This is a genomic window from Barnesiella sp. An55, from assembly GCF_002161555.1.
GTDB classification, from domain to species: Bacteria; Bacteroidota; Bacteroidia; order Bacteroidales; family Barnesiellaceae; genus Barnesiella; species Barnesiella merdipullorum.
The window spans coordinates 1-115,343 of record NZ_NFHZ01000012.1; the positions used below are offsets into that span (position 1 = coordinate 1).

Annotated in this window: 83 protein-coding genes, 1 tRNA gene, 1 pseudogene and 1 CRISPR repeat array (1 of these 86 running past the window's edge); of the genes and pseudogenes, 36 read left to right on the top strand and 49 right to left on the bottom strand. The window is 51.1% G+C overall.

Going from position 1 to position 115,343, the window contains the following annotated elements:
• The first annotated feature begins 337 nt into the window (after window positions 1–337).
• The 3 genes from cas9 to cas2 are packed head-to-tail and all read left to right on the top strand — an operon-like array spanning window position 338 to window position 5,084.
• Window positions 338–3,820, top strand: coding sequence for a type II CRISPR RNA-guided endonuclease Cas9 (gene cas9 / locus B5G10_RS08250; protein WP_087424264.1), 3,483 nt, complete (start codon window positions 338–340; stop codon window positions 3,818–3,820).
• Window positions 3,817–4,746, top strand: coding sequence for a type II CRISPR-associated endonuclease Cas1 (gene cas1 / locus B5G10_RS08255; RefSeq protein WP_087424265.1), 930 nt, complete (start codon window positions 3,817–3,819; stop codon window positions 4,744–4,746). Before cas9 ends, cas1 begins: the two co-directional genes overlap by 4 nt.
• Complete coding sequence (gene cas2, locus B5G10_RS08260) at window positions 4,746–5,084, top strand: CRISPR-associated endonuclease Cas2 (RefSeq protein WP_087424266.1); 339 nt, start codon at window positions 4,746–4,748, stop codon at window positions 5,082–5,084. The genes cas1 and cas2 overlap by 1 nt, the downstream gene beginning before the upstream one ends.
• A gap of 108 nt (window positions 5,085–5,192) precedes the next feature.
• Window positions 5,193–7,061: a CRISPR direct-repeat array (repeat unit 24 nt; unit sequence GCTGTATTTAATAAGTCAAAGATA).
• A 101-nt stretch (window positions 7,062–7,162) separates the two neighbouring features.
• On the opposite strand, the gene B5G10_RS08265 is transcribed toward cas2, so the two are convergent.
• The 5 genes from B5G10_RS08265 to B5G10_RS08285 all read right to left on the bottom strand — a co-directional run bounded on the left by B5G10_RS08265 (window position 7,163) and on the right by B5G10_RS08285 (window position 12,107).
• Complete coding sequence (locus tag B5G10_RS08265) at window positions 7,163–8,401, bottom strand: hypothetical protein (RefSeq protein ID WP_143241100.1); 1,239 nt, start codon at window positions 8,399–8,401, stop codon at window positions 7,163–7,165.
• Between the two features lie 6 nt (window positions 8,402–8,407).
• On the bottom strand, window positions 8,408–9,469 hold the full coding sequence (locus tag B5G10_RS08270) for a hypothetical protein (RefSeq protein WP_087424268.1): 1,062 nt from the start codon (window positions 9,467–9,469) through the stop codon (window positions 8,408–8,410).
• Between the two features lie 157 nt (window positions 9,470–9,626).
• Window positions 9,627–10,454 carry a twin-arginine translocase subunit TatC gene (tatC, locus tag B5G10_RS08275; protein ID WP_087424269.1) on the bottom strand — a complete coding sequence of 276 codons (828 nt, stop codon included), beginning with the start codon at window positions 10,452–10,454 and terminating at the stop codon, window positions 9,627–9,629.
• A gap of 104 nt (window positions 10,455–10,558) precedes the next feature.
• Window positions 10,559–10,804 carry a twin-arginine translocase TatA/TatE family subunit gene (locus B5G10_RS08280; protein ID WP_087424270.1) on the bottom strand — a complete coding sequence of 82 codons (246 nt, stop codon included), beginning with the start codon at window positions 10,802–10,804 and terminating at the stop codon, window positions 10,559–10,561.
• A 199-nt stretch (window positions 10,805–11,003) separates the two neighbouring features.
• Window positions 11,004–12,107, bottom strand: a complete 1,104-nt coding sequence (locus B5G10_RS08285) for a TlpA disulfide reductase family protein (protein ID WP_087424271.1) — start codon at window positions 12,105–12,107, stop codon at window positions 11,004–11,006.
• A 207-nt stretch (window positions 12,108–12,314) separates the two neighbouring features.
• Between B5G10_RS08285 and fabD the strand changes: the two genes are divergently transcribed.
• Window positions 12,315–13,202: an ACP S-malonyltransferase gene (gene fabD, locus B5G10_RS08290; RefSeq protein WP_087424272.1), complete on the top strand. Its 888-nt coding sequence runs from the start codon at window positions 12,315–12,317 to the stop codon at window positions 13,200–13,202.
• 61 nt (window positions 13,203–13,263) lie between these two features.
• Here fabD and B5G10_RS08295 read toward each other — a convergent pair whose 3' ends face one another.
• Window positions 13,264–14,313 (bottom strand): acyltransferase, encoded by a 1,050-nt coding sequence (locus B5G10_RS08295; RefSeq protein WP_087424273.1) that lies wholly within the window; start codon window positions 14,311–14,313, stop codon window positions 13,264–13,266.
• Window positions 14,314–14,578: 265 nt separating this feature from the next.
• Between B5G10_RS08295 and B5G10_RS08300 the strand changes: the two genes are divergently transcribed.
• The 3 genes from B5G10_RS08300 to guaA are packed head-to-tail and all read left to right on the top strand — an operon-like array spanning window position 14,579 to window position 19,080.
• Window positions 14,579–15,295 (top strand): MgtC/SapB family protein, encoded by a 717-nt coding sequence (locus B5G10_RS08300; RefSeq protein WP_087424274.1) that lies wholly within the window; start codon window positions 14,579–14,581, stop codon window positions 15,293–15,295.
• Between the two features lie 2 nt (window positions 15,296–15,297).
• Window positions 15,298–17,544, top strand: a complete 2,247-nt coding sequence (locus tag B5G10_RS08305) for a cation:proton antiporter (RefSeq protein WP_087424275.1) — start codon at window positions 15,298–15,300, stop codon at window positions 17,542–17,544.
• 12 nt (window positions 17,545–17,556) lie between these two features.
• The gene (gene guaA, locus B5G10_RS08310; protein ID WP_087424276.1) at window positions 17,557–19,080 is read left to right on the top strand and encodes a glutamine-hydrolyzing GMP synthase; all 1,524 of its coding nucleotides are present in this window, start codon (window positions 17,557–17,559) and stop codon (window positions 19,078–19,080) included.
• Between the two features lie 102 nt (window positions 19,081–19,182).
• Here the strand turns inward: guaA and B5G10_RS08315 are convergent, their stop codons facing one another.
• From B5G10_RS08315 to B5G10_RS08380, 15 genes are all read right to left on the bottom strand, one after another.
• Window positions 19,183–21,438: a GH92 family glycosyl hydrolase gene (locus B5G10_RS08315; protein ID WP_087424341.1), complete on the bottom strand. Its 2,256-nt coding sequence runs from the start codon at window positions 21,436–21,438 to the stop codon at window positions 19,183–19,185.
• Window positions 21,438–22,409, bottom strand: a complete 972-nt coding sequence (locus B5G10_RS08320) for a glycoside hydrolase family 130 protein (protein ID WP_087424277.1) — start codon at window positions 22,407–22,409, stop codon at window positions 21,438–21,440. Before B5G10_RS08320 ends, B5G10_RS08315 begins: the two co-directional genes overlap by 1 nt.
• Window positions 22,410–22,492: 83 nt before the next feature.
• Window positions 22,493–23,809 carry an MFS transporter gene (locus tag B5G10_RS08325; protein ID WP_087424342.1) on the bottom strand — a complete coding sequence of 439 codons (1,317 nt, stop codon included), beginning with the start codon at window positions 23,807–23,809 and terminating at the stop codon, window positions 22,493–22,495.
• A 45-nt stretch (window positions 23,810–23,854) separates the two neighbouring features.
• Window positions 23,855–25,924, bottom strand: coding sequence for a family 20 glycosylhydrolase (locus B5G10_RS08330; RefSeq protein WP_087424278.1), 2,070 nt, complete (start codon window positions 25,922–25,924; stop codon window positions 23,855–23,857).
• 14 nt (window positions 25,925–25,938) lie between these two features.
• Complete coding sequence (locus tag B5G10_RS08335; protein WP_087424279.1) at window positions 25,939–28,281, bottom strand: family 20 glycosylhydrolase; 2,343 nt, start codon at window positions 28,279–28,281, stop codon at window positions 25,939–25,941.
• 43 nt (window positions 28,282–28,324) lie between these two features.
• Window positions 28,325–30,595, bottom strand: coding sequence for a GH92 family glycosyl hydrolase (locus B5G10_RS08340; RefSeq protein ID WP_087424280.1), 2,271 nt, complete (start codon window positions 30,593–30,595; stop codon window positions 28,325–28,327).
• Window positions 30,596–30,652: 57 nt separating this feature from the next.
• Window positions 30,653–33,997 (bottom strand): beta-N-acetylglucosaminidase domain-containing protein, encoded by a 3,345-nt coding sequence (locus B5G10_RS08345; protein ID WP_087424281.1) that lies wholly within the window; start codon window positions 33,995–33,997, stop codon window positions 30,653–30,655.
• A 221-nt stretch (window positions 33,998–34,218) separates the two neighbouring features.
• A complete protein-coding gene (locus B5G10_RS08350) occupies window positions 34,219–36,252 on the bottom strand; it encodes a LamG-like jellyroll fold domain-containing protein (protein WP_087424282.1) in 2,034 nt (677 codons plus the stop codon).
• 98 nt (window positions 36,253–36,350) lie between these two features.
• Window positions 36,351–40,139, bottom strand: a complete 3,789-nt coding sequence (locus B5G10_RS08355; protein WP_087424283.1) for a LamG-like jellyroll fold domain-containing protein — start codon at window positions 40,137–40,139, stop codon at window positions 36,351–36,353.
• A 116-nt stretch (window positions 40,140–40,255) separates the two neighbouring features.
• Complete coding sequence (locus B5G10_RS08360; RefSeq protein WP_158098801.1) at window positions 40,256–41,962, bottom strand: SusD/RagB family nutrient-binding outer membrane lipoprotein; 1,707 nt, start codon at window positions 41,960–41,962, stop codon at window positions 40,256–40,258.
• 17 nt (window positions 41,963–41,979) lie between these two features.
• Window positions 41,980–45,546: a SusC/RagA family TonB-linked outer membrane protein gene (locus B5G10_RS08365; protein ID WP_241147742.1), complete on the bottom strand. Its 3,567-nt coding sequence runs from the start codon at window positions 45,544–45,546 to the stop codon at window positions 41,980–41,982.
• A gap of 130 nt (window positions 45,547–45,676) precedes the next feature.
• Window positions 45,677–46,606, bottom strand: coding sequence for a FecR family protein (locus B5G10_RS08370; RefSeq protein ID WP_087424286.1), 930 nt, complete (start codon window positions 46,604–46,606; stop codon window positions 45,677–45,679).
• Window positions 46,607–46,773: 167 nt separating this feature from the next.
• A complete protein-coding gene (locus B5G10_RS08375) occupies window positions 46,774–47,316 on the bottom strand; it encodes an RNA polymerase sigma-70 factor (RefSeq protein ID WP_087424287.1) in 543 nt (180 codons plus the stop codon).
• Between the two features lie 325 nt (window positions 47,317–47,641).
• Window positions 47,642–47,800 (bottom strand): hypothetical protein, encoded by a 159-nt coding sequence (locus B5G10_RS12710; RefSeq protein ID WP_158098802.1) that lies wholly within the window; start codon window positions 47,798–47,800, stop codon window positions 47,642–47,644.
• Between the two features lie 73 nt (window positions 47,801–47,873).
• Window positions 47,874–48,464 carry a sigma-70 family RNA polymerase sigma factor gene (locus B5G10_RS08380; protein WP_087424288.1) on the bottom strand — a complete coding sequence of 197 codons (591 nt, stop codon included), beginning with the start codon at window positions 48,462–48,464 and terminating at the stop codon, window positions 47,874–47,876.
• A 335-nt stretch (window positions 48,465–48,799) separates the two neighbouring features.
• On the opposite strand from B5G10_RS08380, the gene B5G10_RS08385 reads away from it, so the two are divergent.
• The 4 genes from B5G10_RS08385 to rpe all read left to right on the top strand — a co-directional run bounded on the left by B5G10_RS08385 (window position 48,800) and on the right by rpe (window position 52,859).
• Complete coding sequence (locus tag B5G10_RS08385) at window positions 48,800–49,702, top strand: nucleotidyltransferase (RefSeq protein ID WP_087424289.1); 903 nt, start codon at window positions 48,800–48,802, stop codon at window positions 49,700–49,702.
• Between the two features lie 300 nt (window positions 49,703–50,002).
• On the top strand, window positions 50,003–51,364 hold the full coding sequence (locus tag B5G10_RS08390; RefSeq protein ID WP_087424290.1) for an MATE family efflux transporter: 1,362 nt from the start codon (window positions 50,003–50,005) through the stop codon (window positions 51,362–51,364).
• Window positions 51,361–52,011: an ATP-binding protein gene (locus B5G10_RS08395; protein WP_087424291.1), complete on the top strand. Its 651-nt coding sequence runs from the start codon at window positions 51,361–51,363 to the stop codon at window positions 52,009–52,011. Before B5G10_RS08390 ends, B5G10_RS08395 begins: the two co-directional genes overlap by 4 nt.
• Window positions 52,012–52,208: 197 nt before the next feature.
• A complete protein-coding gene (rpe, locus tag B5G10_RS08400) occupies window positions 52,209–52,859 on the top strand; it encodes a ribulose-phosphate 3-epimerase (RefSeq protein ID WP_087424292.1) in 651 nt (216 codons plus the stop codon).
• 111 nt (window positions 52,860–52,970) lie between these two features.
• Here the strand turns inward: rpe and B5G10_RS08405 are convergent, their stop codons facing one another.
• The 5 genes from B5G10_RS08405 to B5G10_RS08425 all read right to left on the bottom strand — a co-directional run bounded on the left by B5G10_RS08405 (window position 52,971) and on the right by B5G10_RS08425 (window position 56,820).
• On the bottom strand, window positions 52,971–54,164 hold the full coding sequence (locus B5G10_RS08405) for a transglutaminase-like domain-containing protein (protein ID WP_087424293.1): 1,194 nt from the start codon (window positions 54,162–54,164) through the stop codon (window positions 52,971–52,973).
• Between the two features lie 12 nt (window positions 54,165–54,176).
• The gene (locus B5G10_RS08410; protein WP_087424343.1) at window positions 54,177–54,911 is read right to left on the bottom strand and encodes a copper homeostasis protein CutC; all 735 of its coding nucleotides are present in this window, start codon (window positions 54,909–54,911) and stop codon (window positions 54,177–54,179) included.
• Between the two features lie 235 nt (window positions 54,912–55,146).
• Window positions 55,147–55,776 carry a DedA family protein gene (locus tag B5G10_RS08415; protein WP_087424294.1) on the bottom strand — a complete coding sequence of 210 codons (630 nt, stop codon included), beginning with the start codon at window positions 55,774–55,776 and terminating at the stop codon, window positions 55,147–55,149.
• 84 nt (window positions 55,777–55,860) lie between these two features.
• The gene (locus B5G10_RS08420; RefSeq protein ID WP_087424295.1) at window positions 55,861–56,451 is read right to left on the bottom strand and encodes a uracil-DNA glycosylase family protein; all 591 of its coding nucleotides are present in this window, start codon (window positions 56,449–56,451) and stop codon (window positions 55,861–55,863) included.
• Between the two features lie 12 nt (window positions 56,452–56,463).
• Window positions 56,464–56,820 (bottom strand): hypothetical protein, encoded by a 357-nt coding sequence (locus B5G10_RS08425; RefSeq protein ID WP_087424296.1) that lies wholly within the window; start codon window positions 56,818–56,820, stop codon window positions 56,464–56,466.
• 112 nt (window positions 56,821–56,932) lie between these two features.
• On the opposite strand from B5G10_RS08425, the gene B5G10_RS08430 reads away from it, so the two are divergent.
• From B5G10_RS08430 to B5G10_RS08440, 3 genes are all read left to right on the top strand, one after another.
• Window positions 56,933–58,258 (top strand): DcaP family trimeric outer membrane transporter, encoded by a 1,326-nt coding sequence (locus B5G10_RS08430; protein ID WP_087424297.1) that lies wholly within the window; start codon window positions 56,933–56,935, stop codon window positions 58,256–58,258.
• A gap of 176 nt (window positions 58,259–58,434) precedes the next feature.
• A complete protein-coding gene (locus B5G10_RS08435; protein ID WP_087424298.1) occupies window positions 58,435–59,241 on the top strand; it encodes a polysaccharide biosynthesis/export family protein in 807 nt (268 codons plus the stop codon).
• Window positions 59,242–59,246: 5 nt separating this feature from the next.
• A complete protein-coding gene (locus B5G10_RS08440; protein WP_087424299.1) occupies window positions 59,247–61,655 on the top strand; it encodes a tyrosine-protein kinase family protein in 2,409 nt (802 codons plus the stop codon).
• A 151-nt stretch (window positions 61,656–61,806) separates the two neighbouring features.
• On the opposite strand, the gene B5G10_RS08445 is transcribed toward B5G10_RS08440, so the two are convergent.
• The gene (locus tag B5G10_RS08445) at window positions 61,807–62,994 is read right to left on the bottom strand and encodes an FprA family A-type flavoprotein (RefSeq protein WP_087424300.1); all 1,188 of its coding nucleotides are present in this window, start codon (window positions 62,992–62,994) and stop codon (window positions 61,807–61,809) included.
• 252 nt (window positions 62,995–63,246) lie between these two features.
• Between B5G10_RS08445 and B5G10_RS08450 the strand changes: the two genes are divergently transcribed.
• Window positions 63,247–63,924, top strand: coding sequence for an MIP family channel protein (locus B5G10_RS08450; protein ID WP_087424301.1), 678 nt, complete (start codon window positions 63,247–63,249; stop codon window positions 63,922–63,924).
• Window positions 63,925–64,092: 168 nt separating this feature from the next.
• Here the strand turns inward: B5G10_RS08450 and B5G10_RS08455 are convergent, their stop codons facing one another.
• The 3 genes from B5G10_RS08455 to B5G10_RS08465 all read right to left on the bottom strand — a co-directional run bounded on the left by B5G10_RS08455 (window position 64,093) and on the right by B5G10_RS08465 (window position 67,516).
• Window positions 64,093–65,013, bottom strand: a complete 921-nt coding sequence (locus B5G10_RS08455) for an NAD(P)-dependent oxidoreductase (protein ID WP_087424302.1) — start codon at window positions 65,011–65,013, stop codon at window positions 64,093–64,095.
• A gap of 11 nt (window positions 65,014–65,024) precedes the next feature.
• Window positions 65,025–66,092 carry a 3-phosphoserine/phosphohydroxythreonine transaminase gene (serC, locus tag B5G10_RS08460; protein ID WP_087424303.1) on the bottom strand — a complete coding sequence of 356 codons (1,068 nt, stop codon included), beginning with the start codon at window positions 66,090–66,092 and terminating at the stop codon, window positions 65,025–65,027.
• A gap of 152 nt (window positions 66,093–66,244) precedes the next feature.
• On the bottom strand, window positions 66,245–67,516 hold the full coding sequence (locus tag B5G10_RS08465; protein ID WP_087424304.1) for a replication-associated recombination protein A: 1,272 nt from the start codon (window positions 67,514–67,516) through the stop codon (window positions 66,245–66,247).
• 186 nt (window positions 67,517–67,702) lie between these two features.
• Here B5G10_RS08465 and B5G10_RS08470 point away from each other — a divergent pair, with 186 nt between their 5' ends.
• Window positions 67,703–69,334, top strand: a complete 1,632-nt coding sequence (locus B5G10_RS08470; protein WP_087424305.1) for a sialidase family protein — start codon at window positions 67,703–67,705, stop codon at window positions 69,332–69,334.
• A 209-nt stretch (window positions 69,335–69,543) separates the two neighbouring features.
• Entirely contained in the window at window positions 69,544–70,056 is a 513-nt protein-coding gene (locus B5G10_RS08475; RefSeq protein ID WP_143241101.1) for a hypothetical protein, read from the top strand.
• Between the two features lie 168 nt (window positions 70,057–70,224).
• On the opposite strand, the gene clpB is transcribed toward B5G10_RS08475, so the two are convergent.
• Both clpB and B5G10_RS08485 read right to left on the bottom strand, forming a co-directional pair.
• A complete protein-coding gene (clpB, locus tag B5G10_RS08480) occupies window positions 70,225–72,813 on the bottom strand; it encodes an ATP-dependent chaperone ClpB (protein WP_087424307.1) in 2,589 nt (862 codons plus the stop codon).
• Window positions 72,814–73,094: 281 nt separating this feature from the next.
• On the bottom strand, window positions 73,095–74,003 hold the full coding sequence (locus B5G10_RS08485) for a hypothetical protein (protein ID WP_143241102.1): 909 nt from the start codon (window positions 74,001–74,003) through the stop codon (window positions 73,095–73,097).
• 297 nt (window positions 74,004–74,300) lie between these two features.
• Between B5G10_RS08485 and tgt the strand changes: the two genes are divergently transcribed.
• The 3 genes from tgt (at window position 74,301) to B5G10_RS08500 (ending at window position 77,109) form a co-directional block, all read left to right on the top strand.
• A complete protein-coding gene (gene tgt / locus B5G10_RS08490; RefSeq protein ID WP_087424309.1) occupies window positions 74,301–75,431 on the top strand; it encodes a tRNA guanosine(34) transglycosylase Tgt in 1,131 nt (376 codons plus the stop codon).
• An 11-nt stretch (window positions 75,432–75,442) separates the two neighbouring features.
• Window positions 75,443–76,519 (top strand): LptF/LptG family permease, encoded by a 1,077-nt coding sequence (locus B5G10_RS08495; RefSeq protein ID WP_087424310.1) that lies wholly within the window; start codon window positions 75,443–75,445, stop codon window positions 76,517–76,519.
• 104 nt (window positions 76,520–76,623) lie between these two features.
• Entirely contained in the window at window positions 76,624–77,109 is a 486-nt protein-coding gene (locus B5G10_RS08500) for an RNA polymerase sigma factor (protein ID WP_087424311.1), read from the top strand.
• A gap of 137 nt (window positions 77,110–77,246) precedes the next feature.
• Here B5G10_RS08500 and B5G10_RS08505 read toward each other — a convergent pair whose 3' ends face one another.
• Genes B5G10_RS08505 through B5G10_RS08525 form a run of 5 tightly spaced genes read right to left on the bottom strand, consistent with a single transcriptional unit; the run spans window position 77,247 to window position 82,757 of the window.
• Window positions 77,247–79,766: an outer membrane beta-barrel family protein gene (locus B5G10_RS08505; RefSeq protein WP_087424312.1), complete on the bottom strand. Its 2,520-nt coding sequence runs from the start codon at window positions 79,764–79,766 to the stop codon at window positions 77,247–77,249.
• Between the two features lie 46 nt (window positions 79,767–79,812).
• A complete protein-coding gene (locus B5G10_RS08510) occupies window positions 79,813–80,637 on the bottom strand; it encodes a hypothetical protein (protein WP_087424313.1) in 825 nt (274 codons plus the stop codon).
• Window positions 80,634–81,026: a GntR family transcriptional regulator gene (locus B5G10_RS08515; RefSeq protein ID WP_087424314.1), complete on the bottom strand. Its 393-nt coding sequence runs from the start codon at window positions 81,024–81,026 to the stop codon at window positions 80,634–80,636. Before B5G10_RS08515 ends, B5G10_RS08510 begins: the two co-directional genes overlap by 4 nt.
• A 2-nt stretch (window positions 81,027–81,028) precedes the next feature.
• Window positions 81,029–81,901, bottom strand: a complete 873-nt coding sequence (locus B5G10_RS08520; RefSeq protein WP_087424315.1) for a hypothetical protein — start codon at window positions 81,899–81,901, stop codon at window positions 81,029–81,031.
• 7 nt (window positions 81,902–81,908) lie between these two features.
• Window positions 81,909–82,757, bottom strand: coding sequence for an ABC transporter ATP-binding protein (locus tag B5G10_RS08525; RefSeq protein ID WP_087424316.1), 849 nt, complete (start codon window positions 82,755–82,757; stop codon window positions 81,909–81,911).
• Window positions 82,758–82,935: 178 nt separating this feature from the next.
• On the opposite strand from B5G10_RS08525, the gene B5G10_RS08530 reads away from it, so the two are divergent.
• The 3 genes from B5G10_RS08530 to proS all read left to right on the top strand — a co-directional run bounded on the left by B5G10_RS08530 (window position 82,936) and on the right by proS (window position 85,744).
• Window positions 82,936–83,253 (top strand): hypothetical protein, encoded by a 318-nt coding sequence (locus B5G10_RS08530; RefSeq protein ID WP_087424317.1) that lies wholly within the window; start codon window positions 82,936–82,938, stop codon window positions 83,251–83,253.
• A gap of 11 nt (window positions 83,254–83,264) precedes the next feature.
• Complete coding sequence (locus tag B5G10_RS08535; RefSeq protein ID WP_087424318.1) at window positions 83,265–83,963, top strand: OmpA family protein; 699 nt, start codon at window positions 83,265–83,267, stop codon at window positions 83,961–83,963.
• 299 nt (window positions 83,964–84,262) lie between these two features.
• The gene (gene proS, locus B5G10_RS08540; RefSeq protein WP_087424319.1) at window positions 84,263–85,744 is read left to right on the top strand and encodes a proline--tRNA ligase; all 1,482 of its coding nucleotides are present in this window, start codon (window positions 84,263–84,265) and stop codon (window positions 85,742–85,744) included.
• 140 nt (window positions 85,745–85,884) lie between these two features.
• Here proS and B5G10_RS08545 read toward each other — a convergent pair whose 3' ends face one another.
• Both B5G10_RS08545 and gadC read right to left on the bottom strand, forming a co-directional pair.
• Complete coding sequence (locus B5G10_RS08545) at window positions 85,885–87,045, bottom strand: hypothetical protein (protein WP_087424320.1); 1,161 nt, start codon at window positions 87,043–87,045, stop codon at window positions 85,885–85,887.
• Window positions 87,046–87,307: 262 nt separating this feature from the next.
• Window positions 87,308–88,852 (bottom strand): putative glutamine/gamma-aminobutyrate antiporter GadC, encoded by a 1,545-nt coding sequence (gene gadC / locus B5G10_RS08555; RefSeq protein WP_241147743.1) that lies wholly within the window; start codon window positions 88,850–88,852, stop codon window positions 87,308–87,310.
• A 106-nt stretch (window positions 88,853–88,958) separates the two neighbouring features.
• On the opposite strand from gadC, the gene B5G10_RS08560 reads away from it, so the two are divergent.
• Complete coding sequence (locus B5G10_RS08560) at window positions 88,959–89,660, top strand: potassium channel family protein (RefSeq protein ID WP_087424322.1); 702 nt, start codon at window positions 88,959–88,961, stop codon at window positions 89,658–89,660.
• A 106-nt stretch (window positions 89,661–89,766) separates the two neighbouring features.
• On the opposite strand, the gene glsA is transcribed toward B5G10_RS08560, so the two are convergent.
• Together glsA and B5G10_RS08570 are read right to left on the bottom strand one after the other, a co-directional pair.
• The gene (gene glsA, locus B5G10_RS08565; RefSeq protein WP_087424323.1) at window positions 89,767–90,732 is read right to left on the bottom strand and encodes a glutaminase A; all 966 of its coding nucleotides are present in this window, start codon (window positions 90,730–90,732) and stop codon (window positions 89,767–89,769) included.
• 6 nt (window positions 90,733–90,738) lie between these two features.
• Window positions 90,739–92,181 (bottom strand): glutamate decarboxylase, encoded by a 1,443-nt coding sequence (locus B5G10_RS08570; RefSeq protein WP_087424324.1) that lies wholly within the window; start codon window positions 92,179–92,181, stop codon window positions 90,739–90,741.
• 223 nt (window positions 92,182–92,404) lie between these two features.
• Between B5G10_RS08570 and B5G10_RS08575 the strand changes: the two genes are divergently transcribed.
• Both B5G10_RS08575 and B5G10_RS08580 read left to right on the top strand, forming a co-directional pair.
• A complete protein-coding gene (locus tag B5G10_RS08575) occupies window positions 92,405–93,604 on the top strand; it encodes an MFS transporter (RefSeq protein ID WP_087424344.1) in 1,200 nt (399 codons plus the stop codon).
• Window positions 93,601–94,548, top strand: coding sequence for a DMT family transporter (locus B5G10_RS08580; RefSeq protein ID WP_087424325.1), 948 nt, complete (start codon window positions 93,601–93,603; stop codon window positions 94,546–94,548). The genes B5G10_RS08575 and B5G10_RS08580 overlap by 4 nt, the downstream gene beginning before the upstream one ends.
• Here the strand turns inward: B5G10_RS08580 and B5G10_RS08585 are convergent.
• On the bottom strand, window positions 94,525–95,484 hold the full coding sequence (locus B5G10_RS08585; protein ID WP_087424326.1) for a DMT family transporter: 960 nt from the start codon (window positions 95,482–95,484) through the stop codon (window positions 94,525–94,527). The two genes, B5G10_RS08580 and B5G10_RS08585, sit on opposite strands and share 24 nt — an antisense overlap.
• Window positions 95,485–95,629: 145 nt before the next feature.
• Window positions 95,630–96,718 (bottom strand): aminoglycoside phosphotransferase family protein, encoded by a 1,089-nt coding sequence (locus tag B5G10_RS08590; RefSeq protein ID WP_087424327.1) that lies wholly within the window; start codon window positions 96,716–96,718, stop codon window positions 95,630–95,632.
• Window positions 96,719–97,127: 409 nt separating this feature from the next.
• Here B5G10_RS08590 and B5G10_RS08595 point away from each other — a divergent pair, with 409 nt between their 5' ends.
• From B5G10_RS08595 to B5G10_RS08630, 8 genes and pseudogenes are all read left to right on the top strand, one after another.
• The gene (locus tag B5G10_RS08595) at window positions 97,128–97,940 is read left to right on the top strand and encodes a purine-nucleoside phosphorylase (protein WP_087424328.1); all 813 of its coding nucleotides are present in this window, start codon (window positions 97,128–97,130) and stop codon (window positions 97,938–97,940) included.
• 61 nt (window positions 97,941–98,001) lie between these two features.
• Window positions 98,002–99,045, top strand: coding sequence for a thiamine-phosphate kinase (gene thiL / locus B5G10_RS08600; RefSeq protein WP_087424329.1), 1,044 nt, complete (start codon window positions 98,002–98,004; stop codon window positions 99,043–99,045).
• A 220-nt stretch (window positions 99,046–99,265) separates the two neighbouring features.
• Window positions 99,266–99,338, top strand: a tRNA-Phe gene (locus B5G10_RS08605).
• Window positions 99,339–99,582: 244 nt separating this feature from the next.
• Window positions 99,583–100,368, top strand: a pseudogene (locus B5G10_RS08610) (phage integrase SAM-like domain and Arm DNA-binding domain-containing protein); the annotation flags it as partial.
• A gap of 261 nt (window positions 100,369–100,629) precedes the next feature.
• On the top strand, window positions 100,630–100,845 hold the full coding sequence (locus B5G10_RS08615; RefSeq protein ID WP_087424345.1) for a helix-turn-helix transcriptional regulator: 216 nt from the start codon (window positions 100,630–100,632) through the stop codon (window positions 100,843–100,845).
• A gap of 2 nt (window positions 100,846–100,847) precedes the next feature.
• Window positions 100,848–105,044: an AAA domain-containing protein gene (locus B5G10_RS08620; protein ID WP_087424330.1), complete on the top strand. Its 4,197-nt coding sequence runs from the start codon at window positions 100,848–100,850 to the stop codon at window positions 105,042–105,044.
• Between the two features lie 2 nt (window positions 105,045–105,046).
• Window positions 105,047–109,531: a DarT ssDNA thymidine ADP-ribosyltransferase family protein gene (locus tag B5G10_RS08625; RefSeq protein ID WP_087424331.1), complete on the top strand. Its 4,485-nt coding sequence runs from the start codon at window positions 105,047–105,049 to the stop codon at window positions 109,529–109,531.
• A gap of 10 nt (window positions 109,532–109,541) precedes the next feature.
• Window positions 109,542–110,243 (top strand): macro domain-containing protein, encoded by a 702-nt coding sequence (locus B5G10_RS08630; RefSeq protein ID WP_087424332.1) that lies wholly within the window; start codon window positions 109,542–109,544, stop codon window positions 110,241–110,243.
• Between the two features lie 81 nt (window positions 110,244–110,324).
• Here the strand turns inward: B5G10_RS08630 and B5G10_RS08635 are convergent, their stop codons facing one another.
• The 4 genes from B5G10_RS08635 to B5G10_RS08650 form a co-directional block, all read right to left on the bottom strand.
• Complete coding sequence (locus tag B5G10_RS08635) at window positions 110,325–110,966, bottom strand: hypothetical protein (protein WP_087424333.1); 642 nt, start codon at window positions 110,964–110,966, stop codon at window positions 110,325–110,327.
• Between the two features lie 2 nt (window positions 110,967–110,968).
• Window positions 110,969–111,907, bottom strand: a complete 939-nt coding sequence (locus B5G10_RS08640; RefSeq protein WP_087424334.1) for a relaxase/mobilization nuclease domain-containing protein — start codon at window positions 111,905–111,907, stop codon at window positions 110,969–110,971.
• Between the two features lie 9 nt (window positions 111,908–111,916).
• The gene (gene mobC, locus B5G10_RS08645; RefSeq protein ID WP_087424335.1) at window positions 111,917–112,282 is read right to left on the bottom strand and encodes a plasmid mobilization relaxosome protein MobC; all 366 of its coding nucleotides are present in this window, start codon (window positions 112,280–112,282) and stop codon (window positions 111,917–111,919) included.
• 181 nt (window positions 112,283–112,463) lie between these two features.
• The gene (locus tag B5G10_RS08650) at window positions 112,464–112,904 is read right to left on the bottom strand and encodes a DUF3408 domain-containing protein (RefSeq protein WP_087424346.1); all 441 of its coding nucleotides are present in this window, start codon (window positions 112,902–112,904) and stop codon (window positions 112,464–112,466) included.
• Between the two features lie 546 nt (window positions 112,905–113,450).
• Here B5G10_RS08650 and B5G10_RS08655 point away from each other — a divergent pair.
• Both B5G10_RS08655 and B5G10_RS08660 read left to right on the top strand, forming a co-directional pair.
• Window positions 113,451–113,762, top strand: coding sequence for a helix-turn-helix domain-containing protein (locus B5G10_RS08655; protein WP_087424336.1), 312 nt, complete (start codon window positions 113,451–113,453; stop codon window positions 113,760–113,762).
• 41 nt (window positions 113,763–113,803) lie between these two features.
• Window positions 113,804–114,106: a helix-turn-helix domain-containing protein gene (locus B5G10_RS08660; RefSeq protein WP_087424337.1), complete on the top strand. Its 303-nt coding sequence runs from the start codon at window positions 113,804–113,806 to the stop codon at window positions 114,104–114,106.
• A 92-nt stretch (window positions 114,107–114,198) separates the two neighbouring features.
• Here B5G10_RS08660 and B5G10_RS08665 read toward each other — a convergent pair whose 3' ends face one another.
• Window positions 114,199–114,573, bottom strand: a complete 375-nt coding sequence (locus B5G10_RS08665; protein ID WP_087424347.1) for a transporter — start codon at window positions 114,571–114,573, stop codon at window positions 114,199–114,201.
• A gap of 7 nt (window positions 114,574–114,580) precedes the next feature.
• Window positions 114,581–115,343, bottom strand: the 3' portion of a protein-coding gene (locus B5G10_RS08670) for a site-specific integrase (RefSeq protein ID WP_087424338.1). Its footprint extends 575 nt past the window's final position; the window shows 763 of its 1,338 coding nt (coding positions 576–1,338); its start codon lies off the right edge, out of view; the stop codon is at window positions 114,581–114,583.

Consider the following 115,343-nt stretch of genomic DNA (forward strand, 5'->3'; position numbering starts at 1 on the left):
GACCACATGTGAAGACCCACAGAAAAAGCATTTTTTGTGCCATATTTATAATAATCTTCACAAAGATATTAAAATCAATGCTTTACTGAGGTTTAATCCTGAATTTTGTCGACTAGGCCGTGATTGTAGGGGTATATAAGTAGAAGGGATGGCATATAAAAAGACGAGGAGCAAGAAGCTCCCCCTCTCAGATGTTTTCACAACGGAATAATCCTTATTGTGATTTGCTTTCAAATTTGTAGAGCAAATATAGGAATTCTTTCTTAATTATATTGTATATAGATAAATTTTTTTACATTTACAAAAAAATAGGGAATACTATAAACACACGATTAACATGAAAAATATATTGGGGCTGGATTTAGGGTCTTCGAGTATAGGTTGGGCTGTTGTTCATGAAGATGAAGATAATAGGGACTTGATAGCGATGGGAAGTCGTATTGTACAACTTTCGGTCGAGGAGTTGTCGTCGTTTACTCAAGGTAACGGAGAGTCGGTAAATGCTCAGCGGACACGGACTCGAGGACAGCGTAGGGGGTATGACCGTTACCAGTTGCGCAGGTCGGCACTGATAGAAAAGTTGCGGTCGTTGGGAATGTTGCCTGATGCTTCGTTGAGAGGATTGCCCAAGTTGCAATTGTGGGGATTGCGTTCTCGCGCGGTGACTGAGCAGATAGCTTTGCCTGAGTTGGGACGAGTGTTGCTGCATCTGAATCAGAAACGGGGATACAAATCGACCAAAAGTGATTTCTCGGGCGATAAGAAGACGACCGATTATGTGAAGACGATTCTCAACCGATACGACCAGTTGACGGCCGAGGGGTTGACCATTGGTCAGCATCTGTTCAAGGCGTTGAGTGCCGACCCTTTTTACCGCTGTAAAGAGCAGGTCTATCCACGCAAGGCGTATGTCGAGGAGTTTGACCGCTTGATGGCCTGCCAGCGACAGTTCTATCCGCAGATTCTGACCGATGAGAATATCCGTTGCATACGCGACGAGATTATATACTACCAACGGCCCCTGAAATCGTGCAAGCATTTGGTTTCGCTTTGCGAGTTTGAGAAGCGTGCCTATGAGAATGGGGCCGGCGAGAAGGTATTTGCCGGTCCTCGGGTTGCTCCCCGCACCTCTCCGCTGTTTCAGCTTTGCCGGTTGTGGGAGAGCATAAACCACATTGAGATCAGAGACCGCCGGAACGAGGTGATTGAGATTTCGCTGGAGCAGAAGAATCGGATATTGGATTTTATGAATACTCATGAAAAGCTCAAAATAGGCGATTTGATGAAGCTGTTGGGGTTGCCCAAGTCGGGCGGCTTTCGGTTTGGCGACCAGTTCAAGGCCGGGCTGCAGGGTAACAAGACCCGCATCGATATAGCCAAGGCTTTGGGCAATTATCCAGACCAGGAGCATTTGTTGCAGTTCAATGTTCGTGAGGTGGACTCTACACTGGTCGATGAAGAGACTGGCGAGATTCTGCCCATCATTGATACCTCGTTCGAGCAGGAACCGCTGTACAGACTTTGGCATGTACTCTATTCAATCGACGATCGCGAGCAGTTGCAGGCTGTGTTGCGCTGGCAGTTCGGTATCGACGACGAAGAGGTGCTCGCCCGCTTGAGTAAGCTCGATTTCGTGAAAGCCGGTTTTGGCAACAAATCGAGTAAGGCGATGCGCCGCATTTTGCCTTTCCTGCAACTGGGGCTGAACTATGCCGATGCGTGTGCTGCCGCCGGATACAATCATAGCCGTAGCGAGACCAAGGCCGAGAGCGAGGCGCGCCAACTGCTCGACCGCTTGCCGGCTATTCGCAAAAACGAGTTGCGGCAACCTGTGGTCGAGAAGATTCTTAACCAGATGGTCAACGTGGTAAATGCTCTCATGGAGAAGTATGGCCGTTTCGACGAGATACGGGTGGAGCTGGCTCGTGAGCTGAAGCAGAGCAAGGAGGAGCGGGAGAAGAGTTACAAGTCTATTCTGCGCACTCAGCGTGAGAACGAGCGGATTGCCGCCCGCATAGCCGAGTATGGCATCGCCACACGCTCGCGCATCCAGAAGTATAAGATGTGGGAAGAGACCGATCAATGTTGCATCTATTGCGGGCAGCCTGTAAAACTGAGTGATTTTTTGCAAGGATTCGGCGTGGAGGTCGAGCACATCATACCCCGGTCGTTGTATTTCGACAACAGCTTTATGAACAAGGTTTGTTCGTGCCGCCGCTGCAATAGCGAGAAGGGAAACAGAACCGCCTACGATTATATGGCGTCGAAAGATGCGGAGAGCTTCCAGAACTATCTCGGTCGGGTAAACGACCTGCTGGATCGGGGCAAGATATTGAAACCCAAGTGGCGCAATCTGCTTACCCCCGGTAAAGACATTCCCAAGGATTTTATAGACAGACAGTTGCGCGAGAGCCAGTATATTGCCCGCAAAGCTCGTGAGCTGCTCTCGATGGTGTGTCGCCAGGTAACGGCAACCAGCGGTACGGTGACCGATTTTCTGCGTCATACGTGGGGATGGGATACCGTGTTGCACGACCTGAACTTGCCCCGATATAAAGCGGTGGGGCTTACCGAGATGAAAGAGGTGCAGCACAACGGCAGTGTGATGAAACAAGAGCAGATAGTCGGGTGGACCAAGCGTCTCGACCATCGTCACCATGCCATCGATGCCCTCACGATAGCCTGTACCAAGCAGGGCTACATACAGCGGTTGAACAGCATGAACGCTCAAAGCAAGGTAGAAGGAGAAGAGGGAGAAGAAGATGTGCGCTCTCAAAATCTGGAACGGTATATCCAGTCGCAGCCCCATTTCACGGTAGCCCAGGTGCGTGAGGCAGCCGACAAGATATTGATTTCGTTCAAGGCCGGCAAGAAGTCGGTAACCCCCGGCAAGCGCTACACTCGCAAGAAGGGCAAGCGGGTGGTGGCTCAGCGTGGGTTGCTGGTGCCTCGCGGAGCCTTGAGCGAAGAGAGTGTATATGGCATTATTCGCCGATGGGAGAAAGACAAGCAGGGCAATCCCGTGCAAGTGCCGTATGCCGTGCTCAAATATCCCGTTGCTTCAATTGATTGCAAGTCTCTCAACAAAGTAGTTGACGAGGGTATCCGCCAGATACTCTCCGACCGTTTGGCCCAGTACGACGATGATCCCAAAAAGGCCTTTGCCACCCCTGTATATAGCGATGCCGAGGGGCGTGTCGCCATTCGCACCGTGCGGTGCCTGGCCCGGCCTGCGGTCGATACGTTGGTCCCGCTCAGGCGCAACGAGGCGGGGAGTCCGATAGCTTGGGCCAACCCCGGTAACAATCACCACGTAGCCATCTATCGCGACGAGGCCGGCAAGTATCGGGAGCAGATCGTTACCTTCTGGAATGCGGTCGATCGGCGAAGGGCCGGGCTTCCAGCCATTATCACGCAGCCACAAGCCGTGTGGGACAGTGTGTTGCAGCGAACCGACCTCTCTGAGGCCTTCCTGAAAACCCTCCCCGATGTGAAGTGGCAGTTTGTACTCTCTTTGCAGCAAAACGAAATGTTTATCCTGGGCATGAGCGACGAGGATTATCGCTATGCCATGGATCATCGCGACTATGCCTTGCTGAACAAGTACCTCTATCGGGTGCAAAATGTAAGTACAGGTGATTATCGCTTCAGATACCATGTAGAAACCAAGGTAGACGATGAATATGATGGAAAGCCCAATGCGACGTTGTCTATCCGTATGGGAAAATTGAAGCGGGTTCGTAGCATTAAAGCTCTATCGGAGTTAAATCCCCATAAGGTGCATTTGTCGGTGCTGGGTGAAATAGACGAAGCATTATGATTAAGCGCACACTATATTTCGGAAATCCTTCATACTTGAGCTTGCGCAACGGACAGTTGGTTTTGCGCCTGCCCGAGGTATCGAAAAACGATGCGTTGCCCGATACCTTCAAGCGGGAAGCCGAGCGAACAATTCCTATCGAAGATATAGGTGTCGTGGTACTTGATCATTCGCAAATTACAGTTACCCATGGACTGCTTGAGGCTCTACTCGAGAATAATTGTGCTGTAATTACCTGTGATAAGAACCGGATGCCCGTAGGGTTGATGCTACCCCTTTGCGGTAATACGACACAAACCGAGCGGTTTCGCCATCAACTCACAGCATCGCAACCGCTGAAGAAGCAACTGTGGCAACAGACCGTCCAGCAAAAGATTGCCAATCAGGCAGCCGTATTGGAATCGCGAGGTATCGGGGCGAGGAATATGCGAGCCTGGATAGGCGAGGTGCGCAGTGGCGATACCGGCAATATGGAAGCGCGTGCGGCAGCCTACTATTGGTCGGCACTCTTTCCCGAGTTCAAGGGGTTTCGGCGCGACCGGGAAGGCAATCCACCCAACCAGCTGCTCAACTATGGCTATGCTATTGTGCGAGCGGTGGTTGCGCGTGCATTGGTTGTTAGTGGCTTGTTGCCAACGTGGGGTATCCATCATCACAACCGCTACAATGCCTATTGCCTGGCCGATGATGTGATGGAACCCTATCGCCCCTATGTCGATAAATTGGTGTGCGATATTGTGGCAAGTGGAGCCGATTATGCGGTGATGACAACCGATTTGAAGGCTAAGCTGTTGTCTCTTCCTGTTGTAGAGGTGGATATACAAGGCCGTCGCAGTCCACTGATGGTGGCCGTAGCCCAAACTACGGCATCGCTTTATAAATGTTTTAGTGGAGAGCTGCGTAAAATTGTTTATCCTGAGATGTGATGAATCTCGACCGTTTTAGCGAATATCGCATTATGTGGGTCTTGGTGTTTTTCGATTTGCCAACAGAGACAAAACGGGAGCGAAAATACTATGCCGATTTTCGAAAGAAACTATTGCAAGATGGTTTTACCATGTTTCAATTCTCCATTTATGTGCGGCATTGCCCCAGCCGGGAGAATGCCGAGGTGCATATTCGTCGGGTAAAACTTTCATTACCTCCCCTGGGGAAAGTGGGTATTTTGTGTATTACCGATAAACAGTTTGGTCTCATGGAGATTTTCTATTCGGCCAAAGAGGCTAAACCTCAGGTGCCTCCTCAGCAACTCGAGCTTTTCTAAAAACAAAAAAGCCGATCATATAATCGGCTTTTTTATAAAATACAGCTTTGATTTTAAATCCTAACAGATTGTTTAACTGTTTGACTATAAATATGATGCACGTATTGTGCTGTATTTAATAAGTCAAAGATACAAATTTGAAAGCGAATCACAACGTCGAACGCTCAACTGACGGCCGATGAAAAGCTGTATTTAATAAGTCAAAGATACAAATTTGAAAGCGAATCACAACCCCATTGTTGCCGAACCCGAAGTTCCCGTTGCTGTATTTAATAAGTCAAAGATACAAATTTGAAAGCGAATCACAACAGGTACTATTTCGAGTAAGAGAATGAGAAAGCTGTATTTAATAAGTCAAAGATACAAATTTGAAAGCGAATCACAACGCAGCGAAAGACAGAAAACAGCTTGGGTATGCTGTATTTAATAAGTCAAAGATACAAATTTGAAAGCGAATCACAACAACGGGGACACCCGCCCGCTGATGGAGTATGCTGTATTTAATAAGTCAAAGATACAAATTTGAAAGCGAATCACAACTAGCGCGTCGATAGGGCTTGCCAGAGCGTTGCTGTATTTAATAAGTCAAAGATACAAATTTGAAAGCGAATCACAACAAAAAATACTGTTTCTTGAAATAGACAGTTGCTGTATTTAATAAGTCAAAGATACAAATTTGAAAGCGAATCACAACGGTGCATAATGGTCGTATCTCTCCCAGTTAGCTGTATTTAATAAGTCAAAGATACAAATTTGAAAGCGAATCACAACTGAAGCGTTGTTAATCAGCATAAGGACGAAGCTGTATTTAATAAGTCAAAGATACAAATTTGAAAGCGAATCACAACATACGAATACTCCGACGATGAATTGAAAAAGCTGTATTTAATAAGTCAAAGATACAAATTTGAAAGCGAATCACAACAAGAAACTGATGAAGTTGTAGATTATGGTGCTGTATTTAATAAGTCAAAGATACAAATTTGAAAGCGAATCACAACGCATAAGCTCGGGCTTTACAAACATTTTATGCTGTATTTAATAAGTCAAAGATACAAATTTGAAAGCGAATCACAACGCGAGGTATGGCTAACGTTTGAAGGGCTTGAGCTGTATTTAATAAGTCAAAGATACAAATTTGAAAGCGAATCACAACAGGCAACGGTTTGCTCGCCTCTATCCTGCCGCTGTATTTAATAAGTCAAAGATACAAATTTGAAAGCGAATCACAACAAACCAAGCCACCTTTTTGTCTGAGTATTGCTGTATTTAATAAGTCAAAGATACAAATTTGAAAGCGAATCACAACAACTGCACATTAAGCGAGGGGTGATTTACCGCTGTATTTAATAAGTCAAAGATACAAATTTGAAAGCGAATCACAACTAGCTGCTTGTAGTTGCCTTGTCAAGCCAGCTGTATTTAATAAGTCAAAGATACAAATTTGAAAGCGAATCACAACACACCGGCTATCTGTTGGGCCTCTTGGGAGCTGTATTTAATAAGTCAAAGATACAAATTTGAAAGCGAATCACAACACGCAAATATCAATAGACCCCGATTTGCTTGCTGTATTTAATAAGTCAAAGATACAAATTTGAAAGCGAATCACAACTTGTAGTAATTAGCAGTAACTGCATATGACGCTGTATTTAATAAGTCAAAGATACAAATTTGAAAGCGAATCACAACTGGCTCAGACAAACCGAAATATCGATAAGCGCTGTATTTAATAAGTCAAAGATACAAATTTGAAAGCGAATCACAACTTGTCGAGCTTGTAACACTGCCGTTTTCGGGCTGTATTTAATAAGTCAAAGATACAAATTTGAAAGCGAATCACAACGAGAAATAACGATTACAAAAAAGTAGATAAGCTGTATTTAATAAGTCAAAGATACAAATTTGAAAGCGAATCACAACTTCTGAGTCTTTCCTCCTGGTTGACCCCGAGCTGTATTTAATAAGTCAAAGATAGCGAAATGGCGAGTTTAGAGCAAATATATGAAGGAGCTTTGGGAGGATACCGCGCCCCGCGCGGCATCCAGTAATTTAGGCCTTTGTGCCCCAATGAGAGTCTATGAGGGGGTGGATGATGTATGTTTTCTTTTCCGCTGAATCATTCGCCCGATGGCATAGTCGGCACTTAGGAGCAGGGTGAGGGCGACGAGGGCGATGGCCAGGTGTATCCACTTGTGGTCGTTGTTGGCTTCTTGCTCGACGAGTCGGTAGAGGCGTGAATAGATGCCGGGAGAGACGGTGGAGCCGTCGCTTTTGATTACGTTTCGGGTGATGGAGATGTTGAGCAGTATTTCTCCCAGGTTATCGTTGAACCAAAGGGTGGGGTTTTGCCAGGCGGTTTGTAGAAAGTTCTCTTTGCCATAGGGGAGTAGTTCCCGTTTGAGTGTATTTGACGCCATGATCTTTTTCAAGACGGCATCGGTGAGGTATATGTCGTTTACGGTGACATACAGGTAGCCGGGCTGATGTGCGGTGAAGCTGTTCTTCTGCCCGCTGGCCAATTGTATGATGGCTTTGCACGAATCGCTGTCATAGGCGTTCCCGGCACTCTCGGAGTGGATATGGCAAAGGAGTGAACCGAATTGGGCATCGGCTTCTTTATAGATGCACAGGCTGTCGAATGTTTCGGTTTTTGCCGGGTAGGCGGTGTTGTTCCAATTGAAGTTTAGCCGGGCATTGTCTCGATTCTTGTCGTTCAAATCGGTTATGCGCCCGTAGAATGAGCCCGATGTGGTGATTTCTACGATGTCACCTTCGAGCAGTTCGACGCCGGTATTGGCCCAACAGATGGCGGTATTGAAGAGATAGACCGTGTGTTCGCGGCCGCAGGGCTGGTTCATGGTGATGGCGCCTCGAGAGTTGATGTCGCTGTTGGGCGGGAAGAGGAGCACGTTGTTTATGAGGAAGGCCAGCATCGACACGATGAGTACGATATAGACGATGATCATCGAGATGAAGATGATGGCGTTGAGTCGTGCCGAGGTGCGTTTGCTTTTCCATTCGCCGGTAAACATCCAGCATACGACAGAGGCTATCCAGTAGAAGAGTGCGACGATGCACATGAAGCAGGCATAGAGCAGGCGCAGCAGGGCCGTGAAGAAGGGAAACCGTTTGGTTGTGTCGTATTTCCAGAACGGTTTGATGCCCAGCGACTCGTTTCCCTTTATGTCGGGATTGTTGTCTTCGCCCAGCAATTCGGCGAAAAATGACTTGTCAACAATCTTGACATTGGCCGAGGTACCGGTGATGATACTGCGCTTGATCGTATCGATGAGTGAATTTAACCCCATTGCCATGCGATGTTACTTTTTTCGTTCGATAACAATTAAGAAAGAGCCCACGTTGTCCATGAACCAGGCGTCGAAATATTGCTTCTCTTTGTAGTAGATGAGTTCGTTTACAAGGGGGTAGTAGGCCCTTTTGGTTTTCTCTGCCTCTTCGGATTTTTCGCTTGTGAAGGGGTAGTAGCCGAGCCTGAGTCCTACGTATTGGTAGTTTGTCGAGTCGTTGGAGAAGATGAGCTCGTTGTATTTTTTGAGCTCCTCTATTTTGGGATTTTGCGATATACACTGCATGACTTTGTTGTAGTCTATCTTATTGGAACAGCGCAGGATAATTGAGTCGAGATTCTCGCGGTACATCTGATCGATGATTGTGTCGGTCAATACGATGTCGTTTACGGCAAAGTGGAGTATCCCGTCTTGTTTTATCTTCAACTTTTCGCGTCCTTTTCCTATGATCTCGATATTCTGTTTGTTGTCGAAGTGCGAGAGGGCCTCTTTGTCCCACGATATTTGGGTTTTCTGGTATTCGGCAGGGATTACCTGCATGAGCAGTTTGCCCACTTCGCATTGGTTGCTTATGCGGTATTTGGCGCGTAGCACATCGCGAGGTTCGGTCTTGTTCTGACCGTCGGTATCGACCCATTTGTCGGAGGGGAGAGAGTTGTTTTTGGCACTCTCTATGAGGTGGTGTATGGCGGTAAACGAGGCTCCCGACGCGCGTATGGTCAGCTCGTCGTTTTTGTGTACTTCTATACCCGAGTTGGCCCACAGTTCGGCCGTGTTGAAGAGCCAGTATATCACCTCCTTGTCTTCGGTTTTCATGATGGTGGCTCCGTAGAGGTTGGTCTGGATGACGTTGTAGGGGTAGAAGCTCTTGATCGAGATGACTACGAATACGAGCCCGGCGAACAACACGACGATGATGATAAAGAGCGACAGCAGCACACGCCACATCATGCGCGGGTTCTTGAGGGTCTCGAACAGCTGCTTGTGCCGCACGATGAGCACTTCGACTTTGGGATTTTCCGATTGGGCCGAAGGGGTGGTGTTATCGGTGTGTTTCGTCTCTTCTTTTTCCATGGCAAGATTAAGTAAGGTGGTATGATCTCTTCAGAAAGAGATGTAAATATACAAATAAATTTTAAATAGTTATAATCCTGTGTCGGGAATATGCAGCCTGGGCTTGGAATATGAGTATGGGTTGTGAGCCTGTTTTCTATTGTTTTGCAAAGACTTATTATTCGGCTTTGTCGGTCTCGTCGTCATCTTCGTCTTTGTGAGCCGGTTTCACCACCCAGGCGCTGATTTCATAAAGAGCATAGAGAGGAACGAATACGACCGAGAGTGTGAAGGGGTCGCTCGAGGGGGTAATGAGGGCGGCCAGGATGAGCAGAATGACGATTGCATGACGACGATAGGTCTTGAAGAACCGCCGGGTAATGAGCCCCATGTTTGACAGCAGCCAGCAAAGGAGCGGCAATTCGAAAACCAAACCCATGATGAAGTTGAGGGTGAGGAAGTTGTTCATGTAGGAGTCGAGAGAAATTTGGTTGGGGACCAGTTCGCTCACCTGATACTCGGCCAGGAACCGCAGGGTGAGGGGGAATACCAGAAAATAACCTACGGCAATGCCTATGAAAAACATGATGTTGCCCGCCAGAAAGGCGCCTCGGGCATGACGCTTTTCGCCGGCATAGAGTCCCGGACTGATGAAGCTCCACAATTCGTAAATGACGTATGGAAAGGCGACCAACAGGGCCAGCCACATGGAGGTGCTCATGTGGATGAAGAACTGCGATGCCAGTTGTATGTTGATGAGTTTTACCTCGAACTGGTCGTTGCAGAAATCGGGTAGAATAGCCGTGTGCTGATTGAGCGCACACAGCCAGCGATACAGGATAAAATCGGAGTGGCAAGGGGCCAGTATGATGCTGTCGAAGATGTAGGGCATGAGGGCAAAGAATACGACAGACAAGAGGATAATGGCGCCGATAGAGCGCAGGATGACCTTGCGCAAGTCTTCGACGTGATCCCAAAAACTCATCTCTTTCAATTCGTTGCTCATACCAATACAATGATTCTCCTCGCAGGTTTACCTGCTGCGGGGTAACGACCAAACAGAAATTCTACCGTTGTTGTACTCGACGGGTTGTGACAAGGGTGTCGGGATTATTTGTTTCCCTCTTTGGGAAGTTCTTTGGCCTTCTCTTTGTTGTCGGGGGCGGGAGTGGTATTTATTTCGTCTTCGATTTCGTTCATGCCCTTTTTGAAACTGCGTACACCTTTTCCTATTCCGTGCATCAGTTCGGGTATTTTCTTGCCACCGAACAAGAGCAGAATCACCACAAAGATGATGATAACCTCAGTGGTCCCCAGATTCCCGAAAAGTAGCAATATCGCAGAAAGTGTATTCATTTTGTTGTCTGTTTAGTGTTTACGGAACAAAATAAGAAAGAATATTTGTATAATACAACAAATCTATATCAAAATTGATTAATACGCTTTTGTGGAGGGAATGGGCAACGATATCTGTTTCGTGGAGTGGTAATACGACAGGGGCTTGCCTCTTCTCGTGGCAAGCCCCTGTCGTATGTGAAAACTACAACGTTACCTTTTATTGCAGGTGGGTAGAACCGGTGTTGTTGTGCATAATTTCGTCGATTTTGTCTTTCATCGCCTGGCCGCGCAAGCCACGAGCTACAATCTTTCCATCGGGGGCAAACAGGATGATGTGGGGTATTCCCTCGATCTTGTAGAGGTCGGTAGGAATTCGTTGGGCATTGATGATTTGAGGCCAGGCAATCTCCAGTTCGGCTATTGCCTGAAGTGTATTTTGGGGTTCATCCCACACGGCAACGCCCAGGATTTCGAGCCCTTGGTCGTGGTATTTGTCGTAGATTTCCTTGAGGTATGGCATCTCTTGGCGGCAGGGACCGCACCAAGAGGCCCAGAAATCGACCAATACATATTTGCCTTTCCCTACATAGTCCGACAGCGAAACTTCCGTGTTGTCGGGTTGTTCGATGGTAAAGTCGGTAAACAGAGATCTCGAAGCTGTTTTTCGCCACTCGTCAACTACCTCGATGAGCGGTGTGACGAGTGCGTTGTTCGTTATGTTTTCGCCGGCCAGGTTGAGAACCGAGTCGAGACGGGCCGGAGGCAAGAAATTGCTCCAGTAGTACAAGACGTATGCGCCCAATGCATTGTCGTTATTGCGGTCGAAGTAGCTGGACGAGAGGTTGTCTATGCTGTTTTGGAAAGAGGTGTAGATTTTTAGTATCTGTTCTTGGGGTGCCGAGTCGGCAATCAGTTGGTTCATCTCTTCTTGATAGCGACGAAGTTTTAAGTTTGTGGAGTCGATGTCGGACAGGAATCGAGTTAAGTCGTCGTTAAGGGGAGTCCCCGAAATTTTATTCTCCTTGCCAAGTTCGGCATGGATTTTCCCGTTTTCGACAATTATCGCGGCGCGATAGGGGCGTACTTGCAGCAGGCCTACAAAGGCGGTGTCGGCTTTGCCGGTGAATGAAAACTTGTTGTCGGTAATTATTTCGCTGTCGATAGCCTCGTGCGAGGCCATGTCGGTCAAGTAAACCATGTGACCGTTGAGAGTCGAGTCGGTTACGATACCTTCGATGGTGTAGGACGGCGGGGGTGTGTTGCACGAGATAATCGTGGTGGCAATTGCGGTCATTGCCAGCAGATGGATTTTGTTTTTCATGATATCGAAATTTTATGTAATGGCCACAAAGATAGAAATTTTTAATAAAGAAATAGTTATTTATAGTGGCCTCTTTGGGCGGTGAGCTTCTATTTTACTCTTAAAAATGATATTGATATGTAAAAGTTTGCTCATCCTGATAAATTGATTTAACTTTGCAGCGATTTTGGAATAAGGAAAAATTTCCGTAATTAAAAAACAATAGAAATGAAAGCATTTGTATTTCCCGGACAAGGGGCACAATTCGTAGGTATGGGTAAAGACCTCTACGAGAACAACCCCGTAGCCAAAGAGATGTTCGATAAGGCCAACGAGATATTGGGCTTCAATATCACCGACCTGATGTTTAACGGTACCGACGAGGACCTGCGTCAGACCAAGGTTACCCAGCCGGCCATCTTCTTGCACTCGGTCATTTTGGCCAAGACGATGGGCGACAAATTCGATCCCGATATGGTAGCCGGTCACTCGCTGGGTGAATTCTCGGCTTTGGTAGCCGCCGGAGCTTTGTCGTTTGAGGATGGTGTACGTCTGGTTTCGGCTCGTGCCCAAGCCATGCAGAAGGCTTGCGAAGCCCATCCCTCTACCATGGCAGCCATCATTGCTCTGCCGGATGCGAAAGTAGAGGAAATCTGCGCATCGGTAGCCGCCGAAGGCGAAGTTTGTGTGGCCGCCAACTACAACTGCCCGGGACAGATTGTGATTTCGGGAAGCATTGAAGGCATCAACAAGGCTTGCGAACTGATGAAAGCTGCCGGCGCCAAACGTGCCCTCCCGCTGAAAGTGGGCGGTGCCTTCCACTCGCCGCTGATGGAGCCCGCTCGTGCCGAGTTGGCCGACGCTATCGCTCACACCAACTTCCACACGCCCAAGTGCCCCGTTTATCAGAATGTAAACGCTCAGCCGCAAACCGATCCCGAGGAGATCAAGAAAAACCTGATTGCTCAGTTGACGGCTCCCGTGCGTTGGACTCAATCGGTTCAAAACATGATTGCTGCCGGTGCCGATACCTTTATCGAGGTAGGTCCCGGTGCCGTACTGCAAGGTTTGGTCAAGAAGATTTCGTCTGAAGTAACCACTTCGGGTGTACAGTAAACAAGACGCTGTCGAGATAAACGAGAGGCGATGACCCGCGGGGTTGTCGCCTCTTTTTTTGTCAGGACGAGAATCGCTTGCGAATGAGCCGGTTCAGCGGCTGTTCGATATATTGGTGAGCTATATAGGCTGCGGCGACGTTTGTCACCAGGGCAACGACAAATTCACCGGCAAGCGGGAGAGACAGATGCAGATGGTGGAGTACGATTCTTACCCCCTGTATTACCAGGTAGTGAAACAGGTAGAAGGCAAAGCTAATTTCGCCCAACTTCACACATAGGGGGTGTGAGAGTAATCGTGACAGAGTTCCTCGGTGAAAGTAGAAGGAGGCGATGAGCAATCCCATAGGCAGCCAGTACCACACGCTGCGGCGGAAGGATACCGGGATAAAGAAGGCCAGGCAGTAAGCCGCAACGAGCAGGAGCAAGGCCAGCCATTCGAGGCGGGTATAGTGCCTTTGCTGTGGGTGGCGCGACTCCCACCAGCGACAAAGGTTGTAGAGGGCGATTCCCAATACGAAGTCAAAGATGCGGAAGAGAGGATTGATATAGAGCGTCCAGTGTTCCCAAGGGTTGTTGCGCAAGAGGTAGGCCGAAAGCACAATGCCGATGCCCAGGAGACTCCAGAGCGTGAGGGCTCCTCGTCGCCGGTCACGGACGGTCGAGAATATAATCACAGGAAAGAGGGCGTAAAAGAAAGCCTCGTCGGAGAGGCTCCAACTTACCGAGTTGAACAGAAATTCTTGTCCTGGAATGAAACTTTGCAACAACAAGGTATTGATGGCCAGTTCGCCGAAGTCGCCAGCCGAGGGATGGACAAAGAATTGCAAAAAGAAGAGCGACGCGAGCAGTGCCAGCAGGTGCAACGGATATATGCGGGCCACGCGGGCTACATAGAACGAGCGTACGGTAGCCGTACCTTCAATGAGCCGTTGCTGGTAGGTATAGGCCAGGATAAACCCGCTCAGCATGAAAAAGAAACTCACTCCGGCATATCCCTCGCGAAAGAGATGCCACAAGAAGCCGGGCTCCTCGTGGAGAAATAGGTTCATGTGGCTCATGAATACCAAAAAGGCAAACACGAAGCGTAGCGAGGTAAGGGGTTTGATCATGAATTTCTCTTTTGTAAGTTGTCATAAGGACATACAAAAGTAGGAAATGGCGGGGGTCGAGGCAAATGAAAACGGAGTTTTCTGATAGCCTGTACCGGGTCGCGGGGATGGGAATGAGCATACCGGGGGGACGGTGGAGAGTGGAGAGCCATCCCTTTTTCATGTTCTTTAGATAAGTTATGATTTGATTCAACAAAAAACTCGAGCCTGCTTGGCTTTTTTACATTCACCTTTTCGTATCTTTGTAGGGGTAAAAAGGTAAGATATGAATATCTTCGATGATTTTCTGGCAGCCATATCCGACACAGAGGTGACCATTGCCTCGGCTACCTTCAAGTTGGCCCTGAGCCTGTTGTTGGGTGGCATCGTTGGCTTTGAGCGAAAGCGAAAGGGTCAGGTGGCCGGAGCCCGCACCTTTGCTCTTATTTCGATGGGGGCAACGCTGGCGATGATTGTGTCGATTTACATTCCACAAGTCTATTTGGGATTGAAAAACGGTGACCCCGGTCGGGTGGCCGCGCAGGTGATTACGGGTGTAGGTTTCTTGGGTGCCGGGGCCATTATCCAGACCAAAGGTTCGGTGCGTGGGTTGACTACCGCCGCGGGCATTTGGATGGTGGCCGCTCTGGGTCTGGCCGTGGGCGTGGGGCTCTATTGGGTTGCAATCATTTCGACGGCGCTTATCCTCTTTACGCTGGTGAGTCTCGAACAGTATGAACGACATGCCAAGCTCGATTGGGAGGGCCGCATCATTCACCTGCGAACCAACGAGATTGTGGAGGAGCTCGAGCCCTACAAGCAGTTGTTGGGGCAGTATAACGTTTCGTTGCACAACGTGTTGGTCGAGTATAATTATGGGGAGCAGAAGACCGATTTGAAGTTTGTCGTGCTTGCTCGCTCGACAACCGATTTTATCTCGCTTTTTGCCCGCATGCGAAATCTGTATCGAACCGAATATATTTCTCTTCAAAACGAAATCTGATTATGGGAGGGTTGGATTCACTCATTACCGATTTGGCCCTTATCTTGATAGTGGCCGGGGTGGTAACCTTGCTGTTTAAGAAACTCCGGCAACCTGTTGTGCTGGGATATATCGTGGCCGGTTTTCTGGTGGGCCCCAATTTCGGTTTTTTCCCTACAATTATCGACGAGGCCGATATCAATCTGTGGGCCGAGTTGGGTATTATCGTACTTTTGTTTTCTCTGGGGCTGGAGTTTAGCTTCAAGAAGCTGTTTCAGGTGGGCTCGTCGGCTGTGATTACGGCGTTGGTAGTTGTGGCGGGCATGATGTTTGTCGGCTATGGAGCCGGCCGATTGCTGCACTTTACCTACCTCGACAGTGTCTTTTTGGGAGCGATGCTCTCCATGTCGTCCACAACCATTATTATCAAGGCTTTCACCGATTTGAACCTACGGAAGAAAGCTTTTGCCAATTTAGTATTCGGCGTGCTCATTGTTGAGGATCTTTTTGCCGTGGTGATGATGGTGATACTCTCGTCGATTGCGGTAAAGAATACATTCGAAGGGGCCGAGTTGCTCGAGAGCGTAGCCAAGCTGGTCTTTTTCCTCATCATCTGGTTTGTGGTGGGGGTGGCCGTGCTGCCGATTTTCCTGAAAAAGGCTCGCCGCTTCTTGAACGACGAGACGCTGTTGATTGTCTCGATGGGCCTCTGCCTGGGCATGGTTGTGCTAGCCACTTATGTAGGATTCTCTTCGGCTCTGGGAGCCTTTGTCATGGGGTCGATTCTGGCCGGTACCAACGAGGCCGAGCGCATTGGCAAGGTAGTGGGCCCGGTCAAAGACCTCTTCGGTGCCATCTTTTTCGTGTCGGTGGGCATGCTTGTAAGTCCCGATGCGTTGAGCCAGTATGCTTTGCCCATCTGTCTGCTGTCGCTGGTCGTTATTGTGGGACAGGTATTCTTTGGCACGGTAGGTATGCTGGCCTCGGGACAGTCGCTCAAGATATCGATGCAGTCGGGTTTCAGCTTCTCCCAGATCGGTGAGTTTGCCTTTATCATCGCCTCGTTGGGTATGTCGCTCAATGTGATCGACAAGTTTCTCTATCCCATCGTGGTAGCCGTGTCGGTAATTACTACTTTCCTCACGCCCTACTGCATACGCCTGTCCGACCCGGCATATGGCTGGGTAGAGCGGCATGTGCCCGAGAAGTGGCTCTCGGTTATCGACCGGTACAGCCAGAGTCAAACCGAGATTAAACCGCACAAGGCCGTGTGGAAAGAGGCTCTTACCCAATATCTGTGGCGAGTCGTACTCTATTCGGCTATCATCGTGGCTATCATTCTCATCTCCAAGTCATGGTTCATGCCTCTCATGCTCGATATTCTGCCTGGCTGGGGCCGGCTCATTACGGCTGTGGTGACACTGGTTGTCATGTCGCCCTTTTTGTGGGCCCTCATGGTCAAGGAGGTGAACATGAATCTAATCAAAAAACTGGGTGAGGGCAGGGCCAACCGGGTACCGCTCACGCTGATGATCGTATTCCGCATTCTGCTGGCTCTCTTCTTCATCATCTACTACCTCTCGAGTGTACATTCTCAACGCACGGGTGTATTGTTGGGGCTGGGGCTCTTTATCGTGGTACTCATTCTGTTGTCGAAGCGCATCCAGAAACAGTTCACACGCATCGAGACCCTCTTTATGGACAACCTCAACGAACGGGAGTTACGCAAGACCGGCCGCAATACGAGCTTGGTGAGCGACATGCACCTGGCCTATATGGATGTGAATGCCGATTGTCCCTTTGCCGGGCGCCGGCTCATGGACTCGAACCTGCGCAAGGAGTATGGCGTGAACGTGGTGAGCATCCAGCGCGGCACGAAACGCATCAATATACCCAAGGGCGAGACCCGCATCTTCCCCGGCGATACGATAGGGGTTATCGGTACCGATGACCAGATACAGTCGCTGCTCGCTGTGGTCGAGGGCAGCTCTTCGACCGACGACGAGAGCGAAAACAAGGAGGTGACCTTCACTCATGTGGTGGTGCCCGACGATTCGCCGCTGATTGGGCAGACCAGTTCGTCGCTCAATATCCGCAACCAGGACAACTGCCTTATCGTGGGTATCGAGCGGGCCGACGGGACCTTCCACCAGCCCGACGGGCAGATACGCTTCGAGGCCCACGACGTCATTTGGCTGGCCGGCGAGCCCGACAACATCAAGCAGTTGACGCGCGAAAAGATTATGAACAATCCAATACAACACACATAAAGACCTACGATTATGCAGGAAAAGATTATTATTCTCGATTTCGGATCCCAGTACACTCAGCTTATCGCCCGCCGTTTGCGGGAGCTGAATACCTACTGCGAAATCTTGCCCTACAACAAGTTTCCCTATGGCGACGAGGGTATCAAGGGTGTTATTCTCTCGGGGAGTCCCTACTCGGTAAACGATCCTCAGGCTCTCTTTGTCGATTTGAGTCACATCCGCGGTGTCTATCCGGTGCTCGGTGTCTGCTATGGAGCTCAGTTCCTGGCCCACACTTCGGGCGGGAAAGTCGAGTCGGCCGATACCCGTGAATACGGGCGAGCCAACCTGGCCTGGCACGACGACAGCGATCCCCTCATGCACGGTGTGCGCGAGAACTCTACGGTGTGGATGTCGCATGGTGACTCCATCACGGTCATTCCCCCGTCGTTCAAGCTCGTGGCCAGTACCCACGAGGTAAAGACCGCCGCTTTCCACATCGAGGGTGAGCCGACCTGGGGCGTGCAGTTCCACCCCGAGGTGTATCACAGCGAAGACGGTACCCTGTTGCTCACCAACTTCGTGCGCGACATTTGTCACTGCAACATGGACTGGACGCCTGCCTCGTTTATCGAGCACACGGTGGCCCAGTTGCAAGCCAAGTTGGGCGACGACAAGGTGGTGTTGGCTCTCTCGGGAGGTGTCGATTCGACCGTAGCCGCCGTACTGCTCAACAAGGCCATTGGCAGCCGACTCACCTGTATCTTTGTCGATAACGGGTTGTTGCGCAAGAACGAGTTCGAGAGCGTGCTGGCCAACTACAAGGATATGGGCCTCAACGTGCTGGGCATCGATGCCAAAGACTATTTCTACGAACAGTTAAAAGGGGTGACCGACCCCGAGAAGAAACGCAAGATCATCGGCAAAGGTTTCATCGATATCTTCGACCGCGAAGCCCGCAAGCTTACCGATATCAAGTGGCTGGCTCAAGGTACGATCTATCCCGATGTAATCGAGTCGCTCTCGATTACCGGCATGACCATCAAGTCGCATCACAACGTGGGTGGGCTGCCCGAGAAGATGAATCTGAAGCTGGTAGAGCCTTTGCGCCTGCTCTTCAAGGACGAGGTGCGCCGCGTGGGCCGCGAGCTGGGTATCAGCAACAAACTCATCGGGCGTCATCCCTTCCCCGGTCCCGGACTGGGCGTGCGTATCCTGGGCGATATCACCCCCGAGAAGGTGCGCATCCTGCAAGATGCCGACCACATCTTCATCCAGGGGCTCATCGATAACGACCTCTACGACAAGGTATGGCAGGCCGGTGTGATACTGCTGCCGGTACAGTCGGTAGGTGTGATGGGCGATGAGCGTACCTATGAGCGTGCCGTGGCCTTGCGTGCCGTACTCTCGACCGACGGTATGACTGCCGACTGGGCCCGCCTTCCCTACGAGTTCCTGGCCAAGGTATCGAACGATATCATCAACAAGGTGCGTGGCGTGAACCGCGTAGTCTATGATATCAGTTCCAAACCGCCTTCGACAATCGAGTGGGAGTAAGAGAGGATTACTTCCACAAGTAATGATTAAAATAAAAAACGGGGCCGATTCCTGGATAGGAAGTCGGTCCCGTTTCGTATTATGAAGAAAGATTGAATTGCTCTATTTCTTCTCGGTGAGGACAAACCGGATGGTGCCGGCGTTGACCAAATCGTCGTGCGAGATGAAGCGGCCTTTGAGTCGCTTGCCGTTGACCTCGACGTGGTCGATGTAGATGGCATCGGCCGAGGGGCGCTCACACTCGATTACCAGCGTCTCGTGCTTGTAGTAGCGCGGGTCGAGGTGCAGGGTGATGCGGTCGAAAGTAGGGGCTGTGAGCGTGTAGCGGGGGATACCCGGACAGTCGGGGTAGAGGCCCATCATGCTGAATACGGCCCAGGCCGACATGGTGCCGGTGTCGTCGTTGCCGGGAATACCGTCGGGTTGGTTCTTGAAATATTTTTTCAAGAGTGCGTTTACCAGCGAGTCGGTGCGCCACTCTTCACCCTTGACCTGTGCAAAGAGGTAGGGGTAGGTGATGTCGGGCTCGTTGGCCGGGTCGTAGAGATTTTCGTCGAATACCTTGCGCAGTTTGGCGGAAAATTTCTTGTCGCCCCCCATGAGCCGCTTGAGCCCGTCGATATCGTGCGGGATGTAGAAGGTATAGTTCCAGGCATTCCCCTCGTGGAATCCGGGCGAGGGTTCGAAATTGATGCCCTGCATGGGATCGAAGGGGGTGTAGAACTTGCCGTCGGGCAGGATGGGGCGCAGCGTGCCATACTCCTTGCAATAGTAGTGCTTGTAGCCCAGCGAACGGGTGGCAAAGCGTTTGGCGTCGTCCTTGTGTCCCAGGTCGGCGGCAAAGCGCGAGAGGGCAAAGTCGGCCAGGTAGTATTCGAGGGCGTGCGATACCGAGTTGTCAAATTGTTCACGCAGGGGCACATAACCCAGTTGCATGTAGTCGTCGTTGTCGGTGCGCAGTATGTTTTCGCTGCTCGGTGCCGTGGCCGATTTCACCATGGCCCGGTAGGCCGTTTCGGCGTCGAATCCCTTCAAGCCGCGCAGCCAGGTGTCGGCCAGCATGATGATGGCGGGGTCGCCCGACATGGTGAGGGTTTCGTTGCCGTAGAGTTCCCAACGGGGCAGCCATCCCCACTCGTTGTACATATCGATGAGCGATTGGGCCATATCGAGTTGCATCTGCGGATAGACGAGCGAGAAGAAGGGATGCACGTTGCGGAAGGTGTCCCACAGCGAGAATACCGTGTAGCGGTTGTGCCGGGTGGTGAGTATCTGCTGGCTCTCCATGGCGGGATATTGCCCGTTCACGTCCTGCAGAATGTTGGGGTGGATGAGCATGTGGTAGAGAGCCGTGTAGAAGATGGTCTTCTGTTCGTCGCTACCCCCCTCGACTTCGACACGCGACAGGATGTCGTTCCACTGCTGGCGGGCCTGGTGAGTCACCTGGTCGAACTGGAATCCCTGTTGTTCTCGGTCGAGATTCTCACGAGCGTTGGCCGTGCTGACGAACGACACGCCTACCTGTACCTGAATCTGCTCGCCCGGTTGGGTATCGTACGAGAAGAATACGCCGATATCGTCGCCCGACATCTCTTTGGTGTAACGCGAATAGATTTTATATTTCCCGTTGTCGGGGTCCCACTCGGCCTCTACGCCGGTCATGGGGCGCTGTTTTTTCCAGTAACCCGATTGCATGGGTTTCTTATCGACCCGTATCACGAAGTAGATGGGGAATACCCCCTGGCGGTTGTAGTAGCAGAAACCGCCCAGCAGTTTGCTGCCCTCATACTCGGTGTCGCTCACTTTGCGCACCGTGGCGCCGCTCTCGTTGGTGAGACCCTCGCCCAGGTTGAGCAGGATGTGGCTCTCGCCGCCGGGATAGGTGAACCGGGCAATCGAACTGCGCAGGGTAGCGCTCACCTCGGTGTCGATACCGTAGCGGGTGAGGTGGTTGGCATAGTAACCGGGATGCGCCTCCTCCTGGTTGTATTCACTGCCATATTGCTTGTAATCGACACACAGCTCGCCGCTCGTGGGCATGAGCAGCAGAGAGCCCAGGTCGGGGCAGCCCACGCCGCTGAGGTTCACATGCGAGAAGCCGGTGAAGAAGCGGTTGTGATATTCATAGGGGGTGGACCACCAGCGGGCATCCTTGTCATAGACGTTCAGGTCGGACCCCATGACGTTGAAGGGGGTAACCGACATGAGCCCGTTGGGGCAGAGGGCTCCCGGGTTGGTGGTGCCGAAGTTGGTGGTGCCTATAAACGGGTTGATATAAGCAACAGGCTCGCCTGCCCCTGCCGGGACGGACGAGACTGCCGTTAAGATACCCGCAATGATGAGATTGCGAATGTGCATCATAATATGGAGTTGTTTTTGGTAAACTCGATGATTTCCGAGATGTATCCGAATGCCATACCCACAACCGTGTCGGCGGCGCCGTAATAGACAGCTACCCGGTCGTCTTCGGTAAGGGCTGCGCAGGGGAATACCACATTGGGCACGTCGCCTTGCAACTCATAGGGAGCGGCGGGGGCGAGCAGGTAGGGTCGTGTGCGGTAGAGCACCTTCGAGGGGTCGTCTTTGTCGAGGAGGGCGGCACCCATCGAGTAGCGGAATCCGTTGCAGGTGGTGATGACACCGTGGTAGAAGAGCAACCACCCTTCGTCGGTGAGGATGGGGATGGGGCCGGCTCCTATCTTGGTGCATTGCCAGGCGCTCTCGGGGAACGGAGTGGGCGAGAGCACGTGACGATGTTCGCCCCAGAACTTCATATCGGGGCTATAGCTGATGTAGATGTCGCCAAAGGGCGTGTGGCCGCTGTCGCTGGGACGGCTCAGCAAGGCATACTTGCCGTTGATCTTCTGCGGGAAGAGCACACCGTTGCGGTTGAAGGGCAACAGGGCATTCTCGCATTGGAAGAACTCCTTGAAGTCGAAGGTGTAGCCTACACCGATGGTAGGACCGTAGTAGCCGTTGCACCAGGTAATCCAGTAGCGGTCTTCGATCCAGGTCACACGCGGGTCGTATTTGTACTCCGACTCAATCATCTCGGTGTTGCCCGGTTTGAACTTGATGGGCTCGTGCTCGATATCCCAGTGGATACCGTCTTTGCTGAATCCGGCAAAGATGTTCATCTGTACGGCCCGGTTGTCGCAGCGGAATACCCCGGCAAAGCCGTCGCCGAAAGGTACTACGGCGCTGTTGAAGATACTGTTTGACGAGGGGATGTGGTAACGGTCGATTACCGGGTTGTGCGAGTAACGCCACATGACATCGGTACATCCTACCGGACGCTCTTCCCAAGGGATAACTATTTTCTTGCTCATTTCGTTTTTCGTTTTTGAAATTGGTACTATATTTTTTTCGGATTAAATATCGGCATTTTCCCCGACACTACCATGCGGTGGTGTTATTTCTCCGTCTGTTTTTTCGAATCGTCGTAGGTGAACGGTACGAAATAGGTAATCAGGAACGAGGGTATGGTAGCAATCATTACCATGATAAAGAAATCGTGATACCCAATCATGTCGGATATCCAGCCACTGATACTACCGGGTATCATCACGCCCAGGTTCATGATGCCCGAGGCAAAGGCATAGTGTGCCATCTGGTGTTTGCCAGGGGCAATCTGTTGCATCATGAAAAGGGTGAGCCCCACGAATCCGAATCCGTAGCCAAAGTATTCGAATGCGATAGCTGTTGCAATAAGGCTGGTATTCTCGGGTTGATAAAGGGCCAGGAATACATATACCACAAAGGGGATGTTGAAGATGCAACACAACGAGAAGAGGGTGCGTTTCAGCCCGAAGTGTGAAATGTAGTATCCTGCCAGGATAGATCCGATTACAAAGGCTGCCGCCCCGAAGGTACCATAGTAGATACCTATCTGCTGTTCGGTCAGTCCCAAGCCACCTTCTGCACGTGAGGCTTTGAGGAACAACGGTACGATTTTCATGACAAACCCCTCGGCAAACCGGTAGAGGATAATGAAGAAAATGTAATAGACAATATGCTTTTTGGTGAAGAAGTCGGCAATCACATGCCACAATTCGTCCAGTTGTTCCGATAGGGGGCTATTGCTCTTCTCCTGCTGACTCGAGGGTAGGGTGAAGATATGGTATATACCCAGGGCTACCATTACGGCCGCACACACGAGCATGACGATTGTCCACGCATTTTCATTGGCTTGTCTCACTACCTCGGGGGCTGCATTTTTTTCTCCGCCACCGAAATAGTTGATCAAATAGCCGGCCAGATATACAAATCCACCCGAAGCTACAACCTTGGCAATATTGTAGAATGCTCCTTGCCAACCGATGTATTTGGCTTGATCGGTTTTGGAAAGTTCCGACATATATACGCCGTCGCAGGCAATGTCGTGGGTCGCTCCGCTAAAGGCTATGATGGCCAGCAGGATAATGGAAATGACAAAGAATGGCGGTAGATGCAGAGATAGTGCTACCAGGCCGAAGGTGATACCGGTGATGATCTGGGTAGTTACCACAAAGAATTTTTTGGTGCGGTACATTTCCAGTAGCGGACTCCAAAGGAACTTCAAAGTCCATGGCAGCATGATGAGCGAAGTCCATAAGGTGATTTGAGTGTTATCTACGCCCATGCCTTTGTACATGAGTACTACGACCATGTTGAGCACAACAAAGGGCATACCCATGGCAAAGTAGGCCGAGGGTATCCACCGAATGGGACTGATCGAACGTTTGTTGATTTTCTTCTCCATTATTTCGTATTTATCTCTCTTGTCTGTTCTGTTTTATTTGACGATGATTTCGTCGGTAAAGAGCCAGCCGCCGGCAATGCCGTTCGACTGTGCCTGGTAGCGCACATAGCGGGCCTGGGTGTTGCCTTGCCAGCCGAAGGTCTTGAACTGGAGGGTCTCGACCTCGGGCGAGATGTCGTTGGCAACGGTGGCCAGGGTTTCATACGCTTTACCGTCTTTCGATGCCGAGATGACAACCTGTTTGGGCAACCACACATAGGGGCCTTTCAGTTGCAGGAACTCGGCACTCACCTCTTGGATGGCGGTCTCGCTGCCCAGGTCGATGGTCACGTCGATATCGCTGTTGAGGAATCCCTGCCAGCGGTCGTCGTTGTACATCCAGCCTCCGCGCACACCATCGACGAGACTCTGGTCGCCTTGTGCCGCATATTGCTTGCTGTATGGCGTGGCATAGGTGACGGTCTTGTGCAGGGCCAGGTGCTCTATGGGTTGCAGCGATTCGGGTTTGTCGCCCACCTCTTTATCGAGCGGGAAGGGGTTGTAGCCTTTGCTGCGCAGATAGTTCACAGCCTGGAGGGCACGGGCGTGGAAACTTGTCCAGTCTTTGCGTTCAGCGGGAGTCCAGCCTACCTCGGCCAAAGCCAGTATGCGGGGATAAATCATATATTCGGTGTGCTCGGGCGTGGGCATATACTCGGTCCATACGTTACCCTGCAAGCCCTTGATGAGGGCGGCCTCCTGCGTGGAGAGCGAGTCGGGTACCGGTTCGAACGAATAGGCCTTCTCGAGGGTGAGGTAACCGCCTATGGCCATCGGTTGGGTGCCGGGGGCATCTTGATAGGCATCGAGGTAGCAATATTTGCCGGGGGTCATGATGGCGGGGTTACCGGCCTTGACGGCATGGATGGCACCCTCTTCGCCACGCCACGACATGACGGTGGCGGTGGGGGTGAGACCGCCCTCGATAATCTCGTCCCAGCCGATGAGCTTACGACCGTGGTCATTGAGGAACCGCTCGATACGGTGTATCATGTAGCTCTGCAGCTCTTCGACCGAAGCCAGGTGCTCGTCGGCCATCCGCTTCTTGCAGCGGGGGCAGTTGCGCCAGCCGTTTTTCGAAGCCTCGTCGCCCCCGATGTGGATATACTCCGAGGGGAAGAGGTCCATCACTTCGAGCAATACGTTCTCGAGGAACTCGAATGTCTTCTCGTTGCCGATGCAGTAGTCGGCATCGACATAGGGTTTGCCCGAGCAGGAGAGTTCGGGGTAGGTGGCCAGCACCTCTTCGGAGTGGCCCGGCATCTCGATTTCGGGAATGATGGTGATGTGACGTTCGGCGGCGTAGGCTACCACCTCGCGGATGTCGTCTTGTGTGTAATATCCGCCCACGGCGCGCGGGTCGTCTTGCTCGCAGAAGGTGCGGCCGCCGGTCCACCAGTCGTTCAGTTTCTCAAAGGGACGCCAGGCGGCAAACGAGGTGAGGCGGGGATATTTCTTGATTTCGATACGCCAGCCGGCGCCGTCGGTGAGGTGCCAGTGGAAGCGGTTCATCTTGAAGTAGGCCATGGCATCGAGCTGTTTCTTCACAAACTCCTTGTCGTAGAAGTGGCGCGACACGTCGAGGTGCATGCCTCGGTAGGGGAATCGGGGCGAGTCGGCAATGGTCACGGCGGGAAGAGTCTTGCCGTCGCCGTTGTTCAACAGCTGGAGCAGAGTCTGTATGCCGTAGAAGATACCCGTCTCGGTACTGGCCGAGAGTTTCACTCCCTTCTTGCCGATTTCGAGGTGGTAGCCTTCGGCTTCGGGCACGACAGTCGTGTCGCAGAGGGTCAGCTCGATACCCCCGTTACCGGTGGCTTCGTCGGCAAAAGCTACTGAATCGAGAGCCGTACCCTCGAGGTAGCGGGCCAGGGCCTGTTTGCTCTCGGGTGAGAGCGACGAGTAGAACTTCGTCTCAGGCGAGAGGATGAATTCGCCCCGATGATACTCTACCGACCGGGGCATGGGGATGATGTTGAGTTCTTGGGGTTGGCTGCAACTGCTTGCCCCCACCAACAGGAGGAGGGCAAACAGCGCGCTATGGAATATATTGCGTTTTGTCATGTGTATGTGCGTGATTAGTTGATAGAAATTTCATCGACAAAGAGCCAGCCTTTCTCGCCGCGGGCTCCGTGCCAGGCAGGAATCTGGCTGGTGGTCTCGACCACAACCCGTATTTTCGAAGCAGGTACCGAGGGGAATTTGCAGGTGTATTGGCGCACACCGTCGGCATCTTGCTCTGTGGTCACGGGGATATCGAGCTTGCCAATCTCGGTCATGGGGTTGTCGCCGTCGGCAGCATAGACCGTGATTTTCGTGGGAGGGAAGATGTACTCGGAGTATTGCACGAGCGAGCCTATCGTCACGCTGCTTACCGACTGGGTTTCGCCCAGGTCGATGGTAGCGTCAAGCGGGGTGTCGATGTATCCCAGCCAACAGCCATTGCTGTAGTTGAAGTCGCCGTGTATGCCGTCGGTCAATACCGAAGCTCCGCCGAACGTATATTTGGGGCTGGGAGCCTCTTTGAGTTCAGCCAGATGCCCGGTCGCTTTGTTGAACGAGAAGGGGCGCACCAGTGTGCGAGTCTTGACCTGGTCGCGCACCACGATGGCTTTCAGGGTACAGGTATCGCTATCGATACCGATTTCGATCGGACCCGTGTAGCGGGTGCTGGCCGTGGTGGGTTCGGTGCCGTCGAGGGTGTAGTAGATGGGGGCATCGCCTTGTGTGCGCAGGGTAGCTTCGATACAAGTTTTGCTGTCGCTTACGGTATATTCGCCCTCTACCTCGAAGAGGTGTTTGGCATAATTGAGTTCCATCACATTGTAGATCTCGAGTATGTGGCCGATGTGGTTGAGGAACCGGTCGTAGTCCTTATTCTCCGGTTGGTCCCACTGCACTTCGCTCAGCGCGGCGAGGCGGGGGAGAATCATGTATTCGAGCTGCTCGTTGGTGGGCATGTATTCGGTCCATACGTTGGCTTGTGTACCCAGAATGTGCTTGGCCTCCTCTTCTGTAAGCTCCTCGGGCACGGGGTTGAAGGCATAGACCATATCGACCGGGTTGTATCCGCCGATGGCGAGCGGTTCGCTTTGGGTGTCGCGCGACTGGTAGTAGTCGAAGTAGAGAGGCGAAGTGGGGGTCATGATGACGTCGTGTCCTTGTTTGGCAGCTTCGACACCGTTGCTGACACCGCGCCACGACATGACGGTAGCGTGGGTCGAGAGGCCGCCCTCCATGATTTCGTCCCAGCCAATCATTTCACGGCCGTGGTCGTTGAGGAACTTCTCGACCCGCTCGGTTACATAGCCTTGCAGGTAGTGTTCGGCCGTGCCGTGTTCGTCGTCTTTGAGGCCCAACTGTTTGATGCGGGTCTGGCAGGCGGGGCATTTCTCCCAACGCAGTTTGGGACACTCGTCGCCACCAATGTGGATATATTTCGAGGGGAAGATATCCATCACCTCGAGCAGTACGTTTTCGATAAACTCGAAGGTTTTGTCCTTACCGGCGCAAAGCACATCGTCGCGGATACCCCACTGACCCGAAACTTCATACGGGCCACCGGTACAACCCAGTTCGGGGTAGGAGGCCAAGGCGGCCATCATGTGGCCGGGCAGGTCGATTTCGGGGATAATGGTGATGCCCAGGTTGGCGGCATACTTCACGATATCGCGCAGCTCGTCTTGCGTATAGAATCCACCGTAGGGGGTGTTGTCGTAGTTGTCCCACTCTTTGGCAATCATCGTTTTGCTGCGCATGCTGCCTACCTCGGTGAGGCGGGGGTATTTCTTGATTTCGATGCGCCAGCCTTGGTCGTCGGTGAGGTGCCAGTGCAGCGTGTTGAGCTTGTGCACGGCCATGACGTTGAGAATGCGTTTTACCTCGTCGATCGAGAAGAAGTGACGGGCCACGTCGATGTGGAGGCCGCGGTAGCCGAATCGCGGAGCGTCGTCAATGGCGGCACAGGGTACCGACCAGTTTTCGTCTATGGCAGGAGTTTCGCCATAGATGGCAGCCGGGAGCAGCTGTTTGATGGTTTGCAGGGCAAAGCGTACGCCGTTGGGGGTAGCTGCCGTGATTTCTATTTTGTTTTTACCGATGTGGAGTTGGTAAGCCTCGTTGGCCAAGTCGGGGTTGAGCTTCACGATAATCGCGTTTTTGCCCTCTTTCTCGGCAAATTTCAACTCCTTGCCGCTTATCTTTTGGAACTGGGCGGCAAATTGCTGCATGGCACCGGTTATCTCGTCTCCACACTCGGGAGCAACAAATATCTGGGTACCGTTGTCGAATGTGAATCGCCCCGACATCTGCTCGATGTGGTTGGGGTAGGGTATCAGTTCGTAGCGGTTTTCCTCGCTCTGGCAAGAGATTAAGGCAATGAGTGTTGCCACGAATGCGAGATAATGACTGAGTTTTTTCATACTGGATTGTGAATTATGAGTGATGATGTTTTTTTGTTTGCATTTACTGTTTTACCGGGGTGTTGCCCATTTCGATGACAATGCGCCCGCCTTTCATGATGTCGCTATGCATGAAGAACGGCGATTCGAGCAGAATATTGTCGAGTCGGATGCTTTGGATGTACTTGTTGGTGCGCGAGTTGTTGTTGGCTACAATCTCGAATTTCTTGCCGTTCGACAAGCTGATGGTGACTTTGTCGAAGATGGGCCGGCCTACCGAATAGATGGGCGAACCGGGGCATACCTGGTAGAAGCCCATGGCGTTGAGTACATACCAGGCCGACATCTGTCCACAGTCTTCGTTGCCCGAGAGACCGTTGGGGTCGTCGAAGTATTGGGTATATAGAATCGTGTCGATAATTTGCTGCGTCTTCCACGATTGGTTCACATAGTTGTAGAGGTGAGCAATGTGGTGGCTGGGCTCGTTGCCGTGGGCATATTGACCGATGAGGCCCGAGATGTCGGACGATACGAGATCGCCCTCGATTTTCGAGTCGGCTACGAAGAGCGAGTCGAGTCGGCCGATAAACTGTTCCTGTCCGCCCATGAGCGATACGAGTCCGTCGATGTCGTGGGGGACAAACCAGGTCCATTGCCAGGCCGTGCCTTCGCAATAGTCGTCGTTGCGGTGATCCGATGCGTGGGGATTGAACGGGGTGTGCCATTTGCCGTCGAGGTCTTTACCCCGCATGAAGTGAGTTTGAGCATCGTAGTAGTTGGCATACGACTGGCTCAGGGCTTTGTATTTTTCGTAAGTGGCGGTATCGCCTATGGCTTGGGCCAGTTGGGCAATGCACCAGTCGTTGTAGGCATACTCCAGCCCTTTGGCAACCGATTCGTTCTCTTTCTCATGAGGGATATAACCGATTTGATTTTTGTAATATTTCGAGATGGGTACCAGGGCATTGACCATACGGCTCGGGGCGATGATGCCCGTTGTGTCGTAAACCGAACTTCTTATGCAGGCTTTGAGCAATTCGTGACCGTCGATCTTGTTGAATCCCTTCATGTAGGCATCGACAATGACGGGTACGGCGTGGTAGCCAATCATGGTAGCGGTATAGTTGCCGGCCAGTTCCCACATGGGCAGGATACCGCCTTCGTGGTATTTTTCCATGAGCGACATCACCAGCTTGTCGTTCAACTCGGGTTGTGTGATGGTGAGCAGGGGATGCAGAGCTCTGAAGGTATCCCACAACGAATAAACGGTGTAGATCTCTTTACCCGGTTTGGTTTGATGAATCATTTGGTCGAGCCCGCGGTAGCGACCGTCGGCGTCGGAGAAGAGGCTGGGATGTATGGCCGTGTGGTAGAGGGCCGTGTAGAAAATCTGTCGCAGGGTTTCGTTGTCGGTCTCTACTTCGATAGTCCCCAGATAGTTGTTCCATTTCTCTTTAGCCTGCATGGCGATGCTGTCGAAGTCCCAATTGGGAATTTCGCTCTCGACATTGCGGCGGGCACCATCGATATCGACGGCCGAAATACCCACTTTCACGAGCACCTCTTCGTCTTTGGTGGTGGCAAACTGGAGCAGGGCTTTTTTCTGTTCCAGTTTATAGGGCTTGCCGTTGCGCGTGATATCGATTACCGTATCGACAATATGGCAGGTAAAGGGCTTGGAAAATTTCATGTAGAAGCCAATCGGTTGACTGTCGGCCCACCCTTTGGTGCGTTTCCAGCCTACGATTTCGGTATCGCTCAAGGGGTTGAGTTTCATGTCGAGATTCTCTTGTCCCTGGAGACTGTAATCGAGGTCAACGATGAAGCCGGCCTGCTGGCTCTCGGGAAAGTGATAGCGGTGCATGGCGGCCCGTTCGGTCGCCGTCAGTTCGGCTTTGACGTGGTAGCGGTCGAGCACGACCGAGTAATAGCCCGGTGTAGCCTTTTCGCTGCTGTGCGAGAAGGGCGAGGCATAGGCCGTTTGCTGGCTTTCGGCACCCAGGTATTGATAGTCTTGTTTGCCCACGGTAGGCATCAGCAGAATATCGCCGTAATCGCCGCACCCGGTACCGCTCAGGTGGGTGTGGGAGAAGCCGTTGATAGTGCTGTCGGAGTAGTGATATCCCGAGCAGGCGTCCCACTCATAGATGCGGGTATCGGGACTCGGTTGTATCATTCCGTGCGGCACCACTGCACCGGGGAAGGTGTGTCCGTGACCGCCCGTCCCGATGAACGGATTCACAAAATCGGAATATTGTAACTGGGTTTCCGATGTATTGGAACAGCCCGAAAATAGAAGCAGTCCCAGTCCCAGCCAAAGCGTTGCTCGTTTCATGTCTTTTATTTATAAAGTGTTTGTATTCTTTCTTGTTTATGATTCTAAACTGCACAGTTACCACACGATTTTGTGGGTCGAGCAATTCTGTTTTTCGTCGGTTGCCTGTACGATGAGAACCCTCGGCATGGTTGCATCGAGTGTCATCTCGAAGGTGGTGCCGTTGGGGGTGGTGCGAGCTACGATTCTACCGCTCAGGTCGCACAGGGTGAGGCTCGTGATATTGCAGCTGGCCTGTACATGGAGGCGATTGTCGCGAGTATAGAGTTTCAACCCGTCGGCACTCGTCTGTTCGATGGTGGTAGCCGAGCTCGGTTTCTCTACATAGGGAGTACCGCAGGGAAGTATCTCGTGCAGGTTGGGTATGTTCTCTTCGTTCCACTCGATTTTTACGCCCGTGACCAGCTTCATCTCGTGGGTGTCGATGACGGTGCAGAGCGAGTTGAGGTGGCCCATCTCGATCCAGTCGGTACCGTCGTTGACATAGATGGTGGGTAACTCGTAGCGACTGTCGAAGGTGGTGTTGTGGAAAATCTCGATCGATTCGATGTTGATATTCTCGATAAAGTAGTGCTCGATGTACCCGGCTGTTACGGGTTGGTAGTAGGTCGAGAGGTCTTTATCGGAGAGGGTGGCAATCTGCACGCCATTTTGGTCGGTCGTTTGGGTATCTTTGGAGGCCATCTCCGACTTGAACTCGGCCACTTGCAGCCAGTAACTGCCGGTAACGCTGCGAATGATAAAGCGAACGTAGCGGGCTGTTTGCCCGTTGGCATTGCAGGTGAACGAACGTGAAGAGTCGAGGTAGTTACTGGTAAACTCGGCTATTTGGGTCCACTCGGTGTTATCGTTCGATATCTCGATGGCTGCCGTTCCCGAGAGCTGGTCGGTCTCGGTAAAGGTGATTGTGATTTCGTATTGAGGTTGCGAGGTGGGGTAGGTGAGCATGATGTATTGTCCCTCGGCCTGTGAGTTGCTGCTCCAGAAGAACGAGGAGGGGTTTCCGTCGATTACCCGTTCGATGCTGTAGCTTTGGTACTGCGGCATGTTGGTCGATACGGTGGGATCGCTGGTTACCGCAGAGAAGAGGCACGAACCGGCCAACCGGTCGGTCCCGACGGTCACCTGCTCGTCGGAGGTGTTTTTGATGCGTATATAGGCTGCTTTTTGCTCGGTAACAGGCAATTGTACGGGAGTCCATTGCTTGCCGTTTTCCGATACTTCGACTTCGATGCCCGGGTTGAACGAGGTGGCCGGTACATCTATTTTCTCGAGGTTGCCAAAGTAGATACCCACATATTCATCGCTGTCGAGCGTGAGGTCGGTCAATCCGTTCAGTTCAAACGAGGTGGTTTCTATGGACAGGTTTACGCCTTGCAGCTCCTCAATGTTCGAGATTACCTGCGGGTTGTCTTTTTCGGGCCACAAACCCGGTATGTTGTTGCCTATCTTCTCGATGAGGAAATCGGCAAACGGACGCAAGTGACTGTCGCCCGGTTTGGCTTCGTAGAGTTGCTCGTAGGTCGATGTCCCATATCCCTCAAGCGCACTGACCAGATAGGTCGAGTCGTTGCTCATGCCGGTATATAGTTTTTTCAGATTCAGGTATTTTTCCCAACCTTCGGCTCGCGACATGGTACTTCCGTTTTCGAGCATATCGAGGGCGTCGAGTGCAATGGTGCTGATCATTTTCAGTTTGGCGTTCCAGCAGCGAATATCGTTGTACATCAGTCGGTAGTCACGTTGCTCGCTATCTTTCAAGGTTTCGATATAGGTACATGCCTCTTTGAGGTTCCCCAACTCAGTGCGCAGCTGGGCTGCCTGGGAGGGGAATGTCTCGCCACCGTAGTCGGCCATGAAGCCGTCGTAGAGGGCAATCATCTCGTCGTCTTCGACCAGTGTATTGGAGAATCGGGCAAAGCATTTGAGGGCTTCGGCCGTTTGCGTATCACCCGGTAGTGCAATGCGTGCGAAGACATCTTCCCAGTTCTGGTGTACGTCGAACGCGTCGGGGTTCCAGCTGTAGTCGGCAGCACCGAAGAGGGCTACTTTCGAGGCTTGTGCCTGGCTCATGGGGTTCAATACGAGTCCGTTGAGGGTGTTGATGGCCCCCGGGGTCTCGATGGTCCAGTGGGTGGTGAGTTCGCGCATGTAGATGCGATCGTCGTGGTCATCGTTTACGGGGTTGTTCCACCACATGACCGGGTTGCGGCCCACGCGGCTGGCCATATCGTTGATGGCCGAAGCTCTGATGTTGGAGAAGCAGTCATATCCGGTGAAGGCGATGACGACCTCGCTATCGATATTTTTCAGGTCATAAAGGGTGTAGGAACCTCCATAGTTGAGGGCATAGGCTGTGGGGACGAAGAAGAGGGGCGCTATTTCGTCGTCGGGATCGTCGGTGACGAAACGTGCGCGCAACCGTTTTTGAGTACGGTCGGCCAAGTGAGCCTGCATACTGCCGTTGGGGGTATAGTTCATGTCGTCGATAAATACGCCGAATCCTCGCACGCCAAGACTGTAGAGATGCTCAAATTTGGTCATGAGAGCGTCGATGCCCATGTTCATCTGTGTGGTGTCTGAGAAGCTGATGCCTTGTTGTAAAGCGGGGTGTGCTGCCCAGATGAAATCGACATGGCAGGCTTTGGCCGCCTGGGCCATGGTGCGCAGGTCGTCCTGGGTAATCATGCCAAAGAAGCGTTGTTGCTCGGTGAGCGAGGTGGGATATTCGTCGCGCCAGTTTCCCAGGTGATAGGGGTCTGACTTGGGACCGTAGATAAACACGTTCATCTTGAAACGTTTGCAGAATTCAAAGAGGCTGATGCGGTTCTCGACCGAGTAGGGATGACCGTAGAAACCCTCTACGATTCCCCGATATTGAGTGTGGGAATAGTCTTCAAAAGTAATTTGACGGATGGTGTTTCCGCCGGCTTGCTCGAAAATTTGTTCGAGTGTGGCAAAGGCATAGTATTCCGAGCCTTTGTCGTTACCCAGGATGACGATGTCGCCATAGGGGTGGAGGTTGTTGATTTGCAACAGATAGGGGTCGAACTTGTTGTCGCCCGCATCGAATACGGCGAGGGGCAGATTGTGTTCGGTGGCATATTGAGCGGCAGCTCCGTCGGAGCCGTTTGTACCGAGATACAGGTTGGTTGCGGTTTGCGATGCTTCGTTGGAGTAGGAGAAGGTGTATCCTGCTCTCTCGAGCACTTCTTCCATGCGGTTGCGGGTTACTTCGCCGATACTGCTTTCGCAGATGACATTAATTTGGGTAGAGAGTTCTACCGAGTTCCCTTCCTCAACGACCTTTTGCGGAATAGGATATATGGTATAGGTTTGTGCTTGACTGCAAAGAATGGAGCCCGAAATAAATAGAGTAAGCAGGGTAAAAATGTTTTTCATCGCTGATGTATAATTTATAAAGCGTCTTGTTTTTCTATGGAAATATGTGCCTGTTTTATGTGAAAGTACGGATAATATCGTTGGCTTTTCATGGTTAAGGGGGATCTTATGAAATCGAGTGGATTATTGTCTCGTAGTCCCCGTCTTCATTTTGGCTTTTATTTTTGAAAAGCGCCCCGCACTCGCGAGAGTCGGGTACGGGGCGCATGACAAAGGATTGATTATTTCTTGAAACGTATAATCTTGTGGTTGTCACCCATCGAAACCTTGGCCAGGTAAATACCAGTGGGCAGGTTGGAGAGGTCGGCAGCCGGTTCGGCAGTTTCGGCAACGGCGCTACCCAGCAGGTTGTAAACTACTGCGGTTGCACCCTCGGGCATATAGAGCACGTTGTTGCTGAAGTAGATGGTCTCGGCAGCTACCTCTTCGATACCCGAAGCCAACGAGAAGGCAACATTAACGGTTACATCTTCGGTCCCTACTTGAATAGGATCGGTTACGTTTTCGAGAGCTTCACCGTTTACCATAACCGAGTTGATTTCGTAGGTGTCGCCTTGGTTTACGGCATAGAGGTTGCTGTAGGTCTTTACGGCGGCAGGCGACTCGGTCAAGGCTACATGGTAGCGTTGCAGTTCATAGGCAGCGTCTTCTTCGGCAGGCGTGTTGTAGGTTATGTTTACCGTTTCACGGCCGTTGGTCTTTTGAATGGCTGTTGCCATGGGGAAGTTGTTGCTGGAGAGAGCTCCATTTTTGCGATAGTAGGCATCTACATCGCCGGCCAGGTTCTCGATCGTTGTGCTTGTGGCCGATTCGGGACGATAGTAGGCTACCAGTCCTTCGGGAATTTCGTTGAAGCCATACATCGAGGCTTTGATCTCCTCGGGGGTAAGCGTCTTGTTCCAGAGTTGAACCTCTTCTACTTTCGAAGCCATCTGGTTGTATTTCGAGTCACCGATAGCAAAGTCGCAAGCATCGTAGAGCAGAGCCAAACCACCTTGTTCTACCTCTTGCGAGAGGGCCTCTTCGCCGTTTTTGTAAACCTTGAAGGTCTTTCCGTTGTTGCTGGTTACCAGCGAAATGAAGGCAAATTCACCGGGATAGAGCGTAGTCGTTTCTGATACGGCCGGAGCTGCAGCACCGGGACAACCGGTTGAGCTGCCATCCCAATAACGATACCACACGGCCAGTTTGCCGTTTTGTACACCTACACCATAGGAACCTTCTACATTCCAGGTGATGCTGTTTTGTACGTGACCCATGAATACACCGTTGTAGGCCATAGGCGAAATCCAGGCCGAGAAGGTGTAGTTGCGCGAACGTTGGTCGCTCGATACCTGGTTTTGCTCGGTATTGTGCGTGCCCAGAGCCGTATCGCTGAATCGCAACTGAGCCTCTTCGCTTCCGTAGCCGGGAGCCGACATCAACATGGCGTCGCCCGTGGTGGCCAGCTGTTTGAATTCGGCAGAGAAGTTGGCAGCGGCGGTTACCATATATGTAGAGTTAGGATAGATTTCGTCGTTGTTCTTTACCGATACCAGTTCGTAGCCACTGTTGGGGGTAGCGGTGATGGTCAGTACGGTACCCTCGGCAACTTCAGTACCCGAAGTAAGGGCAGTTTCGCCGTTCTTGATTGAGAGCGTTCCGTTCTCGGGGGTGGTAAAGTTGATGGCATATCTCTGGATATTCGATTTTACGGTTATCTTCACGTCGTAGTAAGTACCCTCGGCGTAGGTCCCGTCATAGGTGGTGACGTTGTCGGTTCCACCGATGAACATCATACGTAGCAGATAGACGGTACCCTCTTCGGCCGAAGCAGGAACCGTGAACGAGGGAAGCGTACCCTCCGAGACTTTGGTAGCTCCATCTTCAACATATACCGTTACACCGGTAGTATGATTCTCAAATCCACCGTTTCCCGAGTTACCGCAGAGGATAAGGCGGGTCATCTCTTTCGTTTCGTTGGCATCGCAGAAGGTAACGAATTGTCCCCACCACGTGTCGATATTGATGGTGAGATCTACTTTGCTACCCGGAGCAACCAGTAATTCTTGTGCGATTTTTCCAGTGGGTTCTTTAGGAATAGAGATGCTGTTCAGGTCTTCCAAGGCACCCGATGTACTGAATGATACAATGTTTCCCACATTACCTACTCCGTTTGTATAAGTAGGAGCATCGTACCCGTCGAGCGGGTTTTGAGCATTTGCCAGGGCTCCGCCCAGCAGAGCCGTAAGCATCAAAAGGTAAAGTTTTTTCATAAATCAAAAAAGCTATTAAGGATTAAAGATTAAAAGTGATTTATGTAATTAACTCCACCGCACACCTGGAGCATGCGGTGGAGTTGAATTGCCAATAATTACTCGGCTACTACTTTGAGTGTTCTGATACGTTTGTTGTCTTTCGAAACAGCAACGTAGTAAACACCTTTACCGCCGTTGATATTGAGCGTGCAGATTTCGCCGGCCATAGCCTCGTGTTTGCGGGTTGTTACCAGGCGACCCTGTGCGTCATATACGTCGATTACATAGTTGCCATCGGCAGCAAATTGCAGGTTCACGTTGTCGATGAAGGGGTTGGGATATACGGTGAGGTTGTTCACCAGGTTGTCCTCAACGCCCGATCCTTCGAGAACTACCACGATGTACTCGTCTTTGGTCTTCGAGTCCGAACCCCAGCCGTTGGTCAATGTGAGCGTTACGCTGTATTTACCGTCTTTGCTGAAGGTGGCCGTAGCGTTGTCGCCATTGTTCACTACCTCGGCATCGGGGATGGTGAAAGCCGATGTTGTCGTGATAGGCATAGTACCCGACATGGCGGGGTTACCCTCTACGTTGATGTTGGCAGGCAGGAGGTTTTCTTCGTTGAGCGAAGTGTTTTCACCGCCCGAACCTCTGATTTCTACGTAAGATGCTTTGCTGGTTGTCGAGAGAGTACCTTTGTTTTCGAAGGTCTTGTCGGCATCGTTGTAGTCGTCGCTTTCGAACGTCCAGTAACCTTTCAGGTCGCTGGGAATCTCACGACCGTAGTATCCCTTCATGGCATCTACTACTTCGGTATCGCTCAAGGCTTTGTGCCATATTTGTACATCGTCGATGGTGCCTGTGAATCCAGCATAGTACACGCGCGATCCACCGATGAAGATGGGAGCCTCGGCTACAGCGCCCGTACCACCGTTGAGGTCAGAATAAGTGAGTTTGGGATATTCGGCTTCGCCCGTTTTCTTACCGTTGAAATAGATGCGTTGTTTGCTACCGTCGTAGGAAATCAATACATGCGTCCATTGGTTCTCGCTCAAGCTGTAACCATCGGTCATACAGTTGGGGTTGGGGTTTTCGTGTCTGTTACCGCCTCCACCTACTTGATCTACATAGGTATTACCACCATACATGGTGTAGGAGAGGACATTGGCATCACGCTCTTTTTTACCATCAGCGTCATACTTCTCGGGCCATACATCGAGCCAGAATGTTCCCCAGTTGTTGTGCGGCCAGTGAATATCCAGGTCTCTTTGTCCCATGAGTCCCATAGCGTGTTGGGCATAGGTGAACTTCTCGGGCTTGATCCACAAGGCGATGGTGTATTGGTTTTGGTTCATCGGCAGGAACTCGGCAGGGATACGGAAGATATAGGGGTCGTCGATACGAAGACCGCGCGATACGGTACCTTCGCCTTTGTTACCGGTGTAGCTCAGCGTGACTTCTTCGTCGGCACTGGTTACGTTGGTCTTCGAAGCCGTGAAATCTTCAATCGAGGGAATCGATCCTGTGCTCTCGGGAGAGATTTGGATGTAGCCACGATACATGAGTGTGCTCAAATCGAAGTTGGTTATTTTCACATCGTAATAGCCTTCGTCTTGGAGCGTGGTGGTAAATGATTTTCCTCCACTTTGAGAAGCAACAGCGTTACCGCCCGTGGTGGCATTGATAATTTCCCAAACGTAAGGAGCTTCCTGGTTGGGGTCGATGAGCGAGAGGGTGAACTCTTCGCCGGCCTTGATCACGGCTTTGTCGCATACGATACCATCGACCAGCGTCAGATCGGTTGTCATGTAGTTGGTCCAGGTGATGGCGCTCTTGGTTACACCGTCGGGAGCTACGGCGCAAACACCTACGCGGTAGTCGGTCACTTCGGTATTGGCCGATACGGGAGCACTTACTACATAGTGGGCCCACGACGAGGTGGTACCGCAGAGGATAGGATCTTCGCCTTGTGCCTGTACATATACTTCGAAGTACCAGGTATCTACATCTTCGTTATAGACGGGGATAGAGGGATCGGCGTCGTTTTTGGTCGATGCGCAGTCCCAGCTGAACTTGAAGTCGAGCGAGTTGTAGGTACGTTTTTTCAGGATATTGTTTTCGGCCGTTGTGATGGTGGGTTGTACCGGAGCAAACGTTTTGGCGGGGATGATAGACATCTCGCCGATGAGGATTTCGTAGTTGGCCGGGGTATTCTCAAACTTGAGGCCGACGAGAGCTACATTACCGTTCATGCCGATTTCAGAGGCTTTGGCCGAAATCTTGGTCCAAGCGCCTTCTTGAGCACCTGTGATATCGCAGTAGTGGAGTTGATCTTCGCTACCTACAAACGACCAGAAGAGTTTCATGTGGGTATCGGTACCGCTTTTCAGTTTGACAACCATCGATACGTCGTCGCTCTCCGACACGTTGAAGTTGGTCTTGAACAAGCGTACGTTCGATACTGCGGTTGCACCGCTGAACTGCATGGACGAACCGGCAAACCAGGCGTCGTCGAAGGTGAAGCCACAGGTGATGGGATCGTTGGGTACGTTCTTGTTGTCGTCGGTGATCCACCAGCGCCAGGTGGGCAGGTAGTCTTGTACACCCACGTTGAACCATTTGTGGTTGAAGGTTACCTGGCCTTCGTTGCGGAAGGTCTTACCATTGCCCAAGCAGAAACGGGTAACGAACGGCAACTCTTGCAGTACGCTTCGTGCGGGCAGGAACTCGGCGATACCATGGAATTGTTTCATACCAGCCTCGCTTGAGCTGGCTACGTTGCTATTGATAGCCGGGCGGTTGGCCGGGTTGCGGTTACCTCCCGAGAATACTTGTTCCTGTTTTATCAAGTAGCAGGCCTGTACGGCTTCGTCGCCCGAACCGAACTCCGACGAGTTTTGGTAAATCATGTTGGTGGTGTGGTTACCCCAGAAGGCGATAGATGCCTTGGAGTTCTTGACATCCCACCAGTTACCATAGCTAAGCCATTTGCCTTGGATATCATATCCGGCATATACGGTATAGGGGTCGGCTCCAAGACCTTCGGCATAATTGGCCGAGTTGGCTAATGAACCACTCCAATTGTAGTTGAGCATGTACATATCGACAACCTGCTTGCCGTTTTTCCACAGCCAGTTTGACTTGCTGCTGTTCAGGGTCGAACCTAAATCCATGCTTCCGTTGTTGGTGTTGGTCCCATACCAATATACATGGAATTGCCAGCCAATCGACTCGGCATATTCGCGGCACTGGGAGAAGAAGTCCTGCAGAGCCGATGCTTGAGGCACGGTACCCTCGGGGTTGATACCTACACCGTCAAGACCGTAGTAGCGCAGGAATTTTACAAATTTCTCAACCCATTTGAATTGGCCTCCCTCTTTTTCAACCAGCATATTTACGCTGTTGTTGGACTCGGTGTTGTCACCGCCCCACGAGTCGAAGAATACGAGACCGCCACTGTTGGCTACACCGTTGCGGTGAGTCACGTCGCTGTATGCGCCCGGTACACGCACCCAGGGGAGCGACCAGCCGCCTTGCGAATCGACATAAGACCACATGCTGAAGTTATCGCCGTCGAATACATAGCGGGGCAGCGATTGCCAATAGGTATCGGAGATACCCATGGGAGTCCACAAACAGAACTTGCGGGCGGTAGTCATGGTAGGATCTACCTGAGTGGCCGAGTTCTCGAAGCGTTGTTTGAGGGGAACGCGCGAGATGTAGAAGTTCTCGTCTTCCGAGAGGGGCGTTCCAGGTTCCCAGTTCCTGAAGTATTCAGAGAACGGTTTGGATTTTCCTTCATCGAAAGGCATCACGTAGGAGTCATGTGTCGGCACGCTTTGGGCATAGCTACCCACCACGGCTGCACAAGCCAGCACGGAGAGAAGTAATTTCGGTGCTTTCATGTTTTTTTGTTTTGTTTTTTAGTGAATAAAAAAGATCTCAAAAGTTGGTTTGTATTATAAAGTAGTGTGGAGAGACCTGCACTCCCGGGGGAATGCAGGCTCTCCTGTTTTACAGATTACTGACCGGCGGCTTCGGTTTCCCAGCGGCGGTTGTCGCCCAATCCCGAAGGATCTTCTACGTCCCACCACAGGGTTGTACGCATCAAGTTGCTACCGCCCAAGGCTTCGATACCCGAGGTGTTGACATCCTGGGCAGCGGCGGCATCGGTCATGTTCCAGGGGATACGGCGAATCATACGGCCGTTGCCCAGTGAACCGTCACCGATATCGTTGACGGGGAAGATGCGGGGGTAACCCGTACGACGCAGGTCGTTCCAAGCCTCGAGTCCCATGGGGAACATCGAAAGCCATTTTTGAGTGATAATCTTTTCAAGTTTGGTTTTATCATCATCACTGTTATCGAGGATTACACCCACGGAAATTAACCCTTTCTTGTTGTTGCGGCTGTTGTGCGGATCGACATAGTCGATGGTCGTATCGGCCTCTTTTTGGTTCCAATAGTTTCTGAACTGTTCGTCGGTTTGTGCAATATCATAATCGTCGAACATGGCTACAATACCATTCAGGTAGTTGATATTCACGGCTGCCGCACCTCCGATGCCCCAACGCAAGGCGGCTTCGGCCTGCAGGAAGTAACGTTCCGAGAGCTTGAAGATAGCTAGAGGGAAGCTGGCGAAGGCGTCCGACACACCCGAGTATTTGGTGTATTGGTTGTTGTCGTCGCGCGGGGTGAGCTGGATACCGGCAGGTACACCCACGATGGCCGAGTTGGCTGTCATCGTCACTTCGCCATCTTCGTTGCGGATATCATCGCTGTTCATTTTGAACAGTTTGTCCATGAAAGGTACATTCAATCGTTTCATGATGTTCTCGAGCGAGGCGTTCATGCGGGTATCGTTCCACAATGTCGAGATGAATGCCAGCGGGTGGTTGGTACCGTTGATGGCCATGGTGTTGTATTCGATGCTCTTCTCGATGAGGCCATCGTTGATAGCGGCTTCGGCTTCGGCCTTGGCTCTGGTGGGATCGACGTTACTCATACGCATGGCCATGCGCAGACGAATCGAGTTGGAGAACTGGCGCCAGGTATCTACGCTACCGCAGATTTTGTCGTATTGAGCCAGAATGGTGTTGATGGTATCCTGATGCTCCTTGGGCGTGTTGTTGAAGTTTTTCAAGATTTCGCCGGCATCTTTGAGGTTGACAAAGAGCGAGTCGTAGATCTGGTCCATGGGCTCGTAGGTAACGGGAGGTTCCTGAACGTCGTTCTTGTAGTCGGTCCAGGGGAAGGGGCCATACACGTCGGACAACTCGAGAGCTGAGAAGCAATACATGATGTTACACATGGCGCCGAGCTCTTTCAGGTTGAGCTGTGCGGCCGACCGCATCACGGGCAGGGTGGCTTGTGCTACCAGGAAGAAACTAGCCTTGGGACCGTCGCAATATTGAGCAAAGTAGCGGTAGGTCGAAGGCAGGTTACCACTGAAGTTTTGGGTACCGGCCATGTAGCCCGAGTAGTTGTCGATGTGGATATTGAACTGCACCTGGTAGATGTGTGCGCCATTTTGGGCTCCCACATCGTGCATCTTTTGTTGAGCCGTGAGGAACATACCGGCTGCCTGTTCGTAGGTTTCGGCTACGGAGAGTTCGCCCGAGCCTACCTCGATGTTGGAGTTGAGGTCGTCGAGCAGGGGGTCGCCACAGCCTACCATAGTCAGAGCGGCGGCCAGTGCAAATACGGAAGAATATATTGTCTTTTTCATAATGTTGTTACCTTTCATTAGAATGATGCTTTAAGTGAGATACCGAACGAACGGGTAGTAGGCATGCTGAAGATATCGACATTACCCAGAGCGTTTTGCGTACTTAATGAAGTATCGGGGTCGATGGGAGCGTCGAGATAGAGGAAGAAGAGGTTACGGGCATTGGCCGAAACCGTGAGGTTCTTGCTCTGTCCGAAGAGGTTGCGGAATGTATAGGCCAGCGAGATTTCACGCAGACGGAAATTGGTGGCGTCATATACATAGTTGCGACCTACGGGCGAACCACCACCGATGGTTTGGTAGTATTGGTCAACCGGTACCAGGGTGTTGGTGCCCGGGATATACATGCCGGGTTTGGTGATGGCACCATCGTCTGAAGTCCAGTAAAGGTTGTTGGCTACGGCGTAGTCGCGAGCCTCGGCTGTGCGTTGCGAAGTACCGAAGTAGTCGAGGTAGGCTTCGGTGAACGAAATAACTTTACCGCCTACTTTACCATCGATGAGGAAGTAGAACGAGAAGTCTTTGTAGTTGAAGGTGTTGGACCATCCGAGGGTGTGCTTGGCGTTCATGTTGCCCAGATACTCATTGGCTTGTCCGTTGAGTTTGAAGGGAGCACCCGTGTTCGGGTCAACTACGATTTCGCCCGTGATTTCGTCGCGCATGAAGTCAACGGCATAGAGGTCGCCATACGAACCGCCCTCTTCGAATTTGATCTTCAGACCGCTGAGGTTACCCATGTCGATTTCGTGGATGTATTTCTGACCGTTTTGCTTGCGGGCTACGGTGAGGATCTTGTTGTCGTTGAAAGCGTAGTTGAAAGTGGTGATCCAGCTGAAGTCGTTGTTGGGTGCAAAGATATACGATGCGGTCAACTCGACACCCTGGTTGCGCACCTTACCACCGTTGATGTAGATCTCTTTACCGGCGGCACCTTCGTATTTCATGAACTGGTTTTTCATGATGGCGTTGTAGTAGGTGGCTTGCAACGAGATGGAGCGGTCGAGCAGGCTGATGTCGAAACCGGCCTCGAACGATTGAGTGGTCTCGGGTTTGGGGTCCTTGAAGTTGATGATAGCACTACTGATGTAGGCACCGGTAGCCGGGTTGCGCGAGGCAGAGGCCAGGAACAGGTTGTTGGGGATCGAGTTACCTACTTCGGAGTAGGAGGCGCGGAGTTTCAACTCGTTGATTTGCTCGGGCAAGGTGAGCAGTTTGTTCATCTGGGCCGAAGCACCTGCCGAATAGTAGGCGAAGTGGGGATCCATGTCTTTGAACTGGGTAAAGGCACGGTACCAGTCGTCGCGGTAGCTACCCTCGACGGTTACCTTGTCTTGCCAGGTTACCTGGGCTGTGGCAAAGATGGCACGCTCCCAGTTTTTGGTGGTGAGTCCTCCGTAGTTGTCCTTGCTGTTGATGTAGATATCGGAGAGTACGAACTGGTTGCACGAGAGGTCTTCGGTATTGGGTGCACCCGATTTGGCAATAGGTGTAATCATCCATTGGTCATACGACGAGTTCATCATGCTACCACCGGCGTTTACACCGATCGTGAAATCTTGAATCTGCTTGTTGTAGCTCAACATGAAGTCGCCATAGAAGTCTTGCGACTTGGTGTGGTCGAGGATGAGGCGGCCGCGGTCAATCATTTCGGCATTACCCCAAGTCGTAGCGTATTGGCGATTCTCGTCGTTGCGCTCGTTGTAGTCGTATTTGATACGGGCCTGCAGGTTGAGGTCGGGGATAATCTGCCAGTTGGCCGTGATGCTACCGAAGGTACGGTTGATGATCTCTTCGCTGGTCATGCGGTTGAGCAACCACCAGGGGTTGTTCAGGTTGATGGCATCGGTGTACCATACTTGTTTACCGTAGTTCGAGTCGGAGAGAATAGAGGTCTTACCGCTTTCTACTACCGAGATGGGCAGACCGTTGGAACCGGTTTGCGACACGATGTAGCTATAGGGGTTCGAAGTCCAGGTTGCATTGGTGTCGTAGTAGTTCTTGCGGTACCAGTTCATATCGAGGTTCCGCGGCGAGGTGTAGAGTTGATAGATGGGGTTGAAGAAGGTACCACCGGTGGGGCGGTTCTTGGTCTTCTGGTTGATGTAGTTGGCCGAGATATCGATTTTGAGTTTGTCCTTGAAGAACGAGAAACTCTGGCGCAGAGCGATGTTGTGACGCTCAAACTTGTTGGTCTCGACAATACCGTTGGCCGTCGTATTTCCGTAGGAGAAATAGGTCTGGGCTACTTTTGAACCACCGCTCAACGAAATAGAGTTGTTGAAGTTGGTTCCCAGTTTATAGAAGTCACTGATGTCGTAGGCATTACGCGTGAGGTGATAGGGCGAGTTGGCCGTGTCGTAGTACTCGTTGCCGAGGGTATTCATGCGTTGACCCCAGCTGTTGGAGTTCATTGAGAAGCCGTTTTCAACCGAGCCCGACATTTGTGCACCGTATGCATTTTGCAGCTTGGGCAATACGAGCGGGGTCTCAAACGTAGTGCTGCTCGATACGTCGATGCGCAGCTGGCCTTCTTTACCTTTCTTGGTAGTAATCATGAGCACACCGTTCGAAGCGGCGCTACCATACAGGGCGGCCGAGTTGGCACCCTTCAGCACGGTGATCGATTCGATATCGTCGGGGTTGAGTTGCGAAAGGGCGTCGCTGCTCTCTTTCGAACCGTCGGCCATCATCGTGGCACCACCCCCGTCCATATCCATCTGGCCGTTTACGCTGTTCTGCATGGGCACACCGTCGATTACGATAAGGGGCGAGTTGTTACCCAACATGGAGGCATTACCACGCAACAGGATTTTCGAGGCACCACCGGCACCACCCGAGTTAGGCGTGATGACCAGACCGGCACTCTTACCTTGCAGCGAGTTGATGAGGTTGGCCTCTTTGGCTCGGGTCAGCTCGTCGCCACCTACGGTTTGGGTCGAGTAGGAGAGGGTCTCTTCCTTACGGGCAATACCCATGGCGGTAACGACAACCTCGTCGAGCAGCTTGGTATTGTCGCGCATGACGATATTGATTTTATCCTTGCCGTTGATGGGCTGTTTTACGGTTTGGTAACCGATGTAGGAGAACTCCAGTTCATTGCTTCCGGCGGGTACCTTGATCGAGTAGTTGCCATCGATGTCGGTGGCGGTAGCTACGCTGGTACCGGCTACTTTTACGGTGAGGCCGATAAGGGTTTCGCCCGAGGCGTCGGTCACTTGTCCGGTTACGATTCTCGAGCCGTTGCTGGCTTGAGCCGTAGCGGTTGCCGTGCTCTTGCTACTGCTGTTGGCTTGAGCTTGGGCTGCTGCAGTCCTTTTCGACAACATGATGTTGGGGTTTTGTATCGAGTAGGATACATCGGTTCCCTTGAACATGATGTCGAGAATCTCGCTTACAGTCTTATTCTTAACATTCAGGTTTACTTTACGCTGTGTATCTACTTGAGTATTGATGACAAATAGACACTTTGCTTCTTTTTCGATCTTTTTCAGAACGTCTTCTACCGGAGTGTTCACTTCGGATAGGGAGATGCGAGAATACGCATCGGCACTGACCTCGAATGCGTAAGTCAGTGCAAAAGCCATGATAAGTGCTTTTAAACTTTTTCTATACATACGTGTGTTTATGGGTATTCAACAGAATTGTGAATGATAATTGCTTTTTTATGGTAGAATAAGGTGCATCGTTTATTTTTCCATAGGCATTAAAGATTTTTTAATGTTTGGCTGTTATGTAAATGGTATCGTGTTGATTGTTCCACTTGAAGTCAAAGTCGAAATCGTGTTGCAGAGCCTGCAGGGCATGTTGTACTCCGTTGTAGCGATAGAATTTGCCGGTATAGCGTTCGTTGCTCTGGACCTCTCGGGCAATGCTGATTTTTACTCCGAAACATTTTTCAAATCCTTCCATCAACTCGTCAAACGATTGGTCCTTGAAATAGTATATGCCATCTTTCCACAACTCGGTTTCGAGAGAGCGGATGACCGATTGCTTGAACTCACCGTCTTTGAATTGTGCCCGGTACCCGGGCTTGAGTGTAGCGCTTTTGTCGCCCGACGATATTTTCACCGAGCCCTCGATGAGGGATACCATGAAGTCGTTGTTTTCGTTGGTCGAGGTGAGGTAGAATTTGGTACCTAGCACTTTTATTTTTCCGTTGGGGGTATTTACGATAAAGGGTCTCCACCGGTTGTGCGCCACTTCGAGATAGGCTTCACCTTCGATTTCGATATTACGTTGCAGCCCCATGAACGACGAGGGGTATTTGATGGTCGATTCGGCATTGAGCCATACTTTTGTCCCGTCGGGCAGGAGCAGGGTGTTGCTGTTGCCGGCCGGTACGGTGAGCGAGTAGAGGGGTACAATGCGGTCGCCCAGCGTGAAATAGAAGGCGCCAAAGGCTACCGACAGGAGCAGAATGACTACTGCCGCTATGCGCAAAAGTTGTATGCGATAGTGACGTCGGAAATCATATTGGGTGTGCTGCACATGGTCGGTCGATAATAAGACGGCATTGTATATGGTGCGTTCGTGGCAAAATTCCTTCAGGTTTTCGGGTGAGGCTTTGGCCCATTCCACCACCTCGTTGCGCTCCTCTTCGGTGGCGCAATTGCCAAAATATCTATATAATGTTTCTTTTTTCATACATTATATAAACCTTATAAATCTTTGTATCCCTAGTGGGGATATAAGTTTTTTTGGCAAAAATAGATTTAAAACAATTTATGAATCTTGCTTTTCTTTAAAAAGCCTTCTCGGGTTGTAGCGCGACTGTCTTTTTTGATACAGATGAGTGAGAGAGGTCGGTGTGGCTACAAATAGTCTTTCAGGTTTTTGCGCAGGATGTTCAAGCTTTTGGCTATGTGGAATTCTACGCCTTTGACTGAGATGCCAAAGTTCTCGGCAATGGTTTTGTAGGGCTTTTGCTCGAGGTATCGTTCGTAGAATATTTCGCGGGTGCGGTTGGGCAGGGTCTTGATGGTATCGCTCACAATCTCTTCGATTTCGCTGGTAAAGAGGTCCGACGGGTCGCAGCCTTTCAGCGACGAAATGTTGAGCTCGATCTCACCGATAAGGTGCTTGTGCAGTTCGTCGTTTTTTTGCAAGAGGTCTTTGCGCTCCTCGAGAACGTCGATGCACCGGTTGCGTATGATGGTAAAGATATATCCTTTTATATTGGTGGCATGGAAAGTCTCTTTGTCTTTGTTTTCCCAATACTGGATATACGACTCCATGACCACATCTTCGGCGTCTTGCATATTCCCCAAGTAGGAGTATGCAAATTGAATAAATCCATTTTTAGACGTCCTAAAAATGTGGTTAAAATCGTTATCGTCATGAACAATCGGTGCCATTCAACTTTGAATAATCAAAATCTATACCTCTCCTGAAAAGGTTTATTAAGCCGCAATTTGTTTACTTCGTGTTTCTTTTCTTAATGACAATTAGATTCTTAAGGTCGCAATAAGCCTCTCTCATAAAGAGAAATTTCGTGCTAATATAATATATTATGGAATAAAAATGAAAGTGGAATGACAAATTTTTTTCAAAAAAGTTTTGATGTCTGGCATGAGGGGTGGTGCTGCACTCTGCATGGGGTAAGGTTGGTAATTCGTCGGGGGTATGAAGGGGACCCAAAAAAGAGGAGAGCCTCATGCCGAAGGTTCTCCTCTTTTTGTATCAGTTGTTGACAAACCCGCCTAACGAGGCCGGGAGTTGTGGCTCGAATGAGTAAGCTCTGGCAAACTGCCTGATGAAGTCGAGAGTCGATGCCGAGGGCTGTAACGATTTAGTGCTTCTCACTGTAGGGGTGTCTTTGGGAGTAGAGGTTTTTTTCATAGGCCGAATCTTGATGTTTATATAAAGTAAACGTCAATGGCCTGTGTTTTATTATCTATACTACCTTCTTTTTTTATAATGTGAGAGCGATATTGTTCTCTTCGGCCATCTTCCGCAGGTTGAGGATGGCGTAGCGCATGCGTCCCAGAGCGGTGTTGATACTCACCTTGGTGTGGTCGGCAATCTCTTTGAAGCTCATGTTTTTGTAGTAGCGCATGATGAGGACCTCGCGTTGCGAGTGGGGCAGCGCCTTGATGAGCCGGCGCACGTCGGCTTCGATTTGGTTGTGCACGAGGGTGTCTTCGACGGTCCCTTCGCTCAGCTCCTTGCGGTTGAAGATGTCCATGTTCTCATTGTCCGAGATGATGTAGTTGTCGGCCTTCTCCTGGCGGAAGAAGTCGATAATGAGATTGTGGGCGATACGCGAAATCCATGCCGGGAATTTGCCGTTCTCGGTATATCGGCCCTGTTTGATAGTCATGATGGCTTTGACAAAGGTCTCCTGAAAGATGTCGTTGGCCAACTCTTTATCTTTGACAATGTAGAAAATATAGTTGAAAGTACGAGTTTGATGACGCTTCAGCAATACATCAAAAGCTCCATTATTACCTTCGGCATACAGCGCAACCAATTCTTCGTCGGTGCGGTCGAATAAATCGTTCATTACTACCTCTCTTTTTTTAATTTAAGCGTAGTGTTTTGTCGATAGGCAATCTTATTTTAGAGTGATTCAATAATTATTATTCGTTGCAAATAAAGATGTTTTTTTTGAAATCGGAAAGTAAAAATAGAATTTTTTTATCCTATCGTTCCATTTTTAACATTATTGCCGTGAACAAAATCGATTTGTTGGCATTGTGATGTGGCCTTTCCTGGGGCGCGATGGGTGTGGTAGAATGTATGATGCGGAGAATTTAAAAGTTGGGTGGCTTGGACGGTTTCTCGCAAAAAATAATTACATTTGCAACTCATGGAAAAACTAAAAAACAAGAAACTGCTATGAAACCGACTCTTTTTGTATTGGCCGCCGGTATGGGTAGCCGGTATGGGGGCTTGAAACAACTCGATGGTCTGGGCCCCAATGGTGAAACAATTATGGATTACTCGATATTCGATGCTTTGCGGGGTGGATTCGGCAAAGTCGTTTTTGTGATTCGTAAAGATTTCGAACAGGATTTCAGAGAGAAAATCCTCTCCAAATACGAAGGGCACATTCCCTGCGAACTGGTGTTCCAATCGATCAATGACCTGCCCGAGGGTTTCACTTGCCCCGAAGGCCGCACCAAACCTTGGGGTACCAACCACGCCGTGCTCATGGGTAAAGATGTAATTAAAGAGCCGTTTGCCGTAATCAATGCCGACGACTTCTATGGCCGTGAAAGTTTTGCCATCCTGGCCGATTATCTGAAGAACCTCGACGGCAAGCAAAACGACTATTGCATGGTAGGTTATCGCGTGGGCAATACGTTGTCTGAGAGTGGTACCGTGGCTCGTGGTATTTGCGAGACCAATGCTTCGAAGCACCTTACCTCGGTGGTTGAACGCACGCAAATCGAGCGTCGCGACGGGAAGGTAATGTACAAGGAGGACGACGATACCTGGACGGCTATCGACGACAATACGCCCGTGTCGATGAATATGTGGGGTTTCACTCCCGACTATTTCAAATACTCCGAGGACTATTTCGTCAACTTCCTCAAAGCCAATATCGGGAATCTCAAGGCCGAGTACTTCATTCCGTTGTTGGTCAACGACCTCATTCAGTCGGGTAAGGCTACGGTAACCGTGCTCGACACGCCGTCGAAATGGTTCGGGGTAACTTATGCCGCCGATCGTCAGTCGGTTGTCGATAAGATTGCAGCGCTCGTAGCTGCCGGGGAATACCCTGCCAAGCTCTTCTAAACCGAGCTCTCGAATCTAAAATGAATCAAGAGAGAGGCCGTTCTCGCACGAGAACAGTCTCTCTCTCTTTGTGCTTTCCTGGAGGGGAGGCTCATATTAAATAAGATAGCATGTGGTTGAGCGTAGTTAAACATGAAAATCGCGTTCCCGGTTTTTCTCTGTGCTTACCATTCACTATCTTTGTAGAAGATAGGATGCGGTTCGGCATAGTCAAACTTCGAAAACTGTGTTTCCGGTTTTCCTCTGCTCTCACCTTTCACTATCTTTGCCCACTGTTTTGTCGATACCAAGATATAATTTATGAATACGATTCCGCTATTGCCTTACAAACAGCAGGTTGGCTCGTTGCTCAAACTGGGCCTCCCCATTGTGGTGGGACAGTTGGGCATGATTATACTGGGGCTTGCCGATACGGTGATGATTGGTCATCACAGTACCGACGAGCTCGCTGCCGCTGCATTTGTCAATAACGTGTTCAATCTGGCAATCATCTTTGCCACCGGTTTTTCCTATGGGCTTACTCCCTTGATTGGCATGTTGCAGGGGAGTGGCAACGTTCAGGGTATCGGGCGGGTCTTTCGCAATGCTCTCATGGCTCACACGGCTGTGGCCATATTGCTCACGGCTATCATGTATGTGGTCTATTGCTATGTCGATAAGATGGGGCAACCGGTGGAACTGTTGCCTCACATACGGCCCTACTTCATATTGCAACTCATCTCGCTGGTATTTGTCATGCTCTTCAATAGCTTCAGGCAGTTTGCCGAGGGGCTTACCGATACCCGCACACCCATGTGGATTCTGTTGGGAGGCAATGCCCTCAATATTCTGGGGAACTATCTGCTTATCTATGGTACCTTTGGTTTCCCCGAGTGGGGATTGTTTGGTGCCGGGGTGAGTACATTGGTTTCGCGGGTCGTCATGCTGCTCGTCTTTGTGGGTATTGTGGTGTGGATGCCTCGTTATCGGGCTTATCGAGAGGCCATACGCCACTCGCGTTTCAATCGCAACGACTTTGTCCAGCTCAATGCCCTGGGGTGGCCACTGGCTTTGCAGATGGGTATGGAGACGGCTGCCTTCTCGCTGAGTGCCATCATGGTAGGTTGGCTGGGCAGTGTGCCGCTGGCTGCACACCAGATTATGGTTTCGGTGAGTACGCTGGGCTTCATGATCTATTATGGCATGGGGGCTGCACTGGCCGTGCGAGTGAGCCATTTTATGGGGCAGGGCGATTTTCATAATCTGCGCCGGGCGGTTCATGCCGGGTTGGGCATCATTCTGGTGTTGGCCGTGGCGGCCAGTCTCTTCTTTTACCTGGCCCGGGTGCCTATCGTGCACAGTTTTACCGAAGATCCCAAGGTGATGGCTGTGGTTGCCGTACTCATCTACTCGCTCATTGTCTATCAGTTTGGCGATGCCTTGCAGATAACCTTTGCCAATGCCCTGCGTGGTACGGCCGATGTGAAGCCGATGATGTGGATTGCCTTCATCGCCTACTTCATTATCGCACTGCCGGTGGGTTATGTGTGTGGTTTCACCTTGAATGGTGGAGTCGTGGGGGTATGGGTCGCCTTTCCGGCAGGACTCTTCTCGGCCGGATTTCTGTTTTGGTTGCGGTTCCGTTACCGTTTGCGCAAACTGATGAAAAGTAGTGAATCATGAAACCGATATCCGATAAAGTATATCTGCAACAACTCATCGACGAAGGGGAGCATCAGCAGCAGGATTTCAAGTTCGAGATTTCCGATGCCCGCAAGATTGCCCGCTCACTCTCGGCTTTCTCCAATACCGACGGGGGTAGGTTACTCATCGGGGTGAAAGACAATGGGCGCATAGCCGGGGTGCGTTCCGAAGAGGAGATTTACATGATCGAGGCGGCAGCCCGGCTCTATTGCCAGCCGCAGGTCGATATCGAGATGCGCACCTATACGGTCGATGGCAAGACGGTGCTCATTGCCGAGATTCCGAAAGCGACCGAGATGCCCGTGCAGGCTCAGGTGGCTCCTGGCAAGTATATGGCTTATGTGCGCATTGCCGATGAAAACATACTGGCTACGGCTGTGCATTTGGCGGTGTGGCGCCAGAAGAACAGCAAGCGGGGCTCGCTTGTGAAATATACCGAGCGCGAACAGTTGTTGCTCGACTACCTGGCCGAGCATGGCGAGATTACGGTGAACCGATACAGTCGCTTGGCCCACCTCTCTTACAAGTCGGCCGTGGAGCATATCGCCCGGTTTGTACGCTTCGGGTTGCTCGAGATTGGCTTCGAACATCACAAGTTTTTCTATCGGTTGCGGCCGGGTGAGTGAATCTCTTTGAAGAAGACAGGATGCGGCTCGGTATAGCCAAACGTTGAAAACTTCGTTTTCCGTTTGTCTCTGCACTCGCCTTTCACTATCTTTGGATAAAATAGGATGCGTCTCAGTATAAAAATCAAGCAAGCTTGTTTTTCTACTTTCGACTTTCACTATCTTTGTAAAAAATCAATATTAAAAAAGATTGAGCCATGAGCGTGATAATTTCTCCATCGTTGCTGTCGGCCGATTTCGGTAACCTGAACAGTGAGATAGATATGATTAATGAGAGTGCGGCCGATTGGTTGCATATCGACGTGATGGACGGTGTGTTTGTGCCGAACATTTCGTTTGGTTTCCCGGTACTGGAGTTTGTGAACCGCCGCTGTACCAAACCGCTCGACGTGCACCTGATGATTGTCGAGCCACAAAAGTTCATTGCCGAGGTCAAGCGGGTAGGGGGTGCCATCATGACGGTACACTACGAGGTTTGCACGCACCTGCACCGGGTCGTACAGCAAATTCATGCAGCCGGCATGAAGGCGGGCGTTTCGCTGAATCCTCACACGCCGGTATCGCTGCTCGAGGATATTATCGAGGATGTCGATGTGGTGCTGCTCATGTCGGTCAATCCCGGGTTTGGCGGACAGAAGTTTATCCCTCGCATACTCGACAAGGTGCGCGACTTGAAGGCGATGATTGCCCGTCGTCACTCGCAGGCTGTTATCGAAATCGATGGAGGGGTGAATCTCGAGACGGGTCGTCAGTTGGTCGAGGCTGGTGCCGACGCTCTGGTGGCTGGTAGCTTTGTGTTCCACTCCGAGGCTCCGCTCGATACCATTGCCCGGTTGAAAGAGTTGTAACCACACGAAACAAGAAGAGGATAAAAAAAGAGAGCCCCTCGCCTGCGATGCTTTGCAGGCGAGGGGCTCTCTTTTATCGGCCGAGGAGCTTCGTTTGTCTCCAGCGGCTCGTTATTCCATATATCCTACCACGGTCACGGGTTCGGTGCCTACCTTCGTTTCTATGGTAGTGCGTTCGCCCCGGGCGTTTTCATAGACAAAAGTGTAGGTATGATCCTTTGCCACCAGGAACTTGAGGGCATCGTTCATGTCTTGCAAGGGACCGGCGGTGCGGCCGCCGCCCATTTGCACCCCGTCGCAGAATACATCGACGTTAGCCTCGACCCGGTCTTCCGAGTTGGAACTGTGCTGTTTGTCCTTGTACATGACAAAGGTGACGATAACGTGGGTATTCTCCCGGGCAATGGTTTGAGTCTGCTGGCCGTAGAGGTCGATATAGCGTTGCGACACATCGACGGCATGCACATCGCGCGATTCTTGGTTCCATACCATCGGGAACCAGTCGCCGGTAGGACGGAACGACACGGCGTAGATGGCGTGGATGCGGTCGCCCGGAGTCGCTTGTCCGGCGTCGGCCATGAACCAGGCCCCATCGAGTTTGGGGGGAATGTAGTATTCGGTCGAGTACCAAGTGCCGTCGATCCAGACTTCGGTCCAGCTGTGGTTACCCCGGTTGTCGTGCCAGGCCGCCGTGCCCGCAAATCGGGCGGGGATACCTACCGAGCGCAGGGCATCGACCAGCAGAATGGAGAGTCCCGTGCAGGAGGCCATGCCCTGGCGCATCGACTCGGCCGGGCTTTGGTTGGTCTTTTCGCGCAACGTGTTGTATTCGACACCTACCACCTTGGGAATGATGCTGTTGATGGTGTCGATAGCTTCGCGCATGGTTTTACAGTTTTTTACCCGGGGAGCGAAACGCTCGTAGAAGTCTTTTCGCCAGGCATCGCGCACCTCATCGACCGAGGCGTAGGGCAGTACCTCGTTGAGGAAAATCGAGTCGGGCAAGGCTTTGGCCCAAGGAAATTCGGCCCGAGCCCGACAGGCATAAGTCACATTTTCGCGCAGCAGTGCCAGGTCCATGGTGTCGCGGTCGCCCTGGGGCATCCAGGCCAGCAGGTAGGTCATGGCTGCCTGTTCGTCGCGGGGAGTCTCTTTGAGTAGCGTGCGCAGGCTGTCGGCCCGGGGCGAATCGTCGAGTACGCTCTCGAGTTGCTGTTTGTCGGCCGAAGAATTCGATGCGGTACAGCCTGCAAACGAGCAGACGAGTGCCGCCGACACCAGCAAAAGGATATGAGTCTTTTTCATGTTGTATGGGGTTTATGAGTTGAGTTGATTAAGTATTTCGCGTATCTTGTTTTCGTCGGCACCTACCGAGGCATATTCGGGAATTCCCGGCACACCTCCCATCGAGACGTTGGGATTGCGGTAGGTCATGCCGCTTTCGATGAGGCAGCGGGCGCTGAAGTGCACGGCATCGACCCCGGCCTGGGCCAGGCTTCGTACGTTCGACGGACCTACACCGCTGCCGGCCATGATGGCGATGCGTCCGTCGGCCTGACGCACCAGCGAGCGCAGGGTGTCGATTCCCTCGATGACGGTGTTGCGGCCGCCCGAGGTGAGCACCCGATAGCAGCCGGCGCGCACGAGAGCCTCGAGAGCTTCGGAGGTGTTGCGCGTCATGTCGAAGGCCCGGTGAAAGGTGAACTGCATCGAGCCGCAGCGCTCTACGAGTCGGGCGGTGCGGGCTTCGTCCACTTGGCCGTTGGGGGTGAGTATGCCCGCCACGGCACAGTCGGCCCCACATTCGCGCACGAAATCTATCTCGTCGAGCATCAGGTCAAACTCGTCGTCGGTATAGAGAAAATCGCCTCCTCGGGGGCGAATCATCACACTTAGTTGCAGGTTGGGTATTTGTCGGGCTCGGCGTATGAGGGCTGCCGAGGGGGTGGTACCTCCTTCGTAGGGCGAGGCACACAGTTCTACACGGGTTACGCCGGCGCGGGCGGCAGCCTGGCAAGCCTCGAGTGAGAATGCACAAAGTTCGGTTTCGATCATATCGGTTGTTTTTCGGTGTGTGTTGCAAAGATAGTGAAAGGTGAGTGCAGAAAACCAAGCTTGCTTGAGCTTTTTGCCGAACCGCATCCTATTTTCACGGTATGCAAAGATAGTGAAAGGTGAGTGCAGAGAGTCAAGTTGGTTCGAGATTTTTCTACCGGAGCAAGACTGTTTTATACGACAAAAGCCGTTACAGAATTCGCTGTAACGGCTTTTGCACGGGAGGTATATCTTATTTCGTTTTTTTCATTCCCTTGTAGATGAGGAACCCCACGATAAAGACGCAGATGGCGATGAGCACATAGAGAATTTCGTGGCTGTAGGTCTGTACCTTCAGGATGAGTTCATCCTCGGGGATTACGGCGTGGAATCCGTAGCCGATGGCAGCCAGCACGATATTCCAGCACATGGCGCCCAAGGTGGTGAAGAGGATGAATTTCGAGAATTTCATGCAGGCCAGACCGGCGGGGATGGAGATGAGTTGGCGCACGGCAGGGATGAGTCGGCCGATGAGGGTCGATATGCTGCCGTGTTTGTCGAAGTAGCGCTCGGCCGTTTCAACTTTGCCCTGGTCGAGCAGGCACATGTGGCCCACGCGGCTATTGGCAAACTTATAGACCAGAGGGCGTCCAATCCAGCGGGCCAGGTAGTAGTTGATGATAGCCCCTATATCGGCACCCAAGGTACCGAAGAGGACCACCAGATACATGTTGAGTTCGCCGTATGCGGCTTTGTATGCTGCGGGAATGATGACAACTTCGGAGGGGAAGGGGATGAACGAACTCTCGATCATCATGAGGAAAGTGATGGTCCAATAATTGAGATTATCGAGACACCACTGAATAAATGATAAAGATTCCATATAAAAGGATTATGTTTTTTTGAGATTGCAAAAGTAATACTTTCGACTTAGAAATGAAAATATTCGCAAAAATGTAACAGAAATTTAATACGTCTGTAAGTCCGAATCTTGAAAAATGGTACGATAGGCAGCAGCCTTTTCGGGCAGAGGTTTGGGATAGGCACGCGAAGTCGAGGGCATGCGATAGAGCTTGAGCTGTCGGTCGTGAAAATTCACCAGAGTCGATTGGCCTATGGGCGGAGGGGTGGCCCCGGTGATGGCGCACAGCGTGTCGGTGGCTTTCTGTCCGGTAGTAACGATGGTATGGCAGTGGGGCATCTGGTCGAGGGTATGGGCCAGGTCGAGCCTCTCGACCACCTCGAGGGTAAGGTCCGAGGCGTTACCGTTCAACCTTCGGGCTACCGCCACGGTATCGCTCACGGCTATGCCTTTTTCGCGCAGGAAGGCTTCGAGCTCCTCCCGGCGGAATCGTTTGTGGGCCGTATCGACAAAGTGGTCTTTGTCGTTGAAGAAGATGAGGCCGAAGATGCGCCACATGTCGTTGGTATAGTTGGGGTAGAAGAACTCCATCGACCAGCGCTTGCGCGGTGGCGGGAAACTGCCCAGCAGCAAGATGCGGGCCTGTGGCGGGAGGAACGGGGTGAGGGGATGGACCTCGACAGGGGCTGTATCCATGAGTCGAGGGGTTTATAGAAATGAGTCGTCGGAGTCCAGGTCGTCGATTTTCCAGAAGGCTCCTTCGGCCGCATCGTAGCGGTAGTTGCCGCCCGGCAGCGAGTCGGCTATGAAGTTCTCCTTGTTGGACAGGTCGGCCTCGCACTCAAGCAGGTAAAACTCGGTGTCGTCAGAGTCGTCGCTCTGTATCGTCGCCTGGTATCCTTCGGGAACCTCGAAGGTCTCGCCGTCCTCCACCTCGATCAACTGGCGGTCATATCCCTGTTGAAACAAGATGTCGTAGGCATCGAAATCTTCATACTCGTCATATCCCATATCATCTCTCAACATCTCGAATTCGGGGGTGAGAGCCAACAAAATTGTATCCATGCGTGTAGTCTGTTTTCGTCGGGGGCAAAGTTACTTATTTTTACGATTGCTTCAACAATTTGCGACTGTTGTTGTTTTTACTGAAAATAAAACTTATAAATCCTGATTGTATATGAAAAAATTGATCTTTTCCTGTGCCTGTCTTATGGGGCTTTTCCTGTCGCCGGTACAGGCGGCCGATGCTCCCGATACTCAGGCAGCCGACCCGGCCGAGCAACGCGGGCGTCATGCGCCCTCCGAAGCTTCGGACCGACTCGTTTTTCTGTGGGGCGGAAATGAGGCAAACAGCGAGTTGATAGGGATGTTTTACGATACCCGACAACTTCACTTCCAAGACCCTCGGGCTCCGCGGTTTCTCTTTGTCGATCGCAAGGGCAAGGTTGCCTTTGGAGTGGGTGGCTATGTGAAGGTAACGGCTTCCTACGATTTCGACGGGGCATTGCCCAACCGCGATTTCATCACCTACGATATACCGGTACCCGGCAATCCGGCCGAGCGGAACCAGTTCCAGATGGATGCTTCGACCTCGCACCTGTTTTTCAAGTTGGTGGGTGATAACTCGGTACTGGGCAAATATACCGTCTTTATCGACGGAGACTTCAGAGCCGGGCAGAATTATGGCTTCAGGCTCGATCAGGCCTATGTACAGGCTCGCGGTTTCTTGATAGGACAGACGTGGAGTACCTTTGTCGATGCCGCTGCCGCACCTCCCACAATCGACTACGAAGGCCCCACCGGGCTGACCAGCGTGCGTAACGTGATGATGCGCTACACCTTCGACCTGGGCAAGCACTGGCAGATGGCTTTGGCTGCCGAGGCTCCCTCGGTTACCTGTACGCTCGACGACGGCTACAACACCACCATAGCCCAGCGTATGCCCGATATTCCCTTCTACATCCAGTATGGCTGGAATGGGGGGCACGACCACATACGGGCTTCGGGTTTGTTGCGCGGACTCTCTTACCGCGATTTGGTAGCCGAGCGCAACCGGTCGGTATTGGGCTGGGCCGTGCAACTCTCGGGTATTACCCACTTTACCCGCAAACTCTCGCTCTACTACCAAGGGGTTTATGGATATGGATATGGCGAATATCTGAACGGCTTGAACGACGAGGGGTTCGACCTCATTCCCGACCCCGACACGCAGGGCAAGCTTTATGCCCCCAAGACGCTGGGATATGTGGCCGGTTTGCGATATGACTTTACCCCCAAGTTTTTTATCTCGGCCTCGTATAGCCAGAGCCGGGTGTATAGCAAGCAGGGAGCTCTCTCGCCCGACTCGTACCGATATGCCCAATATATTGTGGGCAACGCCTTTTACAGCCTTACAAGCGATTGCAGCATAGGTATCGAATATCTCTATGGCCGTCGTTCCAACCTCAACCGGGAGGATGGACAGGCCAATCGAATCAACACCATGATACGGTATAATTTCTAAAAACAGCTTTTTTAGTGGAGCCCGCCTTCTCGTTTTTTGCGATAGTTTCGAGAGGGCGGGTTTTGTGTGTCCAGGCCTCTCATGTAGTTGCTTTTTTCAATCAAAACTATTGCCAGCCGTTTAAAAAGTGTTATTTTTGCAACTTGGTTAAATGTCCTTACTATAAAGAAGAAAGAATGAAATATTTGTATTGGATATGTGTGGGGATTCTTATTTGGGGAATTACGTCGTGTGCTTCGTCCAAGAGTGTCCCTTATATGATCGATGTCGAGAGTATCCCGGCCGAGGTCTTAAATGCGGCTACACCGCAACCTTCGCCTATCTTGGCCCCGGGCGATATACTTGATATCTCGGTGATGGCCAAGAATCACGAAGTGGTAGTCCCGTTTAACAAGCGGCTGATGCAGGGCGAGGCTTTCGTGCGTGGAACCATGACTACGCCCGAGGAGTTCTACCTGGTCGATCAGAACGGCGATATAGACTTCCCGGTGCTCGGCAAGCTTCATGTAGGCGGAAAGAGCAAGACCGAGGTGTCGATGATGATTCAAGAGGCTCTCTATCCCAAATATTTGAGCGAGTTGCCCCAGGTATCGGTGTGGATACAGAATTTCTCGGTCTCGGTACTGGGCGATGTGAACAGGCCGGGCATGTTTACCATCCAAAACGAACGGGTGAGTGTGCTCGATGCTATTGCTTTGGCCGGCGACCTGGCCATTACCGGCCGTCGCGACAATGTGCTTCTGGTGAGAGTCAATGCCGACGGGACCAAGCAGATTGCTCGCATCAACCTGAATGACAAAAACTTAATCTCCTCGCCCTACTTCTATTTGCAGCAGAACGATGTGTTGTATGTACAACCCAACAAGTCGAAGGCTAACTCGGCTGTGGTCGTACCGCCTACCACATCGCTGGTATTTAGTGCTACTTCTATTCTGCTGACTATTGCCAACTTGATTATTACGGCCTGGAGCATTTCGAAATAAAAGCTATGGAAGAAGATAAACAGAATAAAACGAAGGGGCGGAACTCGGAAGAGTCGTTTGACGTTACTGGCTTTTTGCTGGAGTGCCTTTCGCGCTGGAAATGGTTTGTTGCTTGCATCGTGTTGCTGGCGGCACTGTTCATGTTTTATGCCCTTCGGCAGACTCCGCAGTACGAGGTAACGTCGGCCGTCTATATCCAGGACGACAAGAGCGACAACAGCAATGTGTTGTTGGAGAGCCTGGGCCTGTCGGCCTATAAGAACAATATCGACAACGAAATAGAGGTTTTCCGTTCCAAGAATCAGATAACCGCGGTGGTCGAGTCGCTGGGGCTTTACAAGTCGTATGCCTGGAAACCGTTCATGCGCACGACACCGCTGTATGGCAATTCGCCGGTCGAACTCGTGCCCGACTCGATTGACCTGCGGGCCATACAATCGCCACTGACTATCGAACTGGAACCTCGCTCGGGTGGTAAATTCCACCTCTTGGCCTATACCCATAATATCGATGGCGACAAGGTGGAGATTTGCGACGAGGTAATCGACGCTCTGCCTTATACGGTGCCGTTCAATGGTGGTACGGTGCAGATGCGATATACCGGCGATACTATCCCGGTGATGGAGAAGACCTTGCTGATGAGACTGTCCAATCCCAGAGGCATGAGCAAGACGATTGCCGAGAATCTGACCGTATCCTTTGCCTCGAAAGATGCGACCATCCTGTCGGTTGTCTATCGCACGCCGGTCGTTCAAGAAGGTAAGGACTTTGTCGCTGCGTTGGTCGATTTCTACAATATCGATGCCGCCAACCTCAAGAACCAGGGAAACGAGAAGACGCAGGAGTTTATCGACGCCCGCCTCTCGTCCATCTCCGAAGAGTTGGCGATAGCCGAGGCGCAGGTCGAAGCCTATCGCAGCCACAACAACTTGATAGACCTCTCGTCCGAAGCCAAACTGTATATTGAGCAAACGGGTTATACCGATGAGAAGTTGGCCGAGCTGGAACTGCAAAAAAGTTTGGTCAATTATATCGAAGAGTTTCTGGCGGTCCCCGAAAACGAATATATGCCTATCCCGGTTTTGGGTATCGACGATAAAGATTTTTCTGAGCAGATAACCAGCTACAACAAGCTTTTGCAACAACGCGAGCGGCTGTTGCTCTCCTCGTCGGAGTCGAACCCCATTGTCGTTGAACTCACCCGCAACATAAAGACCCAGCGGGTATTGTTGCTCAAAGGTGTGGAGAGCCTGCGCAAAGGGCTAGAGATCAAGAAACGGGATGTAACCCGGCAGGATAACAGAATCGAGGACAAGATCAAGAATGTGCCGCTCTATGAGCGGGAGCTCTCCGACATCATTCGCCAGCAACGCATCAAAGAGAACCTTTACGTCTTCTTGTTGGAAAAGCGTGAGGAGAACTCGCTGGCCAAGAGCATGGTGGTGCCGGTGGCCCGCATTATCGACGATCCCGACTCGACGGGGCTGCCTGTGTCGCCCAAGAAGCTGCTGCTCTTGTGTGCCGCCGTTCTGTTGGGCGTGCTCATCCCGGGCTTTGTCATCTATATGAGAATGGTATTCTTCCCCATCCTGAAAGACAAGAAGACCCTCGAGCGGCTCACCTCCATACCCATTCTGGCCGAGATATCTCGCAAACCCAAGGGCAAATTCTTCGTGGTGGAAAAACAGAGTGTCGAGCCTATTGCCGAGCTGTTCAGACTGGTGCGTAACAACCTGCAATTCGTATTGACCAGTTCCGACAAGAAGGTACTGGCCGTCACCTCATCGGTGATGCATGAGGGCAAGACCTTTATCGCCTCGAATATGGCTCTGAGCTTTGCGCTCACCGGCAAGCGAGTCTTGCTCATCGGGGTGGATATACGTCGGCCTCGCCTTTCGGAATATTTCCATCTCTCCAATCGCGAGGGGGTTACCACCTATCTCTCGGGCGTAAATAGCGATTTGGCTTCGCTCATCCATTCCTCGGGTGTCGATGCCAATCTCGATATTCTCATGGCCGGGCCCATCCCGCCCAACCCCAACGAGCTGTTGATGAACAACCGGTTTGAACAGATGATCGACTATGCTCGAGCCCACTACGACTATGTGATACTCGATACGGCTCCGTTGGGCATGGTATCCGATACCTTCCTGTTGGCTCGTGCGGTCGATATCATGGTTTACGTGGCTCGTGCCAATTATACCAACAAGGCTGCTATCGAGATGTTGAACGAATGGATCGACTCCAAGCGTATTGCTGTGCCGGTCTATCTCATTCTGAATGATGTGAATATGGATTCCAAGGCCTATTCATATAGACAGTACGGCGGTAGCCGATATGGGTATGGTTATGGCTATGCTTCGGCGGACGAGTCCCTGCCGTGGTACAAGCGTTGGTTCCGCCGGAAAAATTGATTTCGTTTTATACGATATATGGGGAGGACGACTTGCAAGAGTCGTCCTCTCTTTTTTTTTGCAGGGACAGGGGTAAAAATAGAAGTCCCTCGAGCGTATTGTCGTGTGACTCTCGAGGGACTTCTATTATAGGAATATTTCTTTGGACGGCTTAAGCCTTGATGTGGGCAGCCATTTCGCGACCCAAAGCCCGACAAAGCTCTTTGATCTCAGGGGTAAGTCCTTGTTTCATCTCTACGCAACAAGGCAGGGTTTCCCACTTCATCGATTCGGCAAAGGCGGCCAGGTGTTTCACGGCGGCACCGGCCCAGGTAAAGGAGCCGAAGTAGCCGAATATCCGGTTCTTGATGTCGCGGGTAGCAATCATCTGGGTGAGCATATCGACTGCGGGATAGAGTCGGTTGGAGTAGGTGGGGCTGCCGATGATGAGTCCCCGATAGCGGAAGATGCTTTGGAGGATAAACGAGGGATCGTCGTGCGAAACGTTGTGCATCACGATATTCTTGATGCCGTTTGCAGCCAGCTCACGGGCAATCTCTTCGGCCATCTGTTCGGTGTGACCATACATGCTGCCATAGGCGATTACTACGCCCGGCTCGGCTTCATACCGGCTCAGACGGTCGTAGGTATCGATAACCCGGTTCACCTCGTTCTCCCACACGGGACCGTGGGTCGAGCAGATTTGCTTGATTTCTACCCCGGCCAGTTTCTTCAAGGCCGTTTGTACGGCCGACCCGTATTTGCCCACAATGTTGGAGTAGTAGCGGGTCATTTCGCCCCGATACTTCTCGGTATTCAACTGGGTGTCCTTGATACCGCCGTCGAGCGTGCCGAAGCAGCCGAAAGCATCGCCCGAGAAGAGCGTTTTAGTTTCGTGACAATAGGTCATCATCGTCTCGGGCCAGTGAACCATGGGCGTGAGGTAAAAGGTGAGCGTGTGTTTACCCACGTTGAGGGTTTCGCCGTTTTTGATGCAGAGCGTGTTGTCGTCGATGCCATAGTAGCCCCTCACCATTTCGAGGGTTTTGGCGTTGCCCACGATCGTCATGTGGGGATATTTTTGACGGATGAATTGAATCGAGGCCGAGTGGTCGGGCTCCATGTGGTTGATGACCAGATAGTCGATTGTGCGGTCTCCGATAATTTCGGCGATGTGGTCGAGCAGCTGCTCGGTATAAGCCGCATCGGCGGTATCGACCAGTACATTCTTTTCGTCGGTAATCAGATAGGCGTTGTAGGATACTCCATAAGGGAGCGGCCAAAGGTTTTCAAACTTGCTTTTACAACGGTCGTTTACTCCTACATAGTGTATTCCTTCTGCGATTTCTGTTATCTTCATAATCCAATTAAATTAACCCGATATGATAATAATATTCAAACACAAATGAGTCTCTTTTGTTTAAAAAGGCCTCAAAAGTAAGAAAAAAACCGCGAATCTATGCGTAGATTTAGAATTTATTTTTTTTCTTTGTATAGAGAATCTTAATCTGGAATTAACTAATTACTAACTTGGGCCTATCTCGTGGCTCTGGAAACTGTGGCGATAAAACGGTTTGAGGATACACGATGGCCCTGAAAAACATGAATCGTTATGAAAAAGTATTTGGCAGAAATGTTGGGTACCTTTGTACTCGTATTGATGGGCTGCGGAAGCGCCGTCTTTGCCGGTAATGCGGCTGCTGCTTGTGGAGCAGGAGTAGGAACATTGGGTGTAGCCATGGCTTTTGGCCTCTCGGTAGTAGCTATGGCCTATACTATTGGCGGCATATCGGGCTGCCATATCAACCCGGCCATTACGCTGGGGGTGTGGCTGTCGAAACGAATGAGCGGTAAGGATGCCGTGATGTATATGATTTTCCAGGTAATTGGTGCGATTATAGGCTCGGCCGTTATTTATGCCTTGGTTTCGACGGGTGGTTCGTCGGGTGCGACTATGACGGGAGCCAACGGCTTTGGCGAAGGTGAGGCGTTGCAGGCCTTCATAGCCGAGGCAGTCTTTACCTTTATCTTTGTGCTGGTGGTTTTGGGCACGACCGACGAAAAACGGGGTGCCGGTAATTTTGCCGGCCTGGCTATTGGTTTGGCTTTGGTACTGATTCACATCGTGTGTATCCCCATTACCGGCACGTCGGTCAATCCGGCCCGCAGTATTGCTCCGGCTCTCTTCGAGGGTGGTGTAGCGCTCTCGCAGTTGTGGCTCTTCATTGTGGCTCCCTTCTTTGGTGCAGCCTTGTCGGCCATCGTTTGGAACATATTGACCAAAGAGTAATCTGTTTGAGATAGAAATAAGGCAGCGCTCCTGAATGGAGCGCTGCCTTTGTTTTGTGTAGGGACGAGTCGTGGTGTGAATCTCGTCTCCTCGATGGAATAAAACAGAAGCCCCCTTGTACCGAGTGGCGCAAGGGGGCTTTTTATTAGAAAAATTAGGTGGTCGCAATTACTTGTTGACTCTGAACTTGTCGATACCCTCTTTCAAGAATCCTACCGACTGGCGGGCAGCGGCTATACCGGCATTGATATTGGCCTCGGCCGTTTGAGCACCCATCTTCTTGGGGGTGAAGAATACCCGGTCGCCAAATTTCTCGGACAGCGCGGCAGCGTTGGCCGGAGCCACGTCGGCTACATAGCGGAAGTCGGAACGCTCCTCGAGTACACGGGCCAGGTCTTCCTCGTGAATCACCTCTTTGCGAGCCGTGTTGATGAGCACGGCGCCTTTGGGCATGAGCGACATGAGCGCGTGGTTGATCGACTGTTTGGTCTCGGCGGTAGCCGGGATGTGCAGCGATACGAACTGGCAGGTGCGATAGAGATCCTCAACTGAAGCTACGGGTTTCACCCCGTCTTTCTCCATCACCTCGTTGGGGCAATAGGGATCGAAGGCGTAGAGTTCCATGCCGAATCCTTTGGCTATGCGGGCGACGTTGCGGCCCACCTGGCCATAGGCGTGGATACCCAGCTTCTTGCCTTTGAGCTCGGTGCCCGAGGTGCCGTTGAAGTGGTTGCGAATCATCAGGATGGTCATGCCGAATACGAGTTCGGCCACGGCGTTGGAGTTTTGGCCCGGCGTGTTCATCACGCATACGCCTTTGGCCGTAGCGGCGTTCAGGTCGATGTTGTCGTAACCGGCACCGGCGCGAACGACGATTTTCAGTTTCTTGGCGTCGTCGAGCACCTCGGCATCGACGATGTCGCTGCGCACGATGAGTCCGTCGGCATCTTCGACCGCTTTCAGCAAGTCGGCTTTGGCGGTATATTTCTCCAGGAGTGCCATTTCGATACCGGCGGCATCGAGCACCTCTTTAATTCCGTTTACGGCTACGGCGGCAAACGGTTTTTCTGTGGCAACTACTATTTTCATAGTTCTCGGTATTAGTGGTTCTTTTCAAATTCTTTCATGGCTTCGATGAGTACCTCGACGCTCGACTTGGGCATGGCGTTGTAGATCGAGGCTCTGAAACCACCCACCGAGCGGTGCCCCTTGATACCTACGATGCCTTTTGTGCCGGCAAATTCGATAAATGCGCTTTCGAGATCTTTGTACTCCTCTTTCATGACGAAGCATACGTTCATGATCGAACGGTCTTCGTGTGCGGCGGTACCTACGAACATCTTGCTCGAGTCGATGGCATCGTAGAGGATGGCGGCTTTTTCCAGGTCGCGGCGTTCCATCTCTTTGATGCCGCCCAGTTCTTTGTAGTATTTGAGGGTTTGCAGGGCTGCATAGATGGGCAAACACGGCGGGGTGTTGAACATGGAGCCTTTCTTCACATGCGTGCGATAGTCGAGCATGGTGGGGATGGCGCGCTCTACATGGCCGAGGGCCGACTCCTTCACGATGACAATCGTTACACCGGCAGGGGCCAGGTTCTTTTGGGCACCGGCATAGATGACGTCGTATTTCGACACGTCGATGGGGCGCGAGAAGATATCGGATGACATATCGGCTACCAGGGGCACTTTTACGTCGGGGTCGAAACGCATTTCGGTACCATAGATCGTGTTGTTCGAGGTGAAGTGGAAGTAGTCCACGTCGTCGGGTACGGTATAGCCTTTGGGTATGTATGAGAAGTTGGCCTCTTTCGAAGAAGCAACCACGTCAACTTCGCCAAAGAGACGAGCCTCTTTGATGGCATTGACAGCCCAGGTACCGGTTTCGAGGTAGGCTGCTTTTTTGTTCAGCAAGTTGTAGGGAACCATGCAGAATTGCAGGCTGGCACCACCACCCAGGAACAGAACAGAGTATCCGTCGGGGATTTCGAGCAACTCTTTAACCAGGGCTTGAGCCTCTTCGATAACGGCTGTAAATTCCTTGCTGCGGTGCGAAATTTCCATCAGCGACAGGCCCGTACCGGCAAAGTTGATAACGGCATCGGCCGTATTTTTAATGGTGTACTCGCTCAGGATAGAGGGTCCTGCATAGAAATTGTGCTTCTTCATAACAATATTTGTTTAGTGTTTGGTATAAATTTGGTTCTGATAGATTGCAAAAGTAATTCTTTTCTTTCTATATTTTGTTTTATTTGTATCTTTTTTGTTCTTGTAAATAACAAAATGCTGCTTGTTTGATAGCTCTAGTTTGCATTTTGATGCTATTTGTATCGCCCTTTCCACAACTCGTTCAAGTGATCTTTCAGTTTGTTCTCGGCCGGATTATTCTGAGGCTTCCACCAGCCGCTCTCCTTGAGGGCATCGGGCAGGTATTGCTGGTTGACAAAGTGGCCGGGATAGTCGTGGGCATATTTGTAGTCCTTGCCATAGTCGAGTTCTTTCATCAGTTGGGTGGGGGCGTTGCGCAGGTGCAGGGGCACCGGCAGGTTGCCGGTTTCGCGCACAGTACTCAGGGCCTGGTTGATGGCCATGTAGGCCGAGTTGCTCTTGGGTGAACTGGCCAGGTAGATGGTAGTCTCGGCCATGATGATGCGGCTCTCGGGCCACCCGATGTTCTGCACGGCGTCGAAGCAGGCGTTGGCCAGCAACAGGGCGTTGGGGTTGGCCAGCCCAATGTCTTCGGAGGCCGAGATGACCAGCCGGCGGGCAATGAAGGCGGGGTCTTCGCCACCCTCGACCATACGGGCCAGCCAGTAGATGGCGGCGTCGGGGTCGCTGCCTCGTATCGATTTGATGAAGGCCGATATGATGTCGTAGTGCATCTCGCCGTTTTTGTCGTAGGCGGCCGGGTTTTGTTGCAACCGCTCGGTAACGATGGCATCGTCGATGACAATCGTTTCGTCGTCGCCGACGGCCTGCGAGATGAGGTCGATGATATTCAGCAGTTTGCGGGCATCGCCTCCCGAGTAGCGAAAGAGTGCATCGGTCTCGCGCACCTCGAATTTACGCGTTTTTAAATAGGAGTCGCAGTGGATGGCCCGGTCGAGCAGTTGTTGCAGGTGCTTGACTTCGAGCGATTTGAGTACATATACCTGGCAGCGCGAGAGCAGCGGGCGGATGACCTCGAACGAAGGATTCTCGGTGGTGGCTCCGATGAGGGTCACCGTGCCGTATTCGACGGCTCCCAGCAGCGAGTCTTGCTGCGATTTGCTGAATCGGTGAATCTCGTCGATGAAGAGAATGGGACGCACCTTCGAAAAGATGTTGGCCTTGCAGCGGTCGAGTACCTCGCGCACCTCTTTTACTCCCGACTGTACGGCGCTGAGTGTGAAAAACGGGGCCTGCAACTGTTGCGATATGATGTGGGCCAGGGTGGTTTTGCCTACTCCCGGAGGTCCCCAGAGGATGAACGACGATATCTTGCCCGAGTCGATCATGCGGCGCAATACGGCACCCGGGCCTACCAGGTGTTCCTGCCCGATGTATTCGTCTAAGGTTTTGGGTCTGAGTCTCTCGGCCAAAGGTTGTAACATAATCGCTCCGTTCTGTTACGACAAATATACTTCTTTCGAGTCGTTTTTCCAAGGAAAGTGGGCGAAAGATACATGGACCTTTTCCGTTTTGTGGCGGGCTTGACGGATGAGGTAAAAATTGAACGTTTCTTGGTGCGATAAGTGAAAAACTGTTATCTTTACCCCGCAAATTTAACGAAACAGATTATGCGTAAATGTATCCTTCTCATGTGTCTGGTTTGTCTGGCATCGGTTGCCGCGGCATCCGACACGGTTTTTGTCAAGGAGGCCCAGGTGCCTGTACTGCTCGAGCGGCAGGATAACGTAATGTTCTACCTGCGTATCCCTGCCCGGGAGAGCCGGGTACTTGACCAGGTGGTGCTCGATTTCTCGAAGTGTGAGGCCCGGGCCGATATTGCCGCCGTGAAGCTCTACTACGGCGGTGTCGAAGCCCGGCAGGACGAAGGGAAGAATCGTTTTGCGCCGGTAGGCTACATATCGAGTTTCAGTGCCGGGAAGACACTCTCGGCCTATCCTTCCTATTCGGTCAAGTGTGCCGAGGTGACTGCACCCGTGAAGCGGGCGGTACTCCGGGCCAACCATGAGTTGTATCCCGGGGTCAACTTCTTTTGGGTGAGTCTGCAAATGAAACCGGGCACTTCGCTCTCGACCCAGATTGGTGCCAAGTTGACTTCGGTCTCGCTCGACGGCAAGCAGGTGCCGTGCGAACGGGTTTCGCCCGATGGCATCGTGCATCGTATGGGTATCGGGGTGCGTCATGCCGGTAACGACGGTGCGGCTGCCTTCCGCATCCCCGGACTGGTAACGACCAACGAGGGTACGTTGCTGGGGGTCTATGACGTGCGCTACAACAGCAGCGTCGATTTGCAGGAACATATCGACGTGGGGTTGAGCCGCAGTACCGACGGCGGGAAGACCTGGGAGCCCATGCGGTTGCCCCTTTCGTTTGGAGAGTACGGCGGTTTGCCTGCCGCTCAAAACGGGGTGGGCGATCCCTCGATTCTGGTCGATACGAAAACCAACACGGTGTGGATTGCGGCCGCCTGGACCCACGGCATGGGTAACCAGCGGGCCTGGTGGAGTTCACAACGGGGAATGGATATGGACCACACGGCACAGCTCGTGCTCACCAAGAGTACCGACGACGGCAAAACCTGGTCGGCACCCATCAATATTACCAGCCAGGTGAAAGCCCCCTCGTGGCGATTCCTGTTGCAGGGACCGGGTAGGGGAATTACCATGCACGACGGTACGCTGGTGTTTCCCATCCAGTTTATCGACTCGACCGATGTGCCCAATGCCGGCATCATGTACAGCAAGGATGCAGGCGCGAACTGGCACATTCATAACCTGGCCCGCACCAACACGACTGAGGCGCAGGTGGTCGAGATTGAAGAGGGGGTGCTCATGCTCAACATGCGCGACAACCGGGGCGGCAGTCGGGCCGTAGCCATTACCCGGGATTTGGGTCGTACCTGGACCGAGCACGAGTCGTCGCGCAAGGCGTTGCCCGAGCCGGTGTGCATGGCCAGCCTCATTCGGGTCGAGGCCGAGGATAATGTGCTGGGGCGTGATATCTTGCTCTTCTCGAATCCCAATACGACGAAAGGTCGAAACCATATCACCGTCAAAGCCAGTCTCGACGGTGGGGTGACCTGGCTCCCCGAGAACCAGATTATGCTCGACGAGGAGGATGGCTGGGGTTATACCTGTCTGACGATGATCGACCGAGAGACGGTGGGTATCCTCTATGAGAGTAGTGTGGCTCACATGACATTCCAAACGTTGAAACTTTCGGAGTTAATCCGTAGGAAATAGGGTAAGAGATTGATTATAAGTATAAAATGGAGGCCAACTTCAAATGGGGTTGGCTTTCTTGTTTTGTTAAAAGTGTTAAAATTAAGGACTGATTTATCTGCACGATTAAACTTTTGGGTCGAAATGGAGTCATAAAGACAGAAACGCAATTCGAATTAGCAGAAACAAAGTAGATGAATATTTAACCATTTAATGAAAGGAAAACGATTATGAAAAGAACGATTGTATCGGTAGCATTGGTTTTAGCTTTGTCGATGAGTGCTTTTGCCGGAAATCAAGATAAGAAACAGCGTCGGGAAAAATGTGAATTCCCCTGCGAACAGATAGTGAAAGATTTGAACTTGAGCGATAAACAGGTATCGAAATTGAAAAAGGCCGACGAGGATTTCGATGCCGAAGTGAAAGCCCTCCGCGAGAAGAGACAAGAGGCTCAGAAGAGTTTCAAAGAGTCGATGAAGGCTGCCAAAGAACGCCGCGACTCTACCATGAAATCAATCTTGACCAAAGATCAGTACATCCAATACCTGGAGCAGAAACTGGAACGGCTCGAGAAGCGACCCATGCAGCACAATATGCAGCGCCGCGATATGCAGCCGATGAACAAACGCTTCAGTGGCAAGCGCCACATGAAACCCGGATGTCCGCTCACTCCGGCTCCTGAGGCTCCGGCCCCCGATGCTCCAGCCATCAATCCCCCGGCTCCTGAAGCTCTGGCCAAGTAAGCAACCACTTCATACATGATGTTTATAGGTTTTTAGGTAGTTAAAAAGCAGAGAGGCTACATTCCCTGTGGGGGATGTAGCCTCTCTGCTTTTTGTCCCGTTCTTTCGGCACAAAAAAAAGGAGTGCCCCCCGCGAGGGGTACTCCCTTGATTATTATCGATACTGTCTTAGTTGCGGAATACGATTTGATCGTTTTCGGCATCGACCACGATAGGTTTCGACCGATCGACTTTCTGAGCCAGCAGGTCTTTCGACAACTGGTTGAGGATGAGCCGGTGAATAACCCGTTTGACAGGACGTGCACCAAACTCGGGGTCGTAACCTTCGGTAGCGATGAGGCTCAAAGCCTTGGGTGTAATCTCGAGCGTAACACCGTTCTTCTCGAGCATCTTCTTGATGTTGTCGATTTGCAGCGATACAATCTCTTCGATCTCCTTCTTGGTAAGAGGCGTGAACATGATAGTCTCGTCGATACGGTTCAGGAATTCGGGACGTATGGTCTGTTTCAACATCTCCAGAACCTGCTCCTTGGTCTTTTCGATTACCTCGGTGCGGTTGGCATCGGTCATCTTCTCGAAGTTCTCACGAATCAGCGACGAACCCATGTTGGAGGTCATGATGATAATCGTGTTCTTGAAGTTGACCAACCGGCCCTTGTTATCGGTAAGACGACCATCGTCGAGTACCTGCAACAGGATGTTGAAGATATCGGGGTGAGCCTTCTCGATTTCATCGAACAGGACAACCGAGTAGGGTTTCCGACGGATGGCTTCGGTCAACTGGCCGCCCTCTTCGTAACCTACGTATCCGGGAGGCGAACCGATGAGTCGCGTAGCACTGAATTTCTCTTGATATTCACTCATATCGATACGCGTCATCATGTTCTCGTCGTCAAACAGATACTCGGCCAAAGCCTTGGCCAACTCGGTTTTACCTACACCCGTCGTACCCAGGAAGATGAACGACCCGATAGGTTTGCGGGGATCGTTCAAGCCGGCACGGCTCCGACGCACGGCGTCGGCAATGGCGGTGATGGCTTCGTCCTGGCCTACTACCCGTTTGTGCAACTCCTCTTCGAGGTGGAGCAGTTTGTCTTTCTCGCTCTGCATCATCTTGTTCACGGGGATACCCGTCCACCGCGATACGACATCGGCGATATCCTCGGCATCGACCTCCTCTTTGATCATGGCCTTGTCGCCCTGCAACTCGTGCAAGCGTTGTTGCGTGGCTCGTATGTCGTCCTCTTTCTCTTTGATTTTGGCATACCGTATCTCGGCCACTTTGCCATAGTCGCCTTCGCGCTCGGCCTTATCGGCTTCGAAACGCAGGTTCTCGATATCGATCTTGTTCTGCTGGATGCGGTTGACAAGCTCTTTCTCCGATTGCCATTTGGCGCGGAACTTGGTCTCCTCCTCTTTCAAGTCGGCGATCTCCTTGGCCAGCTGTTGCAGCTTCTCGGTATCGTTTTCACGCTTGATGGCTTCGCGCTCGATTTCGAGCTGTTTGATACGCCGCGTGATTTCATCGAGGGCCTCGGGCACCGAGTCCACCTCGATACGCAGTTTGGCAGCGGCCTCATCCATCAGGTCGATGGCCTTATCGGGCAAGAACCGGTCGGTGATGTACCGCTCGGACAACTGTACGGCGGCGATGATGGCATCATCTTTAATCCGTACCTTGTGGTGGTTTTCATACCGTTCCTTCAAACCACGCAGAATCGATATGCTGCTCATCTCGTCGGGCTCATCGACCATAACGATCTGGAACCGACGTTCGAGGGCTTTATCCTTTTCGAAGTATTTCTGGTATTCGTCGAGGGTAGTGGCACCGATAGCTCTCAATTCGCCACGGGCCAGGGCAGGTTTCAAGATGTTGGCGGCATCCATGGCACCGTCGCTCTTGCCGGCACCCACCAAGGTATGAATCTCATCGATGAAGAGGATAATCTCGCCTTCGCTTTGAATCACCTCGTTGACTACCGATTTGAGTCGTTCCTCAAACTCACCTTTGTATTTGGCACCGGCGATAAGGGCACCCATATCGAGCGAGAAGATCTGTTTGCTCTTCAGGTTCTCGGGCACGTCGCCGCGCACGATACGGTGAGCCAACCCTTCGGCGATAGCGGTTTTACCGGTACCCGGTTCACCTATCAGGATAGGGTTGTTTTTGGTACGCCGGCTCAAGATTTGCAGTACACGCCGTATCTCGTCGTCACGTCCGATAACCGGGTCGAGTTTGCCGCTACGGGCACGCTCGGTCAAGTTGATGGCATATTTGCTCAATGCATTATAGGTATCCTCGGCCGAGGCTTCGGTTACTTTCTTACCTTTCCGCAGCTCATCGATAGCAGCTCCCAGCTCCTTCTCGGTAACGCCGGCATCCTTCAAGAACGCCGAAGCCGAGCTTTTTGTCAGGAACAGACCCATAAGCATAGCTTCGAGGGCCACAAACTGGTCGCCCAGTTTTTGAGAATAGTCGATGGCTTTTTGAAGAGCGTCGTTAGCCTCGCGGCTCAAGTAGGGTTCACCCCCACTTACCTTTGGCAACGATTCGATCTCTCGGTCGAGCTGGCTGTTCAACAAACCGGTGTTGACATCCAACTTCTGGAAGAGGTATGAAGTGACGCTTTCGCCCACCTGCAAGATCCCTTTCAGCAGATGCACCGGCTCAATCGATTGCTCGTTGTGGTCGCGGGCAATCTGCACGGCCTTCTGCACGGCCTCCTGCGATTTGATTGTAAAATTGTCAAAGTTCATATGATGTTCTCCTTTCTAATTTCTTTGATGTGTTTACGCCTCTATATAGTCAAAAGAAGTGCCAGATGTAAATATGCGAAATATTGACTGAAAATCAATTGTTTAACATGACAAAAAGTCCATCTTGCCGGGCATACTCGTCGGGCCGATGGCTAATGAGGTCATTTGTAGGCTTTTCGATTTCTGACAAAATGTCGCCTGGCTATCCGCTACAACGCGCACGGTCCCCCGAAAGTTCGCAGACGAGGGCCTGGTCGGGTGGGGATGGAGAGTCGGTGTGGCTATTCCCGGGGTTGTCCCGAAAGAGAGTCGGGGCGGCAGATCGTCGTTGAGTCGGGTAGGGCGAGGGTATCGGTCGTGATAGCCGGGAGTTTCGGCAGCCGTGCGCTCGAGTCGTTTGCCGCAACAGGGGCCTTGGGGGTGAACCGGGGGCGTTCCTTGCCCCAGAGCGGAGCTGTAAACTTCGGCTTCGACGGGGCCACGATGGTGTCGTTGGCCAGCAGGGTAGAGATGAGCACCGGGTTGTCGATGCGACTCACCGGAGCGTTGCGCTTCCGCTCGAGGTTTTGTTTGATCGAGTCGGTCTCCTGTTTGGTAAGCAGGCGGTTGTCGTCGCCGAAGAGGGTCATCAGCACCATCTTGGTGCGCAGAGCCCGCTTCTTGCGTTTCCATTCGCGATAGAGCTCCACGGGGTCGATAATTCCCACATAGGCAATTCCCGCACTTAGCGGTATGGTATTGGGCGCTCCCATCATGAAGTTGTTGACCGGGTCGGGGCGGTCGTCCGAGAGCGGACGCAGCAGGTTGCGGGTCAGGAACATATCTACCATGCGGGCAATCGTCTCGTCGTGCAGGCTGGCAATGCTGTCCTTGGCCGCGTGCAGCAGGATGACGTTGAGCATGAACTCCGACGGATTCTCGGGGAAGAGGGTCGAGGGTTTCATCACCTGGAGCGAAGCCTTCTCGAGATGGTCGTCGAGCCGGCGTTGGATAAATCGGTCGTTGGGGGTAGAGGTAGGAAACTGTTCGGTGCGGGGCCACGACTGTTCGCCACCCTTGATTTCCAACTCCGAGCCGTTGCCCGGTCGCATGGGAGGAGGGGTGGATTGTGCACACACGGTACCGGTGGCGGTCAAGAACAGGCCGCACGCCCAAAGTCGCAGGAGTCTTGTTGTTCGTGGCTTCAGCATAACAGCTACAAATATACCCCCAATTCGGGAAACCACCGGCCGGTTGTCGGGGAATTAATCGTTAATAATATTATAAAAATATTTAGAAAGTCACGTCGAGCCAAGGCGGAAATGGCATTTGTCTTTATATAAAGTGGTGTCCGCTTTGACAAAACCGAAATAAATTTGATTTTGCCCGCGGTGTGCACTATCTTTGTGGCCGAAAATCGAGACCGCACTCGACCCGGCGGCTACACAACCCGGTGGGCTGTGCGGCGAGGGGCTGGCTCTTTTGTTTTCAACCTATAACAACAGACGATGGATTTTGAACTGGTACATACCGATGAGCATAGTTGCGCGCGGGCGGGTGTCATCACCACCGACCACGGCACGATAACGACTCCCATATTCATGCCTGTGGGTACGGTGGCGTCGGTCAAGGCCGTGCATCAGCGCGAACTGCGCGACGATATCAAGGCGCAGATTATTCTGGGCAATACCTACCACTTGTACTTGCGCCCCGGGCTCGACATTTTGCACAAGGCCGGCGGCTTGCACAAGTTCAACGGGTGGGAGCGCCCGATTCTCACCGACAGTGGTGGATTTCAGGTATTCTCGCTTTCGGACCGTCGCAAGCTCACCGAAGAGGGGGCTCACTTCCGCTCGCATATCGACGGGTCGAAACACCTCTTTACGCCCGAGAATGTGGTGGACACGCAGCGCATCATCGGGTCGGATATCATGATGGCGCTCGACGAGTGTACGCCGGGCGACGCCGACTATGACTATGCCAAGAAGTCGCTGGCTCTTACCCGCCGTTGGCTCGACCGGGGGTGGAAACACTTCTGCGAGACCGAGGGCCTGTATGGATACCGGCAGACTTTCTTCCCCATCGTGCAGGGGTGTGTCTATCGCGACTTGCGCACTGAGGCGGCCAAGCATGTGGCCGACCTGGGGGCCGACGGCAATGCTATCGGCGGGTTGGCCGTGGGCGAGCCTACCGAAAAGATGTACGAGATGATCGAGGTGGTCAACGATATTCTGCCCAAGGACAAGCCCCGCTATCTGATGGGGGTGGGTACGCCTGCCAACATCCTGGAGGGTATCGAGCGCGGGGTCGATATGTTTGACTGCGTGATGCCTACCCGAAACGGTCGCAACGGCATGCTCTTTACCCGCAACGGCATCATGAACATGCGCAACAAGAAGTGGGCCGACGATTTTTCGCCCATCGACCCCGAGGGCACCTCGTATGTCGATACCTGTTACAGCAAGGCCTATCTGCGTCACCTCTTCATCAGTGAGGAGATTCTGGCCATGCAGATTGCCTCGATACACAACTTGGCATTTTATGTATGGCTCACTCAGGAGGCTCGTCGCCAAATCCTGGCCGGCACATTCAAACCGTGGAAGGACGAGATGGTGCGCCGGGTGACTACACGGTTGTAAAGCGTCGCAAGATGAAGATACTGAAGAAAATAGATCTCTATATCATCAAGAAGTTTTTGGGAACATACTTCTTTGCGATAGCCCTTATCCTGGCTATCACGATTATGTTCGACATCAACGAGAAGCTCGATTCGTTTCTCAAGGCTCCGCTCTCGGCGACGATATTCGACTATTTCTTCAACTTCCTGCCTTACTTTGCCAACCTTTTCAGTCCGCTGTTCACCTTTATTGCGGTCATCTTCTTTACGTCGAAGCTGGCCGACAACTCCGAGATCATCGCCATGCTCTCGAGTGGCATCAGTTTCAAGCGGCTGTTTGTGCCCTATATGATTTCGGCGGCCATCATCGCCGCCTTGAACCTCTACCTGAGCTGCTATGTGATACCGCCGGCCAACGTGACCCGTATCGAATATACCAATACCTATGTGAAAAACAAGCGGGTGGACTATGCCAGTAACATCCAGTTGCAGGTAGCACCGGGGGTTATTGCCTATATTGCCCGCTACGACAACAGCAACAAGACGGGCTACCGGTTCTCGCTCGAGACGTTTGAAGACAAGGTGCTCAAGTCGCGCCTCACGGCACAAACGATTCATTACGACTCGGCCTATCACTGGCGGGTCAACAACTACATGATACGCAATTTCAACGGCATGCGCGAGGAGTTGACGCGAGGCTCTTCGCTCGACACGATCGTGCCTATCGAACCCTCCGATTTCCTTATATCGCAAAACGACAGCGAGATGATGACTACCCCCGAGCTGCGTCGTTACATTGACCGACAGAAGGAGCGGGGCGTGGCCAATATCAAGAATTTCGAAATCGAGTATGAGCGGCGTTTTGCCATGGCTGCCGCCGCCTTTATTCTCACGGCCATAGGCATGTCGCTCTCTTCGCGCAAGGTGAAGGGGGGCATGGGTATCAACATCGGTATAGGTCTGCTGTTGAGCTTCTCCTACATTCTGTTCTCGACCGTGACCTCGACCTTTGCCGTTTCGGGAGCTACCTCGCCGCTGCTGGCCATGTGGATTCCCAACATCATCTACACCGTCATTGCCGTGGTGCTCTATAAAAAGGCACCCAAGTAAAATTATATCTTATAAACTTTTATAAATAAAAATTGGTATTTATATACGGTTTGTGGAAATAATATATTACTTTTGCGACTTTGATTGGTTAATAAAATCAAATAATGATTCAGGAAGATTTTGAGCAGCGAGTAGTCAAACTGCAAGGTGCTCTATTGGGTTTTGCCAAAAGTCTCACCCGCGATGACGACGAGGCAAAGGATCTGTTGCAAGAGACCTCTTTGAAAGCCCTGGTAAGCAAGGAGCTTTATCACGATACGGGAAGTATAAAGAGCTGGTTGTGCACCATCATGTTCAATCTGTTCTTGAATTGCCGTCGTCGCGATTTACATCAGCAGGCGATGATTGCCGATTTCAAAATGACCGACGAGGCGAGTGAAATCGAAGAGGAGAACACCTTCTCGACTACCGATATCCAGCAAATCATGAATCTGTTACCCGCCAAGAGCCGTACCCTCTTTGCCCTCTATCTGCAGGGATTCCACTACGACGAGATTGCCCGGCGCATGGATATGCCGGTGGGTACGGTCAAGGTGCAGATATTTCGCATCAAACGCAAGTTGAGGTCATGCCGGCAGCAGATTGTGTGACGGTTTCCTCTCCGTGGCTTTGGCCGGGTTTGTTGCTATAAAGTCATGGATACGACAATATAAAATAGGCCTGCATCTCTTCACAGGGATGCAGGCCTTTTCGTTTATTTAAATCAGGGAGTTCTAAAAGTCGAGTGTTACATGCCCGAGCCGCCCATGCCGCCCATGCCGCCGGCTGCGCCGCTACCGGAACCACTGCCTCCGCTCTTGAGGTCGTCGTTGTTGATACTGCGGTGGGCCTTCTTCACCGAGTTTTTCATCTGGCCGAACGAGTAGGTTATACCCAGCCGCACATACTGGCAGGGGTTGTAGTTGTAGTTGTCGATGCGGTAATCGTCGTTCTTGATGTGCATGACAAACTTGCGCTCTTTCGAGAAGGGGTCGCTGGCCGAGAGGTTTATCTGCAACCGCTTGTTGAAGAACGACTGGCTCACACTGAAGCCGCAGAAGGCAAAGGGTGCCGTGGTTCCCACCAGCATGCGGAATCCCGAGTAGTAACCCACGTTGGCACTGATGGCACCGTCTTTCCAGGCATTCCAGCGGGCACCCAGAAAACCGTTGTAGTCCCACCCCTTGTTGGAGTAACCGGCCCGGGTCGAGCTGTAGTCGCCATATCCGCCCGAGAGGTTGGTATAGAGGTTGAGCGTGGGCAGTACGTTGCCCGAGAAGAAGACGTTCAGTTTGCACTCGCGGGCCCGGCCTATGTTGTCGTAGGTAATGTTGGCTATACCGTTTTCGTCCATGAAGATGGTCTGCTCGATACCGTTGTTCTGTATGCGGCCGTTCAGCTCGGTGGCCAGGCTCATGCCCGTGGCGGTAAAGAGGGTATATCCCAGCGAGAAGGTGTGCGAAATCTCGGAGTCGAGGTTGGGGTTACCATAGCTCACCTGCATGGGCGAGGAGGTATCCTTGAAGGGGTTGAGTTGCCAGATGCCCGGGCGGCTGAGCCGCTGCGTGTAGGAGAGCTTGAAGGTCTGCATCTCGCGCGGTTGCCACGAGAGGGTCACATAGGGCACCACGTTGAAGAAGTCGTTGTCGAATCGAGTCTCTTGTGTACCTCCCTCGGTGTTGTGGTTGGTGGTGCGGCCGTCGTTCCAGGTCGATTCGAGCCGGGCACCTACCTTGCCGCTCCACTTCTTTATCTTCAGCACATAGCCGGCATAGAGGCCCAGGATATGCTGCGTGTAGTCGAGGTCGTTGACCGGCAGCAGCACGTCGTTCCAGGTATCGGTAGGCTCGTCCCACAGGCTTTGGGTGCGGTTGCCGTCGCTCACGTTGCAGCGCATGATGTATTTGGCACCGGCTTCGATCTGGTGCATCTCGGTGAGGGGGTCGAAGTAGTCGATCTGCACGGTCTGTTCGGTACCGTGAGCCTTGTTCTTGCTGCGTTCGATGTAGCTGTTCCAGTTGATGAGACCGTTGCTCTCGGTCGTGTAGTCCGAGTTGTTGGGGTTGTATTCAAACTGGTACGAAGCCGTGAGTGTGCGGTCTTTCTTGGCAAACGAGCGCTGGTAGTCGAGCGTTCCCGATATCGAGCCATAGTCGCTGCTCGAGTGGGTGAGCGACTGGTATTGGCTGCTGATGTCGTTGGCTCGGTTGTAGGAGGTGTAGTCGAGATTGGAGTTGGACTTGTTGTTGCCCAGCCAGCCGAAGGCTGAGAAGCTGATGAGGTTGAGGGTGTCGATTTCGTAGCTGGCCTCGATCGAGAGGTTGTGGCCGAGCCCTTCGAATCGCGACTTGCCGTAAACGGCCGAGTGGTTGAACTCGTCGCTGCCGTAGGTCTCGGAGAAGGTCTTCGAGTGACCTCCGTGGCCGTTGGTGTAGCGGCTGCCCGAGTAGCGGCCCGAGAAGGCGAACTTGCCAATCTGCGAGGAGAGGTAGATGTTGCCGCCGAATCCGCCTCGGTTGTCGGCGTTGGCCCCCACGCTGCCCACTACACCGTTGGTGTCGCGACGGGTCACGGTGACGATATTGATGATACCGCCCACGCCCTCGGCCTCGTATTTCGACGAGGGGTTGGTGATGACTTCGATATTCTTGATCGAGCTGGCCGGCATGCTCTTGAGCACCTCCTTGAGGTTGTCGCCCGACATGATGGCCGAGCTCTTGCCGTTGAGCAGCACCTTGTAGTTGCTCTGTCCGTTGAGGCGGATGTTCTCCTCGGCATCGACGGTAATCATGGGCACCTTGCGCAGCATGTCGAGAGCATTGTTGCTCGTGGCCTCGGGATCGGCCTCCATGTCATAGGTTATCTTGTCGATGTCGCTCTTGATGAGGGGGCGTTGGGCCACGACGGTCACCTCCGAGAGTTCTGTTCCCTCGGTGAGGGTGAGGTTGCCCAGATTTTTGGTGCGCTCGCCCGGTTCTATCGACACCTCTACGCGGTTGGTCGCATAGCCTACCGACGAGATGACCAGCGTATAGCGGTTGCCGGCGGCAGCCGTAGCGGTGAAGTTTCCGTCCACGTCAGAGGCCACGCGGGTCAATACCTTGCCGTCGCTGTTTTCCACCCCCACGGTTACGAAGGGGATGGCTTCGCCACTGATCGAGTCGGTCACGGTGCCGCTTATCTTGCAATCGGCCGCAGCGGCGTGGGCCATAGTGAATACCGAGAATAACATTCCCAGCAGAATACCCAATTTGAAAACTCGTTTCATCTGTTATTAGTCAATTAAAGTGCGTGATGAATTGGTTGGTCTGTTCTTATTTTTTCTCTTTTTTGTCGGCTTTGTCGTCGGAGGAGTATTTCACGCCGATGCCGAAACTCACGGTGTCGATACTGTCGTTACCAATCGACTTCGACAGGTTGAACTCTATGAGATCGGTAGATCCGGTCACCCCGATGTTGTTGCCCTCGAGCGCCAGGGTATTGAGCGCCTTGGGGAGGAAGGCGGTGCCTATGTTGTTGTTCGAGAGGCTCAACGAACATGTATTGTTGAGGTATGCAAATAGTGTGCCGATATTGCATTGCTGGCAGGTGGTTCCACTGTGGCCTATGCTGTCCTGCATGACGAGCATACCCACGTTCGATTCCCGCACGACCACGTCGCCTTGCGATTGGACGATGAGTTTATCGAAGTTGCCCTCCGAGAAATAGAGCGTGACGTTGGGGTTGTGGTTCTCGACGATGAGTCGGGTGTTGTGGTCGTAGTCGAGAGTCTGTTTGCCAAACCACGACTGAGGTATCGAGTCGTTGGAGTCATCGGCCGCCGGCTGTTCCAGCCACTGGTCGGTGATATGCAGGGTGTCGCCCGTGTAGTTTTCGCCGTTGGCGAAGACGATACCCTGCCGGGAATCTTTCTTGTCGCGGGTCGAGATGAAGATGCAGGAATATACCGAGTCGTTGTCGGTATCGTCGATAACGAGGTAACGCACGGGGGCGTTGTAATTTTCATTATAATCCAGCAACTCTTTCAGACTCTTCAATTTCGTTTCGGGCGAGAGGTTGCTGATGATTTTGATGGCGATGATGGGAGTGAATATCATCACGGCCAGAACGATTAACAGGACTATGGTCGAGCGTTTCATGATTCTTGGTTTGAGGGGTTTGACGTGAGGTTATTGATAAATTCCCGGTACATGGAGTCAATTTCGTCCATGGGGATGTGCAGGGTATAAAGCTGCATGAAGAAGCGAGGCAGTTCGGTCTTGAGGAATTCGTTTCGCCGATACTCTTTGATTTTGTGTTTGGCATCGGGCGAGACAAAGAAGCCGATTCCCCGTTTGTTGAAGATGATACCCTGAGTCTGCAAAAATTCATAGGAACGCATCACCGTGTTGGCGTTTACCTCCACGAGGGCCGCGTATTCGCGCACCGAGGGTATGCGGGCCCCAATGGCATAGTGGCCCAGCAGTATCTCGTCGCTGATGCGTTCGGCGATTTGCAGGTAGATGGTCTGGTTCTCTTTGAATTGCATACTTATCGTTTGGTTTCGTTTATTTCGAGTTCTTTCATGCGCATGTAGCCGATGTATCCGAACAGCAGATATTCTACGGCGCTGATGCCATTGAGTATCCACACGAGGTCGTTGTTGTTGAAGCTGTCTAAGTAGTTCCCTACGACCAGAAAGGTAAACAACGACTCCAATTCCTCTTTATCCAGCAGGGTGGTATAGAATACGATGACGATGATGCCCAGCAGAAAGCAGGCAGCAATGGTCTTGAGAAAACTGTTTTTCTGCCACAGCGTAGCTCCCAGCGTGAAGGTAACGATAATGTTGATCGTGTAGTTCACCAGGAACGAGGTGCTGTACATGTTGTTGTTCCAGAAGGTGAGCAAGCCTTGCAGCGGCGTGCCCGGGTTGAAGGCTTCGCCGCGTATCATCGACGAGGCTACCTCCGAGACATACTGGGCCACCAGGATGGCTGCGAAGAAGAGGATAGGGTAGAGCACGATGGTCCACAGCAGGTGGGCGATATACTTCTCGGCGGTCGAGGCGGGCACCACCAGGTAGAGCACCCGTTTGGAGCGGCGGCCTATCTGGTCGGCCAGGCTCGAGGCGCTCTTGGCGATATAGACAAAAAAGCCGAGCCAGATAATAATTTGTATCCCGGTCGAGGCGATGGAGGGAGTCAGTCCCTTTTCGTCGGTCGAGTGGAAGAGAAACATCAAGAGGGTGTAGATGCCGGCCAGCGAGAAGAACTGGAGCAAGAGTCCCCGTTTCCACTCGTGTATCTGCTTGGAGCAGTAGCGGCCGAAACGTTTCAAGTTGAATAAGTTGGAGGCCGTCGGGCGTGCGGCTACCGAGGCGGTTGCCTCTTGTGCGTTGGGGGTTATATCATATTCGTTCATGATTGGTTCATTTTACAGGGTTGGCAAATATACGTTCGATCTCCGCCGGTTTTTCGATGGCGTAGTTGAAGAGCATCTCGATGTCGAGCGGCGACTCCTCGCCCGTGGGGTTGGGCAGGATGGCACTGTATCCAGCAATGGTCGAGACCGAGTAGAGCGCCCCCTCGACGTCGGCTTCGCTGGCCCCCTTGACGAATCGCAGGTGCGAGGTGATGTCGGCCGTGTCGCGGTCGAGCAGCAGGCGACCGCCCTCGAGAATGTCGATGCGGTCGATCATGTTTTCGAGGTCGCGCACCTGGTGAGTCGAGATGACAATGCTCTTCTGCTCGTTCATACCCGAGGCAATAACCTTGCGGAACTGGCTCTTCGAGGGGATGTCCATGCCGTTGGTAGGCTCGTCCATGAGCAGCAGCGGGGTGTTGGTGGCCAGGGCGAAGCTCACCAGATATTTCTTTTTCTGACCCATCGAAGTCTTGGCCAGGTTCTTGACATTCTCCAGTTCGAAGTCGGCCAGGTATCGGTCGAACTGCTCGCGGTCGAAGTGGGGATAGAAGACGCTGTTGCGGCGCACATAGGCATCGACCGAGATCGCGGGGAGGTCAAACTCCTCGGGCACGAGGAATATCTTCTCGAGTGTCTCGGGATAGCGGTGCCGCACCTCCACGCCGTCGAGCGTGACGTGGCCCTTGTGGGGAAACATCAGTCCGCACATCATATAGAGCAGGGTCGATTTACCGATTCCGTTTTTACCCAGCAGGCCGTAAACCGAACCCGGTTGTATCGTCAGGCTTATGCCGTTGAAGATGGGGGTCTTCTTTTTGTGGTAACTAAATTCAAGATTCTCAATCTGTAACATAATATCTCGGATTAGAATTGTTTTACTGTTTTTGTGTATTAGTTTAATAGTACACTGCAAATGTAAGCAATGATTTTAAAATAGCAACAAAAAAACTTATTTTTTTTCAGTCGATTTGCAAAAGCCAGTTAGGATTTGTACTTTTACCCAATCAATAAACTCCCAAAAAAAGAAAGTTATGAGTGAGAATGAGGATTTGTTTACCTACGACGAAGACGACGCCGTAAAATATATATTGAATGTATTGCCCCAGGAATTGAAAGAGAAATACAGCCACGACGATATTGTCTATATTACCGATGTGGTATATGACTACTACGAGCAAAAGGGCCTCTTCAACGAAGATGCCGGCGACGAGGTAGAGCTCGACGAGGACGATATCATCGACTATGCCCGCAAGTGTGCCCACAAAGACGGCATGAAGATCGACGACGAGGATATGCCGTTCCTGGTACGGGGCGAGTTGGATTATGAAGAGTCGCTGGGTGTTTTCTGAGGAGGGGTGTGATGAACAGAAAAACAGGATTTGCCATACTGCTGGGTGTAGCGGCACTTCTCCCCGCCGAGGTAGCCTCGCAGAATATTTTCCAGAAAGCGGGCAACACGATATCGTCGTGGTTCTCGCCGAAAGAGAAACCGAGCGAGGAGGTCGTTGTCGAGCACACCGACCTGACGAAACTGACTCTCGACGAGAATATTTCGATACCCGAGATTGACAAGGATGCCCGCAAGATACGCACAGCGCAGTCGCGCGAAATGCGCCGCCTGCAACGGGCCCGTCTCACCGATTTGAAGTTGATACGCGACTACGAGGTGATCAAGGCCACGTTGTCGGCTTCGAATCTCTTCTTGCCCAACGACACGGTGTTGAGCGAAAAGGCCGATATCTTTCTGCGTCCCTTCCTGGTCGATTTGCGCATCCCCGACTACTACCATGTGATGCTGGTCATGCATAGCGACAATACCGGTTCCGAGTCGTACTGCCTCGACCTCACCCGGGCTCGGGTACAGGCCGTGCGCGACTGGTTTGCCCGTAATGGGGGAAATACCGACTATATGGTTGTGTATGAGGCCGGCGCCTTTGCTCCCATCGCTTCGAACGAAACCATGGAGGGGCGTGCCAAGAACCGCAGGCTCGACATCTATCTGATACCAGGCGAGAAGATGATCGACATGGCCCGTCGGGGGCAACTCGACAAGCGATAGTCGCGAGCGGGCATGACCCGGGAGTTGGCTCGGCAAACGGGTGGACTCGGTTGCTCTTTTGTCCTATTCAGGGGGGGAGAGGTGAGGTGACTACGCCCTTGTGACTCGAACCGGCCTGCTCCTCTTTACACCTATTTTTTACTGTTATTGGATAAGCCAGGAGGCGCCCCGGAATAGTCAAAACCCGAAAAACTCTGTTTTTCTTTTGACTCTCCGCTCACCTTTCACTATCTTTGCAAATCCTTTGCATCGGGCAGGGGACTACTGTTTTCATGTCAATAATAAAAACCGCATAAATAATGGCAAAAGAGTTGAAAGAATTGACCAAGCGTGCCGATAACTATTCGCAATGGTACAACGACTTGGTGGTAAAAGCCGACCTGGCAGAACAGTCGGCCGTGCGGGGCTGTATGGTAATCAAGCCCTATGGATATGCAATTTGGGAAAAGATGCAACGTCAGCTCGACGATATGTTCAAAGCAACGGGGCATGTGAATGCCTACTTCCCGCTGCTGATTCCGAAATCGTTTTTAAGCCGTGAGGCCGAGCACGTCGAAGGCTTTGCCAAAGAGTGTGCCGTGGTGACTCACTACCGGTTGAAAACCAACCCCGACGGCACGGGCGTAGTGGTCGATCCGGCTGCCAAACTCGAGGAGGAGCTTATTATTCGTCCTACCTCCGAGACCATTATCTGGAACACCTATAAAAACTGGATTCACTCCTACCGCGACCTGCCCATCCTCTGCAACCAGTGGGCCAACGTATTCCGCTGGGAGATGCGCACCCGCCTCTTCCTGCGTACGGCCGAGTTCTTGTGGCAAGAGGGGCACACGGCCCACGCTACCCGCGAGGAGGCCGAGGCCGAAGCTCGCCGCATGCTCGAGGTCTATGCCGACTTTGCCGAGAACTTCATGGCCGTGCCGGTAATCAAGGGAGTGAAATCGGCCAACGAGCGTTTTGCCGGTGCTCTCGATACCTATACCATCGAGGCCATGATGCAGGACGGAAAGGCCTTGCAATCGGGCACGTCGCACTTCCTGGGACAGAACTTCGCCAAGGCTTTCGATGTGCAATTCATCAACAAGAACAACGAGCTCGAGTATGTGTGGGCTACCTCGTGGGGAGTATCTACCCGCTTGATGGGTGCCCTCATCATGACCCACAGTGACGACAACGGTCTGGTGTTGCCGCCCAAGTTGGCCCCCATCCAAGTGGTGATTATTCCTATCTACAAGAATGCCGAGCAGTTGCACGCCATCGACGTGAAGGCCGACGAGATTGCCGGCAAGTTGCGTGCCCTGGGTATCTCGGTGAAATATGACAACGCCGACAACAAACGTCCGGGCTTCAAGTTTGCCGATTACGAGCTGAAGGGAGTACCCGTGCGTCTGGTCATGGGAGCCCGCGATCTCGAGAACGGTACCGTCGAAATCATGCGTCGCGATACGCTCGAGAAAGAGACGATTCCCGTCGATAACATCGAGCAGGTAGTGAAAGGTTTGCTCGACGAGATTCAGGCCAATATCTTCCAGAAGGCCCTCAAGTTCCGCCAGGAGCACACGATTACGGTCGATACCTACGACGAGTTCAAAGAGAAGATCGAAGAGGGTGGCTTTATCCTGGCTCACTGGGACGGCACGACCGAGACCGAGGAGCGCATCAAGGAGGAGACCAAGGCTACGATTCGCTGTATCCCGTTCGATGGCGATACCACGCCGGGCGTGTGCATGGTTACCGGCAAGCCGTCGGCTCGCCGTGTGCTCTTTGCCCGTTCCTATTGATGGCGTAAGCGAAACGACTTATATCGGGGGCGGTATCGAATCATTCGATACCGCCCTCTTTTGTTTGGTCTCCTTCAGAGAAGCGGGTCGGTTTGGTCCGACGCAGAGCCACCCTCATGGACGGGTATGCGCGGGTGTGGTTACAGAGCGATAGGGGTGTGTTGGACGGGGTGTTGCAAATTTTGAGGTCGGTATCGCTCCCCGTCTTTCCGAGGCGCAGCCCGGTTCCACTCGAGTGTCACTCCTTCGCGGGTGAAGTGTATGGTGAGCACCCCGTTCTCGGCGAGGATGGCCTTTACCCCTTCGTCTATGGGCTTGTGTTCGGCATCATACCAGATGACATTGAAGAGGTTGGATAGGCCCGTGGGACGAAGCGCTGCCTTTACCATGCCCGTTTGCCATTGGTCGGACAACCGTTGTGCGCCGCTCTCGTAGATGAGCAGATAGCCGTTCCCGTTGGTCACCATGGCCAGGTGGTAATTCCCGCCCAGGCGAATATTGTAGTTGGTCGATGAGGCTTGCAGAAATTCATAGGTACCCTCGATGGGGTTGACGCTGTGACGCAGGTGCTCGTTCAACTCCTCGGCCGTCCAGAGAATCTGATTTTCGAGATATTCGTGCGGGGAGATCGACCAGTTTTTCATCTTCACACAGGCGCCTCGGCCCACATAAATGCCCGCCTGGTCGCCGAAGAGGCGGTCGTCGTGGCAGAACCCCAGGCGGCACTCCCGTTCCCGGCCCAGGAAAATATCGAATCCGCCCCGGGCCGGGACGATGTGCAGGCGGTTATAGCCGGTCTCGGGGTGAATCGCGGTTGAGCTTACCCGCCTCCATCGAACGTGAAATGTCGTGTCGCCTCGGGCTACGGTGAAGAGGGTATATTGCAGTTCGGGCGTCTGGTATCCGTAGAAGTCGTCGTCGCCGGCCCGTAGCAGTAAGGCGTGGTAGTTTTGCCGGTCGCGATATCCCCATACCACTCCCCACACCGGTTTCTTCACATATCCGGCTCGTGAGGTTTTCCCGGAGGAGTCGGTGCGATACACGGCATATCGTTTGCCAGACCGGTTGTGTTGGTTGGCCACATCGAGGGTAATGGCCGGACGGGCACCTTCGCCCGGAGCGATTCCGGTCGAGACAACATTTACCGCGCCGCTGTCGGCACAAAGGTTGCAGTCGGTCAGTATCCCGTCTTGAAATTCACTCTGTCGCAGAGCTGTTTTTCCGATGTACCACGGCAGGGACATACACGGGAAGATACAAAATAGAGCAACCAGAATTATGAGGAGGAGGCGTATATTCATGCTCTTGTCGTTTGGGGAGGCTGATTGGCCCTCCCGGTCACACTTCAAAGATAAGCCAAATTGCTGGATGGACAAAGGGAAACGGCGGCTTTTGAGTGATATTCCCGGTGGAGGAGCTGTTTGCGTACAAAAGTCGGGGCCGAATACCCATGTCGTGAAGGGTTGGACGAAGCAACGATGCGGTTGGGATAACGGCATGAACCGAGAAAGGCCGATACCCATGACGGGTATCGGCCTTTCTCGATTTGGAGAGTTGGGTCGATTATGATTGGGAGGAGGTAGAGTCTTTCGGACCCGAGCTCTTGCTGGGCGTCGGTTGCGTAGCCTGGGGCTTGGCCGGTTGTACCTGGGTGGGAGACTCTTCCCAGTGGAAGGGTTCGAACTGGCTATCCTTGTTGGCCCAACTGGGTTTGCGCGAGGCGTAGATGATGAAGGGGGCAATCACCACGACGAGGGTGCCGATGATAAGTACCGAGAACCACACGGCATTGCTGCCCACCGATATCTGGCTGGGCGGGATGAAACTCAGTACGAAGGCCAGCAGGGAGCCCAAAAATCCGAGCCCGCCGATAAACCACATCATGCAGTTGCCTTTGCCGCCGATGCGGAAGGGGCGGTTGCTCTTCTTCATGTTGTATCGCAAATAAATAGCGGCCGAGAACATGAGCATGTACATGATGAGGTAGAGCACGACCGTGAGTTGCGACATGATTTGGTAGAAACTTTGTACCGAGGGCATGACCACAAAGAGCAGGCTCAACAGTGTGACGGCAGCTCCTTGCAGGTAGAGGATGTTTTTCTGTACCCCTATCTTGTTGGTCTTTTGGAAGAAGGGGGGCAGATATCCGGCGCGTCCCACGGCAAAGATACCTTTTGAGGGACCGGCCACCCAGGTGAGCACACCGGCCAGTACACCGAAGGCGAGAGCGATGGCAATCACCGGCGAAAGCCACGAGGCCTTGATAAAGTTGAAGTAGTTGTCAAATCCCACCAGCAGGCTCTGGGTGAGGTTGATATCCTTCTGCGGGATGATGATACCCAGGGCAAAGGTGCCCAGTACAAAGATGAGTACCGTGATGGCCGAGCCGATGAATACCGCCTTGGGGTAGTTTTTCGAGGGGTTGTTGATATCCTTCACATGGATACCGCCCATCTCCATACCGGCGTAGAAGAGGAAGATACTGGCTGCCAGCACGAGGTTGTCGAAGTTGGAGAAGTCGGGCAGGAAGCTTCCCGAGAAGTCCATTTGCGACTTTCCACCCATAGCCAGATAGACGATGGCCAGGACGACCAGCAGGCCCGCCGGGATGATGGTTCCCACCAGACCGCCTATCTTGGCCACCTTGCCTACCCAATCGAGCCCTTTCAACGAGATGAAGGTGGCCAGCCAGTAGATAAACAAGACCACGGCCAGGGTGTAGAAGCGGTTCGAAGCCAGCAGCATGTCGCCCGTGTGGTCCATGCCGATAAAGGCGATGGCCACGGCGCCGAAGGTCAGTACCGTGGGATACCAGATGGTACTCTCGATCCATTGCAGCCAAATGGCCAGGAAGCCGGCCTTTTTGCCGAAGGCTTCGCCTACCCAGCGGAACACACCGCCCTGCTTGTCCTGAAACATGGCGGCCAGTTCGGCGGCTACCAGGGCCGTGGGGATGAGGAATACCAGGGCCGCAAATAGATAATAGAAGGCCGAACTTACCCCATACTCGGCCTCGGCCGGCAGTCCCCTGAGGGAGACGACCGCCGTTACATTCATGATGGCGAGCGTAAATACGCCCAGTTTTACAGATTTCCCGATGTTTGCCATATACGTTTTGAATTAAGTTAATCGCGTGGGAGCAGCCACATTCATGCAGATAAACAAACATCGGGCGCTTGTTGTTTTACCGGCATGAATTTATAAAGAAAGAAAAATGGAAAAAGCTCTATCTCAAGGCTGGCGGCAATATGAATCGAAAGTCTATGGCGCTCTGCATATCGCCATTCTGCTGCTGTCGGTATTTCTTGTCATCACCATTTCGGTCAATACGTTTCGCAATCTCTCGTTCCTTAATCAGGGCAACTACATGACCATCCAGTTGTGGGTGTGTACCCTCTTCATGTTTGACTTCCTGCTCGAACTGGTCTTGGCTCCCCACAAGTGGCGCTACCTGAAGAGTCACTTTGTCTTCTTCCTCGTGTCGATTCCCTATCTCAACATCATCAACTATATGCATATCGATTTTTCGCCGCAGGCCGGGTACTTCCTGCGATTCATCCCGTTGGTGCGCAGCGGCTATGCCCTGGCCATCGTGGTGGGGTGGTTCACCCGCAACCGGGCGTCGAGTCTGCTGGTGTCGTATCTCACCATGCTGTTGGCCACGGTCTATTTTTCGAGTCTGCTCTTTTTTGTACTCGAGCACGATGTGAACCCGCTGGTGGTGCACTATACCGATGCCCTGTGGTGGGCTTTTATGGATGTAACCACCGTGGGGTCGAATATCTATGCCGTCACGGCTACAGGCAAAATTCTGTCGGTGGTGCTGGCGGCATTGGGTATGATGATGTTTCCCATCTTTACCGTCTATGTGACCAATCTGGTGCAGCAGACCGCTCAGCGCAAATCGAACTCGTGACCTGCCTTCGGGTGGAGCCGATGGCTGTTTCTGTGTCGGGGCGATAAAAAAGGCAAGAGCCGGGAGCAATCTCCCGGCTCTTGTCGTATAGGATGGGGACCGATTGTTAAGCGGTTACCGTTACCGAGTCGCCGCTGAATACCGACAACCCCAGTTTGTTCATGACATATCGGATGGCCAGTTGGGCTTTGACCGAGTTGCCGGCCGCATCGATAGGTGGGGCAAAGGCCGAGATGCCCATCACGCCCGGCAGCACACCCATGATACCGCCTCCTACACCCGACTTGGCCGGGATGCCCGATGTGTAAAGCCAGTCGCCCGTGCGCTCATAGAAACCTACGGTCGAGATGAGCGAGGTAATCTTGGGCGCCAGCGAGGCGTCGAAGATGGTCTGTCCCGTTTTGGGATTGACTCCCTTGTTGGCGATGGTGGCCCCGCACACCGACAGCTGCTCGGCGGTGATACCCAGCGAGCACTGCCGGGTGTAGAGGTCGAGCGAGAGGTCGGGGTCGTCGTAGATGCGGTTGTAGTTCTTCAACAGCCAGGCGATGGAGCGGTTGTTGAAGTTGGTTTCCGACTCCGATTTGTACAGCTCTTCAATCAGTTCGGGAGCGCTGCCCGAGAGCAGGGTGATGTTCTCGACAATGGCCTCCCACTTTTTTTGAGCGTCGCCCACCGGCTGCACCATGCTGCACGCAGCGATGGCACCGGCATTGACCAGCGGGGTGGAGGGGTGGTCGTTCTCCAGCAGGATGGCGACAATCGAGTTGAAGGGCAGGCCTGTGGCATCGGCACCGATCATCGACAGCAGTTTGTCGGCTCCGTATTGGCGCAAGACCAGGATGGCGGTGTGTACCTTCGATACCGACTCGATGCCAAACTTATACCGGGTGTCGCCCACCTCGATGAGGTGTCCGTCGGTGAGGCACACGCTTATCCCGAACAGCTGGCTGTCGATGCCGGCTAGATAGGGGATGTAGTCGGCATTCTTGCCGTCGTGGTTGTTGCGGTAGAGGTCGTGAGCCTCGTGCAAGGTCTGCTCGATTTGAGCAATCGAAATGGTCTTTTTCATACGCTTCTATTTTTTAGATTTGCGACGGAATCCCGTGTGGGTGAACATGGTGCTCTCTACCTCGATATTCTTCTCCTGGGCGATGCGGGTGGGCGTAGGATACTCGAGCTTCTCGAGGTCGGCTACGGCGTCGCCTATATCCTTCAGCAACATGTCGGCCATGTCGCGGCTGAAGCCCTGGCGCACGACGATGCGCATGACCACATAGTTCTCGACACTCTTGGGCAGCGAGTAGGCGGGCACCATCCAGCCACTCTGACGCAGACGGTCCTGCAGGTCATAGAGGGTCCATTTGGCATTCTTGGCATAGTCGGGGTGCATGTACCAGATGAAGAGCGGGTTTTCTACCCGGTCGCTGTAGTTGACAAAAGGTTTCATTTTGCCAATCTCGTCGTGCAGGTATTGGGTTATCTGCATGCTGTTATACTGGATGGCCTTGTAGCCCTGGAATCCCAACCGGATGAACTGGTAGTACTGACCCAGAATCTGGGCGGCCGGACGTGAGAAGTTGAGCCCCACTTGAGTGATATCGGCTCCCAGGTAGTTGACGCTGAACGACATGTCGTCGGGCAGGTATTTCTTGTCGCGCCATACGACCCAGCCCAGGCCGGGATAAACCAGTCCGAACTTGTGGCCCGAGGTACTGATGGAGAGTACCCACTTCAGCCGGAAGTCCCACTTCTTGTGCGGTTCGAGGAAGGGCAGGATGAATCCGCCCGAAGCGGCATCGACGTGAATGGGGATGTCGTAGCCCGTCTTTTTGTTATACTCGTCGAGCAGGTGGTCGAGGCGTTCCACGTCGTCGTTCAGGCCGGTCCAGGTAACCCCCTCGATGGGGACGATGCAGATGGTATTCTCGTCGCACATCTTGAGCGCTTCGACCGGGTCGAGGGTGGGCTTGTAGAGGGTGAGCGGTACCTCGCGCAGCTCGATTTGCCACAGTTGGGCAAACTTCTCCCACACGATCTGGTAGGCCGAGGAGATGACAAAGTTGGGCTTGTCGGTAGGCTTGCCTTGAGCCTGACGTTTCTTGCGCCAGCGCAACCAGGCGGCCACGCCACCCAGCATACAGGCCTCCGACGAACCTATGGCCACGGCGCCGCTTTTCCATTTGGCCTCTTCGGGCGAGTTCCACAGATTGGCCATGATGTTGATACACTTGGCGTTCATGACGGCGATGCGGGGATACTCCGTCTCGTCGATATAGTTGATGTTGATGGCCTCGTTCATCAGTTTGGTCGCATACTTGTCCATATAGGTGGTGACAAAAGTGGCGAGATTCAGGCGGGGTTGCGTCTGTGCAAAAGTCTCGTCTTTGACCATTTGGTAGGCGATTTCGGGGGTGGTTGGCGCATCGGGTATGCGCTCTACGGGTGAGGGTTTCAACATTTCGTCAGACCCGAAGATGCTCGTTTTGGCATCTCCTTCTCTTAAACTAAAATCTTTCATTGTATAAAGTTTTTATGAATTAGACCTACGAAACCGGGGCTCCCCGCGGGAGTGCGGCTTCTTGGTGTCACAACAGTCCCGGTGGGGTGAAAGTTTGGTGCGTTGGGTTATTCCTGCACAATTTGGCACTTGTTAAGGACGGGCGAGTTAAACATTCGGTGGTGTAGATTGTTTTCCACCTGTAAACGTGTCGGCAGGGATGCCGGCCATAAACTGCATGACTATGAAAATAGAGACCGGGCGGGGTACTATCCCGCTCATTACCTTGTTGGGCATCTGGTCCATATCGGCACTGAGTGCCTTACCGGGACTGGCGGTGTCGCCTATTCTCGGACAGTTGTCAACCATCTTTCCCCATGCGTCGGAGTTTGACATACAGCTGCTCACCTCGTTGCCGTCGTTACTCACCATCCCCTTTATTCTGCTTTCGGGTAAGCTCACCGAGCGGGTGAACAATGTGCTTCTGTTACAGGTGGGGCTGGTGGTCTTTGCCTTGAGTGGGGTGCTCTACCTCTTCTCGGGGCAGATGTGGCAGCTGATTGCCGTGAGTGCCCTGTTGGGGATTGGGGCCGGCATCATCGTTCCCCTCTCGACGGGACTCATTTCGCGCCATTTCACAGGACGATACCGCACACAACAGTTCGGGTTGAGCTCGGCCATCACCAATGTGACGCTGGTACTGGCTACGATGCTCACCGGCTATCTGGCCGAGGTGAACTGGCATCTGCCCTTTGTCGTTTATCTGGCTCCGCTGTTTTCGCTGTTGCTCTCTTTTTCACTGAAGCGCGACTCTACCTCGGCACAGCCGGTGACCCAGAGTTCGGCCGGACGTATCGACACCGGGCGGCTTGTAGGGCTGATGGCCTTTTATGGGCTCATTACCTATCTGGTAATTATCGTTAGCTTCAACCTGCCGTTTCTGATGAAAGAGTATCATTTCGACACGGGAGCGTCGGGGGTGATTATCTCGCTCTTTTTCCTGGCCATCATGTTGCCGGGCTTTTTCCTCAATCCCATTCTGTCGTTCCTGGGATCGCTCACCAAGTTTACGAGTCTGGCTTGCATTGCCATTGGGCTGGTGCTTATCCTCATGTCGATGAGCGAGTGGGTATTGGCCGTCGGGGCTATCTTCATAGGTCTGGGTTATGGGGTGATGCAGCCGGTCATCTACGACCAGACTACCCGGGCTGCCGATGCTTCGCGGGCCACTTTTGCCCTGGCGCTGGTTATGGCCATGAACTACCTGGCCATTCTGCTTTGCCCGGTCATTATCGATTCGCTCCAGTCGATTTTTCACATACACACCCAGCGGTTTGCCTTCGAACTCAACCTGGGCATTACGTTATTAACGGTTGTGTGGGCTTACTGGAAGCGTCACTCCTTTTTGTTTAACGATGCCCCGGCCAACTCGATACAGTCATGAAAGGGTGGAGTAACAAGGTGGCGATGGCCAACTGGGCCATGGTGGTGTCGAAGGTCTTCGGCGGACTGAACGTGAATGCCCTGCACTACCTGCTGCCTCTGTGGCTTGCGCCGCTCACGGGGGCCACCTTCAGGTGTGTGTTTGCTGCTGTGGCCTTTTGGATTCTCGGCCTTTTTGCCCGTCCCGAGAAGGCTTCGACTCGCGACAAATGGATTCTCTTCGTGATGGGAGCGGTGGGTATCTATGGCTATATGTTTTCCTACCTGATGGGGCTGAGCAAGACAACCCCGGTTTCGGCCGCCATCTTTACCTCGATGCAGCCGATTTGGGTCTTTGTCATATCGGTGCTTTTCATGCGCGAGCGGGTCACACTGCTCAAGGTGGTGGGTATTTTGGTGGGGTTGGGTGGAGCGTTGCTCTGTATTCTCACCCAAAAGAGCGACGATCTGGCCACCGACGCGTTGACCGGTAACCTCTTTTGCTTGATGAGCTCGGTCATCTACGCCATCTATCTGGTATTGAGCAATCGGTTTCTGAAACGCACGGGTACCTATACCCTCATGCGCTACACCTTCTCGGGCGCAGCCGTGTCGAGTCTGTTGGTGATGGCCTTTACCGGCTACGATGCCCCGTTGTTCGAGTCGCCGCTCCATTGGTGGCCACTGGCTCTGTTGTTGTTCGTGCTGATATTCCCCACGGTCTTGAGCTATCTGCTGGTGCCGGTTGGGTTGCGATATCTGAAGACGACGGTAGTCGCCATTTATGGCTACCTTATACTCATGGTGGCCTCGATTACTTCGTTCCTCACGGGGCAAGACCGCTTCAGTTGGACTCAGATTCTGGCCATGGTGCTTATCTGTGTGGGGGTGTATGCGGTAGAGATTGCCGAGAGCCGCAGCAGCCGTGCGCCCACGTCGCGTTTACATTCGTCGCCTCATTCGTGACTCTCTCTTGTACAACAATCGGGGAGCCCGTTGCCACATCTTTTTCAACTCTTCGGGGTTGCGGGCCACGATTACCGTGGTGACTGCCACGAGTATGATGCCGATACCCCAGGCCTGTATCAGGCTGCAGCTTTCGCCCAGGAAGAGGATGCCCATGACTACGGCGGTGAGCAGTTCCATACACCCCAGTACGGCCGTGGTGGTAGAGCCTATGTGCTTGACGGCCAGAATGAGGGTGAGGTTGGAGATGAGTGTGGGCACCAGGGCCAGCAGAAAGAGGTCGATGCCGGTCGTCCACGAAGGGACCGGTGCCAGCCCTTCGCCTCGCACCAGCAGATTGGCAAGGAAGAAGAGACTGCCGGTCGCGAGAATATAGAAGGTGAGTTTCAGACTGTCGATGCGGCCAATGCTCGACCGGTTCAACCCTACGATATACGAGGCATAGGTGAGTACGGTGGTGAGTGCCAAAGCCATACCCGTGGGGTTGATTTCCCCGCCTTCGCTCCCGCTCAGCAGGTAGATACCGCCCAAGGCCAGTAGCGTAGCCACAGCCACGGGAACCGATAGCCGTTCCTTGAAAAAGACCACCATCAGTATCGTCACCAGTACCGGGTAGAGAAAGTGCAGCGTGGTAGCCAGCCCGCTGGGGATGTAGAGATACGACTGCGTGAGCAGGAACGAAGTGGCGGCATAGAGGAAGGCAAACCCCGCGATAACCGGCAGTTGCCGCTTCTCGATGCGGAGGCTCTCTCGCTTGGCCAACAACACGACTCCCACCAGCAGGGCCGAGATGGCAAACCGATAGAATACGACCGAGTTGACCGACACCCCGGCCTTCAGGGCGGGGATGGCAAAGAGGGGTACGAGTCCGAAGGTCGATGACGACACTACGGCATAAATCAACCCTTTAGCCGAATTTCTGCTTTCTCCACTCATTGGGGTTTGGCCTCCAGATACCTTTAGTTAATCGATGTTGAATGAATATCAGGGGCTGTATTGAAAAGAGGAGTTTCAATACAGCCCCGTAAAGGTAAGAAATAATCATCTTATGGCAGTACTTGACTGTCGAAAGGTTGTTGCATTATCGGCCCAGGCACTCGTTGATATAGGCTTTCATCGCAGGCACGGCAGCCTCGGCGCTTTGCAGCAGCTTGAACTGCGCGCGGGTGCGCACCAGGTTGTGGTCGGGATACTTGATCTTGTAGTAAGTATCGCCGTTGATATAGTCGGTGAGGAACCGCACGGCCTGCATGTAGGGGAAGAGGGTAGCGGCGTAGGGCAGGTTGTCTATTTCGACATCGGTGAGGAATACCCGGGCTGTCTCCAGATAGCCTTTGGTGAAGGCTTTGAAAATCTCCATGTTGAAGTTGACGTTGTCCAGATTCTTGTCGTCCTCTTCGCCGGTGTTGGCGGCGGTGCGCATGAAATCGCCGAAGTCGGAGAAGATGTAGCTGGGCATCACCGTGTCGAGGTCGATCACACACAGCACCCGGCCGTTCTCGTCGAACATCATGTTGTTCACCTTCGTGTCGCAGTGACAGATGCGTTTGGGCAGTTTACCCTCGCGGTGCAACCGCTCGGCCAGACACATGTCGTAGGCGCGCTTCTCGAGTTCGTCGAGCAGAGGTCGTACCTCGGCCACCCGTCCCACGGGGTCGGCGGCTACAGCCTCGTGCAACTGTTTCAGACGGAACTCCATGTTGTGGAAGTCGGGAATCGTCTCGCCCAGTTCTACCGGGATGTCGGAGAGCATGGCCTGGAAGTCGCCGAAGGCTTGCCCGGCATAGTAGGAGTATTCGGGAGTTACGGCCTCGTAGCTCTTGGCATTGTGGATGAAGATGAGCACTCGCCAGTAGTTCTCGCCATCGAAGTAGTAGAGCTTGTGGTCTTTCGTGGGGATGAGCGTGAGCACCTTGCGGTCGATATCGGTCTCGCCACGGGCCTCGAGTTTGTGGCGGATATGGGTTGTCACCTGGTAGAAGTTGTTTTGGAGCATATCCACGTTGGTGAAAATAGTGTGGTTGATGCGTTGCAGTACATAGTCGGGAGCCTCGGGCGGAGTAGTAGTCACTTTATACGAGTCGTTGATGAGGCCTGCGCCCAGCGGCTTTACCTCGGTCACTGTCCCCTCCAGAGCGAAGTGCGACAGGATTTCGTTTAAGTCTTTCATAATGTGTGTCTATTTTATGGAATGAATAACATGGATAATTAGATTGTCACTCTTATTTCAAAGGTACGCAAAAAGCCTTTATCCGACTATTATTTGTCGAAATTTTAAGAAAAAAATAGATTCGGAAGTAACCGTAATATCAATTCTATCGGGCCGGTCCGGATGCGCAGGGAGAATATCCCGGCTCCCAGTGTTGCACCTTTCCAATATATTCCCCCCTCGTGAAACCGCTATGGCTCGAGATAACAACCTCTTGCCGATTGGTCTGGTGCAAATAGGAGGTTTATTCTTGCCACATTCATGTAAGGGTAGAATATCTCGCTGGGTAAAAATCTCGGGCGAATATTGCTTTTTGCTCTTACCTTTTGTTATATTTGCAAACTTAGTTATTTACCAAAATAGTTACGCGATGATTGAAAAAATTAAAGAAACCGCTGCCTACATTGCTTCGAAAGTGCAGGTATTGCCCAAGACCGCTATCATATTGGGTACCGGGCTGGGTGAGTTGGTAAACCACATTACCGATAAAATCGAGATACCCTATACCGAAATTCCCAACTTCCCGGTATCGACCGTCGAGGGTCACCAGGGGAAACTCATCTTCGGTAAGCTCGGAAAGAAAGATGTGATGGCCATGCAGGGCCGATTCCACTACTACGAAGGGTATGATATGAAACAGGTTACCTTCCCCGTGCGGGTGATGAAAGAGTTGGGCATCGAGCACCTCTTCGTCTCCAATGCGGCCGGCGGTATGAATCCCGACTTTGCCATTGGCGACATCATGATTATCCGCGACCACATCAACCTCTTCCCCGAGCATCCGCTGCACGGTCGCAACTACAACGAGCTGGGGGTGCGCTTCCCCGATATGAGCGAAGCCTATTCGCACCGTCTTATTGCCAAGGCTCTCGAGATTGCCGAGAAGAACGATATCAAGGTACAGCAGGGGGTCTATGTAGGTACACAGGGCCCCACGTTTGAGACCCCGGCCGAGTATCGCTACTTCCGCATCATCGGCGGCGATGCCGTGGGCATGAGCACCGTGCCCGAGGTGATTGTGGCCCGCCATGCCGGCATCGAAGTGTTTGCCGTGTCGGTCATCACCGACCTGGGTGTCGAGGGTATCGTCGAGAAGTGTTCGCACGAAGAGGTACAGAAGGCCGCTGCCGCCGCTCAGCCCAAGATGACCTTCATCATGAAAGAACTTGTAGAACAATTTTAAACGACAAACAATAAAAACAGAGCAAAGCCCATGACCTTCGTGGGCTTTGTTTGCTATGCCTATGGAAGCAGAAAAACGAACCGAAATCGCTTCGTTGGGAGAGTTCGGACTCATCGACCACCTCACGAAGCAGATACAACTCAAAAACGCCTCGTCGCTGAAAGGGGTGGGCGACGATGCCGCCGTGCTCGACTATCAGGGCAAACGCACCCTGGTCACCACCGACCTGCTGCTCGAAGGGGTACACTTCGACCTCACCTACGTTCCCCTGAAACACCTGGGATACAAATCGGCCGTGGTCAACTTCTCCGACATTTACGCCATGAACGGTACCCCGCGGCAAATAACCGTCTCGCTGGGCGTGTCGAAACGTTTTTCGATCGAGAACCTCGAAGAGCTATACGCCGGCATACAACTCGCCTGCGACATCTATGGTGTCGATCTGGTAGGAGGCGACACCTCGGCCTCGATGACCGGCCTTACCATCAGCATTACCTGCATCGGCGAGGGCGATCCCGATAAAATCGTCTATCGCAACGGCGCCCGCGAGAACGACCTCATCTGCGTGAGTGGCGACCTGGGTGCCGCCTATATGGGGCTGCAACTGCTCGAGCGCGAGAAACGCATCTTTGCCGGCGAGACCGAGTTCAAACCCGCCTTCGAGGGGCACGAATACCTGCTCGAACGCCAACTGAAACCCGAGGCTCGCAAAGACATCGTGGCCGAGCTCGACAAGGCCGGAATCGTGCCCACCGCCATGATGGACATCTCCGACGGCCTCTCCTCCGAGCTGCTGCACATCTGCTCGCAGAGCCACGTGGGGTGCCGCATCTATGAAGACCGCATACCCATCGACTATCAGACAGCCTCCATGGCCGAGGAGTTCAACATGAACCTCGTCACCGCCGCCCTCAACGGAGGCGAAGACTACGAGCTGCTCTTTACCGTACCCCTCGAGAAGCACGACGCCGTCGCCGCCATACCCGGCATACGGGTGATAGGCTACATCACCAAGCCCGAGCTGGGTTGCTGCATGATTACCCGCGACGATGCCGAGATTACCCTGCGGGCACAAGGCTGGAATTCCCTGGCCGAAGAAGAGTAGGGGCCCAATCGCCAAGCAAGGAACATTCCCGGGAGAGGTGGGGTAGGCCGGTGCCATAAACCCATCTCCCGGGATTCTCTTTCAAGCCTCTTGTAATCAGGGGTTAATCTCTCTCTTGGGCAGACGAATTATCCCCCTTACCAAGCTTTTTGTTAGAAAAGTAAGCGATAAATTTGGTAGATTCAAATGTATCCATTACCTTTGCACACGCAAAAACGCTGGTGCCATAGCTCAGATGGTAGAGCAAAGGACTGAAAATCCTTGTGTCCCCGGTTCGATTCCTGGTGGCACCACTTCGAAGAAAAGCAAAAGACAGTAAAATCCTGATTTCCAAGCGAAATCGGGATTTTTTGTTTTCCTCAAGCACGCAAAAAACGGCAAAATATTACCGTTCGCGGTGGAGCAAAAGGTGGAGATAAAAGGTGGAGCAAAAATCTCCACCGAATTAGAGCCTTTCTCACTGATTTACAATGTTTTGCGTATCAAGAAAACGTGGTCGGTTTCCTACTTTTGTCCAAACTAAAAACTGTAGGAAAAATGAAAAGAAGTTCATTCAATGTGCTTTTCTTCTTGAAGAAGACCAAGCTGCTGAAAAACGGAGAAGCATCCGTTTGTATGCGTATCACAGTAGATGGTACGCGAGTTGAAAACAACATCCGCAAAAGCATTGCTCCGTCTCTCTGGAGTCAGGCTAAGGAATCCGCCAGAGGCAAAAGCCGCAAATCATGTGATCTGAATGCCTATATCGAAAATGCGAGAATCAAATTACATCAGATTTTTTGTGAGTTGGAAGAACAGAACCAGCCTATAACGGCACGTCTGTTACAGGAAATATTTTTCGGACAGGACAAAGAACCGGAAGCGGTACGCACCCTCATCGGTACCATACAGGAGCACAATGACCAATGCCGTGCCCTGGTCGGGAAAGACTACGCCCTGATTACCGTTCGCCGTTATGAAAGCTGCAAACGCTATCTTGCCGAACTTATCAGACAGAAATACGGAAAGGATGATCTGCCGCTGGCGGAAGTCAACGGTGAGCTGGTACGTGCCTTTGAATTTTATCTGAAGACGGAAAAGGAATGTCAGCAGAATACCGTCATCCGTTATATGAAATGTCTGAAGAAAATTACCAATCTGGCACTGGCCAATGAATGGATAGCCAAAGACCCGTTTATCGGTATCAAGTTCCACGAAAAAGAAGTGATCCGTGAGTTTCTTACTATGGATGAACTGCTGACCATCTACCACAAGGAGTTTCCTCTGGAACGAATCACCGTAGTCCGTGATGTTTTTATTTTCGCCGGCTTCACAAATGTTGCACTAAATAAAATACGGCTGTAAATCAGTAAGTTACCATCAATCAAAAAGAGAATAGGTAATGGTTTAGAAACCATCAAGCTTCACCATTCTGCTTGTTCTCAATAAGTCAATCAACTAATTGCAAAGGTATAATTTTATCGTTGAATTATCTGCATTTACTTGAAAATAATTTGTAGCGGCAATAAAAAATAGACTGAAGAAAGCATAAAATTGATGTAAAATGAGTATTTTTGTACAGTGAAGTTAAATGCGTATATTTGTATGACAAAAATATTTCATCCAAATCGGCTAAGAGTTGTATTGGCTGAAAAGCAAATCAAAAACAGATGGCTTGCAGAACAACTTGGTAAGTCCGAAATGACCATATCCCGTTGGTCAACTAATAAAACTCAACCCTCGCTTGATCAACTTATAGAAATAGCAAAACTATTGGATGTAAAGTTGGATGATTTACTTGAACCATATAATACAAAATAATTATGGAATACACAATAGGTGATATAATTGAAAAAGCAAAAGTTATCAATATAAAAGATTTTGGTGCTTTCGTAGAAATAAGTCCCTCTCAAAATGGACTTATTTACTTTACTCAAATTGTTCCGAAAGTAGAATACGGCGATGTTGCCAGTGTTTTATCTCTTGGGGATGAGATACGATGCGCTGTATCTGAAATTAAACCTGACGGAAAGATTAGCTTGACAATGAAAATAAGAAAGCGTATTGAGCGCAAGCATCAAATTAAGCAAGTTAAGAAAGATATAGCCAATCTGTCGGACGAAAATACGAGTTTGCGTTCTATATGGATGGTACTGACAAATATTCAGCACTATATGCTGAAATATATGCAGTTGGCAATTCCGCTTAAGAAAGGCTCTGCCTGTTTGAATCCTAAAGGCAACAAATTGATTGCTCAAATAGATTCACAAATCCACTTTGACAATTTCAAAAGTGAGGTAAGAAGGCTTTTTAGCACAGAAGTCATTCGGCATAATCAGTTACCTGGTTTCTACTATTTTGAAACCGACGTTGATTTATGTTCAAATATGCAAGACTTTGTTGAGTCTTGTAGCAATATGTATATTTCCGTTCATCCTAATCCTACTGTTGAAATACAAATTAAGTATGCAGATGACACTTCAAGAGAAATTATTAAAACACGACTTCAAAACTACTATTCGCAATTGGATTTCTTTGAACTCAGCAACAATTTGATGATTGTTACTGTTCCATATGAAAATCGTACTGCACTGGAAGACTTGAAGGAAGAACTCGGCTATGCATTAAATGGTATTCGCAATGGAGTTCCAGACTCAACAGAAGAAGAACAAATAGCTTATGATCCAGCAAGATTTATTTACGAGATTAATTATCCACAAGATGGAGCAGACCGCTTTCTATTGACTTTCGACAACGAAACATTGTTAGACAAAGAAGGACTCCGCTTCGGTAGTCTTTATGGACAAAGTTTCATCGTCAAGGACGGAGAAGCTGAATACAAACTTGGCAAACTCTGCAAGATTGATTATCCAAATGTTGCGTTCAATCTTTTGCCAGAAGATTGCGGTAAGATAAAGGAAATGGCTGAGAATGATTGCATCACTGCTGTTATTCCCGACATGGACGATATGACTGGTGAAATAGAAAAAGTCAATCGTCTTAGAGATTCGTTCGACAGAATCACTGAGCATCCAGAAGATTTGGTCAATCCTCAACTTGCTTCCTATCTGTTTGACGCTTCAAAAGCCACCAAATTAGAAAATGAAGTTATAAAAAAACGAATTGAACAAATAAGAAAATGCCAACTCAACGAATCCCTTAACGAATCTCAAATTCGAGCGATTGCAAAAGCGGTTGAAGCCAAAGATCTTGCCATTATTCAAGGTCCTCCGGGCACAGGCAAGTCAACAGCCATTGCAGAATTGATTTGGCAATTGGTTCAGCAAAAGCCGGATAGCAGAATATTGCTTACATCGGAAGCTAATCTTGCTGTTGACAATGCTTTAGATAGAGTAAAATTCTCAGTTCATAATATTGTTAAACCAATTCGTGTAGCTGCTGGTGACAAATTTTCTGCCGAAGGTTTTGCGTACTCACAAGTGGAGATGAAGAAGTGGGCAGGAATCGAAATGTCAGATATTGACACAGAGGACAATGCTGTTGCCATAGATACAGACGAATACAAGTCGTTTAATCCGCAGGAACTTGTATTAAACAGATGGATGAAGAACATCTACAAACGTTCACAACTTCACTTGCAACGAGAAGACTTGAAGCACTTGTGGTTTGATTTTCTCACGGATTTACCGTCCGAATGGCGAAAGGAAGTATATCAGGAATACGTCAGCCATTGCAATGTCATAGGAGCTACTTGTAGTTCTATTTCCGATACCAACTACTCTGCCACAGAAGCAAAAGGAAAACACAGAGATTCACGTTTCATCAAACGTTTTCGTGCAATCTTTGGCGAGACAGAGAAAAACGGTTATCCTGTATTCTTGCGTTTCAACACGGTTATTCAAGACGAAGCTAGCAAAGCGACCCCAGCTGAATTGTCTCTTCCTCTTGTATATGGCGAGAAGGCCGTGATTATTGGCGACCATCGTCAGTTGCCACCTAATCTTGACAGGGAAGACATCTTATTCAAACTGCACATGCAAAGGTTGAAAGCCGACAGCAGGGAAGAACATGACCAGATAACACAATTAGAGTCATATGTAAGAAAGAATTTCGACATTCTGGAAAAGTCGCATTTTGAAAGACTCTTCCGACAAATTGATTCATCTCTACGTGGTACTTTCGACACACAGTATCGTATGCACAATGACATTAATCGTGTCATTGAGCAGTTCTATATTGATGACGGTGGACTAAAATGTGGTGTAGCCAACGAAAGCCGGGAACACGGCATTGATATTCCTAATCTCATTTCGCCAAACAATCACGTAATTTGGATAAACACATCTTCTCCAGAAGTTCGAGACGGAACATCACGAGCAAATAGAGGCGAGGTAGAAGCCATAGAGTGGGTGTTGTCGCAGTTTTCAAAGTCAGAGAGTTTCCGCAGTTATCAGGAATCTCTGCCTACTAATGAAGACCGAGAAATCGGACTGATTACATTCTATGGCAGTCAGTTGAAACGATTGAAAGAAATAGTGGATAAAGAAATAAAGAAAGGACTCAGTATAAAGATGAGTTCTGTTGACCGATTCCAGGGAATGGAGCGCAACATCATCATCGTTTCGTTGGTAAGAAGCAACTCCATTGCGCAGAAATGGGGACAAAAACCAGACTACAACAAATTCCCAAATGTAGGGTTCCCGGCACAAAAAGAATACGGTTTTGCCAAATCACCAAATCGTCTTAACGTGGCTTTGTCACGAGCAAAGAGACTGCTTATCATCGTTGGCAACGGTGAACATTTTAGCAATTACACTAACTCACAAGGGCAAGCCATTTACAAGAATGTATTCGATGAGGTAAAAAACAATCCTAATGGCAGGATTATAGAATGGAATGTTCGCAAACCGAAGCAAGAACGTATGGCGAAGATTGTCAAAGTACCAATGCCTATACAACGTTCTGTAAACCTGAACACTCGTGACATCAACACAGAAACAGACAAGAATCTGCGTATAAAAGAAACATGGCTTACACCAGACGGGCAACCCATTGAAAATCCGCATTTCGCAGTCCTTGAGTTGTCAACAAAAGCGGTGAAACTGCTTATTGGCAGAGACGAGGAAACAATCAGGACTGCAACACGATTCGATTTCAACAATTTCATTCGTGATGCTGCCAAACCTGAAGCAGGTAAAGGTTTGGACAGCCAAAACATAATGAATATGGAATACTTTAGAGGAAGGGTTCTTCCTGTAATCAAGAGAATGAAACAGAAAATGCATTCTGAAGGGGTAGATGTGGTTTACACTGTTGCCACGGCTGCCTATCGTACTGCAAAGAATCGCGATGAGGTGATAGAATGCATTCGTCGTGAAGCAGAAATAAATGTACGCATATTGTCGAAGAAAGAGGAATCTGTGGCAACAATGTTTGCCTACGGCATATCATCACGTTACAAGTTAGAGATCCAAAAGTCAAGACATTCAGTGATGGTTGACCAAGGTGGTGGTTCTACCGAAGTCAGTGTATTCAATCAAGGCGAATTGGAAGGTTCATACAGTATTAACCTCGGTACAACGGCCTTGCGTAATATCCTAACAAAAGACGTTTCACCAACTACGCTTTTGATCGATGCTTTTAAGAAGAGCGACCAGATGCTGAGAGAAAGAATGGTGGCATTTACCAAGAATATGAATACAACTATGCAAACCAACGAAGATACATTCTGTGTCAGCGTGGGTTCCGCTATTACTCATGCAACAGGGAAAAAGAACAATGCTTCGCAACACGATAGTATTCTCAATTACGAACAGATTGCAGAAAAGATAGAAAATATCACAGTGAAATTACAAGAGAAATTCAACACTGTAGGCGATTTAGTGCGTTGGGAACAACAAATGACAGGTGATACTATAGATGATATGCTTACTTTGCGTATGGGACTGCCAATGTATCTACTTCTTATGGAAAAATTCAATATCAAGCAAATTCATGTTTGCGGAACAGGTTTGTGGTATGGTATATATTTACAGCATCTTTTTAATGTAGCCGACTGATTATGAATACTAAGACATATAATAATTTGATATATCGTTCTGTTGAGAAAGACAGACAATCTCGTTCGCTTGTTTTGAAAACACGCTCATGTATTGTTGAATATTATACTGTCCACAAACTTGAGCCATTAGACATACTTATTGGCGAACTGCTTCTAGAAAGCGAGAATACAAGACTTGAATATGTTGTTTTAGGGCAGATTCTTGGTTTTGATGTAGAAGCTCGACCAGAAAATGATATGTATTATGACGAAGCAGAAAACAATTTGTTCCATAAGTTCCTGAATTCGGTACAAGATTGGGGAATAATAGACGTTGACAAAGAAAATGGTCTCGTAACCCTGACGGCTTTAGGCAAGGTTTGTTTGCAGAACAAAAAGAAATACAAATTCTTTACCGCACAAACAAACGCATTGGAATTTGACCGTTTGAAAGCAGCTGACGGCGGTATCGTATCGCTTTATCCGTTCCATTCAGAATTAGGTTTGTCTCTTTCGCTTGATTATGCCAAAACACTCAATTACGAAGATTGTTTGTGTGAAGTAATCAACTGTGAGACTGACGATGTACTGATAAATAACTTGAAGTTGCAAGTTCCAGAAGGAATCTGTGTTTACAAAGCCGAGCCCACCAATTATTTGGGTGTAAAGCCAATCAAACTGGATATTGAACTTTACGAGACAGAAGGCAAATATTCACTGAATTTCATTTCGGCTGGCAATAGCTGTCCGGTGTTGAATGCTCTATTTGAACTTGGTGTTAATGCTGATGCAAAAGAACGTAAAGTGGAACAATGCCTGTACTATCGCCTTGTCAACAATCCAGATGTTATTCTGGACTACAAAGTTTTGCAGCCATTTGAAGATATTATCGAGGTTGACCGACTGATAGAAGATTCCAGATTAGTTTGGACTGACTCACAATTACTTCAGCTTATAATTTCACAATGTGATGCTGATCGTTGGCATTCTTTGTCAAAATATTGCGATGTGGAAGTCTTGAAGAATATAATCCCTGACCACATTCAAGACTTGGACTGGGGAGCATTGACACTCAGGCTTGACAGCCAATATATTTTCACCCATTCAACGGATTATCCGTGGGATAAATACACGCTGTTTGCTCGCACTCCCGTAGAGAAGGAGTTGATACAGAAATTCCTCGTCGAATATTCATTCCCAGAGGGGAAAGACGATGACCAATGGGATTGGGATGACGTTCTACCTATTGTTGGTATGGACTTCATCACGCAACATCTTGGCGACATTCCGTTCGACCTTACCGATATCACAAAAGAACTGGATGACACGCAACGTCAATACATAGTAATAAATCCCGATGCCCGTTGGGATTGGCAATTTGTAGTGACTGAATATCCTATTGACTTTATTATCTCTAATATCGCTGTCTTGTATCCGCATATCAATATGCAGATACTTGTGCGGCGCATTTTTGCAGACAATGAACTCGCCAGCCTTTATGCAACATCGCAACCGCTGAAAGACAGTATCCTGGCCTCAGAACTTCCTCTGCGATTCAATGCCAACAGTCTTGGTTTTGTTTGGACTGACGAAATTATTGATTTCTTTGAATCGTGTAGGTTGATTTCTTGGCCATCAACTACATATCAATCAGGTTTTGAGTGCAACCCGAACTTGGTTTGGGATGCGAACTTCTTCCAGAAATACAGCGACAAAGTAACAACTCCGCAAGGTTACAGTTGGGTTTCTCGCCGTGTAACAGATTCAGCAATTGTTGACAACAACCCGAATTTCCAATGGAATAAAATTGCGTTGTCACAGAATCCAGCAATTTGCCACAACCTCGCTTTCATCACCTCGCATTGGAATGTAGTGGATGCCGCGACAATTATCATGTGTTGCGATACTGCAATGTTGGAAGAATTGTTTCTTTCGTTGTCAGCAAAAACAATGGTCGGTCAATTGCTGGCTACGTCGTTGGATATTCAGAAACGACTGATTGCAAATCTTTCTACAGAAACCATTCTTAACAGTTACTCAGAAGGATGGAACAAAACTCTATTTACAGAAAGTATTTGTCAATCTGTTGACTTGGCAACATTAGATGAAGTCGTATGGCATGAAATGTTGGATTGGGAATATCTGACAGCAAATCTGCCTGTTGCAGACATTAAATCGAATATAAACAAGTATGCTGACAAGTGGAATCATATTGTTTTTGCCAATCGTGTTACTGGCAAAGAATTGTTAGCTGACAAGTTTCTGGAAACTTATGCCGAGGTAATTTCTGAACAGAACTTGACGAAAGAAATCTGGCCAGTAATAACCTGCAAATTCCCTGCAAACGAACTCATTTCGCTCGTCGAGGAATACAGCGATGAACAATATCGCTGGGATTATGCTCACATGTATGAGCTGGCTGATTTTCCTGCAAAAGAATATATTGAGCAACATACGGAGAATGTGCGGTGGGCTGAGTTCTCGGCATCTGCCGCGGCAAACAGGCTGTTCTCAAAGACTGGTGCAAACAAAACACAAAGTTTGTGGCTGCGCATATACGAAGACATGCTGAACAATGACGGTTATCAGTGGGATTTCAACAAACTGACAAAACAGCCAAACATCTTGAAACTACCAAAACTGTTCTTACTGAAAAAAGAATGGGATTGGGAATACATATCTGAACACGCAATATGGATATCAGCTCAGGAAGGCAAAGATTATTATTTCAAGTTGTTTGTTGACTTGTTGGATTTCGGTAAGTTATCGCATCGCACAGACATTGAACTGACAGAGAAAGTTATTGAGCAATACGACAAGAAAAAGCAATGGGATTGGAATGCTTTGGTGCAGAATGAAAGCATAAACTTTTCGTTTGAATATATCGACAAGCATGAAGACAAACCTTGGAATTGGCATTCCCTTGCACATCGCGAAGGTTTACCGTTTGATGTAGTTCTCAGCCACAAGGAAAAAGATTGGGATTGGCATTACCTGTCAACTCTCGACATCTTTGTGCTGTCTGTTGATTTGCTGACTTATCTTGCCGAGCATGATTATGAAATAGACTGGAATTCAGTTTCTGAAAACAAGGAACTTACAAGCGATGTCATTGATACATTCAAGGATAAAATTAACTGGAATGTGTTTGTCAATTGTTGTTCCGCGCTCCGTTCTATCGCAACAGTTGATTTCTTGAAGAAATACAAGGATGCTATTTCCTGGGAAGACTTCAATGAACGTCTTGGTGTGGATGTTGAGACTGAAATGTTGCAGGAGTTTGCCAATCGGCTCAATTGGAGATTTGTTTCTCAGTCACAGAAAATAAAGTTTACAGAGGAACTGGTTCGCAAGTACGAGGACAAATGGTTCTGGTCAGAATTGATGCGGAATATAAAATTTCAAGAAGATATTCCTGATTTTGAAAACATTTTTGCCAACCATCGCAGTATTGTTACATTTACCGACAGAATTAAGAATTATCGTAGTAATCCGTGCATCTACCACTTTACGCATTTTTACAATGCAATAGATGTTATCCGCAGCCGAAAGATTCTCAGTCGAGATCGTGCCGAAGAATTGGGATTGTTGAAATATGATTCTGCTGGTTCGGTCATATTCCGCAGTAGTAAGGCACACAAATTTGCTCGTTTCTATTTCCGTCCTTGCACTCCTACTCAATATTATAACGAGGCCTTGGGTGCTGATTCAAAATTAGGTGAGTGGAGAACAAAGTGGTATAAAAATTGGTATGGTGAATGGGAATTTACACGCGAATGGAAAAGCAAATATCCAAAAGCTGTTGAACAGGGTCTACCGAAATGTCCTGTACCTGTGTTCTTCAAGTTCGACATAGATGAAGTCTTGGCGAAGATTCCAGAGAAATGTTATTACAGCGACAGAAATATGCAGTCGGACACCCCGAATGTGTATCAAATCATTGTTAAACCAGAATCATTGGGGCTTGAATATCTGTATAGCACAATGCAAGACGCATATATAACAGCAAAAAGTTCTGGCAAATATAATCGTGGGGTTCATTTGGACGAGATGAGTAAAGTGAGGAGATACTCTCAACAAGAATTCCTTGTTATGTCGGAATTTGACTTTAGCGAAATCAAGTCTCTCCAAATTATCTGCTACGACAATTCTTATGCGGAGCTTTTGAAAAAAATCTTTGCAGATGATCCAATCTCTGAGAAGATTGTGGCATACGGTGATGAGAGGCTTTTTGAGAGAGAAAACCGCAGACTTAATCTTTCGTCATCAGAAGACAACGTTCGTCTGTCAACTGACTTCGAGGATGAATACTATTTCAACATCACAAGCGAGAAAATGTCTGAAGTGGAGTTCGACTTGTCTGCTTGCGAAGTTATCTATGACACAACAAACGAACTACGCTTAAAGGGAACTATAGCATGGAAGAAGACAGACATTCCGTTCAATATCTTTTTCGTTGACCCGAAAGCAAGAACAAAAGAATGGCTCGTATATCAAAACATTTAACATAAGCGACATGAACAACATAAAGATAGTAAGAGGAAATATCTTCAATACGAAAGCACAGACCGTTGTCAATACGGTCAATTGCGTGGGCGTGATGGGAAAAGGCATTGCGCTGGTTTACAAACTGCGTTATCCGCAAATGTTTGACATTTACCACGATTATTGCAAGCGGCATCTTATCAGTATTGGTAAACTGTGGCTTTATAAAGGTGATGGAACCGACCCATGGGTGTTGAACTTCCCGACAAAATTTCATTGGAAGTATCCAAGCAAAATAGAGTATATAGAACAAGGACTGAAAAAATTTGTTGACACATACGATAAATGTGGTATTACATCCGTTGCATTCCCAATGCTGGGAACACACAACGGTGGACTCGATAAAGATGCAGTTCGAGCACTTATGATTAATTATTTGTCACAATGCAATATTCCTATTGAGATTTACGACTACGATCCAATGGCTTCTGATGATTTATTTGAGACATTTAAAGAAAAATGGTTTTCCATTCCATCTAATGAATTAAAGAAAGTGACTCAAATTCGACAGAAAAAACAGATAGACATTATCGATAATGCGCTTCGTTGTGATAATCTTAAGTCAATGATCTCCCTTATATCATATCCTGGTATTGGTATCAAGACTATGGAGCGTTGTTTTAAAGTTGTAATGGGCTTCCAAAAACAGCTTGTTTTATTTGCCGATAGATAAACAAAAGCTCTATACATGAAAAGCCAAGTCGAAATATGCACCATAACAATACGCATCGTTTCGACTTGGTTAAAAAATCATTTAATGTGCATTCTTCAATTTCTCCTGCATCAGACTGTCCGACAAGGTTTTTAACCCCTTGTCGTAGCAGTCAGCCTCCTGCTGTATCCATTCGATGGCTTTCTCGTTGCGATGGATGTCGAACACATCGTTCAGCCAAAGGATATGATTGGCGTTGCATCCTCCCCATGAGCGGATGACACGGAATTTCAACGCATCGTCCGCATACTGGCGTTTGGATTTCCAAAGCTCAATGTTGCCCCAAATGGAAAGACTGCAGACGATACCCATGCCAACCAAAAGAGAAAACACTTTGTTGGACTTGATGTCGAAGCTGTGTCGGTGGATATGCTCCTGCGGCTCGTTTTTCTGTTCTTCCGAACTTCGGACAAACGACTCTTTCAAATCACGCAACAGACCCAGTATTCTGTTCGATGTCTTTACTTCCGATTCCCCGAATTTGGTCAGCATGGCATTGGTTTGCTCCTGATGTTCCTTTGCAGAACTGTCAAACAAATCCTTTATGGAAGCCAAATCCATTGCAGGAGCTTGTTCTTCTGATTGACTGCTGCTTACTTTGGGGGCGTTCTCCAATCTGTCATTGATGCCCTTTAAGCCATTTTTGATGTCCTCAAAGAGCGCATATACTTCGTTATTATCCATATTTAGAATCTTATTTTACGTTGTTTCTTTTTCTTGTTCCTGCGTTTTAGCTGTTCCTCAAAATAGTTCTCATCTGCCTGAGCGTTTGCATTGTCCGGCATGAAAAGACCAATCGAACTGCTGTACAAATCATCGTTGCCCCTTGATCCGGATGGGAGTATAGGCAGTTCTTCACGATACGGCGATGATATGATTTCCTGCCGTTCATTCTGCCTGTTCCGTTCTAATGCAGCGTCAATCTTGGAAAAGCTAAACCGCCTGTCAATCTTGGAACCGCTGAACGAATAGCCGTGCATAGTGAAAACTACACCTTGCACTTCGTTCGACTTACCCTTGTACTTGAACTGCATTTCCACGCCTTGTTTCTTCAGATTAGCGGCTAACTGTCGCCAGTTTCCGCACCTTGAAACCTCCGATTTAAGGATGGAATAAAGCCCGTACTTAGTCTTGTCCGGTTCTTTCAGGCGGTGCTGCTTCACCCGCTCCTTGCCGTTGGCGAAGTACAGGTTATATTTCTTCGTCAGTTCCTTACTGATGCGTGCGCTGCGTATCCGCTCGTTGCGGTCACTGATTGTCCTGCCGTCATTGGCGATTCGGTTGAACGCTATATGCACGTGCGGATGCTCCTTGTCGAAGTGGCGCACGATGAGAACCTGCGTGTCGGTTATCCCCATTTCCTTCAGGTATTCCAACGCTATTCCAGCCATTGCGCGGTCGGTCAGGCGGTGTTCATCTTCCTTATGGAAAGCCAACGAGATGTGTCCGACAGGCTTCGTAACCTTTGGATTCATCTTTGATTGTGCCTCGAAGCTCATGGCTATCGTGTCCTTGTCCTCAGCAAACAGACCGTAACAGACAAGGATTTTAGCGTCCTTTTCCTTGTCAAGGATGTAGTTTACCACACCCTTGAAACTGCTTCCTTTTACGATTTTAGCTATCATATCCGGCAGTCATAAGAGGATTAAATTCAGTAATTCTTCAATCCGTGCCACGAGTATGCGGCACTCCATCCTCACCGTGACGAAGCCCGCGGCGTTCGCCTTGTGCGCAAGTTGGTTCAGGTTGTTCGCCATGCCGCAGAGCTTGCGGACATAACCAGTATGTTCCGGCGTGAGCCGCTCCTTAACCTGCCCTTCCCTCATGCAACGGCGCAGGAACTCCCCGGCGGATATGCCTGCGCTCCGTGCCTTGCCTTTCAGCGTGTAGTAGTCCGATGTCGCCATCTTCACCGTAAGGCGGTATTTCAGCTTGTCCGCCGCTCCTTTCTTGGGGCGACCTCCCTTGTTCCTGTTACCAGTTTTTTGTTTCTGTTCCATTGATTTCTAATGATTAAAGTGTGCATACATAATAGACCAACGGGATGTAGCTTCCACGGAGTTTATGAGTGGGAGCAGTCGGTTTCGGTATGCCCGAAACACAAACTTGCTCCCCTCAAAACTCCGTTGGATTGGTTCAGGGTAACTCTGAATTGCGCCCCGTCAATCCACCTCTTAATTCTCAGAGTTTACGCCATGCCTCGATGTCTTCCCCATAGGTGGTAAGGTGCTGCCGCGCGATGTTTTCCACCAGTCCAGACACGCTCATCCTGCGCTCGCCGAACATGCGGACGATGCGGTCAAGGGCATCGCGCGTGCTGCGGCTGAGAAATACGGGCTTGCGGTCTTCAATGGACGGAACAAGGAGGAAGGCTTCCTTGTACTCTTCCAATGATGCACGGCGTTGCTTGCCGCTGATGCGGCGTACCACTTGCGGAGTTTCATCCGCCTGTTCCTGTACGGTTTCACCTGCCTGCTCCAGTACAACCTCGCTTGCCTTTTCCGGCTGTTCCTTTGTGTCGGCAGGCTGTGTGTCGGGCTTCAGTGTTTCCATACTCGGCTTGCTGCCTAAAAAATCCTGCAATGCTGCATCCATGCTCTGGTTGCTTAAATTTTTCTTCATACTTGCTTGAATTAAATGTTTAACAATGTTGGTCGTTGTGCGCACAGTTGACCGATTATCGGTTGCAAAGGAAACGCCTGTATTGCAGGCAGTCAAACGAATGGATTGGCTGTGGCAACAATGTTCGGTTTTGCACTTTACACATTGCCGGAACGGTTCGTGCTGCGCCGTTTTGCCATTGTGCGAGAAATGGCATTAGGATTTTTAATGGCTTAATTGGAATGGTTGGAACAGATTTAAGGACATGGCTTGGCGTGAAACAGATGAAGCTCCTTTCAAGAAGTATAGGAATCCGAAGAACGCCACAAGCTACCACACCGACGCCAAATGCTGCCACGCAGGTGCAAAGTAGTTGGATTATGCCGGACTTCGCTTTTCTTTGCACCACGGACGCTTGGAACAGCTGTCACGGGTTCGACGGATAACGCCACTCCCGACCACTTGCTGCCACAAGCTGCCACCTTATTGCAAATCCATTGTTCCATGCGAACAACGAATTTACTTTGCAGGCAAAACGGATTATTCACACTAAAATCAGTATAAGAAATGAATGTAGTAATTATTTCGAAAGAAAAGTACGAAGAGATGGTCGGCAAGCTCAACCGCCTGTCCGACCGGGTAAATGAAATCCTCCGCAAGAGGGAAGGGAAATGGCTCAGCCGTTGGATGGACAACCAAGAGGTCTGCCAACAGTTGCGCATCAGTCCACGCACCTTGCAGACGCTCCGCGACAACGGTACGCTGGCTTACTCGCAGATAGGGCACAAGATTTTCTACAAGCCGGAAGACGTGCAGCGCATCGTCCGGCTCGTGGAGGACAGGCGTAAGGATGCAGCCTATCGTGGCTGTAGCATCTAATCAGACAACACAATGTACAACCACTAAATCCACTGTAATTTATGAACGACTTGATTCTTGCCGACCGTGAACTGGAGGTCGGCTTCATCGGACAACTGGATGCCCTGCTTGAAGGCATCGAAAGAATGGATGCGAGCCATAAGGCTTCGCCAAGTAACGAACAGTTCCTGACGGACAAGGAAGTGTCGGCATGGCTCAAGGTGAGCCGCCGTACCTTGCAGGACTACCGCAACAACGGGATGGTATCCTACTACCAGTTGGGCGGCAAGATTCTGTACAAGGAATCGGACATAGAAAGAATGGTGATGAGCGGGTATCGGAACGCCTACCGCTTGGATACGTGATTAGACACATGCAAAAACAGAGAAAGCCGATGGCGGCAGATAACTGCCCGGCCATCGGTTTTCTCTTTACAGGAAGGTCGTTTCGCTTCATTCTAACACGTGTATCGTGGATGGGTATCAGATAGCGAAAAGAACAAATGGATGGAATCTCCCCTATTGAAAGAACAGAGTTTTCCCATGATGAACCGCCGGAAAGCCATACTCTCCCTACTTCTCAACTTAAAGGAAACGGCAATCACCATTTCAAGGCTGTAAACATCATAATTAATCCCATTGTCCTGCCTGATGTACCGCTTCGTTTCGCTTTCCAGCAATTCCATGTTTTTGTAGATAGTGTGTACAGCCTTACGAATGTGATAGCCGAACACATTGAACGCATCGGACATTTCCTGCTGCGTCATCCAAACGGGAGCGGTCGGCATCGTGACCGCCCCGTTTTCATTGATTGTGATTATTCCTCTTTCCATGTCCGCATCATTTTTCATTGTCTGAATTCCGTTTACATTCCTTTTTCCAGCCGCTGTAATTGCCGCATTTGAACACACGCGATGGCATCCCGTCATCAGGCAGGGAGAACTTGCCTTTGGTGGTCTCGGACAATACAGCCAAGTCACGGCTCACCTTCTGGTTGGTGATTTCCGCATAGATTTGCGTGGTGCGGATGGAGGAATGCCCCATCATCTTGCTGATACTTTCTATCGGCACGCCGTTGTTCAGGCAAATCAGGGTTGCGAAGGAGTGACGGCTTTGATAGTAGGTAAGATGGCAGTCCAAGCCACATTGTTCGGCAATCATTTTCAGGCTGCGGTTGAGGTTTCCGGTGATTGGCACATAAAACAGTTTGCCGTCCTTGCCTTCTCCGCGATATTTCTCAATGATGCGCAAGGGTATGTCCAACAATTTGATATGGCACTCCATCTTGGTCTTCTGACGTGCGATGTGAATCCACTTGCTACCGTCCTCCTTCGTGATGATGTTGTCCTCCGTCAGATTCGCCAAGTCTGCCCTCCCGATGCCCGTGAAAGTCGAAAAGACGAACAAGTCCCTCGTATGACAAAGTCGGTATGTGGGCAGCTTGGCTTTCAACAGCTTCTCAAACTGCTCACCCGTCAGGTAGCGGTGGTTCACCGGAACCTTCTCTATCTTGTGTCCCGCGAAAGGGTCGCGTTTGAGAATATGCTTCTTCAAGGCGAGCCGCGTCATCTTGTGCAGCAGGATGAGATAGTCGTTGTATGCC

Coding starts and splice junctions, on each gene's coding strand:
- B5G10_RS08655 (WP_087424336.1), top strand. CDS start 113,451: ATGAATGTAGTAATTATTTCGAAAGAAAAGTACGAAGAGATGGTCGGC.
- guaA (WP_087424276.1), top strand. CDS start 17,557: ATGCAGGAAAAGATTATTATTCTCGATTTCGGATCCCAGTACACTCAG.
- B5G10_RS08315 (WP_087424341.1), bottom strand. CDS start 21,438: ATGCACATTCGCAATCTCATCATTGCGGGTATCTTAACGGCAGTCTCG.
- B5G10_RS08665 (WP_087424347.1), bottom strand. CDS start 114,573: ATGGAAAGAGGAATAATCACAATCAATGAAAACGGGGCGGTCACGATG.
- B5G10_RS08560 (WP_087424322.1), top strand. CDS start 88,959: ATGGAAAAAGCTCTATCTCAAGGCTGGCGGCAATATGAATCGAAAGTC.
- B5G10_RS08380 (WP_087424288.1), bottom strand. CDS start 48,464: ATGAACGATTTATTCGACCGCACCGACGAAGAATTGGTTGCGCTGTAT.
- B5G10_RS08265 (WP_143241100.1), bottom strand. CDS start 8,401: ATGGCAATGGGGTTAAATTCACTCATCGATACGATCAAGCGCAGTATC.
- B5G10_RS08270 (WP_087424268.1), bottom strand. CDS start 9,469: ATGGAAAAAGAAGAGACGAAACACACCGATAACACCACCCCTTCGGCC.
- B5G10_RS08355 (WP_087424283.1), bottom strand. CDS start 40,139: ATGAAAGCACCGAAATTACTTCTCTCCGTGCTGGCTTGTGCAGCCGTG.
- rpe (WP_087424292.1), top strand. CDS start 52,209: ATGAGCGTGATAATTTCTCCATCGTTGCTGTCGGCCGATTTCGGTAAC.
- B5G10_RS08295 (WP_087424273.1), bottom strand. CDS start 14,313: ATGATCAAACCCCTTACCTCGCTACGCTTCGTGTTTGCCTTTTTGGTA.
- B5G10_RS08385 (WP_087424289.1), top strand. CDS start 48,800: ATGAAACCGACTCTTTTTGTATTGGCCGCCGGTATGGGTAGCCGGTAT.
- B5G10_RS08395 (WP_087424291.1), top strand. CDS start 51,361: ATGAAACCGATATCCGATAAAGTATATCTGCAACAACTCATCGACGAA.
- B5G10_RS08545 (WP_087424320.1), bottom strand. CDS start 87,045: ATGAATATACGCCTCCTCCTCATAATTCTGGTTGCTCTATTTTGTATC.
- B5G10_RS08415 (WP_087424294.1), bottom strand. CDS start 55,776: ATGGAATCTTTATCATTTATTCAGTGGTGTCTCGATAATCTCAATTAT.
- B5G10_RS08650 (WP_087424346.1), bottom strand. CDS start 112,904: ATGAAGAAAAATTTAAGCAACCAGAGCATGGATGCAGCATTGCAGGAT.
- glsA (WP_087424323.1), bottom strand. CDS start 90,732: ATGAAAAAGACCATTTCGATTGCTCAAATCGAGCAGACCTTGCACGAG.
- tgt (WP_087424309.1), top strand. CDS start 74,301: ATGGATTTTGAACTGGTACATACCGATGAGCATAGTTGCGCGCGGGCG.
- clpB (WP_087424307.1), bottom strand. CDS start 72,813: ATGAACTTTGACAATTTTACAATCAAATCGCAGGAGGCCGTGCAGAAG.
- B5G10_RS08515 (WP_087424314.1), bottom strand. CDS start 81,026: ATGCAATTCAAAGAGAACCAGACCATCTACCTGCAAATCGCCGAACGC.
- fabD (WP_087424272.1), top strand. CDS start 12,315: ATGAAAGCATTTGTATTTCCCGGACAAGGGGCACAATTCGTAGGTATG.
- B5G10_RS08285 (WP_087424271.1), bottom strand. CDS start 12,107: ATGAAAAACAAAATCCATCTGCTGGCAATGACCGCAATTGCCACCACG.
- B5G10_RS08580 (WP_087424325.1), top strand. CDS start 93,601: ATGAAAGGGTGGAGTAACAAGGTGGCGATGGCCAACTGGGCCATGGTG.
- cas2 (WP_087424266.1), top strand. CDS start 4,746: ATGAATCTCGACCGTTTTAGCGAATATCGCATTATGTGGGTCTTGGTG.
- B5G10_RS08535 (WP_087424318.1), top strand. CDS start 83,265: ATGAACAGAAAAACAGGATTTGCCATACTGCTGGGTGTAGCGGCACTT.
- B5G10_RS08505 (WP_087424312.1), bottom strand. CDS start 79,766: ATGAAACGAGTTTTCAAATTGGGTATTCTGCTGGGAATGTTATTCTCG.
- B5G10_RS08525 (WP_087424316.1), bottom strand. CDS start 82,757: ATGTTACAGATTGAGAATCTTGAATTTAGTTACCACAAAAAGAAGACC.
- gadC (WP_241147743.1), bottom strand. CDS start 88,852: ATGGCAAACATCGGGAAATCTGTAAAACTGGGCGTATTTACGCTCGCC.
- B5G10_RS08405 (WP_087424293.1), bottom strand. CDS start 54,164: ATGAAAAAGACTCATATCCTTTTGCTGGTGTCGGCGGCACTCGTCTGC.
- B5G10_RS08640 (WP_087424334.1), bottom strand. CDS start 111,907: ATGATAGCTAAAATCGTAAAAGGAAGCAGTTTCAAGGGTGTGGTAAAC.
- B5G10_RS08335 (WP_087424279.1), bottom strand. CDS start 28,281: ATGAAAAAACTCAGTCATTATCTCGCATTCGTGGCAACACTCATTGCC.
- proS (WP_087424319.1), top strand. CDS start 84,263: ATGGCAAAAGAGTTGAAAGAATTGACCAAGCGTGCCGATAACTATTCG.
- B5G10_RS08465 (WP_087424304.1), bottom strand. CDS start 67,516: ATGTTACAACCTTTGGCCGAGAGACTCAGACCCAAAACCTTAGACGAA.
- B5G10_RS08330 (WP_087424278.1), bottom strand. CDS start 25,924: ATGACAAAACGCAATATATTCCATAGCGCGCTGTTTGCCCTCCTCCTG.
- B5G10_RS08320 (WP_087424277.1), bottom strand. CDS start 22,409: ATGAGCAAGAAAATAGTTATCCCTTGGGAAGAGCGTCCGGTAGGATGT.
- B5G10_RS08435 (WP_087424298.1), top strand. CDS start 58,435: ATGAAATATTTGTATTGGATATGTGTGGGGATTCTTATTTGGGGAATT.
- B5G10_RS08420 (WP_087424295.1), bottom strand. CDS start 56,451: ATGGATACAGCCCCTGTCGAGGTCCATCCCCTCACCCCGTTCCTCCCG.
- B5G10_RS08530 (WP_087424317.1), top strand. CDS start 82,936: ATGAGTGAGAATGAGGATTTGTTTACCTACGACGAAGACGACGCCGTA.
- cas9 (WP_087424264.1), top strand. CDS start 338: ATGAAAAATATATTGGGGCTGGATTTAGGGTCTTCGAGTATAGGTTGG.
- B5G10_RS08595 (WP_087424328.1), top strand. CDS start 97,128: ATGATTGAAAAAATTAAAGAAACCGCTGCCTACATTGCTTCGAAAGTG.
- mobC (WP_087424335.1), bottom strand. CDS start 112,282: ATGGAACAGAAACAAAAAACTGGTAACAGGAACAAGGGAGGTCGCCCC.
- B5G10_RS08500 (WP_087424311.1), top strand. CDS start 76,624: ATGATTCAGGAAGATTTTGAGCAGCGAGTAGTCAAACTGCAAGGTGCT.
- B5G10_RS08350 (WP_087424282.1), bottom strand. CDS start 36,252: ATGAAAAAACTTTACCTTTTGATGCTTACGGCTCTGCTGGGCGGAGCC.
- B5G10_RS08575 (WP_087424344.1), top strand. CDS start 92,405: ATGAAAATAGAGACCGGGCGGGGTACTATCCCGCTCATTACCTTGTTG.
- B5G10_RS08510 (WP_087424313.1), bottom strand. CDS start 80,637: ATGAAACGCTCGACCATAGTCCTGTTAATCGTTCTGGCCGTGATGATA.
- B5G10_RS08485 (WP_143241102.1), bottom strand. CDS start 74,003: ATGCTGAAGCCACGAACAACAAGACTCCTGCGACTTTGGGCGTGCGGC.
- B5G10_RS08370 (WP_087424286.1), bottom strand. CDS start 46,606: ATGAAAAAAGAAACATTATATAGATATTTTGGCAATTGCGCCACCGAA.
- B5G10_RS08445 (WP_087424300.1), bottom strand. CDS start 62,994: ATGAAGATAACAGAAATCGCAGAAGGAATACACTATGTAGGAGTAAAC.
- tatC (WP_087424269.1), bottom strand. CDS start 10,454: ATGAGCAACGAATTGAAAGAGATGAGTTTTTGGGATCACGTCGAAGAC.
- B5G10_RS08660 (WP_087424337.1), top strand. CDS start 113,804: ATGAACGACTTGATTCTTGCCGACCGTGAACTGGAGGTCGGCTTCATC.
- B5G10_RS08390 (WP_087424290.1), top strand. CDS start 50,003: ATGAATACGATTCCGCTATTGCCTTACAAACAGCAGGTTGGCTCGTTG.
- B5G10_RS08300 (WP_087424274.1), top strand. CDS start 14,579: ATGAATATCTTCGATGATTTTCTGGCAGCCATATCCGACACAGAGGTG.
- thiL (WP_087424329.1), top strand. CDS start 98,002: ATGGAAGCAGAAAAACGAACCGAAATCGCTTCGTTGGGAGAGTTCGGA.
- B5G10_RS08360 (WP_158098801.1), bottom strand. CDS start 41,962: ATGAAAAAGACAATATATTCTTCCGTATTTGCACTGGCCGCCGCTCTG.
- B5G10_RS08440 (WP_087424299.1), top strand. CDS start 59,247: ATGGAAGAAGATAAACAGAATAAAACGAAGGGGCGGAACTCGGAAGAG.
- B5G10_RS08635 (WP_087424333.1), bottom strand. CDS start 110,966: ATGGATAATAACGAAGTATATGCGCTCTTTGAGGACATCAAAAATGGC.
- B5G10_RS08475 (WP_143241101.1), top strand. CDS start 69,544: ATGAAAAGAACGATTGTATCGGTAGCATTGGTTTTAGCTTTGTCGATG.
- B5G10_RS08365 (WP_241147742.1), bottom strand. CDS start 45,546: ATGGCTTTTGCACTGACTTACGCATTCGAGGTCAGTGCCGATGCGTAT.
- B5G10_RS08345 (WP_087424281.1), bottom strand. CDS start 33,997: ATGAAAAACATTTTTACCCTGCTTACTCTATTTATTTCGGGCTCCATT.
- B5G10_RS08625 (WP_087424331.1), top strand. CDS start 105,047: ATGAATACTAAGACATATAATAATTTGATATATCGTTCTGTTGAGAAA.
- B5G10_RS08590 (WP_087424327.1), bottom strand. CDS start 96,718: ATGAAAGACTTAAACGAAATCCTGTCGCACTTCGCTCTGGAGGGGACA.
- B5G10_RS08585 (WP_087424326.1), bottom strand. CDS start 95,484: ATGAGTGGAGAAAGCAGAAATTCGGCTAAAGGGTTGATTTATGCCGTA.
- cas1 (WP_087424265.1), top strand. CDS start 3,817: ATGATTAAGCGCACACTATATTTCGGAAATCCTTCATACTTGAGCTTG.
- B5G10_RS12710 (WP_158098802.1), bottom strand. CDS start 47,800: ATGAAAAAAACCTCTACTCCCAAAGACACCCCTACAGTGAGAAGCACT.
- B5G10_RS08340 (WP_087424280.1), bottom strand. CDS start 30,595: ATGAAACGAGCAACGCTTTGGCTGGGACTGGGACTGCTTCTATTTTCG.
- B5G10_RS08470 (WP_087424305.1), top strand. CDS start 67,703: ATGCGTAAATGTATCCTTCTCATGTGTCTGGTTTGTCTGGCATCGGTT.
- B5G10_RS08280 (WP_087424270.1), bottom strand. CDS start 10,804: ATGAATACACTTTCTGCGATATTGCTACTTTTCGGGAATCTGGGGACC.
- serC (WP_087424303.1), bottom strand. CDS start 66,092: ATGAAGAAGCACAATTTCTATGCAGGACCCTCTATCCTGAGCGAGTAC.
- B5G10_RS08305 (WP_087424275.1), top strand. CDS start 15,298: ATGGGAGGGTTGGATTCACTCATTACCGATTTGGCCCTTATCTTGATA.
- B5G10_RS08520 (WP_087424315.1), bottom strand. CDS start 81,901: ATGAACGAATATGATATAACCCCCAACGCACAAGAGGCAACCGCCTCG.
- B5G10_RS08570 (WP_087424324.1), bottom strand. CDS start 92,181: ATGAAAGATTTTAGTTTAAGAGAAGGAGATGCCAAAACGAGCATCTTC.
- B5G10_RS08495 (WP_087424310.1), top strand. CDS start 75,443: ATGAAGATACTGAAGAAAATAGATCTCTATATCATCAAGAAGTTTTTG.
- B5G10_RS08630 (WP_087424332.1), top strand. CDS start 109,542: ATGAACAACATAAAGATAGTAAGAGGAAATATCTTCAATACGAAAGCA.
- B5G10_RS08430 (WP_087424297.1), top strand. CDS start 56,933: ATGAAAAAATTGATCTTTTCCTGTGCCTGTCTTATGGGGCTTTTCCTG.
- B5G10_RS08375 (WP_087424287.1), bottom strand. CDS start 47,316: ATGGCACCGATTGTTCATGACGATAACGATTTTAACCACATTTTTAGG.
- B5G10_RS08615 (WP_087424345.1), top strand. CDS start 100,630: ATGACAAAAATATTTCATCCAAATCGGCTAAGAGTTGTATTGGCTGAA.
- B5G10_RS08620 (WP_087424330.1), top strand. CDS start 100,848: ATGGAATACACAATAGGTGATATAATTGAAAAAGCAAAAGTTATCAAT.
- B5G10_RS08425 (WP_087424296.1), bottom strand. CDS start 56,820: ATGGATACAATTTTGTTGGCTCTCACCCCCGAATTCGAGATGTTGAGA.
- B5G10_RS08450 (WP_087424301.1), top strand. CDS start 63,247: ATGAAAAAGTATTTGGCAGAAATGTTGGGTACCTTTGTACTCGTATTG.
- B5G10_RS08455 (WP_087424302.1), bottom strand. CDS start 65,013: ATGAAAATAGTAGTTGCCACAGAAAAACCGTTTGCCGCCGTAGCCGTA.